This window comes from Paenibacillus sp. P13VS (genome assembly GCF_015143645.1).
Lineage (GTDB): Bacteria > Bacillota > Bacilli > Paenibacillales > Paenibacillaceae > Paenibacillus > Paenibacillus xylanilyticus_A.
In genome coordinates this window covers 57,672-173,014 of the sequence record NZ_WYEV01000009.1, presented here as the reverse complement: position 1 = coordinate 173,014, position 115,343 = coordinate 57,672, and the positions used below count along the sequence as shown (strand labels likewise).

Below are 115,343 nucleotides of genomic sequence, written 5' to 3'. Positions count from 1 at the left end.
CGCTGACACTGCCTTCCTGAGGCAAACTGATGCCGGCCATGAGCCGGAGTAGTGAAGACTTACCCGCACCGTTGTTGCCCACCAGGGCGATCCGTTCTCCTTCATGGAGTGAAAAGTTAACACCACGAATAATTTCATGTTCTTTTTTGCCAAGCCCTCTATATCGCAGACGTGTATCCTTGAATTGTACGATCGGGAGAGAAGCAGTATTTGCATGCTGTTCAGAACGGGACGGTGCGTTGCTCTCCGCAGTATGGGGCTGTCTACCCTGACTGGCCAGTAGTGCGGATATCGCAGCAGTGTGCTGTTTATTAAAATAAACCGCGGCTTCCTCCACCGTAATTGGGAAAAGCTGATGATTCAGCTGCTCGGGTTGGGTTACCTGATCTCGCATCAATGATGGAGCAGCCTGAATGGCTGCACGGGTCACTTCAGGAGGTTGAATGCCCAGACGCTCTAAGTCTGCGATACGATTCAAACCTTCCTGGACTGGTAGATTCCACAGAACACGTCCTTTATCCATCAGGACCACATCCGCACAGAAGTCAGCAATAAATTCGGTATGATGCTCGATGACAATAATGGTTTTGCCGTGCTCTGTATTTAACCGATACAGGCATTCATAGATGAGTCTGGCATGCTGTGGATCCAGCTGGGAAACGGGTTCATCCACGATGAGAATGTCCGGGTCCATGGATAGTGCCCCAGCGAGTGCAAGCAGGTGCTTCTGTCCGCCGCTCAATTCCCAGATATACCGATTGTGGATGGAGTCCAGACCGCACATCGTCAGCGCACGTTCACCCAGCTCCCTATAGTTGGCCAGTCCGTAATTCAGCGGAGCAAAGCAAGCTTCATCGAGCACGGTCGGGCGCACCAGCTGATTATCAAAATCCTGATAAACATATCCAATTTTTCTGGACAGATCTGCAACACTTTGCCCGGTCGCTGAGACTCCAAGTACATGAACTTCACCCGCAAAGTCACCCGTATAGAACTGGGGAATCAGGCCGTTAAACAATTTGCACATCGTTGACTTGCCACATCCGTTGCCTCCGATAATCGCAGTGAAGCTTCCGCGGGAGAGCTCCAGGGAGGCTCCGTTCAGAACAGGTTCTTCCGAACCCGGATAGGTGAAAGTAACATCATGAATGGCAATAGCAGTATCGCATGAAGAAGCAGGATGGGAAGAGTGTGTATTAGGCATAAGGGCGATTCTCCGTACCTGAAATGGCTTTGTTTTTGCTTCGTTTTGCGCGCATGATCCAAAGTGTTACGACCGCGATGAATGCAGCAGCACCGATACTGATCCAAATCGAGGCTGAGCCGTATTGATCGGCATAGTCCGTTTCCCAAACGGCGAAGTTGATGTCCATCTCGGACAGGGATTCCGCGCCAAAAGCGATTGCGAGCAGCAGCAGACCGATCAGGAACAGCTTCGGACGGAAGAAACCGACACCTTCATATTTCATGCCAGGCTTACGAGGTTTAATGCCGAGCAGTGGCTCGATTTTGCCATAGAGAAGAGGAACAAGGTAAAGCGTAGGCAGCAGAGCGAACAGGATACCCGAGAACAATACGTCGTTCAGGAATCCAACGCCTTCAATCAGCACAACACTCTCGGCAAGTCCGGGAACGGCTTCGAGTTCTTCCACACCAATCCATACTTTGCCGATATCGACCAATGAACTTAGGAATTGATGAATGATGACCCCAGTCATGGCTGCGACGCCGACTTGCCTGCGATTGTGGGGATCACTGACCATGCGGCCTGCGACATACATTGCGAAGGAAAAGGTAATGAATTTCTCCAATTCGCCGAGTCCGCCGAATTGGCCCAGCATCAGCTCACCGAAGATGACTTCACCAAGAGCAGCACCGAGAGCGGCAATCATGGGATGGAACAGGATGCAGAGCGTTAGCGGGATAAAAGCAAAATATTCAACCGACAATTCAATGGGTCCAAGCTGCAGCTTGGGAATGAGCTCAGTAAACATGTTGGACAAGCCGTACAGTGACATGGAAAGCACAAACACCATCATTTTCTGTGAAGACGTCAGCGTATACCGCTCAGTCATCTTCTTCATCGATACATACCTCCCTGAATGTTGTTGATCATAGCCACAGTCTAGGGGCAGAGTATTAACGCAAAAGGAGAGATTTGTAAATCAATTGTAATATTTATTACAGATACAAAAATAAATGAAAAATTTATTACATAGATAAACCACTTGATCACAGGCCAGCTGGTATACTGATGGCAGAGCGAGAAAAGGAGTGAATCCGGAATGAATTTATTTGCCGAAAAAGAACAGCTATCACCTGGTCATCTGAAAATTGCCGATTTTGTTGAGCGCAACCCGGAGGAGATATTATTCATGACGGAGCAGGAAATTGCCGACAAGCTTGGAGTAAGTATAGCCACCGTTTCCCGCTTCTGGCGTGCTGTTGGATATGACAATGCCAAAGCATTCAAAATCCGGCTGCGAACCTCCGAGGACACGACACCTGCACTCAAATTAAATAAAACGATCTCTCGCATGGACACGAGCAGCCTGCCTGTGCAATTGCTGGAAGCCTCGGTATCCCATCTGCAGGAGACGTTATCACATATGAAGCAGGGAGATCTGGAGCATGCCGCTTCCATCCTTGCTGAAGCCAGAAGAGTATATATCTATGCACCCGGGCCCTCAGCCGGTTTGGCAGAGCTGCTGTCATTCCGGTTATCAAGATTTGGATTAACCGTCATCCATCTGGCTGGAAGCGGACATGAATTACTGGAGTCGCTGATGCACATGCAGCAGGAGGATATGGTCCTGCTGATGAGCTTCACCCGTCTTCTGCCGGAAGCAGAGGTCATTCTGGATTATGCCAAGGAAGTAAACAGCAAGGCCGTACTTGTGACAGACCGGGTGGATCTGTTATATGGACTCTCAACAGAATTGTCTTTCTATGTGAGTCGCGGTGCGCTGGGGGAATTCCACTCCATGGTTACGCCACTGCTCCTTGTAGAGCAGCTGGTGCTCGCTGTTGGGTTATTGCAGAAGGAGCTGGCGTTATCCAAGCTGGAGAGGCTCGCTGAACTGCGGAGCAAATATGCGGGTAAGCTGCCTCGCGGATAACTCATGGTATAGCCGTGAGTAATCTGACGTTGTTATATTGGTCCTCTTATGGTGTAAAAACATAGATAAGAGCAATTACTCCTGCTCACCAGCATGTTGAATTACATATGGAATGAGGAGATCGTATGACAACAAGAGGAATCGACCATATCGGAATTACTGTGCCGGATGTGGAACAAGCGACTGTTTTTCTGCAGCAGGCATTCGGCGCCAAACTTGTATATGACAACATTACGCCTCAGGATCCCCCACAGGAAGGTCCTGAAGCAGAACGGAAGCTAGGGCTTCGACCTGGCGCGAAGGCCACTCATATTCGGATGTTATCTGTCGGGGAGAGCGTCAGTATTGAGCTATTTCAGTTTGGAAATACCGAGCAGAATGATCCTGCCCGGGCATCAGACTTCGGTGTGCAGCATGTAGCCTTATATGTAGATCAGATGGAGAAGGCGGTGAAACGATTCACAGAGGCAGGAGGAGAGCTTCTCTCCGAGCCCAGTGCATTGTCCGGCCCAATCGAAGGCGGGAAAGGCAATCAATTTGTATATGGGCGTGCACCGTGGGGCATGTTGATTGAGCTGATCTCTTATCCGGCCGGCATCGATTATCCCCAGGATAGTGAGGATCAACGGTGGACACCTAAGGCAGAAAGAACTGATTAGAGACAGAGAAGGGCAATTCATGTTGATGTGCTGGGCGTGCTCCTTGTGAGGACTGTTTCGGATGAAACGGTCCTTTTTTTGTGCGTATTTGTCCATTTACGTGTGGACACGTTGATAATAAAATGAGGTTTAGTCCATTAAGTTTACCAAAATAAGATTATGCAAAATTTTTTTTAGGAAAAATCAAAAATAAGTGATCCAAATGTCCTCAATTGGGGTATCAATAGTAGAAGCGCTCAGAACGATTACGTAAATACATAAAAATTGAAGAAAACCGATTTCTATTTTTGAATTTTGTACAGGGATAATCTATGAAAAAATAAGCGATAAGCATGAGATTATGGGGGAAATGAAGTGCCTATAGTAGAGTTGGACAAGAAAAAAGAAGTTGTCACGGATGCACTTGTCATTAAGGCCATGGAAAAAAGTCTGGCGATCATTCGTTTTGACCTGGATCGGCGGGTAACTTATGTCAATGAGACATTTGCTCATACGATGGGATATCAGGTAGATGAAATGTACGGGATGCATCATCGGCAATTATGCTTTGCTGATTTCGCAAACAGCCTGGAGTATGAGTTGTTCTGGAACAGTATCTTTAACGGTGTAAGCTTTCAGGACAAGATCGAGCGTAAAGATGCTAGTGGCAGCTCCGTCTGGCTTGAGGCAACATATATGCCTGTCTATGATGAATCTAATGAGAGAATTCTGGGTGTCTCCAAAATCGCAACCAACATTACAAACCGTCAGAAAAACATCTCAGCTGTGGTCCACGAATTGAAAACGATGTCACATGAGATGAATGAGCATGCGGATATTGGGATGGAGCGCAGTCGTGAGCTGCTGGCCGGTATAACAGAAATTTCAGATGTTTCGGCTCAGAACCGGGCTACGTTGACTGATTTGCAGGAGCAAGCAGGCTCGATCCAAGGTGTTGTCAAAACCATTCAGCAGATTGCATCGCAGACCCAGCTGCTCGCTCTGAATGCTGCCATTGAAGCTGCCCATGCAGGTGAGTACGGGCGTGGGTTCGATGTTGTAGCCAAGGAAGTGAGAAAGTTGTCTGCCATGGTGACGGATTCGATTAATGAAATCCGCGATAGCGTGAAAGGCATAACCAAAGAGATTCAGAACATTTCCAGCGGAACTCAGAAAGTAGAAGCGTACGCCCAGCAAAGCCAGCAGAAAATTGCGGTAGCATTGAAGGATTTTACAGCCATTGCGGAATCTGCACAGCTGCTTGATGCCAAGGCGCAGCAAGTTACCGAGATCGTCTAAGATGCACACTCTTCTATAGATAACCTTGAACAATAATAATAACGTAGCAGGTCTCCGACACAGGGGCCTGCTTTTTTATTACGCCAAAAAAACGGGAATTATTGTGAGCCTTCGGGGAAAGAATACTCAGAAATACATGTAGGTTCACAGCATAGAGAAATGTTGGGGTGAGGGTGATGTGGTCTAAAATATTATCGTTTGTACCTGAATGGCCGATATGGGTGCAGGCTTTTTTGGTTGTAATCATTCCGCTAGTGATATTAAAAGCAGCTCGATGGATGAGCTCCTCCATTAGAAAAGGTGCATTCACGAACCCCAGTTCACAGCAGAAGCAAAGCTCAGGAGACTCTTCATCGAATGGTCCTGATCAAGCGCAGGGAACTGAATCCGGGGCATACGCGAACATCAAGCTGACGGGACACTATACCACGGATCTGATCAGTTCAAGAGAAACCTTTGGCCAGAATGCCGACGTACATATACGGGAGTTTTTCATCTATGGTACGGACACACCAGCGGCTGTCATGTATGTCGATGGTCTGGTAGATCAGGAGTTGGTCGATGACCATTTGATCACCCCTCTTATGTTAAGAGGGGTGCCCGAATTGAAACAGGATGCCTTCATCCATCCGGAGCATGCTCACCTGCTTAAGGGATATCTGAAAAATCATTTACTGCCTGTCAGTCAGGTAGAGGAAACCGAGTCATTACAGGAACTTGCTTTGGGTGTACTGTCCGGGAAAAACGCTCTCATTATTGATGGTATGCCTGGTGCTCTCCTCATTGGATCAGCCAAAGGAAAAACACGCAGTATTGAAGAGCCGTTGTCCGAAGCCTTGCTCCGTGGGCCGCGCATTGGTTTTACGGAAAGTCTCAGTGATAACACAGGGGTACTAAGGCGGTATGGGAGTAACCAGAGTCTGTTCATACAGAAATATGAAGTAGGTACACGGATAAAGAAGGATTTGGTTATTGCGTATATTCAAGATATTGCCAACCCCGAAATTGTAGCTGAGGTCCAAAAGCGAATCGAAAAGCTGGATGTAGACGCCATGCTGGAATCCGGATATGTAGAGCAACTCATTGAGGATGATCAACTGAGTCCATTTCAACAGGTGCAGAATACGGAAAGACCGGACCGGGTGATCAGTGCTTTGCTTGAAGGACGTGTTGCCATATTGCTGGACGGTACACCCTTCGCCTTAATTGTACCGACAACGTTCAGCATGCTGCTGCAATCACCTGAAGACTACTATGAGCGCTGGATTCCGGGAACCTTTCTCCGTATGCTTCGTTTTCTGGCTGCCATGATTGCCCTTCTTGCACCTGCCTTGTATATCTCGTTTATTTCCTTTCATCCGGGTCTCATTCCGACCAAACTGGCATTAACCATTATTGAGACGCGAAAAGGGGTACCTTTTCCCTCCATTATCGAAGCGCTCATTATGGAGACGGCGATTGAGATTTTGCGTGAAGCCGGCATACGTCTGCCGAAACCGATTGGACCCGCGATGGGGATCGTCGGCGGTCTCATTATCGGGGATGCCGCCGTACAGGCAGGGATTGTCAGTCCGTTTCTGGTTATTGTCGTTGCCGTTACGGCAATCTCGTCATTCTCCATTCCCACATACAGCGCAGGGATAACGCTGCGGATTCTGCGTTTTATAGGCATGTTTAGTGCAGCAGTACTTGGCTTGTACGGAGTGGTTTTGTTTATCCTGTTACTCTGCAGTCATCTTGCGCGGTTACAGAGCTTTGGCGTTCCATATGTCAGCCCGAGTGTTCCTTATAGAATATCAGACTGGAAGGACTTTCTGATAAGGGCCCCGTTGAGCATGATGAGAAAACGCCCTTACATGATGAAACCCAAAGATCAGGACCGCAAGAAATGAGGACAAGGCTATGAAACTGATGAAGAGGTGAAACCGATGAAGCCTTCCTACACACCCATAACGACCACGCAGGCTGCGATCATGATTATTAACTACATGCTGGGAGCAGGCGTCCTGACCTTGCCGCGGACTACGGTGGAAGCCGTAAATACACCAGATGTGTGGATTTCCATTATCATCTCGGGTGTAATCATTACGTTCATTGGTTTCATCATGGTCAAGCTGTGCAGGAGGTTTCCAGGAAAGACGGTATTTCAGTTTGTACCGGAGATTACCGGCAGGTGGATCGCCATGGTAATTAGTATGGCAATCATCCTGTATTTTGTCATTATCTCTGCATTTGAAGTCAGGGTGCTCGCGGAAGTGACCAATTTATATCTTCTTGAGCGTACGCCGACTTGGGCTATCGTGATGGGATTTATGTGGATCGGGATCTATCTGATTTCGGGCGGTTTGAATGCAATCGTGCGACTATTCGAGATTGTGTTGCCTATCACAATTGTTATCTTTGTCATAGCCATCCTGCTTAGCAGCAAAGTCTTTGAGATTAACAATCTGAGACCCGTGCTGGGTGAAGGATTTATGCCAGTCATAAAAGGATTGCAGCCTTCGCTCTTGGCCTATACAGGATATGAAATCATGTTTGTCATGATGGCCTATATGAAGAGTCCAGAGAAAGGATTTAGGTCCGTTATTTGGGGGACAGCTATTCCCACACTGATCTATCTCGTTACAGTCATTATGGTGGTAGGCAGCTTGTCCATTAATGGCATGAAGACTCGAACCTGGCCAACCCTTGATTTGATGCGAAGTTTTGAGATTCAGGGATTGATATTTGAACGCTTTGAATCATTACTTCTGGTCATCTGGATTATGCAGATCTTCTCCACCTTCACCGTCACACTGTATGGTGCTTCCATAGGATGTGCTCAATTGTTCAGACGAAAGGAAATACTGGGAGCCATGTTTATCTTAGTTTCCATTATCTATTTTGTTGCTTTTCTTCCAAACGACGTCAACCAGACTTTCGCACTGGGTGACTTTGTGGGAAAAGTTTCTGTTTTTCTGTTTGCCATCCTTCCAGCCCTTTTGTTGCTGTTAAGTTTTGTTCGCAAGAAAGGAGGCCAGCAGAAATGAAGATGCCTTGGAAGAAGTTGATATTGTTTTCGGTATCGCTATGCATGTTGTTTACGCAAACAGGCTGCTGGAGCAGCAAAGAGATTGAGGACCTGGGTGTCTATGTGGCTCTTGGAATTGATGTGCCTGAGCAAACGGAGTTCGAAAAGGACGTCAATGCTCATGGTGGTCATTATCCCAAAGAAAACAACATAACCGCCACGGTGCAGATTGTACCTAAGGATTCTTCCAAACCAAATAGCCAGCAAGGTTCTCCGTCAGCGGGCAAGTCCTATTTCAACGAACAATTAACGGGGGATTCACTATTAGAAATCTTCCGTCAGTTTGCTCTCCGAAGAGATCGTCCCCTTATAGGACATCACTTGAAAGTGATCGTGGTTTCGCAAGAAATTGCACGGAAATACAGCTTGGAGCAATTGCTTGATTTTGTGCTGCGAGATAACGATATCCGTCCAAGTTGTCTGGTTGTGGTGAGTGATGAGAAAGCCATTGATGCATTGCATTCCAATGATCCCAGTGAAATCCCGGCATTTTACCTGACAGGTCTTGTGGACAATTCATACTTGTCGAATAAAATCATGCCCGCTGTGTCACTAGCCAAGTTGGACGCAACCATGCAGTCTGGCAAAAGCTTTCTCCTGCAAAATGTTATTTCCTATAAAGGCGAACATAAATTTTCGGGTGCAGGCATATTTGACTCGAAGACAAAACGCCATATAGGAACCTTAAGCCAGGTCGATCTCGAAGGATTGTCATGGATTCAGGAAAGGCCTAGGGGTGGCGTAATTAAAACATATGAAGAACAAACCGGGAGTACCATCGTGTATGAAATTAAGCATACCAAAGGTAAAATTATCCCTACAGTGCATGGGGAAGATATCTCGTTCCATGTTAAAGTGGAATCGGAAGGGTGGTTCATGGAAGATTGGACCGTTCCCGAAGCCTCGGGAGACGAAGAATATCTTCACAAATTGGAGAATGATTTTAAGAAAATCGCGGAACAGCAGGTGAAACAGGTTCTGGACAAAATGCAGCATACGTACAAAGTGGATGTTGGCGGGTTTGGCGAGAAACTGCGCATTAAATATCCCAAGGTATGGAAAAAGGTTAAACCGGATTGGGATAAGACGTTCAGTAAAATTCCAATTACCTACGATATTAAAATCAAAATCAAGAATCAGGGATCTTCGACAGAGTGATATCTGTAGGAGCAATATCTGAAAAAGTAATATTTGTATATGAATCACAGCCTTTTCAAATCCGCGAAGGGTCTGAGAAGGCTGTTTCATATGTTTTGCCAAAGTTATTCAATTACCAGCATACGAGGCGACGTGTCTTGAATGACACGGGAGGAGAACCAGGAGCCGAGAGCTGCTGCAATAATGCCGACACAAACGGCTAGAACTATTCCAACCCCATTCAAAATAAGAGGAAGATGTACTATACCATAGTCAGCAAGGATCATTTCAAGAAGAATAGGCAGCACATACACACTAACCAGAATTCCCAGCAGGGCGCCCATAACAGATAGGAGCGATACTCCCATGGCAATAGACATCCGAATGCGGCGCGAGGTTAATCCAAGCGATTTGTAGATACCATACGTTCTGCTTTCTTTGCGGATACTAATCCGGCAGGTACTGAAAATAATAATAAATGTAACCAGGATAAACAGCAACCCAATCAGGCTCATGGGGTAAATTAAAATATCTGCCGCTTCGGCGTAGACCGAATCGAGCAGGGTCTGCTGCGTTACAACTGAAGCGGAATCCTTGAAACGATGATTCATTTCCCTGGCAACAAGCTCTGCTTCCAGCGGATCATTCAAATTAATGAATACGGCATCAAAATCACTGTAATTCGGGCGAATCGTATTCATGGCCTCCATCGTAATTCGCCCCGAGATGGACATATTGGCAATAGCTTGATAAATTCCTGTGATGAGGAATGTGCGCTGTTCCCCTTCAATATAAAGCTCCAGGAAGTCACCCGGCTTTTTGTTTAAGGATTTAGCTAGACCCACGCCGATGGCAATTTCATTCTCCTTTTGCGGGTTGTTCCCCTCTAATGTCTCAAATCCAAGATCCTGATAGCTTCCTTCCAGTACACTCAGAGCTACACTGGTAGAGTGCAATTTATCATCCCCTGAAGAGTTTGGGCTAACTACGCCAGTAATGTTTCCTTGCCAGCCTGCATTTTTGATTCTTGCATCCTCTTGTAGCCATTGCTTGAAATCCTCTTTGGGAAAAGTACTCTTATTCACAACGACAGCGGCGATGTTGGCATTGTCATAACCCCACTGGGCAGCGGTCTGGGCAATTCCGGTGATACTGCTTAACAGAACATACCCCAGAACCAGTACGGAAGAGGCTGTAGTTGTCAGCAAGAGCATCAGAATAGAACTTTTAATGTTTTTGGTGACATGGCGGACTCCGATAACTGCAGCTACTGGAAGGCGAGTGAACCCGAACAGGCGGGTTAGCGGGGAGTTCATTCTCCGTGTCATCCGGCTATTGTCCAGCTCCGACATTCCATAACGGATGGCCTGCACCGGCTGAATATTCCTTGCTTTTTTGGCATACATCACAACGAACAAAAGGATCATGGCGAACAGGAAGACGCCCACAAGCATGGCTAAGCCTATCCCCTCTACCGAGATATCTCGATTTCCCACGCGAAGAGAAGACACGGAGATATTGATGATGAATTTGGATATCCATATGCTGAGCCCAAGTCCCGGAAGGATGGCTATACCGGAAAGCATGGAATACTGCATGACATATGTGCCAATGGTTTTTGCCGAGGTCAGACCGAGTGATTTCAAAATACCGATCGTTTTATAGTTGGCCAGGATGGCATCCGAAATCGTAAATCCGATTGTAATCAGAGCGATGGCAAGCATGACAACTCCTAGGAAAATCATGATGAATCCGATGATTTGATTAATGATCAGATAGAAAGAAGAGATGCCCTCAAACTCCATCTTGGTTTCCAGAAACGGACTGCCTGTCTCGAGCGAATACCGTTCCCAATAGCTTGAATTGGCACTATAATCGTCGAAGTGGATACCCAGCATATAATTATCGTTGCCTTCAAAAGATTGAACATGCTCCGAATAATCGGAAGGGTTCATCCAGACACGTGCTGTGTTGGTGAATGGTGCCCCATAGGGGACATCGATTACAATACCGGATACATTCAATTCGATGGTAGTGCTCCCCGTTTTGAAGCCAATAGTATCTCCTGCCGAGACAGCGTAGGCATTGGCCATGGAAGTGGGAATCCAGACCGAACCTGGCGCAGGAAACATTTCCGGTGTTCCACTAGAAAAAATAAGCTCATCCACAATCCGCGGCGTTGACGGGGTATTTATCATGTAAAGGTAAATGTTAGGGATATCCGTTCCATGAAACGAGATGCCCGATAACGTTCGGTACGTTAACAGTTCAGACACTTTAACGCCTTCCTGGGAAGCCCACCAGGAGTGGACAGCTTTTGGATCATTCAAGCCTTTATCAAAAGTCAAAATCTGATGAGATCCATTGGTACGGGTATGCATTTCTCTAAACTGATTACCTGTGTTGGCCAGAATCATGACAGCTGTAGACAACAGCAGCGTGGATAGAAGAATGAGCAGAGCGATGAACGAGTTTTGGATTTTGCTTCTTCCCAGATAGGAGAGGCTAAGTTTCAACATGACAGCCATCGTTATTCCTTCCCCGATACAAAGGCAAATATCATGTCCTCACGGTCATGAACCTGGTGCTCGTTATAGGGTTCGAATTCGAGAATGCCACCCACTTTGCCGTCCCGGATTAATATCAGACGATCGGCACGACAGGCAGCCTTGATATCGTGCGTGACCATGACAACGGACTGCCCTTTTCGATGAATGTCTGTCAGGATGTCAAGAACAGCCTTACCATGCTCCACATTCAGACTTCCAGTCGGTTCATCAGCGAAAAGGACGTCAGGAGTATTGATCAAAGCCCGCGCAATGGCGGCTCGCTGCTGCTGCCCTCCTGAAGTCTGGGAGGGAAGACGGCTGCTCAGACTGTCAATATCCAAGGATTTCATCAATTGGTCTGCCCGCCGCAGAATTTCATTCTTTTTGGTCCCGGCGATGTAACCCGGCAGTGCAATATTCTCTCGAATGGAGAGATCCGGTACGAGATTTATACTTTGATAGATATAACCAATCCGGCGAGTGCGAAAATCAGACATTTCCCGCTCGCTGTAATCATCGATGCGTTGTTCCTGAAAATAGACCTCACCAGCAGTAACATGATCCAGACCACTCAGCAGATAGAGCAGGGTGGATTTGCCCGAACCGGAGTTGCCCATGATGACGGTAAAATCCCCTTGATATATATCCAGATCAACATTGCGTATAGCATGGTATTGTTCCGGGCCTGCGCTGTATGTTTTGCATAGGTTATGCGCACGAATAATCGTTGTTTTGCTCAAGAAAATCACTCCCCAAAGCAGTATATGTTTTATTTTAGAGGGGGGATGTTGAGGAAGTCTTATCAAATTATGAATAAAGTCTTACAGGCTGGATGCCAGCCTGAATGGGGTGGGACGAGTCAGCAGACCGGCAGACTAAATTGAAAGCTGGTTCCTTGCCCCTCTTTGCTTGAAAAGGATATGCGTCCTCCATGTGCTTCAACGATATTTTTGCAGATGGATAAGCCAAGGCCTGTACCCTCGTGCACGTGTCTGGATACAGGAGACGTCTGCCCTCGGAAATAACGTTCAAATACAAAAGGTATATCCTGTGCCCGAATTCCTTGACCAGTGTCTGTGATTGTCACAATGAACTGATTGGCTTCCAGCTCAGTATGAACACGGATGGTATCCCCGCGATGGGTGTGCTTCAGTGCATTGGATATGAGATTGGCCAGCACTTGCTCGATCCTTGTGGTGTCCATGCGTATTAATACATTTGGAACGGATCCGGGCGTTTCATACGTTAGACCTTTCATGCGTACAGCATGACCGAATGATCCAAGCATGGCTTCAAAAGAGGGACCGCTATAAACTTCACGCGGCTCTACGGATATCTGACCCAGTTCCTGCAGCGCATGAAGTAGCAGATCTTCAACCAATCGGGCTGTTTTGTCCGTGTGGGTCTGCATGATTCGCATATACTCCATCAGGGTTTCCTCATCTGCGCAAATGCCTTCCATAATGGCTTCAATATACGCTTTAACCGTAGTAATGGGTGTTTTGATATCATGCGAAATATTGGTGATGAGTTCCTTTTGCGCCTGTTCTTGCTTCGTGCGTTGTTCACTCAAATACTTGATTTCGGTGCGCATCAGATCGAACATGGCATATAACTCGCCTACTTCATCTGCATGTTTATAATGAATTGGACTATTGTACTGTCCCTTGAGAATAGATTCAGCATGATACTGAAGCATATGTACCGGTGACAGTAATCGTTTATGTATTTTGCGATGCATGGTTAATAAAAGAATGCCGAGAATAAGTGCGATTACGATGGATATGGCTGCAACCAGATAAGGCAGGATGGATGAAGGCTGGATAGTAACCATGACTTTAGGGATGGTAAAGATGGCATTTCCGATCTGAATTTCATCCGCAGCATGGAGGACAGGAAAAGCCATGTTCACCACATCCTCTCCATGGTTGGCATGCTCGGCATAGTTCAGATCATAATGCAAGGCGGATGCCAGATGAATATGTTTTCCTTGAGAGGATGGATCGGAAGAGAATAGGATCGTACCGTCCAGGCCGACATAGGATAACTGGATGCCTTGCTCTTCAGCGAGGGCACGAACGTTTTCCTGAACCTCCGGGCTGGTGAGTTGATGATGATTCTGCTCCAAAGCAAGCATTACCGGATTGATGATGAGCCGGACCAGATGAATGGACAAGTTGGACTCCTCTGTATGATGAACTGACCGATTCACGGCAAGTGTCAGGCTGCATCCAAGGAGAAAAATAAGCAGAATGAGTACGGTAATCAGCCAGCGTTTGGACCATTGGTGTAACAACATCGAGATTGTGGTCTCCCATCTATCTTAGTGGTTGAATTTGTAGCCGACGCCCCAGACTGTCTTCAGAACAACGGGCTCGGAGGGGGTGGCTTCAATTTTCTCTCTCAATCTTCGGATGTATACAGTGACCGTATTTTCATCCCCGTAAGCATCATATCCCCAAACTGCGTCCAGCAGTTGTGACTTCGAGAACACCTGATTCTTGTGGCTCGCCAGGTAGTACAGCAGTTCGAATTCCTTCGCAGAAAGCGAAACTTCATCTCCGCTTACCGTAACCTTGTACGCTTTCTTGTCGATTACCAGGTTGGAGAGACGAAGAAGATGTTCCTCCTCACGCTCGGATGCAAGACTGTCATACCGCCTGAAATGGGCATTGATTCGCGCAAGCAGCTCACTCAGGGAGAAGGGTTTGGTCATATAATCATCTGCCCCAAAGCCCAAACCAAGCACCTTGTCGGTATCACTTCCTCTTGCACTTAGAATGAGAATCGGAATATTGTTTCTTCGTCTTATTTCACGGCATACCTCAATACCATCCATATCCGGAAGCATGATATCCAGGATAATATAGTCCGGCTGCAGCATGTCCATCAGTTGCAATCCATCTTGTCCAGTGGCTGCGACTGCCGCGTCATATTGGTTTTTGTTCAGATAGTCTCTTACAATGCGTGAAATGTCCTGCTCGTCTTCAATAATGAGTATTCTACGTGAATGAGGCATGGGTATCGCTCCAATAAAGGGTAATGGAAATTTCGTTAATGATGGTTGAATCTGTAAATGACTATAATTTTAACTATACAGGGTTATGTGGGAGGAGTCATGAGTAAATTTGGAGCAGTAAAAAGTTCGAAGAACCCATAACGTGACCTGTGTATAGGTCGTCATGGGTTCGAGGTTCCAGGTGATGTTACACATGCTCCATATCAAAAGACGGGTGGGACTGGGATTTCAGATATTCCAGAGGGGACATGCCGAAGTGAGCGCGGAATACCCGGTGGAAATAGGAATAGCTGGCGAATCCACACGTCTCGGCGATATGCTCCAGTGTCATCTCACTGTACTTCATGCGTTCCAGTGCAACATTCAGACGAATTTCAATAGCGTACTGGATCATGGTTTTGCCGTAGTGTTCCTTGAACAGCCGTACTGCGCGTGACAGACTAAGACCAGCGTAACGGGCAGCCTCCTCAAGTTTGAACGTAACGGTAGCATGTTCTTCTATGAAGCGTTTTAGCTTCAGAGTGGAGGACACGCTTCGATCCGTCTGGAGACTTTCGCTAATCGCACGGTCGATGTACAGACAGAGTCCGCGCAATAGGGCGTCTTTTAACTCCTCATTTTCTTCAAGAGGTCCCCGGCGCTGCTCCAGCAAAATATTGCGCCACAGGCTGACCAGCTTGTCATCCAGTCCAATTCGGTTTACGGTAGGGCGCTGAATTCGCTTCCACCACTGATCAATCCAGGAACCTTCACAGAACAAATAATAATCCCCGCTGGACAATCGTCCTTCCTTATGCGGTTCTGCGACCACGAGATGATAGTCATCTCCTGGTTTCAACAGCAGTAAATCGCCGCTCGTCATCGTAAATTCTTCATCCTGCACATATACCTTGCAGGAGCCTTCGGTTTGCAGACGGAACAGATAGGTCTGAAGCTCGCCCTTCATGTTGTGGTTAAATGCCTTGTAGTGATAAGAGTAGTCACAGATCAGTACTGAAGTCTTCAACGGTTCCAAAGATGCAATCCTCCAATATAGGTATCCTGCATGCACTTTTATAGGTGAAATATCGTGATGCAAAATACTGGAATAAAAAATCAGTCAAATAGTTCATGTTCTGACGATATTGTATATGTTCATTCTAGCCTGTTTTGCGGTAGGATGATACCAGATAGAGCAATGAAAGCAAATTTGAGAGCAGAGGTGTATCATTCATGAAAAAACTTAATATTGGTTTGCAATTGTTCACCCTCCGTGATGAAACTGCAGCAGATTTTCGTGGCACATTGCGCAAGGTAGCAGAGCTTGGTTATGAAGGTGTGGAATTCGCTGGTTATGGTGACATTCCTGCCGAAGAGATGAAAGCATTGCTGGATGAGCTGGGCCTCAAAGGATTCAGCAGCCACGTTTCCCTGCACGCGATGCGCGAAGATTTGCAAAAACAAATTGATTACCTCAAAACCATTGGGGCTCAATATATGATCTGTCCTTACCTCATGCCTGAAGATCGCCCTGATAATGCTGAAGGCTGGACTAAGTTGTTCGCTGAACTACAGCAATATGGTGCGGAAGCAGCGAAACAAGGTTTGATCTTTGGTTATCACAACCATGACTTCGAATTCCATGGCCAAGTTGGCGACAAAAATGCCTTTGATGCCATGTTCGCTGAAACAACTCCAGAGGCTGTACAAGTGGAAATGGACGTATGTTGGGTGCAATTTGCGGGACAAAATCCGATCGAGTATATTAATCAATATGCAGGCCGTCTGCCGCTTCTCCATCTGAAGGACTTCAGCAAAGACGAACAGGGTCAGATGAAAACATTGGAACTGGGACAAGGTTCGGTTGACCTGCCAGCAGTTATTGAAGCATCAACGAGCGCAGGCGTGGAATGGCTGATCGTGGAACAGGATGTATGTCAGAATCCTCCACTTGAAAGCGTAGCCAACAGTTATAACTGGTTGAAACAGAACTACCTGAACCAATTTTAATCTAGCAATTCGAATCATTAAATGAAGCAAATGCTGAATCTACTTGTCAAAGGGGACATTAATCCATGAGTAAAATTAAAGTTGCTGTATTCGGCTGTGGAGCCATTGCTGAACGCAGACATATTCCAGAATACGCTGCTAATGAAAACGTAGAGCTTGTCGCTTTTGCTGATCCAATTGTGGAGCGTGCAGAGAAAATGGCCGAAACATACGGCGGCAAAGCTTACTCCAGCTATGAAGAGCTGCTTGCAAATGAAACAGTTGATGCTGTTAGCGTATGCACACCTAACTATCTGCATGCTTCCATGGCCATTGCTGCTGCGAATGCAGGCAAGCACGTGCTGGTTGAGAAGCCGATGGCTGTTACCACCGAAGAAGGCGAGCAAATGATTGAAGCTGCCAAGAAAAACGGTGTGTATCTGATGGTTGGACACAACCAACGCCTGATGCCTCCACACGTCAAAGCAAAAGAAATCCTGGATTCCGGCAAACTGGGTAAAGTGCTGAACTTCCGTACTTCCTTTGGTCATCCAGGACCGGAAGCATGGAGTGTAGACGGAGCAGAGAGCTGGTTCTTCCGTAAGGAAGAAGCAATCATGGGCGCTATGGGTGACCTCGGCGTGCACAAGTCTGACTTCATTCGCTATTTGCTGAACGATGAAGTGTCCGAAGTGGCTGGGTTCATCAGCACCCTGCACAAAGAAGGCACGCAAGTGGATGACAATGCGACATGCTTGCTTCGCATGAAGAGCGGTGCCATTGGTACACTCGTTGCCAGCTGGACTCAATACAGAGCAGGAGATAACAGTACGGTTCTGTGGTGCGAGAATGGCGTTATGAAAATCGGTACGGTCGAAGGCGATGAAGTAATCGTCGAGCTGACGAACGGTACGGTTGAAACGTACAAAGTTGGTGCGATGGCAACGAATGAGAAGCAGGTACCAAGCGGCGTTATCGACGCATTTGTGGAATCCATTGTGACTCAAACGCCTCCAAGCATCTCCGGTGAAGAAGGTCTTCGTTCCCTGCAGGTCATTCTGGCAGCCTTCGAATCCGAGAAGACTGGTCAGATCGTTAAACTGTAAGACGGACCTGTTCAAGGTCATTATATATGTTCATGTGAGGGTACCTCCAGCGTTTCTCTGGTTGGTGCCCTCTTTATTTATTTTAGTAAGGAAAAGAGACGGCCTCCCGCTTCGAAAGTGGGGAGGGCCGTCTCTTCAACTGTACTGCATTTGAAGCGTTTCCGCTTTGGATCAGTTCTTTCAGTTACACAACTGGTTTGGCATCGCTGGCAAGATCAAGCCAGGCAATTTCGTCTGCAGTCAGAGTCAGGCGTGAGCCTTCGTCACAGGATAACAGCTCATCGCGATTCTGCGCTCCGATCAGTGCGCAGGTCGGGAAGGACTGATTCAATACATAAGCTAATGCAATCTGGATTGCTGTCGTATTCTTTGTTTCGGCCAATTCCCCGGCACGGCGTAGTCTTTCCCAGTTGCCGTCACTGTAGAAGACACGAACCAGATCGGCATTGTCACGAACCTCAGGTGTGAAACGACCGGTGAAGAAGCCGCGTGCCTGCGAGGACCAGGACAACAGCGGAAGCTGTGTCCGTTCATGCCATGCCAGTGTCTCTGCATCTGCTGATACACAGCCAGCCCAGAATGGCTCGTTCGCCTTGGCCAGGCTGAGATTCGGGCTGCTGAATGTGAAGCCCTTCAGACCATGTGCAGCCGCATACGTGTTGGCTTCCTCCAAACGCTGCCAAGTCCAGTTGGAGGCACCAATCGCACCAATTTTACCTGACTCGATGTGCTCATTCAGTGCTTCAAGAATGATACCTACAGGAATATTTGGATCGTCCCGGTGTAATGCATACAATTCGATATGATCCGTCTGCAGACGTTCCAGGCTGGTAAGCAGATCGCTGCGAATAGCATCGGCATTGACACGAGGGCCGTTCATATCATGGTGGGCACCCTTTGTCAGAATGACGACCTGATCGCGATTACCGCGCTCTTGCATATAACGTCCGAGCACTTCTTCACTCTGTCCACCACAATAGATGTGAGCCGTATCTACGGTATTTCCGCCAATCGCCAGAAAAGCATCCATATTCGTTGCAGCTTTTTCGTAAGCATCATGCACAAAATAATCCGTACCTTTGATCAACCGGGAAATCGGTTTTCCTGCACCATTAATTGTAATGAATTCCATTGTACGCACCATCCTCGCTTATAGTGTAATTCGTGTACGTTCCTCTGCAGAACGAAGGCAGGCTTCAAGTACTTTCATATTGGCCACCGCATCAGATGAAGCAAAACGCATATTTTTACCTTGAAGCACGGCGCGTGCCATATCATCCCCCTGCAGGGAGTAATGATTGACCTGAGGGACCTCAACTTCCCTGCGATCACCGCCCGCCGTAACGTAGAAGTTCGAGCTGCGGTCCGGTTTGCTGATAAATGCGGACGGAACCTCGATGATGCCATCCGATCCCAGCACCTCCAGCGTATTGCGGAATGCTGCCCACATGCTGCTGTCAAACGTGACGCCGACGTGATCATTGAATTCAAGTAAACCCGAGGCCATCATGTCGACATGGTCATGCTCAGGGGAGAACATGCCAATGACCGTTACCGCAGAAGGTTCCTGGCCGAGCAGCAGCCTTGCTGCACTGATGGAATAACAGCCGATGTCATAGAGAGCACCGCCGCCCCATTCACGTTTGAACCGGACATTGCCTGCAGAACCGGAATTGTTGAACGAAAATGTACTGTGAATACCGCGAATTTCCCCAATTTCACCGCTGGCAATGACATTTCTGATCTGGTCGTAACGGGGATGATGCCGATACATAAATGCTTCGGCGAGCAGTACTCCGGCATCATCACAGGCTTGCGCCATTTCGCGTGCCTCCTGCTCGGTTAACGCGAGTGGTTTCTCGCACAGAATATGTTTGCCCGCCTCAGCTGCGCGGATCGTCCACTCCCGGTGAAGATGGTTGGGAAGGGGGATATATACAGCGTCAATGGAGTCATCCTCGAGCAGTGCTTCATAGCTGCCGTAAGCCTGGGGGATTCCAAGCTGATCGGCGGTTTGTTTCGCCTTTTCCTCGTCCCGGCTTGCGATCGCCGCCACTTCATTCAACTCCGATTGCTGCAAACCAGGAATGACAGAACCTTTGGCAATGCTAGCGCTACCAAGAATGCCCCAGCGTAATTTTCGATCTGAATTCATGAGTTGTTTCCTCCTGTGGATGAATGTATATTGTGATTATAAGGAATAGATCGATGAATGAAAATGATAATATATTGAGATCTATTAGCACAATATTGCTTGCCAAGGAGAAATATTCATGATGAGACAGACTGTATTGCTAACCCTTCAGGATATTCCATATTTTTGTTATCCCGAGTCCGTTGGCCATTATGTGGATCACCCCGAGCATTCCGTGTTGCGGGAGGCTGGAGCACTTAATAACTTCAATATTCACTATGTAGCTTCTGGTAAGGGATATGTGGAAGTGGACGGGATTATCCATGAACTTCGGGCAGGTCAGGCGGTACTCTATTTCCCACAGCAGCGTCAGCATTATTACAGCAGTGAGGATGATCCGTGGGATGTGCGCTGGGTTCATTTTTACGGTGAACGTCTCCATGACTACATGATTGAACGGGGGCTGCATCGCAATCTGCTGTGGACGCTGCGGCAGCAAGCCCCTTGGGAAGAGGCTCATCTGGCCTTGCTGCACGAGGCAGAACAGAACCGGATGCTGCGCCCGGCACAGCTGTCCACGTTGACGTATGCTGTTCTGGCGGAGTTTGTCCAGCATGCAGTGCCTCTGAAAAATACACGTACCAGCCAAGCGGAGAACCGCATTCTCGGACTGCTCCCGCAGATGCAGCAGGAGGCATGTCAGCCGTTTTTGCTTCAGGATTGGGCGGATCTGGCGGGTGTCAGCTCGTATTACTTTTGCAAATTGTTCAAGAGTGCCGTCGAGATGACGCCGATGGAATTCGTAACCCGTTCCCGGCTGCAGATGGCGAAACAGTGGCTGCTCGAACGTCCAACGGCGAACATTGGACAGATTGCCGAGGAGGCGGGATACCCGAACGCCAGTTATTTCAACCGCCAGTTCATGGCGCACGAAGGCATGACACCTACAGAGTACCGAGGACTTTATCACAATTAATAACTACTATATATAGAGGTTCCAAGTAACCGCGAAATCGCAGATCCTCTGGGGTTTGACAGCGAGCTCAATCAAGTCTATTATGGATAAATTAAATCCGCATACAATGAGGTGCCCTCATGAAATATTCAAAAGCAACCAACTATGCCTTGCATACCATGCTTCACCTTGTGATTACAGAACCGGAGCAGCTGGTTAGTGTTCATCAACTGGCTGATTTGCAGAAAGTCTCCCCAACCTATCTGTCCAAAATATTGACCAAACTGGTTAAAGCGGGCATGATTGAATCCACTTCCGGGGCCAACGGTGGCTACCGTCTGAGTCGCAAAAATCCGGACCCTTCGTTTCTGGAGATTATTCACGCCATTGAAGGGCAGGCTTCCCTGTTCGAGTGCTCTCAGAACCATAACGAGGGCTGTTTAATTCAGCAGGTGATGATTCATGCCGAGGAACAGATGGAGAACTATCTAAGCAATAAGAAAATGTCCGAGCTGGCTGCCCAGATGAAGGCATATCAGAGGTAACGCTTGGGGGAAGAGCGAATCAGCTTCTAGCTGAGTGTGGCAACCCACTTTACTTTTTGTATATAGATACGAATAAGTTCAAAAGTCCGAGGAGAGGCATGAAGCAGCATGCCTATCTTTCGGACTTTTTTCATAGTCATAGCCAAGCATACAATATGCCGTTGTGCCTAATACAAACGGAATGGTACAATAAGGAAGATTAATAGATACATATCTTTACCACCTATTACATCTCTGGAGGGACAACAGATGAGCCAATCAACCATCACAGGACTGGAACAATTGCTTGCACTCGAAAATATCCGTAACACGAAGGCACGTTATTGCCGCTTTATTGATACGAAGCAGTGGGACGCGCTGGGCGATGTGTTTGCTCCGGATGCAGTAGCTGATTTCAGTACGGAAGGTAACCCCATTCCGGTATTAACGGGCCGTGACACCATCGTGCAGGTATTCCGTGACCTGGTGGATGTTGCTGTAACCGTGCATCACGTACACAGCGCCGAGGTTGAATTTGTATCCGCGAACGAAGCCAAGGTTATTTCTCCGATGGAGGATTGGGTAACATTCCCCGAAGGCAACGAGAACAAATCCTTCCACGGATTTGGACATTACCATGAGACGTTTGTTCAGATCGACGGTCAATGGTATATCAAGCATACAAGCCTGAAACGTCTGCGTTTGGATATGTTTGAATAATAATCATGAGAGATATAAAGTAAATCCGAATAGCAAAAGCCCCAAGAACATGATTTCATGTCCTTGGGGCTTATTTTATTTTGAGAAGCCTAGCTAATCTAGTCTAGTCTGTCACTCCTTAAGAGCTTGAATTAGGACGAAGTAGAAGAGGCTTTTTTGCGGGACTGCATAGACAGATACACCCAAGAGAACATCACGGATGCCAGAGCAACCACGGTCATACCCCAGAAAATATTCGTATAGGCTGACGACAAGGACAGCTGCTGCATCGCAGTCAGCGCCACGCCGGTTACGGCAACACTGAATGCACCGCTGAAGAACTGGCTAAGTTGGAACAGGCCCATGCCTGCACCCACCTGATCCATGGTCAGGTTATTGGACAGTTCGTTGGAAACACTCGTAGTGAGAGCGGAGAAACCTACACTCAGCAGGATATAAATGACCATAATGGCGTAGATGCTGTTATCCGCAAACAGAGCGAATAATCCCGCGGCAGCGAGCAGCAGCCATGGTGCAAACCTAAGCAGCTGTGTATTGCCATGTCTGTCAATCATTCGCCCAATCCGGTTGGACAGCAGCATGGAGACAACTGCACCAGGGAAGATAACCAGTCCGGATTGGGCTGGTGTCAAGCCGTACAGATGGGCCAGAATTTGCGGCAAAAGAAACAGTGTAGCAAAGTTGTTAATGTAGGAAACGATCCCTAGCGAGCTGAGCATCATATATTTTTTGTTTTTGAACAGGGCTGGCTGGACAAATGGATCGGCCGCACGGCGAATCCGTAACCAGAACAATAGAAGTGCTACGACACCAACGACAAGAGTGACCCACTCGCGTGAAGTGAGGAACAGAAGAACGCCCGTTGTTCCGATCGCGAGAAGCAATGCGCCCAGCAAGTCAAACGAACCCTTTTGCGGCATTTCACTCGGAAGCAGTTTGAAAAATACAGGGATCAGGAATAACGTTAACCCCGTAACGATAAAGAGATCATGCCATCCAAGAAATTGAGTAATGCTGCCACCGATGACAGGACCAAGTCCAAGACCAAGGGAACTGGCAGACATAATCACAGCCATGGATTTACCCCGGCGGTCACTCGGAACGTAACGTGTGATGAGCACGATGGCGAGTCCCGGCACGGATGCGGCGCCTGCTGCCTGAATCAGGCGTGCACAGAGCAGGATAATGAAGTGATTGCTGAAGAATCCCAGAACCGATGCTGCACCAAGTAAAGTGAGACCGGTTGTAAACAGCGTCCGAATCGGTACAAAGTCCGACAGGCGTGAAAAGGTAATCGACGATATGGCAAAAACGATGGAATAACCTGTTACAATCCACGAGGAAGCAACGGAAGAGAGCTGGAATTCGGCTGCAATTTTGGGCAGGGCCAGGTTGAACATCATCGTATTCATGACGACGAGAACGACCGTGAAACCGAGCAAACTTACAATTAACCCTTCCTGTAGCCCGGTCGTTCGTTCTCCCGGGGATGCGGTTGCGGTGTTATTCATGAAAACCTCCTTGAACTAATTGTAATTTCGCAACATTTCAGAAACGGTATGTAACATTTGCAAAATGAGATACACAGTGAATCCCATGCCTGACAGCAGGGGAACCATTGACGAAATTATAAATTAAAGTTCGATTGGTATCGAACATTAGAAATATATCATGGAATTGTGCTAAAATACAATGGATAGTCTGAAAAAAGGAGACTACATTATGAAAATTTTACATCATCCTCAATTGGAGGATATTGAACTTTCTTCCGTGTTGTATGCGTTAAGCGATCCGACCCGCCTTGGCATTGTTGCGGAAGCAGCCAAGAGTGGAGAGCAGCCCTGCAGTCATTTTAATGCACCTGTTGTGAAGTCCACGATGTCCCATCATATTCGCACCCTGCGGGAAGCTGGCGTCATTCGGGTGAGAGTACAGGGTACCCAGCATTTTCTCACTTTGAGGTTGGAAGATCTGGAAACACGATTCCCTGGCCTTATGCAGCCTTTGCTGCAGGCCGCTGCTCAGGCTTCCACCCATCAGTCCTAAAACTTGTCCTTTCTTCAAGCTGAAGAGGGGGCATTTTTTTTATTCCTGCTTGGTAGAAGCTCCTTTAATACACCTACTTATTTCAGCCTGTACAAGAAAAAATATACAAATTTTAAATTTGGGGTAATCCGCAGCCCTTCATGTTCCGAATATTATAATAGATGGTCTTTTTTGGGTGATGGTTATTGAAGGACAACAGGGGGCGGGAGTATGGTGCATAATCCGGAAACCATTCAGGAATGTATCGAAAAGGCACGGCAAAGACTCTACCAGATCGCAAATTCACATGCGGAATTAATGCATCCGGAGGTCATTCGTCAATCGATGATTCTGGATGAGTTAATTAATGAATATAACAAAGCCATTCGTCTAAACGGAAAAACACCCCGAGACAAAAGCCCCGGGATGAGATGATGCGACAATAATTCGCGTTCGTTCTATTCTTTTACCGCCCCAAGCACAATCCCCTTGACGAAGAAACGCTGCAGGAACGGATACACGAGCAGGATCGGCAGCGCACCAATGAAAATCTGAGCAGCATTAACCGTACGTTGAGACATATTTTGAAGCTGCGTGGCATCCACATTCATGTTGGAGAAGTCCTGCTGTACGATAATGGTCTGCATCAACGTAGCCAGCGGATATTTGGAAGCATCATTCATATAGATGAGCCCGTCAAACCAGGAGTTCCATTGGCCTACCATCGTGAACAGCGAGATCGTCGCAATCGCGGGCATGGACACCGGCAGATAGATCCGGAACAAGGTTGTAATATGGTTAGCTCCATCGATAAAAGCAGCCTCTTCCAGCTCTTTCGGAACATTACGGAAGAAGTTCATCATCAGAATCAGGTTCCAGACCGCAACCGCTCCAGGCAAAATCAGTGCCCACAGCGTGTTAATTAGCCCCAGCTTTTGAATCAAAATGTAGGACGGGATCAGCCCGCCGCTGAACAGCATTGTGAAGATGAAAAACCAGGCATACATCGAGCGTCCTTTGAAATGAAGACTTTCTTTGGATAATGGATATGCCGTCAGAATGACCAGCACCATACTGAGCAGCGTGCCAAGAACGGTACGCTGAACCGAGATCCAGAGCGCACTGAGAAAGTTGCTGTTACCAAACGTTTTGGTATAGGCGTCTACGGTAAAATCAATCGGCCAGAGTGTGACCAGATTGGCGGAGGCTGCCGCCTTGCCGCTGAAAGAGACCGCCAGAATATGAACGAGCGGCAGCACACACAGCAGTGAAACGGCCGCAATGAAGAACAGGTTGAAGCCATTGAATATCCGGTATCCGGTCGTTTTGTGATACACCTTGATTCCCCCTTAATGCAGTATGCTAAACCCCTTAGAAAATGCGGTAATTGGCGATTTTGTAAGCCATCCGGTAGGCAGTAATGACCAGGAACATCGCGACGAAGGACTTGAATAGTCCAACCGCTGTTGCGAAGCTCATTTTGCCATTCAGGATCCCCATCCGGTACACAAACGTGTCGATAATATCGCCCTTCTCATATACGAGCGGGTTATACAGATTGAAAATCTGGTCAAAACCTGCATTCAGAATATTGCCAAGGGACAGCGTTCCCACCACGATAATCATCGGCACCAGGGCAGGCAGCGTAATGTGCAGCGTCTGCTTGAGCCGTGTTGCCCCATCCACCTCGGAAGCTTCATAGAGAGCCGGATTAATCCCCGCAAGCGCAGCCAGAAATACGATTGTGCCAAATCCGAATTCCTTCCATACATCACTGATGACAACCGTTACCCGAAACCAGTCACCATCTCCGAGAAAGAAAATCGGTTCAATCCCTGCAGCAGCCAGCACCTGATTCACCAGTCCGCCCTCTGGGGACAGCATGTCGAGCAGAATGCCGCCTAGTACAACCCAGGACAGGAAGTGGGGCAGATACACGAGTGTCTGTGAGAACCGTTTGAAGGTGGAGTTTCGCACCTCATTCAGCAAAATGGCGAATACCACCGGGGCCACCAGGCCAGCCACAATTTTCATGGAAGCAATCAGCACGGTGTTCCAGATCACCTGCACACTGTCCGGATACTCGAACATGAACCGGAAGTTATCCCATCCTACCCATTTGGAGCCCGTGAATCCGAGCCACGGTTTGAAATCCTGAAAAGCAATAATAATGCCGCCCATGGGTACATAGGCAAACAGCAATGTGAGCAGTACAGCAGGCAGCAGCATCAGGTGCAGCGGCCATGTGCGTTTGAAGTTCCAGCGGGTACGTTTGCGTGGATTGCGTATCGCCTGTCGTACCGGTGTGTTGGTTGTTAATGGTTGTTCCATAGCCATCAGTGTCCCTCCTTATGTATCGTCCAGCCTCCGCAGGGTGAGGCATTTCGGCCTCTTGCAAAAAGTGGAGCAACTGAATTATAGCAACTGAAAAGCGTGCGCTATAGACCAACATTTCAAGGCGAATGTTGATTTGTTAACCTGTTGATGACATCCACGCTTTCAAAAATCAATATAGATATGAAAGGGTTTTCAATATAAAATAGGACTTCGAACACGTTCGATTATATCTCGAGACAGGGTGAAACGATGAAATTCACAGTATTTGCAAAAACGGTCATTCTGCTGATCTGCCTGCTGGTGCCCATCTTGCTGCTCTATACCTATGCCAACCAGGCAAACGTGGACATGGTCGTGGAGGAGAAACAGCAATCGAGCTTGAACCAATTCAATTATTTCAGCTCCCAGGTAGATAAAAATATTGAGCAGCTCTCGCTCTATGGGCTTACCCTTCTGAGGGACCCCAGCATACTGCATTACCGTTACATGACGGAAACGACCAGCCAGTATGAGAAGAACAGCATTTATCTCGACATTCTCGACAAATTATCGTTGTACCAGTCCACCAGCCGCTGGAAAAACGACATTACAATTGTGCTTCCGCAGGCCGAACTGGTGTTATCCACCAAGGCAAGCCGAACCGTCTTCAATGAGAACATGCTGAAGTTTCCCCAGCCTGGCCAGTGGCAATTGGATGAGGGAGGATTCACGTTTTTTTTCACGGACAATTATGAGTGGAATGCCAAGCCAGCGACGACAGGGGTTCGGACCGTGATGGAGATTAATTTTGATCCCATGAATATTGTCGCCATGCTGGATGACTTCAAGGAGGCGCAGGGAGGGGACCCTTTTCTGTACGTGCCAGGCAATGACCCCTTATTAAACCGCAGTGCTGACCCTGATCTGGTCCAGGCCATTATGGAAAATATGCCGTTGAACGGGCTGGACAGCGAGGGGAATCATCAGCTGGAGGCCGGTGGCAAGCAGTATCTGGTGAGTTATGTCCCTTCCAAACAGCTTCATGGCGTCTATGTAAATCCCGTTGTACTGGATGATCTGCTCACCCCGATGGATAAGAGCCGGAACATGTTTGTTACATCCATACTCCTGCTGCTGGCCTTGAGCATCGGGGCGGCATTATTGCTCTACCGCAAGGTACAGATTCCCATCTATCGCCTGATGCAGGGGCTGCAGCAGATTCGCAAAGGCCAGCTGTCGACCCGAATCCCGGTGGATCATTCACGCGATGAATTTGCGTATTTGACCCAGAGCTTCAATCATATGGCGGAACAAATTCAGGAATTGATCGAAAAGGTGTACGAGGAACGCATTCGTTCAAGAGAAGCCACGCTCAAGCATTTGCAGTCACAGATCAATCCGCACTTCCTGTACAACTGCCTGTTCTATATTAAAAATATGACCCAGCTCGGTCATTCGGAAGCCGTTATTGCGATGTCGCTGAGTTTGGGAGACTACTACCGGTACATCACCCGGGATGAGAATGACATGACAACGGTAGAGGAGGAAATTCGGCTGCTCGACAATTATTTGTCCATACAGCAGATGCGGACCAATCGTTTATCCTACGAAATTGCTGTACCGCAGGAGCTGATGCAGCAGCAGATTCCAAGGCTGCTCATTCAGCCGATTGTGGAGAATGCGGTCATTCATGGCATTGAACCAAGCGAAGGCAGTGGCCATATCGTGGTGACCGGAATGTCGGCCAAAGAGCAAATCAAAGGAAAATCCTTCAACCGCTACAGTTTATTCGTGGATAACGATGGGGTTACGTTGACATCCGAAGAGATTGAAGCGTTGGAACGGGAAGTGAACGAGCCGATGGGTGAGGAGATCGGTACCGGCACCTGGAACGTGCACCAGCGTCTGGTTACGCGATATGGGCATTCATCCGGGCTTCATTTTGCAGCCATTCCTTACGGCGGACTTAGTGTGGAAATACGATGGTTTGAGGAGGAACAATCTCATGATGAATCTAATGGTCGTGGATGACGAACACTCAGCGGTGGAATCCATCGCTTCTTCTATCGCATGGAGGGAATATGGTATCGGTCAGGTGTATAAGGCATATTCGGTCAAGGAAGCGTTGCAGCAGATGGCTGCCCATCAGGTTCATATCATCATTACGGATATCCGTATGCCGGGCCTGTCGGGACTGGATCTCGTTAGTCATATTCGGCAAAAGTGGGAGCAGACCAAATGCATTATTTTATCAGGACATGCGTCTTTTGATTATGCCAAACAGGCCCTTAAACATGGAACGGTGAGTTATCTGCTTAAACCGGTGCGCGATGAAGAACTGATCGAAGCCGTGCAGCAGGCCTCCGTGCAGATCCGGCTGGAAGGAGAGAAACAGCAGCTGCATCAGCGGGCCATGTATTCGGTAAGGGAGCATTTGCCGGAGAAAAGGGCGGAGTTAATGAAGGATGTGCTGCTCGGGCGCAAGTTTGCCGAAGATGAACTTGAGGGTAAGCTGGAACAATTGGAGATCGGCTTCCGCCCCCAGGATAAAATGCAGCTGCTGCTGATCCGCTATGATGACCCACAGCCAACGCACAAGGCATTTCGATTAATGAAATACGCCATATCCAATGTGGTGGAAGAAATCTTCAGCAGCAGCTACCATCTCTGCCATACCGATGATGCGTATGATGATCTCGTGTTCATGGCCTGTCCGAAACAGGCACAGTCTGAACCGGAACTGCTGATGGGACGGCTGGGCGATCGATTGATACACAGTGTGAAGCAGTATTTGAACGCAACAATCTCGCTATCGGTCAGCAAAACAGGCCGTTTCCCGCATCAGGTACCGCAGCTGTATCATCAGGCTGTGAGTGTCTTGCGGAAGCAGGGTGAAGCAGGGAAAGGATTGCATCTGAATGCCGCAGCCAGCTCGCATGGAGCCTCCTTGAAGTCACTTACTGCGCTCTATGAACCACCTGGTCTGACAACGCTGCTGGAAGCCGGGAGAATGGAGGATGCACATCGCAAGATCGATCAGATCTTTGCCGAGCTATCAGGCAGCGTATTTCCGGAGCATGTCTACGTTGCCTTTCATTATTTGGCGGCAGCCTTCTCTTATATGGCTCACCGGGAAGGCAAACAGTTATCCGATGTGCTTGGAGAACAATATCAGCAGCTGCTGAAGGATGGTTATGGCGTATCGCTGCGCAGCCTGGAGGCATGGACCAGGAACGTCATGCAGCAATGGACAGAGCGTACGCAAGACTCGGGTCAAGAGAGCGGGTCCACCCTGATCCGGCAGGTACAGCACTGGATTGACCATCATCTGGGAGAGGATCTGTCCCTGCAGGTCATTGCGGGAGAGGTGCATCTGCATCCGGTGTATTTGTCCAAAATGTACAAACAGTCCACTGGCGAAGGCATCAGTGATTATATTATTCGCTCCAGAATGGAACGCGCCGTGCACCTGCTGAAGCATACCGGGATGAAGATCTATGAAGTCGGCCAGGAAGTGGGCTATAACAATACCCCTTACTTCATTCAAGTGTTTCGCAAGCATTATGGCCTGACACCACAGGATTTTCGGAACGGTTAACAAATCAATATGAACATTGAAATTGTGATATATGTTTGCCTCCCCGGCTGCACTATCCTTTTCATGTAAGGTGCATGAAGCATGGATGGGTGATGCGAGATGCACAAAAGGTATCCAAAGTTACCTGAGGAGGGGTTAGTTCATGTATAAAAAGATGATGACGGCAGTGCTTGCATTAACCATGGTTGCTGTAACAGCATGCAGTTCGGGGGCCAAAGAGGAACCTGCGAAGGAAGCGGCTGCTCCGCTTGCGATGCAGAACGGGAAGTACGAACCGGCGGTGCAGATGAGCTACTTGCGGGCCTGGAACGATGACACGAAGTTTAAGAACGGGGAAACGGCACAGAGCAATGTGCATACCAAATGGGCCAAGGAGCGTCTCGGCATAGAGCTGACCACACCATGGGCTGTGTCAGTGACCAATGACGCCTTCTATACAAAGCTCCGCCTGTCCCTGTCTGCCAACGAGGAGCTGCCGGATATCGTCTCCATCCGTGGGGACTACAACCTGGTGCGTGAGTTGATTGAGTCCGGCAAGTTCGCTGATGCAGGTGCACTGTTTGATAAATATGCATCAGACACATGGAAACAGGCGGCCGAATCGGCACCGGAGGAATGGTATCCTTACATGTATGAGGGACAGCGTTATGGCATTCCGATCTTCGACTATGCCTACAACGGCGATCCGGTGATGTTTATCCGGGAAGACTGGCTGAAGAAGCTGGGACTGGAAGAACCCAAAACGATCGAAGAGCTCGTTGCGGTCATGGATGCATTTACGAATCAGGACCCGGATGGTAATGGCAAGAAGGATACGTATGGTTTGACCGTCGGCATGAAGAATGCGCTGAATACATGGATGACGGAATCCGGCTGGATCTTCGGCATGTATAACACGATGCCAGGTCAATGGAACGAGGCTGAAGACGGAACGCTGCAATACGGCTCGGTGCAGCCAGGAGTGAAGGAAGGTCTGGCAACAATGAAAGACTGGCTCTCCAAAGGTTATCTGCCCAAGGAAGCTGGCGTATATGATGAGATCAAGGCAGCTGAACTGTTTACAGCAGGCAAGGCCGGGATCATCGTGGGTCCGCACTGGATGCCTAACTGGCCCATTGATGACGTGAAGAAAAATGTGGACGGTGCCACCTATAAAGCCATTGCTCTGCCGACCGGCCCGACGGGTGAGAGTCATCATCATGGTTCCGGAGCCAGCAACGGGGTAGTGTTGATTAACAAGGATATGGCTAACCCGGAAGTGTTCTTCACCTATCAGAATTATCTGTTCGATAACTTTGCCAATCCGGAGGTGGGCGGCGAGTTTGAGCATGGATTTGCCCAAGGATATGATTATGACATCGTGGACGGCAAAGTTGTGGGCGAAGCTGAAGTGAAAGATGGCGTATCGCCGCTGAAATACACGATTACCTATGACGGTGCACGGATCCCGAACCTGATGATGGATACGCTTGCAGAACTCGCGACAGGCAAGGAACCGGAGACACCTTTTGAGAAAAATACGAGCATTGCCAACAAACCGGAAGTATTTGCTGCAGCTCAAGTTGTAGTGGCACATAAGGATGATGCGATCAAGAACAAGTTCACGGGTGCGCCAACCGATACAATGAAGATGAAGAAGGATGCGCTCGACAAGCTGGAGAAGGATACGTTCAGCAAAATCATCTATGGGCAAGTTGGCCTTGAGGAATTCGATGCGTTTGTAACGAAATGGAAGTCGATGGGTGGCGACGAGATTACCGCCGAAGTAAACGAATGGTTTAAGACCGTGAATTAATACGGTAAAAGGTTTATGGAATGAATTAAAATGTGGAATTGACATGAGAACGGAGAGAACAGAAAAGACCTAGAGAAGCGAAGCGGTTGCCTTTATCACCGGATTTCTTCCTCTATTTATCAGATCAAAGGAATCTGGGGATAACAGCAATCGGAAGGTTTTCTGTACTCGCAGTGGCTGATATGTACAACCTATTTCTATTATAAGGTCGGAATCATACTAAAGTATGAAAAGAAGAGTGAGGGTTTCGTGAATACACCGGATTTGGGCGTAAAGTCGCCTGACTCCGGTGTTTTTTTGGTATGAGTGCCGGATGCACAGACAGGTGCAGAAGGGGGAGATCATCTATTTTCTTAGTCAACAACCGTGCATAAGTCTTATTGTTCCTGGTGTGCTTGAGAGAGTAAAATAATAGGTGTTATGCGAACGTCAATACGTATTTTCACCTGCGAGATTTATGGAGCGATCCTGAAGGAATAGAACATGAGTTATTTGAAAGAGTTTAATCACGAAAGGCAGGAGATGGGATGAGTACACTATATGATCAGGCCATGGAAGAGATGATAGGCGCCATTCATGAATGGTTTGATGAACAGGAGAAGCGAAGCGACTTGGACAAGGTAGTGAAACGAACCACGCTGCAGATGGGGATCATGGGTGATGTTTTACTGGATTACAGACCTGGACGTACGACGGTTGACAGCCTCGATCTCGGTTTGGATGATGGCTTGAACTCCAGGAACGCAGGTTCATTTACGGAAGAGCAGGTGCGAAGCGAAATTCAGCCTCAGCTTGCTGAAGTGATCCAGAGAAGATTGGATGGGCTGGGAGATACACCGCTGATCGACTATCATTTCACCTTTCGCGGGAAATTTCCAACAACCGAAGGGAAGCTGCATTTGACGCTATTTGAATATATCAACGAAGAGAAGAGAGAGCAGCTGCTGGATCGCATCCATACCTATGTCGAACAAAAGCTGGAGAATGGTACATATCCAACGAAGCCGCTGGAGTCCTTTTTTCTGACACGTCATTTGCTTGATCCAGTGCTGTTTCCGAGTCCAAATATTGCATGGATTATAGCTCAGTATGACCGCATTCAGGAATTGAATAAAGGGCGTCAGGATGCCCTGGCGGAGCATCGCGGCAATATCATTCGTGCATTGAAGGACTGGGCAGAGAATCAATTTTTGCCACAGTATTATGATATTCAGTTATCGGAGTATAGGTCGAACGAATATACACTCAAGCCAGGCGCCGTACTGGAACAGAATGAGTCTCATGGAGAAGTTAAGAACCAGGGGCAGCAAGAGGCCCAGCCTATCGATCTGCTGCTGTACGCAGCGGTCATGATTCTGCGTTTTGAGCCCAGCTACAGTAAACCGACAGGCCTTACCTTCCTGGAACTGGCGAAACAGCTGGGGAGCGACCGTGCAGTTCGAATGATGACAGAAGGCAGCGGGGCTTATGCCAAGGAAGATATTCATGTGAAAAATGAACAGGTGGAATGCACAGCCAATGATGTGTTCTCTCTCATTACAATCATTATCCGTCAGGAGGAAGCATCTGCCTACGAGCAGGCACTCGCATTCATTATTCGTTTACTGAAGAAAGGCTTCCCTAAGAGCTATAAGATCAAGCTTAAATCCAAGGCAAAACCATATTTGCCGATAAAGGGACTCGCCAAGTCGGATACTCATCGGTTCTTCGCGAGTGCACTGGATTATCCGAATTTGCATCCACTTCTTGAAGAGTACGCTCGTGAAGCCATTGAAGAATTCGAATGGTATGGAGACACGGAGGGGGAGAAGAACTGTATGCCAGGCAGCTATGCCACGTTTGGACTGGGGCTCGCAGACGAGGCGTATTTTCCTTTGGTTGAATTTTATATGGGAGAAGTGGACGATGAACACCAATTGGTGCAGGACAAATTCACTGCTGCCTTTGCCGAAAAGCATGGTATAACAGCTAACTCTGCACCTGTATTGGTTGCCTGCCTACGACGTTCGACGGATGGCTTGAAGCTGAAGATTCAGCCCGAACTGGAGAATGAAGAGAAGCTTGCGCTTATGGTGCAGCAGATCAGCGGTCTGGAAACCTATGAAGTGGAGCGTGTGATATATCCAATCTGGGGCAAAGTGGAGAAGCTTGCAGGTCTGGCCCGCAAGGCTGAAGGGAAACGGAAAGAGCTGCTGCTAGAGCTCCTGCAGGCTGCAGGTAGATAGGAGCTTAGTCATCAAGGCGTGGAAGAGCATCTGGAAAGGCGGAGAGCCATGGAAACATTGACTCGTGCCATATGGGCAGGGTTATCTGTTCAGGAAAAAGAAGAGCTGCTGCAAGGGATGATTGCTTTGTGTCCGGCGGGTATGGAATACATCGCTGTAAAAACGTTTGAACGGTTCGGTCAGCGAACCGAAACGGGTGTATTTATGTATGCAGGGCGAAAGTTTGTGTTTGTACCTGGAGACCATGTGACCTTAGGGTGGAGTCAGTGGCAGGAGGGCATGAATGAGGAGACTTCAGCAGATCTAGCTGAGGCGATAAGTGAGTATGGCATAGAGGACGTGGATTCTTTTCTGGCGAGCCAGATGTCACCGGTAAGAGAAGCGGCTATCGCTCCCATGCTGGTGGAGTGCCTGACACAATCACTTGGCTGGATTGATGTTACCGAGGAAGAAGCACTCGCAGGGCATGAACCTGGTTTTGCAGCAGAGCTGGAGAAATTCAATCATTCTGATCTAAAGGGATTGGAGCAGTATCAGACATTTCGCCTGGAGCGTCAGGGTGAGGAAGTCCGGATACAACTATACAATGAGGAGCTTACGCCTGAAGACTTGCTGGAGGAACAAGCTGAAGCGGGTTTTGGTTTGCTCACCGAGGATGAATGGGAGTATTTGTGCGGGGGTGGCTGTCGTACGTTATTTCCCTGGGGCGACAGTTTCGATTATACGATGAAGTTGAAGCATTTTGGACGCTTGGAAGGGCTGACTGAGATCGTGTGTGAATCGGTCGAGATGGACCTGTCGCTCGTTGCAGAGGATGAAATGCCGTATGATTTGGAACAGCCCAATTTTTTTGGACTCCATTTTGCCGGAGATCCATACAAAGTTGAATTGACGATGGATTGTTCTGGAGAAGTGCTGCCCAAAGGCGGCGATGGCGGCGAGATGATCTGTGGCGGCATGGGTCCCTTGGTTGGTTATCTTCCTGCGTCTGCTGTATATTATCGTAACAGCAATGCTAGTGAACTGGACTGGGAAGATTGGTTGGATTCCATGTATTATAGAAGAGTTATCCGTTTAACCGATCTGACCTGAAGACGATAAGAAGAAGCAGCAGGGAATACTCGGTCCTTGCTGCTTTTTTTTGTTTCTAGCTTCTCATTTGAAATTTCAAAATTCAGAAGTGATTCAACCCTGTGCGTTTCCACAGCTTAGTGGGTAAATATAATCAGGTTGAACGTCCCAAGAACAGGAGTGGGGGCGCATTGAGCCTGAATGACGATCCTTTTACAATAAAAAGATAGGCTCTTCCATTGGAGTTTGATGCATAAATCATGGAAAAGAGGAATGACTGTGCCTACATATACTTCGTTTACCTGCTCTGGCCGGGAGGCTCTGTTTCTGTTTCAGTTAATGCATATCCCGGAAGCTGAAGTACTCTTTGCACATCTGAACGATGCTGCATTACAGGGTGAGCGGGCCAAGCCTGCATTTGAAAAAATAAAAGCCGATCTGATCAAGGACGGCGTTATTGAATCTGAAGATAATGACATTACCATACATCCGCAAGTCCATCAGCTGCTCCAGAGCTGCAAGCTCAGCAGCGCAGTGATGAAGCTTCATCTGAAGACATCAATCGCGGAACAGCGTGAATCATCTCTGACCTATGGCTTCATTTCCGGAACAAACATCGTTGAATGGCTCTGGCATCCTGAACGGGATCAGGTGACCCTGACTTCATTCGAAAGCTTGCAGGACTTGCTTCGTATTATGGGCAATCGGATTGAATTGCCTGACTCTGCCGAGGAATCCATCCTTACCCCTATTCAGAAGCACACACTGCAGCAGTTGCTGACGCTGGATAACGAATCAGGCATCGAAAGGGTAACCAACGCCTTGCGCCAGGACCTGCATGTACATTCGGCTGCAATTCACGAACTGACCCAAGCGTTTGTTAACATCCAGAAACAAGGGCAGTTTGAGGTATCCACCCGCGGAATGCAGAACAAGCCTCAAACCATCTATTTTGTGGGTAGTTGTGCAGGCAATTGGCTGTTCATTGAAGACAAGGAAGATGAAAGAAAAGAACGATTTTCAGCATTCAAGATAACAGAAGAAGAGCTGATTCAGAGCCTTTTTTTGCTAACGACGCGTTCGTTATCCATTTTGCCTGCAGTTTAATCCCATAGAACGCAGGTATGCTTAAGGGGGAGATCCAGTTGACCAAGATTATTATGAAATCGGAGTACTTGAACTCGCTGGCACAGCAGATTGAACAGGTTACTGCACAGCTGCAGCAGGTAGATGGTATTCTCCAGCGCTCCATTCAGGGAGCGGCCTGGCAGTCGGGTAACCGGCAGACCATTATTGGCTTGTATCAATCGCATCAGCAGCGGTTTCAGACGGCCGGACAGAGCATGCAGCAGCTGGCTGCATACGTGAAAACGACTCGTGAGCGAATGGAACAGGAGGATCAATCTGGCGGTACATTTGGGCTGACTGGCATTAATCCACTTGCACCATTCGATGGGCCTGGCAGCACGGTGGGTACACTGACGGCTGCGGCGGCTGTTGCCAAACTAGGGTATCGGGTTAGAAATGGCTATATGGTGAAGCAGCAGCTTGATCGGAATACTCCGCGAATTTTGGTTCGTGAAAGCTTTGATTCCGTCAAAAATAATCCAGTAGTCAATGGCAGACCCCGTGACTATAAAATTCATTATGTTCGCGACATTGAAGCCAGAATAGCCAACGGAACAGCTACGCCTCAGATTAAGGAAATCGCCTCGATGATCAAACCCGGTTATGCGGTCAGGTCCGCATTGACGGATAAACTGGGATGGGCCAGCGTCGGCATTGATGTGTTTACAGATACACAGGAGAACATCAGCCAGAACGCATCCACTGACAAAATTGCCGGGGATATCATCGGAAACGTTGTTGTTGGTGGGGCAACGACAGTAGGTGCAACCCTGCTGACCGCTGCGATTCTGCCTGCTGCAGCACCCGTATTGGCCGTTGGTGCGGTTGGTTTGGGTGTATCCGTAGGTCTGACTTATCTCGCAGAAGGGGTAACCATGAATATGGATCTGGATGGCGACGGGCAGGATGATTCCGTGAAAGACGTGGTGAAACACGGAGCGAAGAAAGCCTGGTCTACCGTATCAGGATGGTTCAAATAGATGGCACGTCAGCAGCGTTCCACATCACCGACGAACCATTTTGCTGGCAAAAGGGTAGAAGGAACCTCCTACCACCCGGACGCCTTTGAAAATTATCTTGCGGTATATGCGGCGGATGGGATTCGTTTCAGCGCAGGTACGCTGGTACTCTTTTTTCTGAACGTCTTCCTGCTGATCCCGGTTTTTAGTATTCCGTTCCAGTCCTTATATGCTTATATTCTGCTGCCTCCTCTGGCGGTCATGAATGTATGGGCAGTAGCCCTGATTGCGGCACCGCGCAAACTGCAGCTGAATTATGTTTTGTTCCGCGGCGTATTTGGAATCGTCTGTTCCCTGGGATTCATGATCATCGTGCAAAAGTTTGCTTATGGCATGCTTGGACTGACAACCCCTTGGTATGCGATCGGGTCGTTTGCAGTATACGGTTTCGCTTTGTATCACTATGCCAGGTTCCATCTGCGTAAACTGCAGCAGTCTCCACATCGACCAAAAGCGGGTGCAGGCACACGTATGCCTGTCGCGACGCTGACGATGCTGACTGGAGCCGGTTATCTGGTGGCCAATCTATCATTGGCCTTTGTCACGCAGCAGACCGTTGCGGTGGTCCTGATGTGTGTCTATATTATGCTGGCTTTTGTTGTATTTCACTTTATCATGGATGTGCATCGGTATTACTGGCTGCGCCGGGTACTGTATGCCCCGAAGGAAACCATTGCCCATAAAGCGCAGAATAGTTGAAGGAGGCTACATACCATATGGAAAAAGATACATTGACTTTACTGCCCAACGGCTCCGTAATCCGGCTGAAGGAGGGCACCAAAAAGCTCGTCATTTATGGTCGCAAGCAGATGTTAATGACAGAACCGCCTCGTCAGTTCGATTACATTGGATGTTTGTACCCGGAAGGATATATTAATCCGGATTATACGTATGTATTTAATCATGAAGATATCGAAGAGATCATTTTCAGAGGGTATGTGGATGAGGAAGAAGAAGCATTTGCTGGCAATCTGCATGAATAAATGATGGGCTTGAGTTGAAAAAAATAAATATGAACGTTGCAGAAATATGCCAAGTTAACATACAACCTTAACGGATAACGGATCAGTCCTAGCGTGACTGATCCGTTTCACGAAAGCGGGTTGCCGTCTGCTGCAGGCTGGTGCTGGTCTCCTGCAAACCAAGCAGATAATTGCTGATCGATGTCATACTGTCGTTGATCCGCTGCATGAATTCACGCTGCCGTTCACCTTCCCACTGGCCTTCGGCTTGATCCACCATCGTTCTCAGCTGTGCCAAAATATCATTACCATTCTGGGAAGCCTTGCTGAATTCACCTGCCAGCTGCTGCAGCTCCTCAGGCGAAAGATCTATACGCTGGTTCATTGTTTTTCCCTCCCTAACTGTTCATGTCTCTATTAAATGTGCATATACCATTCATTATAACCGCATCTAGAGCGAATTGAAGCTGGACGAAAGCCTTGTTTTCATAACAGTCATATTGTTTGGAATAGGACAAAACACACATCAAAGCTGCCCCCGTTAATAGGAGCAGCATGATGTGTGTTTTGGTATGTTTCGTTTTATTTCAGTTTTTGCACGGACACGGCCATTTGTTCGAGCTGTGTGTGTGTCAGTGCATTATTTGGTGAGCTGAGTGTAACATAGCGATCATCCAGTTGGAATGTCAGCAGATCTGTTTTGTCCGGTGTATACCACTTGGCATGTACGCCGTTAGACAGTTTGACTTCTTTGCCATCATAGCTGAACGAGTAGTCTTTCGGGGATACCGTGACATTCATATGTTTGAATACAAAGTTTACGCCATCACCGCCGGCACTCACACTTTGGAATGCATCTCCGGCAATCATGTGCTGAGGCGCGTAAGCCGTCTCAAAGTCATCGAATTTTGCAAATGCTTTACGAATGGTATCTGCTTGTTCCTTGGTGTAATTTACATTGGCAAACCCGGTAATGCCTTGATCGTTGTTATTCACCTTCTGGACAGATACGGCCACCTGAGCAAGCTGTGCCTGAGTCAACTTATGGTCAGGGGAGCTGAGCGTTACATAACGATCATCCAGTTTAAATGTCAGCATGCCCGTTTGATCCGGCGTGTACCATTTGGCAGTAACGCCGTTGGACAATTTCACATCTTTGCTGTCATAGCCATCCGAGTAATCACGTGGAGATACACTTACTTTCATATGAGTGAAGATAAAGCTTACACCATCGCCCCCGGCGCCAACGCTTTTAAACGTATCACCTTGGATACTTTGCTGAGGTGCATAGGCTGTTTCAAAACCATCGAACTGTGCAAATGCTTTTTGAATTGCTTCTTTTTGCGCAGCACTGTAGGTTACATTGGACAGGGCAGAAGGATTGCTCGCTGCTTCGCCGATGATAACCTGACCTTTTTTGCCGTCGTAGGATACAGGAACATGAAGCGCATCCGCAATGGCACGTACAGGCAGGTAGGTTGAATTGTTGTAAGTGATCGGTGCAAGTTTATTCCCATTGCCATCCGTTGGTGTATAAGCTGCTCCATCTACATTGAAGCTGATGCCATGATTAAGATAAGCGGAGATTTTCTCCAGTTGAGTACCGGCAAATACACCAGCAGCTCCTGTTAAGGTCATGCCAAGAACCATCATCGCTGCAGCAGATTTCTTCAGGTTTTTTTTCATCATGTATAACTCTCCTTTAGGTTCAGTGTATAAGTTGATCTGATCGAATTCACACTTAACAACTTCGATTGCAGTACCATCTTCCGATCCCTCTTATCCCCAGATTTATTGACTTATTTTAAAAGGGTAAATCCGATGATAAAGGTGACCGCTTCGCTTCTTCAGATGGGTTCTGCACTCTACGTTACCGTGTAAAATGTGAGGATCAACTTATAATTGTCATTTGTAGGGCTCGCTGTCCCTTATGGCTTTATATTAAACCCGGAAGTTATCCATAATAATTCTGAATTATCTCCAACTTGTAAACATTGCAAATCTATTTATGTGCATAGTGAAACCAATAAAATGAAAAGGAGAGGAGTTATGACTGACATCGATTTTGTGAGGGAACATTATGATATTGGCCAAGTGCTAACCAGCACTGCCTTGCAACAAGGTAACAGTTCTAAGGCGATGCTGATTCATGCTGCATCTGGCAAATACGTTCTGCGTAAACTCAAAAATGAACAGCAGGCTCATGCTGAACATAAACTTTATCAAGTGCTGGCATCGGTAAACATTTCTCCAAAGATGCTCAAAGCCAGAGATGGTCTATCCTATATCATCTACAATCATGAGATCTATAATTTGCAAACCTACATAAACAATACAATTCCGTATCATCAAGTGAGCATTGATTTTGTGCAGTTGGGTAACGTGATTTCCCTTTTTCATCAACTGATCTCTCATTTGGATATTCCAGAGCAGAAGGATCGCTATGAGTTACACCAATTATGGAGTGCTGTGTCTAATGAAGTGAAGAATTCATCATACGAAGGAATCCGGGCTTTAACAGAGCATACCGAGCAGTGCATGGAATATAAATCGAAGAATAACACCATGATTCATGGGGATCTTGGCGTATGGAACATGTTATTTACGAAGGAGTGCATCCACGTTATTGATATGGGTGAAGTGAGGAGGGGGAACCATCATTTTGATTTGGCAGCCGCGCTGACTTCCACCATACCTTCATCGGTAAATGTAAGAGAACTAGATACTATCGTGGCGGATTTTGAGCGCGGATATGGGCATGGGAATATTGTTTTAAACAGAAAGAGTCTGTACCAACAGATCCATGTATGGATGCTGCGAGGGTGCTTGGCGGTGATCAAGGAGAGGGGAATGAATTCCCCAGCCATCTTATATGTAGAACGAACGATTAAGATGTTGAACAGATATAAAGTCATACTTCATTGAACCCTGGAAATCGTTTAGTTTACAAGGTAAAGGATGAGTCCGCCCATGCCAAGCACGATGGCACCAACGTATACATAGGTTAACCGGCTCAAATTCTGTTTGGTTCGGCGGTCGTATTCGGGGTTGCTGGTCTGATTGGCTTTGGAATTTCCGATGATCAGGGTGGCAATGCCGCCAAACAAGGCAATACCAATAATTAAAAGATAAGGCAGCCAACTCATGAGTGAACCTCCTTCAAAAGGCGTAAAATTCATCTCCTTTATTGTACCCCAGGATAACCTGGGATGTAAGGTTTTATTTGTGAGATTAAGGGAAATTAAGCAGATGACTTACAGTGTATATAACTCAATTCCAACAAGAGATCACAATAAATTTAAATGATTATGATTATGAAAAAAACCAGTAGTGATGCGGATTCGCGGCTCTCCCAAACGGAGGTCGTGAATTTTTTTTGCCTATGGGGTGATCCAGATTCGGGATCCCTGCGTTACACCCTTTGAAAACGACGACGAGGAAACAAAGCATACAAAATTAGATTGAGGAGTGAATACGTAATGAAAATGAAAATGAAGAAGTTTATCGCACCCATGCTAAGCTTGACGCTCTTGATGCCGGGAATCGCAGGGGCTGCTTCTGCGCAACAGATGCCAATGACTACGATGAAGGCATCCGTGAACACACCTGCTGCTGATCTTAGAGCCAACTTGGATCACCTACTTTCGGAACATTTTGCACTGGCGGTAACAGCTATGGCTAAAGCATATGACGGAGCAAAAGATGCAGACGCAGCTTACAAAGCACTCGACCAAAATGCCCTGGATATGCAGCCGGCCATCGCCTCCCTGTACGGTGATGCAGGTGCGAAGGAATTCGAACGTATCTTCCGCGCTCATAATAAATACACCGACGACTTGGTGAAAGCAACCAAAATGGGCAACCAGGCTGGCATCAAACAAGCACAGGATAACATCAATGGATTTGTCGATGAGTTCTCCACATTCCTGAACACCGCAACGGAAGGCAAATTGCCAAAAGCGGCAGCCAAAGAAGCACTGAAGGTACATGAAGATCTCGTGCAAAAAGTATTCGATGAATATGTAGCCGGAGATTACAGCGATGCATACAAGGCGTACCGCGAAGGTTTCAAGGAGATGTTCGACGTAAGTAAAGCGCTCTCCACGGCAATCACGACACAAATGCCTGAAAAGTTCGAGAACACCAAAGCCGATACAAAAGCAGCTGATCTAAGATCTGCTCTGAATCACCTGGCTTCCGAGCACTTTGCGCTGTCTGCCCTGCAAATGCAAGAGGAATATGATGGACGGACAGCTGCCTCGAATGCTCTGGTTACAGCTGAAGCCGGGAACACAGCTGATTTCAAAGCAGCCATTGCTTCGATCTACGGTAATGACGGAGCCAACGCTTTCGAGAAAATTTGGGTAACCAATCATGTTAATGCACAGAGTGACTATGTAAAAGCCGTTAAAAACAATGATGCAGCAGCTCGTGCAGCGGTAGAGAAGCGTATTGATGGTTTCACCACAGAATTTGCTGCATTCCTCGATTCGGCAACTGCAGGCAATCTGCCTAAGGCAGCCGGACAAGAAGCACTGACTACACACGAGGAGCAAGTACAGAAAGTTCTCGACCAATATGCAGCCGGCAATTATGATGCTTCATATACAACGAATCGTGAAGGTTTCAAAGTGATGTTTGGTGTAGGTCAAGCCCTGGGTAATGCGATCGTGACTCAGAACAATGACAAGTTTCAGGAGCCGATGACACCTGCCCCAACACCAACGCCAGCTCCGGACATGACCACTGTTTGGATGAAGCTGAACAGCAAAATGCTGAAAATTAACGATAAAACGACCAACATGGACACTACACCCGTGCTCTGGAAAAACACGACGTACATTCCACTTCGCTTCCTGAGTGAAGGAATTGGTGCAACGGTGAAATGGGATAAAAAAGCCCAGGAAGTTACGGTTATGGCTGGTGATGATACCCTCGTATTCTGGGTGAACAACAAAGTCATGGAAGTGAACGGTATGAAGAAGAACGTAGGCTCCACAGTGTTTGTTAACAAAGACGGACGTACCCAAGTACCCCTGCGTTTCATTGCTGAAATTCTGAACTGGGACGTAAAATGGGCTCAAAAGGACGGTTCCATCACATTGACCAAATCGATGTAATCATAGGAAGTAGACCAACGAGTAACCAGAAAGAAACAGGAGGGCTGCCCGCAAGGCAGCTCTTTTGTGTTTCACCAATTTATTCAAATATTTGGTATAATGATCATCATGTAACACCCTACATAACGGCTTGAATAGCCCTTGCGTCATGAATGAGGTATTATGATATTTCAAAATGCAGAGGAGGCCAGATGAATGAGTGCATCATCAAAACCTGAGCGACCGGCGAGACACGTGGATACCCGGCTGTTTATTGCTTGGGCCGTATCCGTCATCGCGACGGGAGGAAGTTTATATTTCAGCGAGATAAAGGGATATATCCCTTGTGATCTGTGCTGGTTCCAGCGAATTTTTATGTATCCACTGACCATAGTACTTGGAATTGCCTACTTCAAGGATGATGTAGGGATTACCAAATATGTGCTTCCGCTTAGTTTCATTGGCGGTGGAATCTCGTTATACCACGTTACCATTCAGCGAATCTATTCGGCTACTGGCAATTCAGTCGCTTGTGGGCAAATTCCTTGTTATACCGACTATTTGAACTGGTTTGGTTTCATCACGATTCCATTGCTTGCCCTGATTGCGTTTATCATCATTATTGTAATGTTGTGGGGAATTGGCAAAACACCAAAATCTTCTTCATAAGAAAGGACAGATGATGGATGAGTGGACAAGTCCGTTGGTTCATGCCGTTAATTATCATTCTGCTCCTTACGACTGTGGGCTGCTCCAACGATGAGCCATCCCAGAGTACGGATACGCTGGAGATGATTAAGGTGCAGCTCATGGTACCGGATAAGGTGTCCATCCAGGATGATGTTGCCCTGCAGATTAAACTGACGCAGGGAGGTCAGCCCGTGGATGATGCAGACCATGTGCAATTTCAGGTATGGAATGAAAAAGATGAACCAGCAGCACCTGCTGTGGATCAAGGAATGAATCCTGAGGATCTGGAAGCTCAGGGAGCGATTACAGCCCAATCCACAGGGGATGGAATCTACGAGGCTAACTATGTGTTCGAGGAAACGGGCGTATATGTCGTACAGGTCCATGTAACCGCTGGGGCCATGCATGCAATGCCGAGAACCAAGGTAACTGTAGAGAGCGCTTCGGGCGATTAAAAAAGAATGCTCAGTTGAACATGAAAACCCGCCAGACGAGGTACAAGCCAATCAGGGCTGCTGTACCACGTATGACGGGTTTTCTAATGATGACTGTTATTAATTCCTGATTTGGAAGAGATCATATCAGCCCCTTAATGATATGGTCAAAAAGTTTAACCTTGACCTTGAAGTATGCTTCAAGGTTTATCCTTGTTGTATTACAGAGATGTTGGAGGTTGAACGATGAGAATATTGGAATGGATTTTAGTACTTGTAACTCTTGTGGTCGCCATATTGATGCTGGTTCGTCCGAGACGCGGGATGAGGATGGCTATGATATCTGCTTTGGTTTTGTTTACTGTGCTGCACGGTGTAATAGAGCAATTTCGAGTGCAAATGCTGCCTACATATCTTCTGGTCCTGGTTCTTTTGGTTATGATTGTTGTTCGACAAAAGAATCACAGATCACGGATCCAAGCCACGCTGATTTCTATCATGGTATTGCTACTTAGTGCAGGTTCAGTGGCACTGACCTGGTTACTTCCTGCTTTTACAATGCCTGAGCCAACCGGCCTGTATGCCATCGGTACATTCCAACAGCAGCTCGTGGATGAATCCCGCGAAGAGACGAAGTCGCCTAAGCCAGGAGACAAGCGAGAACTTATGATCAATGTCTGGTATCCAGTGGATCACGAAGCTGCCAAGGGACTTCCGCTGGAGCATTATCCCGCAGAGCTGGGTGAAGCTATCAGCCTCGTGTTCGGTATTCCACCACAGGTGTTTAGCTATCTGGACACGATTCCCACACATGTGGTCACGGGTGCAAAGGTATCGGCCGCCGAGAGCAGTTATCCTGTGCTGCTGTTCTCTCCAGGGGTTCGTTCTGCCCGTTTCCAAAGTATGACCGCTATTGAAGAACTGGTTAGTCATGGATACATTGTGGTGGGGATAGACCATCCGTACACATCAGCACAAGTTACATTTCCGGACGGGCATGGCGTGGCGTATGAAGCTAATCCCGAATTCGATACGTCAGAAGAACTGTATCAGTATAATGTCCAAGGAGTAGGCATACGTGCAGCTGACGCAAGCTTTGTACTGGATACGCTCACCCAGTGGAATAAACATGATCCAAATCAACTACTGGAAGGTAAGCTGGATTTGGACCGTGTCGGTATCTTTGGTCACTCCTACGGCGGTGCGACAACAGCGGAAGCGCTGGCGCAGGATGACCGTTTCAAAGCAGGACTCAGTTTGGAAGGCGGATTCTGGGGGACCGTATCCACGACAGCCATGAAACAGCCGTTTATGTATATCATGTCAGGTGAGACAGCCAAAAGTTTTGCACCAGACGCCACCGAAAAAGACAACGTGTTTTATCCCGAATTCGAACCGGATTTGGATCATGTTATGACACATAGCTTGAATGATACCTATTATCTGACTGTGGATGGTTTTTTCCACCAGAGCTTCACAGATATCTCGTTGATCTCGCCCCGAATGTTTGCCAGGGGCATGACGCCAGAGCATAATGTGGATATCACGAGATCGTATACGCTGGCATTCTTCGACCGCTATCTGAAAGGAGAGCAGCAGGTGCTGTTGGAAGGACCATCAGACCGTTTCCCGGAGGCAGCATACGATACCGAATATACAAGCATAGGTAATAAGTAGATGAATCAACAATAGGAGGAAAGGTGGGACAGGCTTTGTGGGTACCATGACGAGAGGCGAATTGGCGAAACGGACAGGAATAAGCATGGCCGCCATCCGTTATTACGAGAATAGTGGCATACTGCCTGCTCCCCGCCGGGCATCTAACGGATATCGAATATATACAGAGGATTATCTGGTCAAAATCAAATTTATTCAGGATGCACAGTCACTGGGATATTCGCTCAAAGAGATTCAGGAAAACTTGCAGCTGCTTAGCCAGGAGGATATGGAAAGTGAACAGCTGAAAATGCTTGTACGTGACCGAATCACAGACATTGAGAGTCACATTAAGAATCTGCAGCGTATGCAAGGGTTCCTTGAAGCCTTGCTCATGACATCGGAAAAGGATATCCATAACTACATTCAATCCTTCCGTAACAATAAAGAGGAATAAAATAATAACCTCCCTTCCACATTACGATGGAATAGGGAGGTTACTTATTTCATATAAACCCTGCTTCCCGCAAAAAGTGGTGTACAATTCTCGTCTGATACTTGATCCGTACGGATCGCTTCAGGCTCCAGCAGGTTTCAACGGTGACGGAACGAGCCTGCAGCAATCTGGCTGCAGCTGTCCGGGCAGATCCAGGAAGCTCATGCTGCTTCAGGTTGAAATGCCGATCACGAATGGCGATGGAACGATTCATGTGTTCAATAATTCTTCTGCATGCTGGAACAGCACGGCTTCCGGGATTGGTGATCAGGGTTTGCCCCAATACACGGGAGCTGAGCTGTGACAATCCGTTAGCCTCGTGCAGGTCGATCCACCAGTCCGGTCCATGTTCGCGTGCCAGACGAAAGACGGCAGCAGCAAGTGGATGTTTCGCTTTGGCAGATAAGCGGCGTGGAAATGTTCTGTTCAGATCGGGATTGCCCCTGATTTTTTTGCCATAAGCCTTCTGGTTCACTCTTGGAATAATAATGAGAAGACCACGCTGAATGGATAATCGTCCTGCTGCGCAATCGTCGGCGAGTTTTTGCGCAGCAGCCATGCTTGCGGTTTCATTTCCATGAACGCCGGAAGTGACAACCATCACGGGGCCAGACGCTGCACCACGCACCATGTAGTAGGGAGTAGAGTGTGTGCTGGACGCGGCCAGTACATGTTTAGTGACAAGCATGAACCTCACCTCCGTTACTACAGTACGTCATGTCCTTCTTGCATGTAACGGCATCCGAACAGGCCCTCATCCAGATCTGTCCAAATTGGGCCAATCAGTATACCTGGTGGATAATATCTTCGAAATCCGGTTCCTGCATCTCCACATCGATAATCTCGCCCCATTGCTCCAGCAGCTTCAGAATATTCATCGTACTCCATTCTTTCCGGTTCACTTGTACAGTTACGACCAGTCCATCCACCCCTGTAATCTGTATGGCAGGAGGTATGGCATCCGGAATATGAAACTCCCCTCGGTAAGTCACCCGGATAATTGTGGGCAGACCAATCGTCTCCCGCAGAGAGGAGATCGTACCGTCATATGTGAGCCGGCCGTGATTGATAACCATCACCCGGCTGCATAACTGCTCGATATCATCCATATCATGCGTCGTCAGCAAAATCGTTTTGCCAAACTCTTCATTTAGAGTCCGCAGAAACTGACGTATGTTCCGTTTGGCGTTTACATCCAGCCCAATGGTGGGTTCATCGAGAAAAAGCAGTTCCGGATCATGCAGCATGGAAGCTGCCAGATCTGCACGCATCCGCTGTCCAAGTGAGAGTTTACGGACAGGCGTGGCCCAGAAGGATTCAAGGTCCAGCAGTTCAGCGAACTGGGACAACCGTTTTCTTTTGAGTTCAGCAGGTACACCGTACATTTCAGCCAGAATATCATACGAATCCTTCACGGGCAGATCCCACCAGAGCTGGCTGCGTTGACCAAATACTACTCCCAGTCGCCTTACGGTTTGCAGCCTTTCCTGATGTGGGTTCATGCCGGCCAGCAGAACTTCCCCCGAGGTCGGGTGGAGGATGCCGGTCAACATTTTGATCGTGGTCGACTTGCCGGCACCATTCGGCCCGATGTATCCGACGAACTCCCCTTGTGGAATGTCAAAACTGATGTCACATACAGCCTCTTTGGACACGTATTCGCGTGAAAATAACGTCCGCAGTCCGGAGAACCGGCCTTCCCGAACGACAGGCGTTTTGAATTCTTTTTGCAGCTGCCTCGCTGTGATCATGTTCATGGTATGATCCCTCCTTAGCTTCCCGTGCTTTGATATTTGGTGATACCGTATTTCCAGAAGCGCAGACTGGCAGCCAGACACAAAGCAGCTACAGCCGCAATCACTGCAAGCACCCAAGCTCCGCCTTGACCCCGCAGTAGATACAGGGAGGGGATGTAGTTGACGAATCCAACCGGAATGACCGTCAGCAGAATGCCGGACATCCATTTGGGATATAACGTTAGCGGATATTGGGCAGCCGTACGGGCTGCATCTTCGGTGATTGTCTGCAGTTCCTCAATGCGTGTGGTCCAGAATCCCAGCGTCGCTGTAGCGAGTCCAATGGAGAAGAGGATGATGGCTCCGGTAAGTATAATCAGCAGAGAGAGGGGAATGACTGTCCAGCCGATCTGCCCGCTGTGCATCATACCTGCCAGAGACCAGCAGAGAATGAATCCTCCCTGAAGCACTTCGCCCACCATGATGCGGAAATTTTGCGGCAGCAGGGCAAGTAATACGGGCATGGGCCTCGTTAACAGTTGATCCAGTTCGCCGCCGACTAGATATTTCTCCAGATGATGAACCTCATTGCCGAAGGTACGGTAAAGTGTTTTGGATAACGTCATGATGGCGAACAGATAACCGATCTCATGCAGAGACCAGCCCTTAATCGCACCAAACTGATGCAGCACCAACGCAACCATGAGAAATTCGGAGATCTGAATCAGTGCGGCCAGAACGGACGCCAATATAAAATTGAACTTGTACTGCATCCGGCTGCGGATGCTCGTTCGAATCAGTATTTTATACAGATGGTACCAGGAAGTTCGCTTCATCCGCCCTGCACCTCCACTTTGCGGCGCATCACACGGGTGATGACCAGACAGATCAGAGTCATGAGCACACACCAAAGCAAGGTTCCCCAGAGCAAGGAGCCATCTTCAAAACCGAGATAGGTTCGGGTAGGAACATAGAGCAGAAAGGGATAGGGTGATAACCAGGCCAGACGTTCGAGCCAGTCAGGCAGCCATTCGAGCGGAATGAAGAAACCAGCCAGCAGATTCATCATGGCATGATTGCCCCAGTGTAGCCAGGATGATTCGGTTGTCCAGATGGCAGTAACCCCAATGATGTAATTCATGCAGATGGATAAGTAGGATGCGCCGGCAAGACCAAGCGCTGCAAATAACAGGGTTGAGACCTCCGTAGGCCATTGCAGGGAAAAAACGATAGAGAATAGCAGGTAGATTGGAATGCTCTTGTACACGAACTGGTAGGCAATCTGTCCCCATTCGCGTGCCATAAGGTGAGTAAACAGATGCACCGGCCTCATCAGATCCAGCGCGATCTGCCCTGTCCTGACCGTAAGCGGAATTCCGAGTCCATTGGTGAGAAAACCCGAGATCCAGAGAGAGGATTGCGTAAACGCAATGTAACTGACCATCCCCTGTGTCCCGTATTCCCCGAGAGAGTGATCGGCCCCGATGCCGATCCAGAGGCAGGCATACATGTAACCGAACATCGCGCTTGCCAGGTTATGTACCATGTGTGCTCCGCGGTATTGCAGATTCCGGGCGTAGGCTTTGGAAGCCAGAGTGAGATAAAGCATATGACACCTCCGATAAGTGGATTGAACGGCGGTCCCGTTCACTTCAGTCAAGGCGAAAAAGAGAGAAGGACAACAGCATACCAATATATTCCTTCACAGGCAAGACATTTTTTTGGGATATCCCGGAAGAAACGGGGCTGTTCAATAATGCGCCACAAGACATCGGTTCGCCAGGTCCTTTATAATGAAGGAGTAATGACGTAAACGTTTACAATTGGTGTTATTCAAATTTAAAATAATCCGCCGGGCATGTGCCTGACGATGGAGGATACAGCTTCAACAATCCGGCAAGAGAGAAGGTTGGAATGAAAAAAATTGCATGGGTTACCGACAGTACCAGCACACTCGATCCGCTGTTTGCAGAGCAAAATCACGTATACATTGTACCGCTGCGCGTTGTATTTGGAGAGGAATGCTATCGAGAGACCGAGGACATCTCATCCGAACAGTTCTATGAGAAGCTTGCAGAGGCTGCAAGGGCAAGCAGCTCTCAGCCCCCTATAGGTGAGTTTATCGAACTATATGAATCGCTAAAAGGTCAGTATGATGAGATTATTACCATTCACTGCTCAACTGCACTTAGCGGAACGCTGCATACTTCAATGCAGGCGGCAGAGATTGCTGGAGTATCGATAACGGCAATTGATTCCAGAGCGGGAGCCTACCCGCTGCGGGAGATGATTTTGCAGGGCGTGGAAATGCAGAAACAGGGATGTTCCGTATCTGAAATCAAGCTTCACATCGAACAGATGATGGACAACATGTCCTTTTACCTCATTCCGGCCTGTCTGCAGCATCTTCACCGTAGTGGGCGGGTTTCAGGCACACAGCTTGTACTCAGCCAATTGTTGAAGATTCATTTGCTCTTGCGATTTGAAGAGGGGAAGGTCGTTGTGAACGAGAAGATTCGTACCTTCAAGCGAGCCAAACAGCGCATGTTAGAGGTGCTGAAGGTAGACATGGAGAAAGTAAAACATGTGTGTATCATGCATGCTGATAACCAGGAAGAAGCCAACACGATCAAGCAGCAAATCGCCGATCTGCTGCCCCGATTGAAGACGGAAATCATGCCTTTTATCCCTGTGGTGGGTATTCACGCAGGTGCAGGTACGATTGGTCTGTGCTGGATACGAAGTGAGACGACATAGATGGATTAGTGATTGACATGGCAGGGGAGCCACCTTGAATACAGGTGGCTCCCCTGCCTTTTTTGTTTTTTTTTTGAGATGAGATTAGAAAGAGTGTTATTCCACGCATTGCCAATTCGGGTGAACTGTGAGGTAATAAAAGAAAACAAAGAAGTTGGGGGAAATCACGTGTCGAGTCACCGTTTGCTGCTTGTGGAAGACGATCGTTCAATTAGCGAGATGGTTGGACCATATCTGGAGAAAGAGGGCTACAGCGTTGTGTACGCATATGACGGGTTAGAGGCAGAGCATAAGTTTCGAGAAGCGGAGCCTGCGTTTGATCTGGTCATTCTGGACCTCATGCTGCCGGAGCGAAGCGGCATGGACGTACTGCAGACCATCAGAGCTGCCAGTCTTGTCCCCGTCTTAATATTATCTGCGAAGGATGGGGAAGTGGACAAGGCACTGGGGCTTGGTTTTGGTGCAGACGACTATTTGAGCAAGCCGTTCTCCCTCATCGAATTGACCGCGCGAATTAAGGCGGCCATTCGCCGCGCCAACTATACGGTACCCCCGGTTACCTCGACACCAGCTAAGGATCAACGGATTGAAATTGGCGGGCTGGTCGTGGATATGGAAACCTATGAAGTGGAGCGGGAAGGCATCCCTGTAAGACTGACATCCAAGGAATTTGGCATTCTTAAGTTGTTTGTTACGCATCCTGGCAGAGTGTTTACGAAGGCACAGATTTACGCATCTGTCTGGAATGATCCGTATTATGGGGACGAAAATATTATTAACGTACACATGCGGAGGCTGCGCGAAAAGATCGAGACCGATCCATCGAATCCGCAGTATATCAAAACGTTGTGGGGGATCGGTTACAAGCTGGAGGTGGAGTCCAAGTGATCATCCTATTGGCCATCTTAACCGTTGCCCTCCTCATAGTTGTCATTTTACTCGCTGTGAGGCTGAATAAGCGCAGCCGGCAATTGGCATATATTCATCAGAAGCTCGGAGGCATTCTGGAAGAGGGGACATATGAGCGTTTGCTGGTCTTTAGCAGCGATGCACAGATTCGCCTCCTGCTGGGGGATATCAACGAATTGCTGGACTACGCACACCGAACCGGTGCCCGTTATGCCAATCAGGAGAAGGAGATCCGCAATATGCTCTCCAACATCTCCCACGACTTGAAAACCCCTCTCACGGTCGTGATGGGTTATAGTGAAACGCTGCTCCATAACTCTTCATTAACCGATCAGGAACGGGAAAGTATGATCAGCAAGATTCAGGATAAAGCGCAGGAGGTGCTGCGTCTGATCCATTCCTTCTTTGATCTGGCGAAATTGGAGTCAGGGGATACCGAGCTTGCATTGACTCGAATAAATCTTAGTGAATTATGCCGGGTGAAGATGCTCTCCTTTTATGAAATGTTAACGAATCAGGGTCTGCAGGTGGAGCTGTCCATTCCTGAGAGTGATCTCTTCGTAACCGGCAATGAGGATGCACTCGACCGGGTGCTGGATAATCTGATCACGAATGCAATGCGATATGGGGCGGACGGTAAGGTATTGGGCCTGCTGCTTGAACCAACGAATCATGGAGAGGTCATGCTGCAGATTTGGGACAAGGGTAAAGGCATTCCGGAAAAAGAACAGGACCGTGTTTTTGAACGTATGTATACGCTGGAGGATTCCCGCAACCGTCTCTATCATGGAAGCGGGCTTGGCCTCACCATCACGAAACGACTTGTTGAACGCATGGGGGGACGCATTGAGCTGCGTAGTGTACCCTATGAGCGGACTTCATTTAAAATCTCTCTTACATCTCGTTAGCCTGCCTTTTTGTGTGGATAGAGGAACTTAAGTTTTTTGTAAGATTTGATTAATAAAAAAGCAGACTTTTCTCTTTACAATACAGATATAAGAACCCGTCAGGGATCGTAAAGGAGAACAGAAGAGATGACATATATTGCACGCACCATCGGGGTGACCAAAACCTATGCAGGCACGGAGGTCGTATCCAACGTCAATATGAATATCAAGTACGGTGAAATATACGGATTTTTAGGGCCGAACGGCGCAGGGAAAACGACAATAATGAAAATGTTGACCAATCTAGTTAAGCCTACCGTAGGGGAGATTGAGATGTTTGGGGAGAAACTTACTCCTGACTCTTATGAAGTGCTTAAGCGCATAGGCAGCATCATTGAATATCCTTTTTTCTACGATAAACTGTCCGCCAGGGATAACTTGGAGCTTCACTGCGAATATATGGGGTTTCATAACAAGAAGGTTATCGGCGATATGATGGAAAGTGTAGGTCTGAAGGATACCGGCAAGAAACCGGTGCGGGACTTCTCTCTGGGGATGAAGCAACGGCTGGGTATTGCGCGTGCACTGATTACAACACCGGAGCTCCTCATTCTGGATGAACCCATCAACGGGCTCGATCCGGTTGGCATTAAAGAAATGCGTGATCTGTTCAAACGCCTCAGTACGGAATACAGAATTACTCTCTTGATCTCCAGTCATATCCTGGGCGAGATTGAGCAAATTGCCGATACGGTAGGGGTGATTCGTGGCGGTCGTCTGGTCGAGGAAGTGTCCATGGAGAGTATTCGAGGGACTCAGAGCGAGTATATCGAGCTGCAGGTGATGGATGGACGCAAGGCGACTTATGTTATTGAGCATCAGCTTGAGTTGAAAAATTATAAGTTGGTTGATGATCGTACAGTTCGCATCTATGACCCTGGTGTATCTCCTTCCCAATTAACAGGCAGTCTGGTTCAGCATGGTGTTGAGATTGAGTCGATTATCAAGCGGTCCCATTCGCTGGAGGAACACTTTCTTAACCTGGTGAAGGGGGATGGAGACGTTGCTTAAACTTATTTTTCTAGAAATGCGAAAACACCGGTTTGCCCGTAATTTCGGATACGCAGCGATCGCCAATGTGGGGATTCTGTTGTTTCTGATCATGATTGGTGTGGTGGACTGGGGAGCAGAAGATTATGCCTTTATCACATATCCTCTCTCCTTTATGCTAATTGATACATTTGCCCGGGCAACCTTTATTATTTTTGGAGGGGCATTGATCTCGAAGCTGATTATTAGTGAATATAGCAACAAAACGATGAATGTGATGTTCACCTATCCAATTAAACGTCACAAAATTATTGCTGCCAAGCTGATTATCGTATTTGCCTTTACCTTTTTCATGATTATGTTTACCAACTTGCTAATGGGAGCAATCCTGCTGACAACAGATCACTTTTATCCCTTTATCACGGATGAGCTGGCAGGTAATCAAGCACTTCAATTGCTAATCAAATATACAATTAGTTCACTGTCTGCTGCTGCGATGGCATTAATACCACTTTTGTTCGGCATGCGAAAGCACTCGGTTACGGCAACCATGGTGGCATCCATTTTACTGGTTCTCGTCGTGTGTTCCGGCGTGAATGGACCGAGCGTTTCCATCAATTCCATTATTGTGATTCCATTAACCCTTGGCGCCATCGGACTTTGGATTGCTTCACTATCCATGGTTCGGCTTGAGACAAAAGACGTGAACTGAAATGCGCGAAAAACCATGCTTCCTATGGCTTCAGATGCCATTGACATCCGCTCGTACAAGGGATAGGATAATGTCAACTGAAACATGAAGGAGAATGCGACTACCATGACGATTCCAAAAACATTGACAATAGCCGGCTCAGATACAAGCGGCGGCGCAGGAATTCAAGCTGATTTGAAAACATTCCAGGAGCTTGGTGTGTACGGTATGACCGTTCTGACGACGGTTGTGGCGATGGAGCCTGAAACATGGGACCACCAGGTTTTCCCTGTGGCTCTGGATGTAGTGGAAGCACAGCTCCGTACCGTTCTGGACGGAATTGGTTTTGATGCGATGAAGACGGGAATGCTGGGTTCCGTAGATATTATTGAACTGGTCGCGAAGCATGTTCGCCGCAGTGGTCTGCCACAGATCGTCATCGATCCGGTAATGGTTTGCAAAGGTACAGATGAGGTGCTGCAGCCTGAAAATACGGAAGCGATGATTGAATTTTTGCTGCCGGGTGCTGACCTGGTTACTCCAAACCTGTTTGAAGCTTCCCAACTGGCCAAGAGCGGACCGATCCGTTCCAAGGAACAGATGGAAGCCGCAGCTGCTGTAATTCACAACCATGGGGCGAAGCATGTCCTGATCAAGGACAGAGGCGTCATTACCCCAGGTAAAGCGATGGATCTTCTCTATGATGGCAAAAACTACGAATGGTATGAAGCCGATGTTGTTGGTTCCGGTTATACGCATGGGGCGGGTTGTACAACCTCTGCAGCGATTACCGCTGGTTTGGCGCGCGGTCTGTCTGTAAAAGAGGCTGTACGTGAAGGCAAAGCCTTCATTACTCAAGCGATTGCTGGCGGATTCCCGCTCAATCGTTTTGTTGGCCCGACGCTGCACGCGGCACACCGCTTGGAGCAGCAACGCTAATAGCGGATGCGGTAAGCGATACCGGGAAAGAGAACTTGGATTCAGCTGAAGGGTGGTTGTCAATGGGCGAAGGTGGCTCGTTGGCAACCGCCTTTTTGTGTGGATTGCTGCGAATTCGGTAACTTATATGGGGTATTAATCGTATATAACATGGAGTTCATTCCAGAACATGGATGGACACACGAACGACACATGGAATCGGTATGTTAACAGAAGAAAGATAAAAGGAGAGTCGGCCATGGTGAGAACAGTGCTTCTCGTGGAAGACGAAAGCCGCATTCGTGAAATTGTGGCCGATTATTTTATAAAAGAACAATGGAATGTAATCGAGGCGGAGCATGGAATTGAAGCACTCCAACTGCTGGATCTGCATGAAGTGGATCTGGTCATTCTCGATGTGCTGATGCCTGAAATGGATGGATGGACGCTCTGTGAGCATATTCGGTCTCAATCCACCGTACCTATTATAATGCTGACCGCAAGGTCTGAAGATGATGATAAGATCCACGGATTTAACCTTGGAGTCGATGACTATGTAACAAAGCCCTTCAGTCCTCGTGTGCTGGTTGCGCGTGCAGAGACATTAATGAAGCGAGTCGAAGGTGCAATCAGCAGGGAACAGGGTGTGATCCGGTTTGGTCACGCATTGCTTGATCCTTGGGCAAGACGACTGGAGATGAATGGAATGGAGGTAGAGCTTGCACCAAAAGAGTATGAGCTGCTGCTCTACCTGGCACGCAATCAGGGAATCGTTCTATCCCGGGATGCAATCCTTAATCGGGTCTGGGGATATGACTTTGATGGTGATTCCCGCGTTGTGGATACGCACATCAAGAAGCTGCGAAGCAAGCTAGGGGATGAAGCCAAGTGTATCCGGACAGTTATTGGTACGGGATATCGATTCGAGGCTGAGGCATGAGACGTAATGGCGTAACGATGAAGCTATTTCTGGTTATGGCTGGTTTTCTGCTCCTCTTATATGGAACATCAGTGACTGCACAGTTGGTCTGGTTCCCGGACTTTTACCAGCATCAGAAGATCAGCAGCATGAAGAAAAAACTGGCGAAATTTGAACAGCAGTATTCCAGAGGGCATTGGGATAGTATACAACTGGCCAAGGAAACCGGGAAGTTCATGCGTCAGAATCAGTCGCATCTGGTGATTTTGACAAGTACGGGCAAACTGGTCAACGATCCGTTTCACATTACTCTGCTCCGCGAGGATGGCAGTCAGGTGAAGGTCTCCCTCTCCTTGTTCATCAATAGTGAGAACGCGGGCTGGATTGCCACTCATCTGAAATATGGCCAGGAATTGACCGTCACAGGTCCGGCCAGCGGGTTGAACGAACCGATGGTCTATCCGCTCAAAATCCAGGACAACAACTCTGCCGCGCGAGGTACGGAGGACTTTCAGGAGCTCTCTGAGCCGGTTCAGGAATGGTCTGGTGTATTGACCGAAGTGGTGCTTCCCAATCTGGGAACATGGAGTCAGAGACAGGGATTACTTGTGCAGGCACTGGACAGCCGCTTCCCTCTCTCAACGGAAGACCAGCTCAGTTTGGCGAATGGCAAGATGCTTAATGAAGAATGGACGGATAGCTGGAGTGGGGTTCGGAATGTGATTACCATTGCTCCGGTCCACAAAAACGGGCCGCAGCAGCAGCTTATTTTTTCCCTGACTTCTCTGCAGGAGATGAGGGAGGCAAATGAAGCAACACGTTTGTTTTATGCATATTTTGGTATGGGTGCTTTTGTGCTGATTCTGTTGCTTTCTCTGTTATTATCCAGAATTGTCACAAAACCCTTACTGGCCTTGAACCATGTGGCCAAAAAGATGTCGACGCTTGATTTCTCCGTGAAATCACCAATCAAACGCAATGATGAAATTGGCAGTTTGTCCGACAGCCTGAACGCTCTGTCCACCACATTGGGGCAAACGCTGGAGGAGCTCAGACAGGCGAATCGTCAGATGCGGACCGATATGGAGATGAAGCAGCGGATCGAACAGCGGCAGCGTGAATTTTTTGCCGATGCATCGCATGAACTCAAAACGCCTATCAGTATCATCAAGGGATATTCCGAAGGGCTGAAGGATGGAGTCAGCGAGAACAAGCGGGAGCGTTACATTGAGATCATTGCGGATGAAGCGGTCAAAATGGAAACGATGGTTGAGGAAATGCTGGATCTCGTTCGGTTGGAATCCCAGGCGATCAAGCTGAATATTGGTGCAGTTGTCCTTGGAGACATGATCGAGGAGATTGCCGGGCGTCTCGGCCCACAGCTGAAGGAAAAAGGGCTCGAAATCGTGCTTGTCTCCACTACAGAGCAGACCGTCGAAGGAGATCGAAGCAAGCTGGAGCAAGTGATCTATAACATGATGATGAATGCTATACGTCATGCGCTGCCGCAGACCGATATAATGATAGAGATCAGCAGACTGGAAGGGCAGGTAAGAATCTCCATCGAGAATAAAGGCGAAGGGATCTCGGAAGCTGAACGCCAGTATATCTGGGAGAGATTTTATCGGGTAGAACGATCACGGAATCGCAAAATGGGGGGAACAGGCCTGGGCCTGGCCATCGCGAAGCAGATTCTTGATCTGCATGGATGCAGTTATGGAGTGGAGAACACGCCGGACGGAGTCCGCTTTTATATTATTTTTCCTAATGCTTAGTACGAAAGGGAGTCAAGTCTTATGAAATCTTTACCGTCCATTTTAACATTGGGCAATTTAACTTCTGGCATGCTCGCCGTCATTATGGCTATTCATGGCGAGTTTGCACTGGCCGTGACAATGATTTGGGTGGCCATGTTCTTTGATCTGTTTGACGGCTATGCCGCACGAAAATTGCATTGTGAAGGGGAGTTCGGCAAGGCGCTGGATTCCCTGGCTGATGTCATTTCCTTCGGAACAGCCCCGGTGCTGATTCTGTATCTGAATTCCATGAACGAAGTAAGTGTGCTTGGCATGGCATTAACGGCATTGTTCCCGGTATGCGGCGCCTTGCGTCTCGCTCGTTACAACTGTCAGAAGACAGCAAGTGTAGGTTTCGTCGGAATGCCGATTACGTTTGCGGGCGGACTAATGTCCTTTTTCGCGCTCTGGAGTCCTTATTTCACCCACGGTGTAGCCTATCTTGTTATCGTTGTATTATCCGGTCTAATGGTCAGCCAAATTCGATTCCCATCTCTGAAACAGGTGTTGGCGCCTCATGAGAAGGACATCGTGGAACCGAAATAAGGAGCGAGTCAGTCATGGAAATTGCTAAGGAGTTTATTGGTCAATATGGATATTTTGCAATCTATGGATTGCTTGCTCTTGGTGTCTTCGGTATGCCCATTCCAGATGAGGTGATGATGACCTTTGTGGGTTATCTCGCCTCGATCTCGGTCCTTAATTATTCCGTCTCGATCATTGTCAGCTTTGGCGGTGCATTTACCGGCGGACTGCTCAGCTACGCGATTGGCAAGAAGGCGGGAAGACCCCTCGTCGTAAAGTATGGCAAGTGGATAGGGGTGAACCCCAAACGGCTGGGGAGGGTGGAGGGCTGGTTTCTGAAGTATGGGTACTGGTCCATTATCCTCGGCTACTTTATTCCTGGCATTCGTCATCTGATGTGCTGCTTCTCCGGCATCAGCCGCATGGCCATCGGAAAATATGTAGTGATCTCCGGGATCGGGGCATTCATATGGTGCGTCGTATTTATAACGATCGGTTTCTACGTTGGTGTGTTAACTTAAAATGGGACAACCTGTTCGGGTTGAGGATAAAGACCTCTTGTATATGGAGCGGTCTTTTTTTGTTTTTCTAGAAGCTTGAAAGGAATACAAAAAGCCGCTCTGAACATTTACCCCTTTTTGGATCAAAAGGAGAAAATGTATCAAAGCGGCGTGTGCTTCACGGCCTAATTTTCTTTATTGAGGACAAGTATAACGTTAGAAGCCGGACTATTTCAATATTCAATATTGTAAAAGATAGTCATTCCGAAGCTCTACTGTGGAACATACTGCATTCGTTAAAGGGACTATCCATTTAAATGAGCGTCCTCAATCCCTTGTTCAACACGTGTCTCCCCTTTTTTGCGAGCAAAGGTTATTTTGAGCAGCGGCGGGGTAACAAGTGTAGTTATGATAACCATGATGACCACGCTGGTAAAATACTCGGGGTCGAGCAAGCCGGAAGTGAGTCCGGTTGAAGCAATAATTAGTGCAACCTCACCTCTGGATATCATTCCCGCACCGATGGCCATGGATGATGAGCGATCAAAGCCTGTAAGCCGTGCACCAGCTCCCCCACCAATCCATTTGGTTATAATGGCAATCAGACTAATGACTACGATGAGCAGGATCTGTGAACCAACCCCGTCAAAGGTAACATTTAGTCCGATGCTTACGAAGAACACAGGCACGAAAATGCTGTATGCGATGGGCTCCAGTTTCGTCTCGACTTCATGTTTGAAGTTGGTTTGAGAGATCGCAATCCCGGCGGCAAAGGCACCGATGATTCCTGCCACGCCCATCCATTCGGCGAAATAGGAGAAGGCAAAGCAGATGATCAGTCCAGCAGTAATGACGGTTTCTGTTACCCGTAAAGGGGCCATCCATTTCATAATCCGTGGAACAAGCCACCAGCCGGCAAAGGCGATGATAACGAAGAAGAGCGCCTTCTTACCGATAAGCAGGCCGATCGAGACATCACCTGCGCCAGCTCCAAGCAAGCTCATCATTACGGCCAGCAGAACAACGACCAGCACGTCGTCCACAACGGCTGCACCCAAGATGGTCGTACCCTCACGTGAACTGAGTTGATTCATATCTTTTAATGTTTGTACGGAGATACTGACAGATGTTGCACAGAACAGAAGTCCGAAGAACAGCGCATGTGCCTGCGTCATGCCAAAGGCAATAGCCGATCCATATCCGCCGATAAAAGGCAAGATCACGCCCCCAACCGCTACGGCGAAGGCCGACTTCCAATTTTTCTTCAATTGCTCCAAATCCGTTTCCAAGCCCGCAATAAACATCAGTAACAGTACACCAATTTCAGACATGTGATGGATGAAATCCGTAGGCTGAACCCAACCTAACAGCGCAGGTCCAAGAATTACGCCTACGATCAGTTTACCCAGTACAGAAGGCTGTCCTAATCTAACGGATAGGTCTCCGGCTATTTTGGTGAAAATCAGAATGATGGCAAGAACCAAAACAAATTCCATAGTGTGCTCCTCTCTTGTTCGCGTTTATAAGGTTACCTGTCCAAAGGTGTTTCATTCCAAGTCCAGCATACAAAAAAGGCATGCAGATAGGGCTTGGAAACTGCCTCTGCATGCCTAAAAAAGACAAAGAGGGGCCCTTGGTGACAGGCTCCTCCAGTTTTGAACGCGTATGTGATTAATTGCATTAATTATACCATAAACTCTGTTTTGGGTAAACCAGAGACTGCCTATATTCGGATGAAAACAAACTGTTAAGGGCATTTTATATGGGCAGGGGACGCTTTTTGTTCAGAGTGTTGTCACTTAACAGGGGGCAGGCCGCGAGATATAATGACATAGAACATAGAAGTTAGCATATGAGGAGGATTTTGCTTTGGGCAAACATAACAAAGGGGATTCGAATATTCAATCCAATTCGGCCGCCCCGACAAGTAATAAAAATTTTGCAGGTATCATTATTACCATTTCTATTCTTGCCAATGTCATTATTTTATTGTTGTTCTTCGCACCTTCGATCGGATACAAAGGGGATGTCGCCTTTGATATCACGGTGCTGCCGCGGTTCAATGCGGTGTTTAACAGTTTCACTTTCATTTTCCTGCTTGCCGCGCTGATTGCTATTATCAAAAAGAACGTAAAGCTCCATAAACGGTTTATTCTTGCTGCGTTCTCAACAACATTGCTGTTTCTTGTCACGTATTTGTCGTTCCACTATCTCTCTCCGGAAACGTCCAAATACGGCGGGGAGGGCATTGTTCGCTCCATCTATTTCTTTATTTTGATTACTCACAGTGTTCTTGCAGCCATTATTGTGCCGCTGGCTTTGTTCACTCTCGTGTGGGGCTGGACAAACCAATTGAAGAAACACCGCAAAATTGCTCGCTGGACGATGCCGATCTGGCTGTATGTTAGTTCCACAGGGGTAGTCGTTTACCTGATGATGGCTCCATACTATTAATGTAGTTCATTTTCTGAGGCATATCTCGCCGCACATGCGGGTAATGATTTCGAGGAAGGAGGTACGGCAATGTACAGAGTGGTATTAATTCGTCATGGACAGAGTATGTGGAATGTAGAGAACCGATTTACAGGCTGGACTGATGTAGACCTGACTAAGGACGGATATGGTGAAGCCCGCAAAGCTGGCAAAATCTTAAAGGAACAGGGTTTTGATTTTGACTATGCTTATGCTTCAGTACTTAAACGTTCCATCCGAACGCTGGACATTGCGCTTGATGAGATGGACCGGTTGTGGATTCCGATCACCAAGACATGGAAGCTTAATGAACGTCATTACGGTGCTCTGCAGGGTTTGAATAAGCAGCAGACCGCCGTCAAATACGGAGAAGACCAGGTTATGGAGTGGAGACGTTCAGTTAGCGTATCTCCGCCACCGCTGGATGAGACGGATGATCGTTATGTGCAGGATGTGGACAAGTATAAGCGTCTGGGTTGTACCATCCCCCGTACCGAGAACTTGATGGATACGTCCAAGCGGGTGCTGGAGTACTGGAACAGCGAGATCAAACCCATGGTGTCAGCCGGGAAAAGGGTACTGATCTCTGCGCACGGGAATACACTTCGTTCACTTGTTATGCATTTGGATGAGATGTCGGAAGCCGATGTTATGGCTCTCAACATCCCCACAGGCATTCCGCTTGTTTACGAGCTGGATGAAAATCTGCATCCTATCGGACACTTCTACCTGACTGCGGATGGTTCGACGTACAAGCATGAAGAAATGACCCATGTTGCACCGCCGTCGGATTGATCTCAAGTCAAAGAGCTAATCAAGGTGACTCCTAATTTTAGGGGTCATTTTTTGATGATATCAATTAGGGTGCTCGCATTCAGGAGAGTTCTCTGCATCGTATCCAGGAGATATGGCTAGCGTGACATAGCCGTTTCGTTTTCCTCACAGAGGGTAAATTTCAAGCAAGACACGATGTACATCAATCCCTTAAGGAGGAGAAACACATGTCTAAAAAAAGCGGAATTATAATGACGGCCATTGGTGCAGGCGTAACTTATCTGATGAGGAACAAGCAGGCTAGAGATAAACTGTTCTCAACGGTTTCCGGCATGATGAAAGGCTCAAATTCTTCAAATGGAAGCAAAAAAGTACAGCGAGTAGACATCAATTAGACTCACGTTGTGGATACATTAGCGAGGCCCGGAGCCCTTTAAGTTCCGGGCTTTTCTGTGTTTATTCCCATGGCAACCTTGGATGCGATTTTTACAAGGAAGAATGATACAATGGATACTTGCAGAACGTATGAAAGGGGATGTACACACATGAAGAAAAACCGTCTGGGCTCATCTGAACTGTACGTTGGAGAAATAGGACTGGGCTGTATGTCGCTCGGAACCGAAGTAGAGCCCGCCATTAATTTGATTCATGAGGCACTGGATCGCGGCGTCAATCTGCTGGATACAGCTGACCTGTATGATGCAGGACGTAATGAGGAAATTGTGGGGAAAGCAATCCAGGGACGCCGTGATCAGGTAATCCTGGCAACGAAGGTCGGCAACCGCCGATTGCCAGGGAAAGAGGGCTGGTCATGGGATCCGTCCAAAGCGTATATCAAGCAAGCTGTCCATGACAGCCTCAGACGACTCCAAACGGATTATATCGACCTGTATCAGCTGCATGGCGGTACATTGGAGGATCCAATTGAAGAGACGATTGAAGCCTTCGAGGAGCTGAAGCAGGAAGGGCTGATTCGGTATTATGGCATATCGTCCATTCGCCCGAATGTAATTCGGGAGTATGTAAGAAGATCATCCATTGCCAGTGTTATGAATCAATACAGCGTCGTGGATCGCCGGGCTGAGGAGGAAGTGCTGCCTTTGCTTGAACAAAAGGGGATTAGCGTCATTGCCCGCGGACCTGTTGCCAGCGGTGTACTCGCAGATTCCGGTGCTTCCAAGGTAGAGAAGGGTTATCTGGATTATACGCCGGATCAGCTGCTTGCCATTCGTGAAGGCTTGAGCCGCCTCGTTACGGACAAGCGAAGCATGGCGCAAACTGCGATTCGATACGCCTTGTCCCATCCTGCTGTAGCTGCCGTTGTTCCTGGAGCAAGCTCCCGAACACAGCTGCTGCATAATATTGAGGCTGCATCATCTGCACCTCTTACGGCTGCGGAAATTCAAGAAATAAGGGAGCAATATCCGGCCAATCAGTACAAGCAGCACCGATAAACATCCGGTCTGCCTATTGCAATTGTAACTATTAGAGGTACAATAGAGGTCAACCATTAAGATTAGTACAAGGGAGAGAAGACATATGGAAAGAATTCAAAGTGAACAGCAATACCGTGATACCATTAATTCAGACGGGCTGACCGTCATCAAATTCGATACAAACTGGTGCCCGGACTGCAAAAACCTTGACCGTTTTATTGGCGCAGTCATCGATCAGCACTCGGACAAAACCTTCTATGCAATGGATGCGGAGGAATTCCAACCGCTTGCTGAGGAAAATGCGGTACGCGGCATTCCAAGTTTGCTCGTGTTCCAGAACGGCAAGAAAATTGCCCACCTGCATAGCAAATGGGCAAAAACGCCTACACAAATCTCCGAGTACCTGGAGACGCTGGAATCCAAAGTATAAGGATATGAAGAAGGCGACACCGGTTCCGGTAGGAACGCGTGTCGCCTTTTTAGATTTGTTTTTTACTTGAACTACATCATCAAAATGAAAAAGAATACAGCTGCCAGCACAAAGCGATAAATCGCAAAGACAGTCAGGCTGAGCTTTTTCAAAATGGACAAGAATGTCTTAATGGCAAGCATAGCTACGATAAATGCAGCGATAAATCCAATCGCAAAGATAGGGAAGTCGCTACCGTTCAGATGATCGATGCTTTTGTAGAGGTCGTATCCTGTGGCTCCAATCATGATAGGAACGGATACCAGGAAGGTAAATTCAGCAGCAGCAACGCGGCTTACCCCTGCGAACAATCCTCCAGAGATCGTTGAACCGGAACGTGAGAAACCGGGCCACAATGCCAAAATCTGAAAAAGTCCCACGACAAATGCTTGTGTATACGTAATATCGTCCACATCATGTGTTGTGATTCGGTGACTGCGGCGGCTCCAGCGCTCAGCTACAATCATCAAGATCCCGCCAATGACCAAACTGTACAATACGGTCTCTGGCCCAAATAGATGTGCCTTGATCCAGTCGCGGAAAACAAGTCCAATGACTACAGCCGGTACCATCGCCAAAAAGATATGTACAAGGTTCAGACGTTGGGAGTAGCTCCTTTTGCCTCCGGTGAAGCGGAACATATCAATGAATTTGTTCCAGTAGAGCACAACGACAGCAAGTACAGCACCGAGTTGAACAACCACTTCAAACGTTTTGACTGACTCGTTGTCCTCCGATAATCCCAGCAAGTGGGCGGTCAGAATCATGTGTCCGGTTGAGGACACGGGCAAAAACTCAGTCAAACCTTCGATGATGCCCATAATAATGGATGATAAAATGTCCAATGCTCTTCCTCCTTGAAATGCAGATGCAGAAGGTGGTCTGCTCTGCTTGACTGACAATGCTTGTTCAGCAGAACAAGGCTATCATCTATTATGATCAGAAACGTGTCCAACTTCAACTTATGCATTGAATTGATTGTTTAAAACCATATTGACAAAAACCTAGTTATCCCATAGGATATAGTTAACTGACTGACTGATCAATCGGGAGGGTATTGAAATGTCCAAAGTAAATGACAAGGAACCCGGAGAAGAACGCCGGGATCAGATTATACGTATTGCGATGCAGCGATTTGCGACTCATGGGTATCACCAGACCAAGATATCGGATATTGTTCGTGAAGCTGGTGTGGCTCAAGGGACGTTTTATTGGCATTTCAAGAGTAAGGAAGCCATCGCTGAAGAGATTGTGTTAACAGGCAGAGAGAAGCTGCTTGAAGCTATCGGTCAGGGTTATCGCAAGGATGCAGGATCAGTTGAGGATATGGTTAAGGCGTCAGAGCGATTGTTCGTCCGCTTGTTCTCTTTTGCCGCAGACAACCGTTACTTTATGGAGCTGCTGCTGAAAGGTATCGTGACCGAAGAATCGGTACGTCGTCTGGTCGAGGAGACACGTGGTGCTGTGGAGTCAGCGTTCCGCCATAACATGGAACGTGCCATTGAACTTGGCATGCTGCCACCTTCAATGGATGTTCCTGTACGAGCTGCTCTACTGGTGAGCATGATCGAAGGCATGATCTCCCGCTGGCTGTTTGGCTCTGCGGAGCTGCATGAGGGCATATCGGCCAAGACAGCTGAATCTCTCGCTGCGGAAGCATCCAGCTTTGAATTTTACGGTTTGCTGGGCATGTAATGCTGTGCCTGTACCGAGGGCTTTTTTACATGATTGAGACAGAAGCAGGGAATAATGGATACAACTATTAACCACATGAATGAGAGGAAGTTAACATGATGAATAAAGGAACACCAAGTAACGGCAAAAAGATGCGCAAAAGTTGGATGCTGACGGCAATTCTGCTTATGGTTGTACTGGTTGTAAGTGCATGCGGAAGCAAAACAACCGACAATGGCAGCAGTAATGGAGCACAAGCAAGTAATGAACTGGAACAGATCAAGTCAGCGGGAACCATGAAAGTAGGTATGATGGGTACATACCGTCCATATAACTTCCTGAATGATAATAAGGAGATGGATGGTTTTGATGCAGATATCGCACGTGAGGTTGCCAAGCGCCTCGGGGTTGAAGTTGAATTTGTCTCCCAGGAATTCTCTGGCCTAACACCAAGCCTGCAATCGAAAAAGATTGATGCCATTATCAGCCAGATGACGATCACCGACGAACGGAAACAGGCGCTCGATTTCAGTGAAGGCTATATTACAAACCAAGTCAAAATCATTGTGAAAGACGATAATAGCGATATTACCAAACTCGAAGATTTCAAAGGGAAAACGATTGGCGTAGGTCTGGGTACAAATGATGAAACTTATCTGCGTAATGAAGTGCTGCCGAAAGTGGGAGACTTCACCATTAAGACGTATGACGATGTCATCACATCGCTTAAAGATCTAGATGCAGGACGCATTGATGCAACAATCAACAACCTCTACGCGCTTAAACCCATTATTGATTCCAACGGATTCAAGATTAAGGCTGTAGGTGAACCGATTAAGAGTGACCAAGCCGGCATCGCTGTTCGGAAAAATAATCCGGAACTTGTTGCAGCGCTGAACGAAGCTCTTCAAGGCATGAAGGATGATGGCACGTACAATACCATTTTCAAAAAATGGTTTGGTGAAGAGCCTGCGCAATAATGACCGGCAAGGCGAAGGGAAGTTTGATCCATGGAACTGGTATTTGAGAATATCCCCTTCTTTTTGAAGGGGGCTTATTACACGCTTTATGTGACCATAATTTCAATGTTTTTTGCATTTTTGATCGGTGTGATTGTAGCTGTTGTCCGACTGAAAGGGCCACTATGGCTTCGGATGATCGCACGATTCTACGTATCCATCATGCGGGGAACCCCGCTGTTGGTGCAATTATTTGTTATCTATTACGGATTGGTCGATTATGGTGTAACCTTGGGATCACTCACAGCAGCATGTTTGGGACTTAGTTTGAATGCAGGAGCGTTCCTGTCTGAGACATTCCGAGGCGCCATACAAGCTGTGCCCAAGGGACAGACAGAAGCGGCTTATGCAACGGGAATGACCCCCTTTCAGACGATGAAACGAATCATATTCCCCCAGGCAGTTCGCATTGCCATTCCACCGATGGGGAATACCTTTATTGGTATGCTGAAGGAAACATCACTTGTGGCAACCATCGGTGTAACAGAGCTTCTGCGCTCAGCACAGCTGTTGGTATCGCAATATGCTTTAAACATGCCGTTTTATCTCGCTATCGGTGTTATGTACTGGATTATGAGTATCGGCTTCTCGGCCATTCTGGAACAAGTGGAGCGCCGGTTGGCCCGGGCTTACTGATGGAGGGAGAGAACCGATGATTACAACTACTGGACTGAAGAAACATTTTGGGAAACATGAAGTACTTACGAATATTGATCTGCACGTGAATGAAAAAGATATCGTAGTCCTGCTAGGACCAAGTGGTTCCGGCAAAAGCACGCTGCTTCGCTGTCTGAATGGACTAGAAGAACTGTCCGGCGGAAAGATTGAAGTTAATGGCATTATCGTGGACAGCAATGATCCGCTGCGAGTTCAGCGCTCACGGGTGCTTGAGATCCGCCGTCAGACTGGCATGGTGTTTCAGCAATTCAACCTTTATCCGCATAAAACAGTACTGGGAAATGTGATGGAAGGCCTCGTGACAGTAAAGAAAATCAAGCGTGACGAAGCGGCCGAACGCGGCCGCATTCTGCTGGATCGTGTAGGACTGTCGGACAAGCAGGATGCTTATCCATCCCGCCTGTCAGGTGGACAACAGCAGCGGGTTGCGATTGCTCGTGCACTTGCCATGGAACCGAAAGTGATGCTGTTCGATGAGCCGACTTCAGCCCTTGACCCTGAACTTGTAGGCGAGGTTCTGTCGGTCATGAAGGAGCTGGCACAGGAAGGTATGACGATGCTGGTGGTCACGCATGAATTGAAGTTTGCCCGGAATGTGGCGAGTAAGATCGTATTTATGGCCGACGGTTCGATCGTGGAAGAAGCCAGTCCACAGGCATTTTTCCAACATCCGGAACAGGAACGAACACGAAGATTTTTGCAGCAAATTACTGAATTCTGAGAATGCCGTACCTAGAACGGATATCTGCAGAACGTAAACCATTTTAAGAAAGAAGGATAACATCATGAATGTAACAACCGTATGGAAAGGCAAACGCGCGTTTACTTCCGAAGGACCCTCTGGCTATGCTGTAGGCATGGATGCCACGGCTGCTTATGGTGGTGACAGCAAGGGTGCTACACCGATGGAACTGTTGCTTGCAGGTCTTGGAGGATGCATGGGAATCGATATTACGATGATTCTGGATGCCTTCCTGGACAAAATCACCGGAATTGAGATTGAAGCTCAGGGTACGCGCAGTGAAGGGATGCCCAAAGGTTTTACGTCCATTGACCTCATCTTCAAAGTCGATGGAGATATCCCGGATTATCGTATCTGGAAAGCCATCCAAATGGCTGAAGAAAAATACTGCGCTGTATCGGCTTCATTGAGCGCGGATATTCATCCTAAACTGATTCTGAATGGGGTAGAGACACCTCGTCCTTAATTGATCAATAGCTTAAGCAAAAGGGTCTTGCGTTCAACTCGCCATCTGTTTGCGATGCAGCATATCAGCAAGCCAGGCCGCCATGCCAATGGCGGCCTTTTTATTATTTTTGTATGGCGATTACATCATTTGGTTACTGCTATTGAGAAGGGGTGTATGCTAATCTAAGGGAATAATTGCCGAGACCAAAACCTGGATATATAAGAGCTTATGCGGGTTGTATGGTATGATAAGTGGAAATGCAGGAACCAATTGATCTTGCCATTTATATGTAAGCGCTTATATGGACAATGGAAGGTGCAGATATGTTAAGAAGGTTTATACGTGTATCGAACAATCTCAAATTGAAGCATAAACTGCTGATTTCCTATGTACTTGTCGTCATGATTCCGGTTCTGATCATCGGTCTTGCCGTGACCGGATATTTCCGGCAGCAGGCACTGGACAATGCGATCGGGCAGACAATCAACAACGTGGACAAGATCAAGAGCCAGACAGCCACATTGCTGCGTGTGCCGACGGATATTTCCGATATTCTGATGTTCAACAACGAACTGAAGGAGATTGTGAACAAGCGCTATTCCAGCGTAATGGAACTCACTTCTGCTTATTTGGCCTATAAGGATTTTCAGGAATACAAGCGACAATACCGTGAGGTGGCAGGCATTCGTTTTTATTCCGATAACCCCACCCTGATCAATAATCTGGAGTTTATCCCGTTGAACGAGCAGACGAAGCAAAGCTATTGGTATCAAAAAGCGCTGTTATCGACGAACACGGGATGGTTCTACATTCCGGACAAGGAAGATAATCCGGTTCACAAACTCAGCCTGGTGCGCAAAGTGCCTTTTCCTGAATATCGCACCGAGGGTGTACTGCTGATTGAAATCAATCAGGATGAGCTCAACGAATTGCTTCGACAGGAACCCTTTGAAACGCTGATGGCGGATGAGCAGGGCTATGTTGTGGCTGCCAAAAATACGGATCTGGTGGGCAAAACGCTGGACGAGCTGGATTTCGGCGTTGATTTACAGAATCAGGCCAAGGGAACCCTGGAAGCTGATTTTCAGGGAGAGCCGTCTAATATTGTTATCGATGAGCTGCGCCCTGTGTCGAGTATGAACAGCTTGAAGGTGATCTCCGTCTTCGAGACCAAGGATATCGTCAAGGATGCCAATAAGATCAGTTTGATCGGTATGCTCTTTATCTCCCTTGTCTTAATCATTGCCCTCTTACTTGTATATATTATTTCATTCCTTACTTCGAACAGGCTGCTTCGTCTTAGCAAGCATCTGAACAAGCTGGCCCTTGGGGATCTGAATGTGACGTCCAGAATCGACGGAGACGATGAAATTGGACAATTATCGAGACAATTCAATTACATGGTCAAAAGCATAAACGAATTAATGACGCAGGTCGTTGAAACGACTGAGCAGAACAACCAATTGGAAATCGCGCAGAAAGAGATTAAACTGAAAATGATGGCGAGTCAGATTAATCCTCACTTTTTGTTTAACGCCCTGGAGTCGATTCGCATGAAGGCTCATATCAAAGGGGAGGCCGAGATTGCGAATATCGTCAGACTACTCGGCAAACTGATGCGCAAGAGCCTTGAAATCGGGAGTGGCAAAACGACCTTCCAGGCTGAGCTTGAGATGGTTAGCTCCTACCTGGAGATTCAGAAATTCCGCTACGGGGATCGACTGGCCTTTCAGATTCATATCGATCCCGGAGCAGAGAAGATATACATTCCGCCTCTGATCGTTCAACCTCTGGTGGAGAACGCCATTGTGCATGGATTGGAGAATAAAGAGGGAACGGTCCATGTCAATGTAGATATTCGTCTGGTCAATGATGTGGTACAGGTTCGTGTCAAGGATGACGGGGCCGGTATTACACCGGAGCGTCTTGCAGAGGTTATGCAATTTATTCGCGGACCGGAGGAGCAAGAGAAGAGCCGGATTGGGCTGCGCAACGTGCATCAACGGTTAACGCTGACATACGGTGAACCGTACGGGTTACAGATTACGAGTGTGTATGGGGAAGGAACAGAGATTGCTTTTGAATTACCTTCAGGAGGGGAACCGCATGTATAAAGTATTTTTGGTGGATGACGAACCGAGCATACGCGAAGGACTGACAACGATCATTGATTGGGCCGAGTATGGATTTGAGGTGATTGCTACCGCAGCAAGTGGACGGGAGGCCATTACTCGATTTGATGAGCTTAAGCCGGATCTGACCATTATCGATATCCGTATGCCAGGCATGACTGGACTGGACGTAATCGAAGAGGTGCGGAAACAACATCCTGGATCACATTTTCTCATTCTGAGTGGGTATGCCGATTTTGATTATGCCAAGAAAGCAATCAGCTTCGGTGTGGATGGATACTTGCTCAAGCCCGTGGATGAAGAGGAGATCATCGGTGAGCTTCAGCGTATTGCTGCCGTGCTTACACGTGAGCAGGAAGCGCTGGCGCGTCATGCAGGTGAAGATACGGCATATCGGGAGCATCAGATCGAGGCACTTCTGTTTGATAATCTGGAAGGCGTTGGTCCCATCGAAGAGGATGCCCTTGGGTTGAAGTGGCCGCAATATCAGGTTGTGCTGTTAGAGATGCATACTGCACCTGATGTGCAGCGTGGAGGTGTAGTTAAACGCAAGCTGGCAGAGGCCTTTGATCAAAAGGATCGGGGAATCGTCTTCTCTTATCATTCGGGTCTTGCCTTGCTGTGCAAGGATCCTATCACATCGGCTTCGTCTGCCGAGCATCTATATGATGAGCTGAAGCGGCTGCTCGGAGAATGGAACATTACGATGTACGGAGCTGCAGGTGAACCGGCCAACACCACCTCGGAGATTGTCAGATCCTATAAACAGGCGAACGGACTGCTGGCAGAACGTTTTCTATTCACCGAACAACGCATTATGTTGTGGAATGAAGAGCTTGCTGCTGAAGGAACGGCTGCTTCCATGATCGGCGAAGATGAAAGCGCTGAGCCTGAAGAGTCGGAACTGGCAGACAAGCTGTATTATGCGCTCGACATACGCAGCATGGAATCTGTAATTCGGGTGCTGGGTGAGATCGAGGAGCGAATTGTCCCTTATCACCGGACAGAGCAGGCAATCAAAACAGCATTCTCTCAGGTATTCTCCATGGCTATCAACAAACTGGCTGCCTCTAACCAGCATATGCAGTCCATCATGCAGGAACATTCTGTCCTGATTAACGAAGTTTATCATCAATTAACGGTATCTGATCTGAAGGCGATGGCAGAAGGCCATCTAAGCCGTCTTATTCAACGTATGGGCGGTGGCAGTAAAGATACGGCACTAAAACAAATGATCGATTTTATTCGGCGTAATCCCGGGGAGAATCTCAAGCTGGAGGTTCTTGCTGAAGTGTTCAACTATAACAGCAGTTATCTGGGCAAGCTGTTCAAGAACCACACAGGAGAGTATTTCAACGCATTCCTGGACAAGGTTCGTATGGAAAAAGCGAAAGAGCTGCTTGATGAAGGGTTAAAGGTTCATCAAGTCGCTGCAAGAGTGGGGTATGCTAACGTGGATTATTTTCACGGCAAATTCAAGAAATATGTAGGAGAGTCTCCTTCCGCGTACAAACATGCCAGATCCCAATCTAAAGATCAGCCTGAAGAGCCTGACGGCGTATAGTCGCAGGTAAAATAGCTCTACTTTTTATATGTACATTTTCTTTTCTTAAGATATAAAACGTTTTCGGGCTTTTCATGTCTTATTTGCATCAGGATATAGTCCATCGTCTTCCTTATATAAGCAATGGTGCCTTCCATATATACGTCTTAAACTGGATGTATCTCATTCTGGACAAGGAGACAATCAGATGAAACCATCGGATATACAAGCTGTTCGTCATACGTTTGACCTGAAGGGAACCTGGAAGTTCTGTCTCGAAACAGACCTAGCCAATGGCGGGAGACCGCCATTTTCTGAAGAATCCATATGGGGAACGATTCAGGTTCCAGGTTCCTGGGAAGAGCAGGGGTATGGGAACGAGCCGGATTATCACAGGATGGATACATGGACCAAAATACGTGAATACGAGGGTGCTGCCTGGTACTGGGCCGTAGTAGATCTTCCGGTGTCAGAGCCGGACTGCGATTATGTATTGAGACTTGAGGGAGTCAGATGGACAACAGATCTCTGGGTAAATGGACATCATGCCGGGCAGCGTGACAGTCTGCTTGTGGCGCAGGAATGGAACATTACATCTCTAATCCATTCGGGAGGGCAAAACCAGCTGGAATTGCGTGTGGATAATACGATGAAGCTGCCTTTGGCCGGAAGTCATATCCATTCCATCCATACGGCTACAGCGTGGGGCGGAATTACAGGCGGAGCCTATCTGGATCGGCTGCCGTCTTCCCGGATCAAGCAGTTGTATATCCTGCCTGACGCGGAGAACGGGATCATAACGATCCGATATGATGTAAGCACTAGCGAGTCAACCTTATCCAGTACAAGTCAACTTCATGTGGATATTAGGCATCCTGATGGTAGCTGGCTTCCGAGGCAGAGCCGCACCATCGCTTCGATGTCTCTTCCGAATGAGGACCAACAATTCGAAGGGAGTTATGGAGCGGAGCAGTGGGATCTTGATCTTGATCTGGAGAAGGACATTGCCCTGTGGTCAGATAGTTCTCCGAGGTTATATCAGGTCGTGGTCTCCTTGCAGGATGAGGGACGAGAGCTGGATCGGGTGGAACGGACATTCGGCATGCGTTCCTTCAGAGCAAATGGAAAGAAGCTTGAGTTAAACAATGTGCCGGTATTTTTGCGCGGATACGTGGATTGTTGCATTTTCCCATTAACGGGTTATCCGGTCTGGGACAAGCCGCATTATGTACAGCAGTTCCGTACGGCAAAGTCTTATGGATTCAATCATGTACGTCTGCATGGGTGGAGTGCACCCCGGCCGTTCTGGGAGGCTGCAGATGAAGAAGGCATGCTTGTCCAGGCTGAACTTCCACATTGGTCACGGTGGTTTGAGAATCGTGACGTGAAGGCACCAGCAGAGATCAAACTATTTTTGACCCGGGAATTAAAAGGTTTATTGCATTCCTTGCACACACATCCTTCCTTTGTCATGTTTTCGTTGGGAAATGAACTGATTGGGCCTAACGGACATCCTGAATTGAATGATTTGGTAGAACTCGCTCGTTCGCTTGACCCAACAAGGTTATATACGGATAATACGGGCTTTGGTCAGCTGCCGGCTCAAGGCCGAAATGCAGACTTTTATATTCAGTCATTGAACTGGCATCCTCCTCTGGAATCGGAGCTGTCTGCCGTACCGGACACCACGCTGGATTACCATGAAGTCACCCGGCTTACAACTAATCCGGTCGTTGGGCATGAACATGCACAGTTCACCATGTATGTACGCCCTCAGGAGCGGGAGAAGTACACAGGCGTCCTGCGCCCAAGCTGGCTTAAGTCCATTGAAGAGTCCATTGCACGCAGAGGTCTGGCCGATGATGTGGCAGATTTTCAGCATGCAAGTGGCATACATCTGATACGGTCGCTAAAGGAAGCAATGGAGCGAGTTCGCCGCACTCCAGATGCAGCCGGCATACAACTGCTTGATATCCGCGACTTTCCTGGACAAGGACATGCGACCACGGGAGTTCTGGACGTATTCTGGGAGAGCAAGGGAATAGTGGAACCAGCGGCATTCAAGCAGTTTAACGAAAGCATTGTGCTCTTGCTGGGTAGCAGACAGCGGACCTACTATGCTGGGGAACCCGTCCATATTGAAGCCAGCATATCTCATTATGGAGAGAAGCCGATTGTAGATGCCTCAATCCATTGGAAACTAATCCGTAATCATATCATTGAGGATGAGGGTGAATGGTCATATGGAGATATCAGCTGTGGCTCGGTTGTTTCACTTGGGCGTCTGACCATACAGGCACCTAAGGATGGGGCTGCTGCCTTTGTCATTGAAGCTGAGATCAGATCAGGCCATTCGGAGATCGTTGCAGATAGTGTCTGGTTCGGTTGGTCATTTCCTCACTATCATCCTCACGACCGATCTCATCGGATCTGGAACTGTGTGGGTGAGCTGCAGCCATTTTTACTGGATTCCCTCCATCGTCAGGTGGACCATCTGGATGGGAAAGACTTGATCAGCCAAAGTCAGATAGACTTGGTAATCATCTCTTCACTTACACCTAATGTACTTGACTATCTGATGAATGGTGGCAATGTCTGGCTTCAGGTCAAACCGGATGAACTCTATGATGCTGTAGAGACCAAGTATCTGCCTGTATTCTGGAATTATCTCATGTTTGCAACACAGTCTGGAGCAACAATGGGAATGAATTTGCAGGAAAAGGTACCTTTGCTGGGTCGTTTCCCACATGATCAGGCTTCAGATTGGCATTGGTACCACCTGGTGAATGGTACTCCTGCGATATGCCTTGATTCGCTGCATGGAGTACGTCCATCTATAGAAGTAATTGATCATTTTCACAGAGCCAAACGATTGGCATATGCTTTTGAGGCCAGAGTGGGGCGGGGGAAACTGCTAGTATCGTCTTTGCCGTTTGCCAATGTTTCCATGATGAAGCGCCCTGAAGCTGCTTTCCTGTTTCAGGAGATGGTCGCGTACTTGCTCGGAGATCAATTCGACCCTGCTGCCACGATATCGGCGGCCGAGTTGCTGGGCGTCGTTAAGCTGCAGACCATTCAATTCACATTATGATTACGAGGACCTGATTCAGGTCCTTTTTCGATTCTCTAAAAATGAAGGTAAACGATTTCTATAAAACGTTTTCGGTTTTTAGCATTTAAGATTATTTCTACCTTTTTATGGCGTAAATTGTAGATGAAAGGCTATAAAATAGCTGATTTTGAGCAGATAATGTCGAATTCTGTGGGGGGATATCTAATTTTTATATGATTTTCTCTAAAATCCAGATGGTATTTTGAAAACGCTCTATCAGTTATGATGGATCTATAAAACAGAGGAGGGGGAACGGAGATGGAAACGCTAACAAAAAAATCCGCTTCCGCGAAAAGAAGCAGTAACCCCAAGCCGCCAACAAACAAACGGCGGAACGGAATTTGGGATAGCATCAAGCAGCAGAAGTATCTCTATCTCATGTCACTGCCATTCGTAGTTTGGGTTTTTGTATTTAACTATCTGCCGCTATGGGGATGGACAATGGCTTTCCAAAATTTCAAACCAGCCAGATCGTTCAGCGACCAAGAATGGGTTGGTTTTAAACACTTTGTAGAGCTGTTTAGCGATGAGCGGTTCTATCTGGTACTTCGAAATACGCTTGCAATGAGCTTAATGGGGCTGATTGTCGGTTTTGTCGTGCCGATTTTCTTTGCAATTCTCTTGAATGAGCTCAAAGGCATGTTCTTCAAACGTGCGGTGCAAACGGTATCATATCTGCCTCACTTTGTATCTTGGGTCGTGGTTGCGGGGATTATTACCAAGATGCTTTCCACCGATGGCGGGATCATCAATGACCTTTTGTTAGGTTTGAATATTATCGATCAGCCAATCCAGTTCATGGCGAAGGGCAACCTGTTCTGGTACATTGTAACCGCTTCAGATATGTGGAAGGAAACCGGCTGGAACGCCATCATCTATCTGGCGGCGATTACCGGTATTGACCAGGAACTTTACGAAGCTTCCCGCGTGGACGGTGCGAACCGTTGGAGACAGATGTGGCACATCACACTGCCAGGTATTCGGACGACAATCTCCGTATTGTTCATCATGTCCATCGGACACTTGATCAGTATCGGTTTTGAGAAGCAGTTCTTGCTTGGTAACAGTTTGGTGACCGACTACTCCGAAGTACTTGATCTATATGCGCTCAACTATGGTTTGAACATGGGACGATTCTCATACGGTACAGCTATAGGTATATTCAACTCCGTTGTCAGTATCATCCTTCTGTTTACAGCGAACGGGTTGTTTAAGAAATTCACCAAAGAAAGCATCATGTAGGGAGGGGGGAACACTATGGCGAACAAATCATTCAATGCTACACGGGGCGATAAACTGTTCGATATATTCAATATCATTGCTATGGCGCTGGTACTGATCGTGACGCTGTATCCATTCCTGAACGTGCTTGCGATCTCCTTGAATAACTCAACAGATACGGTACGTGGCGGAATTTACTTGTGGCCGCGGGAATTTACACTGGAAAACTACAAAACGATCTTCCAATATGACGGGCTGCTGCAAGGTCTGCAGGTTTCCATTATGCGTACGATTGTAGGTACACTGCTCGGTCTGATCAGTTCCTCGATGATTGCCTTTACACTGGCTCGTCCGGACTTCAAATTGAGAAAATTCGTATCCACTGCACTTGCACTTACGATGTATTTCTCCGGGGGTCTAATTCCGGTCTACATCCTGATGCGTGACCTGAACCTGATCGGTACGTTCTGGGTGTATGTATTGCCAGGCATGATCAGTGCGTTCAACGTATTCGTTATTCGTTCCTTTATTGACGGACTGCCGTATGCGCTTCAAGAATCGGCGAAACTGGACGGTGCCAATGACTTTAAGATTTATTACAAAATCATCCTGCCACTCTGTAAACCGGTTCTTGCAACGATTGCATTGTTCCTGGCCGTAGGCCAATGGAATGCATGGTTTGATACGTATCTGTACAACGGTTCCAAGGCACATCTCACAACACTCCAGTATGAGTTGATGAAAGTACTGCAAAGTACACAGCAAGGTTCTGGGGCTGGACGGAATGCCAATGACATGGCACAGCAGATGACACAGATTTCACCAGAATCCATCAAGATGGCCATTACGATCGTTGTTACCGTTCCAATCCTGGTTGTATATCCATTCCTGCAAAAGTACTTCGTAGGCGGTATGACACTGGGTGCAGTAAAAGCATAATAATCAACATTATAGAGCTGCCAAAAAGAGCAGCCGTAAACTAAAAAAAGCATCAGATGCCCGAGGCGTGACCAATTGGTTTGCGCCTCACCGTATAGGGCTGCGGAGCGGCATTCATGAAGCTATAGACAGGGACAAAAAAGTCCCGGATAAGACAGACATATGAAACAGGGAGGATTACCATTATGGCAAGTTTTAAAATGAAAGGGGCACTGGCTCCTGTACTTGCGATGTCTTTGCTCGCAGGTTGTGGCGGTGGAGGAACTGGCGGCGAAACGTCGTTTAAAGACACAAGTGGTGAAACGACTCCGCTCACATTCAGCTTTTTTAGTGTCGATCCCAGTCCAAACTGGAATGGCATGAAGGATGAGGTTGGCCAGGTTATCACGGAGAAAACAGGAGTAACACTTAACGGTGAATTTGCCGTCAGCGGTGGTCAGGACAAAATATCCTTAATGGCAGCGAGCGGCGATTATCCCGATATCGTGTCACCCAAAGGAGAGCTTAGCAAGCTGGTGGATGCAGGAGCAATGTTGGATCTGACAGATCTGATTGACCAGTATGCTCCCAATCTGAAGAAGCTGTATGGTAATTACATGGACCGGTTGAAATACAGTAATGAGGATGAGGCCATTTATGTGCTGCCAACATATTACGCGGTAGACCAAAAGTACTTTGATGCAGGCGGCGGGTTCGGTATTCAGCACCGTGTATTGAAAGAGCTTGGCTACCCTGAGGTGCGCACACTCGAGGATTTCGAAAATGTGCTGAAGGCATACAAAGAGAAACATCCGACGATTGATGGACAACCAACGATCCCTCTAACACTTGATGCGGATGACTGGAGAATCATGATCACGGTAACGAATCCGGCTTTCCTTGCAACAGGTGCACCGGATGACGGTGAATACTACATCAATCCGGAAACGTACGAAGCAATGCTTCACTACAAGCGTCCAGAGGAAAAAGAGTACTTCCGTTGGTTGAACAAAATGTATAACGAGGGATTGCTTGATCAGGACAGCTTCGTACAAAAAACGGATCAGTATAAATCCAAGATCGCAAGTGGACGTGTACTTGGTGTAATTGACCAGGATTGGGGCTACTCCGATGCTGAAAATGCATTGAAAGCAGCAGGCAAACCTGAAGCAACGTATTCACACTTCCCGGTGACCCTGTCTGAGGACATCAAGGACCATTCCTATCAGGACACGGGATTCGTATCCGGCTGGGGTGTAGGTATTACTACGACGAATCCGGATCCGGTTCGTACGATTAAATTCTTCGACTACCTGGCTTCGGAAGAAGGTCAAGTGCTGATGAACTGGGGAATTGAAGGCCAGCACTACGAAGTGGAGGATGGCAAGCGTGTCATTCCTGCCGATGTTCTGGACCAGAAGACAAACAATGCTGCCGTATTCCAAAAAGAGACAGGGATTGGTCTCTACACGAATATGTCCGGTCACTACGGAGACGGGGTTAAAGATTCGACGGATAACTACTACACCACGAATTTCCCTGAACAGATCGTAGCAGCTTATTCCGAACCAGAGAAAGAAACACTGCAAGCATATGGTGTTACAACCTGGAAGGACTTATACCCAAGTGAAGATGAGTTTGCGGTTAAGCCATGGGGAGCAGCTTACAATTTGCCAACGCCAGGTGACTCCGATTACAACGTCATCTTCCAGAAAACGCAGGATATTATCCGTAAACGAATTCCGGAGGCTATTCTCAGTTCCCCGGATCAGTTTGACGGCATCTACGATGGAATGATTGCAGAAGTGAACAAGGCCGGAGCAGAAAAAATGGAGCAGCAATACACCGAGCTTGTCCAAAATCGCGTTAAATTGTGGAATGGTGAAACTCAATAATTGATTATTGTTTATCATTCATTTTTTTGAAGAGAGGAACCCAGAAACCTGGGTTCTTTTTTTTGTACTAAAACGTTTTCCAAAAAACGTTTTCAAATTTGTGAATTCACTATTGACAAGGACTTGCGGAGCGATTATGATTCAATTATGAAAGCACTTACATCACTGGTATGACAGACCTTAACGGCTATCCCTTCAAGTCTGAAGTAAAGGAATATATCAGGTTTATTAATTTTAAAAAGGCAATGATCAACTCATTTAGTAAGCGCTTTTAAAGTAATAATAACTAAAGTTTTACATCGAGATCACTCACTTTCCGGTATGTGCAGGCCAGCCTGTTATACAATAGATAGCTTCATTTTATCCATAAGGGGGATTACACATGAAGGGCAAAACACCAAAAACATTCGCAATGCTCCTACTCGCAAGTGCTCTTGCCATTACGGCAGGCTGTGGAGGAGGTACTACTGCTTCAGAAACACCGAAGGATACAGGGGATACAACCAGTCCAATCACGTTTACATTCTTTGGTGCAGATGCAAGTCCAAACTGGAACAATATGAAGGATGCAGTCGGCCAAGAGATTACCAAACGAACTGGTGTTACGATTGAGGCAGAGTACGATGTGAATAATGGCGGGGATCAGAAAATACCTTTGATGGCTGCCAGCGGTGATTACCCAGATATTATCTTTCCTAAAGGGAACTTATCGAAGCTTGTTGACGCAGGTGCTATGCTTGACCTTACCGATCTGATCGAAGAACATGCACCAAACCTGAAAAAGATCTATGGCGATCAGATGAATCGTTTGAAATACAGTCTCGAAGATCAGGCCATTTATGCCATTCCGACGAACATGGGCGTAGATAACGTTTCATTTGACGCTGGTGGTGGATTCGAGATTCAACAAAAGGTTCTAAAAGAGCTTGGATATCCAGAAGTGAAAACGCTTGAAGATTACGAAAACGTATTAAGAACCTACTATGAGAAACATCCAACGATTGACGGTCAGCCAACCATTCCTCTGACATTGAATGCGGATGACTGGAAGATCATGATTACGGTAACCAACCCGGCGTTCCAGGCAACAGGTGCACCGGATGACGGTGAATATTATATCAACCCGGAAACGTATGAAGCGATGCTGCACTACAAACGTCCGGAAGAAAAAGAATATTTCCGTTGGTTGAACAAAATGTATAATGAAGGACTGCTCGACAAAGATACCTTTGTTCAAAAAGATGACCAATACAAATCCAAAATTGCCAGCGGCCGTGTACTCGGTTTGATTGACCAGGACTGGAACTATGGTGAAGCTGAAAATGCCCTCAAAGCAGCGGGCAAAGATGACAGTACGTATGCTCACTTCTCTGTATCCCTGAACGAGGATATCGTGGATCACACATTCCAGCCAACTGGATTCGACGGATACGGAATCGGGATTTCAACAACGGCCAAAGATCCGGTACGAATCATCAAGTTCATGGATTGGCTTGCTTCAGATGAAGGTCAAGTGTTGAGAAACTGGGGAATTGAAGGTCAACACTATAATGTTGAAAACGGCAAACGTGTCATTCCTGACGAAGTTCAGGATCGCAAAGTTAACGACAATTCAGCATTTACCAAAGAAACGGGTATTGGTCTGTACAACATCTTCAGCGCGAGATATGGTGACGGGGTAAAAGATTCTACGGACAATTACTACACAACCAACTTCCCTGAACAGATCCAAGCGGGTTACACTCCAGCTGAGAAGGAAACGCTGAAAGCATATGGTATTACAACATGGAAGGATTTCTTCCCATCCGAAGATGAACTGAAATTGAAAGACTGGGGCGCTGCGTACAACATGCCGGTTCCATCGGATACAGACTACAACGTAACATTCCAGAAAACACAGGATATCATCCGCAAACGGATCCCTGAAGCTATTCTGGCGAAGCCTGAAAACTTCGATCAAGTCTACGACGGCCTCTTGGCTGAACTCGACAAAGCAGGGGCAGTAGAGATGGAGAAACAGTACACTGTATGGGTGAAGGAACGTGTAGCCCTGTGGACGGGTAAAGATGTGAAATAACTGAAATTTTTCAGAAAACGAACGATAATTTAAAGCTTTTGTTTTGCAGAAAGAGGCCTTGTAAAAAGGCCCTTTTTTGTTGTTGACGGGACGGGTAGGATAGCATATAATCATTGATGTAAGCACTTTCAGTAAGCGTTTTAAAGCAAGTTTCGAAAACGTTTTACGATTGTTAGAAGCATTAAATGAATTGTCCGTACTATATATTTTAGGCTTACAAAAAGTATGGATTGGTCTTATGGTAAGCGCATACAGAAATGCGCTCCAAAAGTGGTATTCGCAGGCTTAGCCTGTTATACAGATAAAACCTTCATAATAATAGGGGGAACTAGACAATGAGAGGCAAAATGAAAGGCAATACACCTAAGACTTTTGCAATGTTGATGCTCGCAAGTGCGCTGTTGGTTACTGCTGGTTGCGGAAATTCGGGAAGCAAAAGTGCTTCTGAAGATTCAAACGGTACCGATCCGGTTACATTTACGTTTTTTGGTGCTGATGCAAGTCCAACGTGGAACAAGATGCAAGATGCAGTTGGTAAGGAAATTACCAAGCAAACAGGCGTTACAATTGAAGCAGAATACGATGTAAACAATGGTGGCGATCAAAAGATTGGTCTCATGGCTGCCAGCGGTGATTATCCTGATATCATTTTCCCAAAAGGTAACTTGTCTAAGCTTGTAGATGCTGGTGCGATGATTGACCTCACGGATTTGATTGAGGAGCATGCACCGAACCTGAAGAAAATCTATGGCGATCAGATGAATCGTTTGAAATACAGCACGGAAGATCCATCCATCTACACGATCCCAACCAATATGGGTGTAGATAATATGACGTTTGACGCAACAGGCGGTTTTGAAATTCAGCAAAAAGTGTTGAAGGAGCTAGGCTACCCTGAGGTGAAAACACTTGAGGACTACGAAAATGTACTCAAAGCCTACTATGAGAAACATCCAACGATTGACGGTCAGCCAACCATTCCTCTGACATTGAATGCGGATGACTGGAAGATCATGATTACGGTAACGAACCCGGCATTCCAGGCAACAGGTGCACCGGATGACGGTGAATATTATATCAACCCGGAAACATATGAAGCGATGCTGCACTACAAACGTCCGGAAGAAAAAGAATATTTCCGTTGGTTGAACAAAATGTATAATGAAGGACTGCTCGACAAAGATACCTTTGTTCAAAAAGACGACCAATACAAATCCAAAATTGCCAGCGGCCGTGTACTCGGCTTGATTGACCAGGAATGGAACTATCAAGAAGCTGAAAATGCACTGAAAAGTGCAGGCAAGGATGACAGCACGTACGCTCACTTCTCTGTATCCCTGAACGAGGATATCGTTGACCACACATTCCAGCCAACTGGATTCGACGGCTACGGAATTGGAATCACCACTGCAGCGGAAGACCCAGTGCGTATCATTAAATTCATGGACTGGCTCGCTTCTGACGAAGGTCAAGTGCTTAGAAACTGGGGAATTGAAGGTCAACATTATAATGTAGAGAATGGCAAACGTGTTATCCCTGACGAAGTTCAGGATCGTAAAACGAACGACAACTCTGCATTCAGTAAAGAAACAGGTATTGGTCTGTACAATATCTTCAGTGCAAGATATGGTGATGGTGTGAAGGATTCTACAGATAACTATTACACGACCAACTTCCCTGAGCAGATTGTGGCTGGTTATACTCCAGCTGAGAAAGAAACGCTCAAAGCCTATGGCATTACAACCTGGAAAGAGTTCTACCCGTCTGAAGAGGATCTTCCTCTCAAAGAATGGGGAGCGGCATACAACATGCCTGTACCTTCAGGTACAGACTATGACGTAACATTCAGAAAAACTCAGGATATCGTACGTAAACGGATTCCAGAAGCAGTTCTGACGACGCCAGCGAATTTCGATAAAGTGTATGATGACATGCTCGCTGAGCTGGATAAAGCAGGTGCAGTGGAAATGGAGAAACAATATACGGTTTGGGTTAAAGACCGTGTATCCCTCTGGACTGGCAAAGAGGTAAAATAATCAAGCATGGATGGAGGTTCATCCATAGTATAGAAGAGGCCCTGAACATGGGTCTCTTCTTGTTTGTCTTGTGATGTTTTTCGTTGACGAAGAATTCTAAATCCAATATACTTTTCTTACTGAAAGCACTTTCACCTTAATGATGATAAAGTACTAAATTAAGGTGTACGGAGATCCAGTGAATACATGACAATTGCATCTGTTTTGATGTATTCGAAAACGTTTTAGTTATTTCGGTAAAATAATAGATGATCAATGAAGAGGAGTTAGTTTATGCCCCCATTCAATGAGGAAAAAAAGATCAATCGTCTATGGTACCGCCAGCCCGCAGCTCGATGGGAAGAGGCGCTGCCTATTGGGAACGGTCGTCTCGGCGGTATGGTGTACGGTGGTGCAGCGGATGAGCGTATTCAGTTAAACGAAGACACCCTGTGGTCAGGTTTTCCGCGCGATACCATTCAGTACAGCAGCCAGAGGTACTTGAAGAGCACCCGTGAATTAATCATGGCGGGACAATATAGTGAAGCTGAAGAGCTGCTCAACCGTGAAATGTTGGGCCGTGATGTGGAAGCTTACCAGCCGATGGGGCACTTCATTCTGCAGCAGGAAGGACTTCTTGGGCTGAATTATGAAGAGTTTGAGCGTGAACTTGATCTGGAATCCGGTATAGCGAAGACGAGCTATGTCTACGAAGGCGTTCGTTATGTTCGTGAAGTGTACACCAGTACACCGGATGATCTGATGATATGTACGCTCATGGCTGACAGGGACGGGGCAGTTAACATCACTGCTCATTTGGATAGCCCGCATCCGTATACAACCCAGCTTTCTGAAGATGGCGTGACCATGTTCAGCCGTTGTCCGAGTCATGTGGAATCGAACTATTTCCGGGACCATCCCGAATCGGTCATCTATGAAGAAGACCGGGGGACACCGTATGCAGTTCGTTTAGCCGTGACGGTGACCGGAAATGAGGCGAAGATATCAACGGTGGATGGCAAGCTTCATGTTCAGGGAGCCAAACAGGTTGTATTTTACCTGGCTGCAGCTACTGCTTTTGAGAGCTATGAGATTGTTCCCGTAAAGGGTGGACCGTTGCTTGAGCAAGAGTGCAGAGATGTCATTGCGAAAGCCATGACATTAGGGCATGAAAGTTTGCGTATTCGGCATGAGGCTGATCACCAGTCTTTGTTCTCTCGGGTCCGTCTTGATCTCGGATCTACTTCTAACGCAGAGCTGCCTACCGATGAGCGGCTGCAAACCTACCAGAGTGGAGTTCAAGATCCGGGGCTCGAAGCTCTTTATTTTCAATATGGCAGATATCTATTAATGGCCAGCTCGCGCCCAGGCACACAGCCAGCCAATCTGCAGGGCATATGGAATCATCAGGTGGAGCCGCCGTGGCACAGTGATTATACGATCAACATCAATACGGAAATGAATTATTGGCCAGCTGAGGTGTGTAATCTGAGCGAATGCCATGAACCACTATTCGATTTGTTGGAGGACCTCAGCCAGACTGGGCGCCGAACAGCTCGCATATTGTACGGTGCTCGTGGATGGACAGCCCATCACAACGTGGATATTTGGAGAACGACAACACCTACGGGCGGTGATGCAAGCTGGGCATTTTGGCCGATGGGTGGTGTCTGGTTGACATCACATCTGTGGGAACATTACCTCTTTACCGGAGATCAGCGTTTCCTCCAAGAGCGTGCTTATCCAGTCATGAAGGAGGCTGCACTTTTCTGTCTGGATTGGCTGATTGAAGGACCGGATGGCTATCTGGTTACGGCTCCTTCAACCTCACCGGAGAACAAGTTCCTGACAGGTGAAGGAGAAGCCCGCAGCATTTCGATGGCGTCGACAATGGATATGACACTGATTCGTGAATTGTTCACCAGATGTATTGAGGCAGCGGGGACTCTTGAGGTGGATCAGGCACTGATTGCGGAATGGGAAGACAGCCTGAGCAGATTATATCCGTTCCGGATTGGCAGTGAAGGTCAATTGCAGGAATGGTTCAGGGATTTCGCCGAATCGGAGCCAGGACATCGCCATGTTTCTCATCTGTATGGCTTGTATCCGGGGGAACAGATCAATCGAATGGATACACCAGAGCTTGTAGAAGCTTCACGCATATCGCTTGAACGGCGCATATCGCAAGGGGGCGGGCACACCGGTTGGAGCTGTGCATGGTTAATCAATCTGTATGCGCGTCTGCTTGACGGTGGCCAGGCGCATCAGTTTGTACGTACACTGCTTGCCAGGTCCACTCACCCTAATCTATTCGACGATCATCCTCCGTTCCAGATTGATGGCAACTTCGGGGGCACGGCCGGCATTGCAGAGATGCTGCTGCAGAGCCATCTGAATGAACTGCATTTGCTACCTGCTCTGCCAGATGAATGGACACAAGGCAGCGTAACTGGTTTGCGTGCACGGGGAGGCTATACCCTATCCATGGAGTGGAAGGACAGCCAGTTGGTATCTGCCGTAATCAAGGCTGAGCGGGATGGTACGGTGACCATTCGGAGTGCATACGCGCTGCGAGGTGAAAGTGGGGAGCAGCATCAGGCTGAACTGACACCACAAGGGGATTATGTAATTACTTTATCCATGACCGCAGGACAGACTGTCCGCGTATCATAGGGAGACGGGGGAAAAACCAATGACCATTTTTCAATTTCCACAGGATTTTCGTTGGGGTACAGCAACTGCTTCCTATCAAATAGAAGGAGCAGCACAGGAAGGTGGACGCGGTGTATCCATTTGGGATACGTTTGCCCGGACACCAGGCAAAGTTTTTAACGGGGATAATGGGGATGTAGCTTGCGATAGCTACCACCGTTATGAGGAAGATATTGAGCTGATGAAGAAGCTGGGGATCAACACCTACCGATTCTCCATTGCCTGGCCGCGCATTATCCCGGACGGGGATGGCGAGATCAATCGTGAAGGACTGGACTTTTACCACCGATTCGTGGACAAGCTGCTTGAGGCAGGTATTGAACCTTTTTGCACGCTCTATCACTGGGATCTGCCCCAAGTGTTGGAGGATGACGGAGGTTGGGGAAACCGGAGAACTGTCGATGCTTTTGTTAAATATGCAGAGGTCATCTTCAAGGAATTCACGGGTAAAATCAAGTTCTGGCTGACGTTTAACGAACCATGGTGTATTGCGTTCTTGTCAAACCTGCTGGGAATCCATGCACCAGGGAACAAAGACCTTCAGACCTCCCTTAATGTCGCGCATGGACTGCTTGTTGCTCATGGTAAAGCGGTACAGTCCTTCCGGCGCCTTGGCACAACGGGACAGATCGGTATTGCACCTAACGTATGCTGGGCTGAGCCTTACAGCAAGTCACCGGAAGATCAGGCGGCATGCGACCGCTCTATCGCACTCAACACAGACTGGTTCCTGGACCCGATCTACAAAGGTTCCTACCCGCAATTCATGGTGGATTGGTTTGCCCAAGCGGGTGCCACAGTGCCAATCCAGGAAGGTGATATGGAGATTATCTCGCAGCCGATCGACCTGCTGGGAATCAACTATTATACGATGGGCATTAATCGTTTCAATCCGGAGGCAGGGGTACTGCAGTCTGAAGAAGTGAATATGGGCCTGACGAAGACGGACATTGGCTGGCCGATTGAATCCCGCGGGCTGTATGAGTTCATGCATTACCTGCAGAAGTATGGCAACGTCGATGTCTACATCACCGAGAATGGTGCTTGTATCAATGATGATCTGGAGAATGGGAAAATTAATGATGATCGCCGGATTTCGTATTACGAACAGCATTTAGCCCAAATTCACCGGATTATTAACGATGGCATTAACCTGAAGGGATACATGGCATGGTCCCTGATGGATAACTTTGAATGGGCAGAAGGGTACCGGATGCGTTTCGGTCTTGTTCATGTGGACTATCGTTCACTGGTAAGAACGCCGAAGGAAAGCTTTTACTGGTACCAGAATGTCATTAAAAACAACTGGCTGGAGACACGTAATTAGTTGGGGCCATCCTTGCACAATATAGATTCAAAACAAGACGGTGGGTTCGGTTTATCCGAACCGCCGTTTTTTTGTGACGATATTCAGGAAAAGGAGACATGTTCATAAAGCGTTCAAAAGGTTAAATCCTATTACTGTTATGAAGAGGTCGTTTTTGGGTTATACATAACAAGAGGATAAATTAAGTGTTTGTCAACAGTCTAAATTAAAATAAAGTGTCCAAATTTCGAAATAAATTTGAACATTTGTTGACTAAAAATCATACTGATGTGGTATATTGGTAAAAGGAAAGCACTTACAAAAAGGGAAAAGGAAGTGTTTACTATGGCATCGAAGACAGCAATGGTAAGCCAATTGGAGCGTAAAGATAAGAATATGCGGCGCGCAGTGTTGACGATGACAGTTTTGGCCTGGATCGCCCTCATTACTGGAGTGGTCATGTGTTTGATTAACCTGAATGAATTTAATGACCGTAATCTTGGCTTGATGGTCGGTATCGGTTTTCTGGTAGGTAGTGTGTTTATTTATGTAATCGCCAAATCAATTGGTCTTGTTCATACACGCCGGGAAGATGAAGGAGCGGATTAATTATAATCTGGCGATCTTTCGTTCATAATAAGACTGGATAAGTACCCGGAATCCAGTCAATAAAACCCTTTGCGGATTCGTTGAGACTGTTCAACGGGACTGCAAAGGGTTTTATTTTGTGACTCGAAGTGTAATGATTACAATGGAAAAATATCAAGTGTGCAAGTGATTTGTGAGAAAAAATTCACACATTTAAGGTGTAAAATCGACAAATTTGTTAACAAGACCAAAAAAGTTGCTCATTTCTGATATCTTTAGAAGGAAGAGAGTAGTATACTGATTTTTCAGTATGAGCGAATTTAAGGAGAGGGGATCAAGATGAACAAGAAACCTAGGTCGCTTACCCGGATTATCATTCCGGTTGTCCTGACGTTGGTTACAATTGCATTGATTGTCTGGCCAATGCTGGCAGGCGGGCAGTACGTTGTTCTGGATCCGAAGGGACCTATTGGCGCTTCGCAGAGAGATTTGATTGTTATTTCGACCATTCTTTGTGCGATCGTTATCGTGCCTGTGTTGATTTTGTCTGCTGTAATCGTATGGCGTTACCGCGACAAGCCGGACAATAAAGCTGCTTATGAGCCGAACTGGGCTCATAGTACCAAAGCTGAGGCTATCTGGTGGACGGTTCCAATTGTCATCATCGGATTGCTTGCGATCGTAACTGTTCGCTACACCTATGATTTGGAGCCATCGAAGCCACTGGCTTCTGAGAAAGAACCCATTACCATTCAAGTATCTTCATTGGACTGGAAATGGTTGTTTATGTATCCTGAGCAAGGCATTGCAACGGTCAATACGTTGAATATTCCGACAGACCGGCCCGTTAAATTTGAGCTTACTGCGGATTCTCCGATGAACTCGTTCTGGATTCCGCAGCTTGGTGGACAAATTTATACGATGTCGGGTATGGCGATGACCTTGTATTTGCAAGCCGATCACGAAGGAACTTACTTCGGTTCTGGCGCCAACTTTACCGGCGAACATTTCGCCCAAATGCGTTTTGATGTCAATGCCACATCGGATGAAGAATTCAACCAATGGGTGGATGAAGTGAAACTACAATCCCAACCGCTGACACAAGAAACGTATAACACACTGGCGGAACCGGGAACTAGCAATGTTGCTTATTATTCTTCCTTCCCTGAAGGATTGTTCCAAGACATCGTGACCAAGTATGTCATTGAAGGTACAGGCGCTCATAACCATGGAACTTCGGAAGAAGCTTCAGGCGCCCAAGAAAATACGTCTACGAAAGTGGACAAGAGTTCTAACTAAAGATTCGAAAGGAGGCCCCCAATGTTAGAGAGACTTAAGGAGTTTGCATCGGAGTTTTTCGTTACCGGTGACCCGCTGATTTATGGTGCGGACGTGGCCATCGGTATTACGATGATTACCATCGTAGCGGTGCTGACTTATTTCAAAAAATGGGGCTGGCTCTGGCGTAACTGGTTAACAACCGTCGATCATAAAAAGATCGGTATTATGTATATCATTGCTTCCATCATCATGTTGTTCCGTGGTGGTGTCGATGCGCTGATGATGCGTCTTCAGCTAGCTATGCCTAACATGGATTTCTTGCATCCAGAACATTATAACCAAGTCTTTACGACTCACGGTACCATCATGATCCTGTTCATGGCGATGCCATTTATGTTCGGTTTGTTTAACGTAATTGTGCCTCTACAAATAGGGGCAAGGGACGTCGCATTTCCGTTCCTGAATGCTTTGAGCTTCTGGTTATTCTTCCTGGGAGCAATGCTGTTCAACCTATCCTTCGTTATCGGTGGATCACCTGATGCAGGATGGCTGAGTTATCCGCCTCTATCGGAGCTGTCACACAGTCCGGGGGTAGGACAGAACTTCTATATATGGGGTATACAGATCTCGGGTATCGGTTCCCTGGCTACCGGTATCAACTTCCTGGTTACCATCATTAAAATGCGTGCGCCAGGCATGAAATGGATGAAAATGCCGATGTTCACATGGTCGGTATTCTCCACTTGTATCATCATCTTGTTTGCATTCCCAATCCTGACTGTGACACTTGCATTGCTCTTCCTGGATCGATTCGGCGGGGCGCATTTCTTCACGCTTGATATGGGCGGTAACCCAATGATGTATATCAACTTGATCTGGATGTGGGGTCACCCTGAGGTATACATTGTCGTCTTGCCGGCATTCGGTGTCTTCTCGGAGGTTGTAAGTACCTTCGCGAAGAAAAAACTGTTTGGTTACAAATCAATGGTATTTGCGATGTTGATCATTAGCTTCCTGTCCTTCTTCACATGGGCGCATCACTTCTTCACGATGGGTTCGGGAGCAGACGTTAATGCATTCTTCGCTGTTACAACGATGTTGATTGCCATTCCGACAGGGGTTAAAATCTTCAACTGGCTGTTCACGATGTATCGCGGACGGATCCGCATGGCCACCCCGATGTTATGGACAATCGCATTTATTCCATGCTTTATCGTCGGTGGTATGACGGGGGTTCTGCTCTCCGTAGCACCTGCTGACTTCCAGTTCCACAACAGTTACTTCCTGATTGCCCACTTCCACCAAGTATTGATCGGTGGTGTAGTATTCGGATACTTCGCAGGTCTGTACTACTGGTGGCCAAAAATGTTCGGTTTCCAACTTGAAGAGAAACTGGGCAAATGGGCGTTCTGGACTTGGAATATTGGTTTCTATGTCTGCTTCATGCCGCAGTACGCTGTAGGTTTGATGGGTATGACACGTCGTCTGAGCACCTACGGCTGGGATACCGGCTGGTGGGAACTGAACTTCGTATCCACAATCGGGGCATTCCTGATGGGTGTAGGTTTCTTGTTCCAGGTTGCACAAATCGCAGACGGTATTCGCAAATACAAAACACTCAAAGCATCCGGCGATCCATGGGATGGTCGTACACTCGAGTGGTCGATTCCTTCACCAGCTCCTGAGTACAACTTTGCCATTACACCGCGCGGTGATGATATTGATGAGTGGTGGGAAGAGAAAGAACGTCGTGCCAAAGGCATCTATCCACCAGAGCAGCCGCTCGAACCGATTCATATGCCTAAGAACTCCGCAATTCCGTTTATCATGTCTGTCTTCTGGTTCATCGCCGGCTTCGGCTTTGTATTCGGATGGCTGTGGATGGCGATTCTCGGACTCGCTGGCGTAGGGATCTGCATGATCGCTCGTTCATTCTCATACGATACGGATTATTACATTCCGGTCGACGAAATTAAGCGTACCGAAGCGTCGTTAAGGGGGTCGGTATAATGGCTCAAGCAGCCGCTAAGCATGGTCACGATCACGGTCACGACCATGGTCACCATGATCCACAAGAATTGAAATTGCTCGGTTTCTGGTTCTTCCTGATTTCCGACGTTATCCTGTTCTCCGTATTGTTCGCAACCTTTATTGTGTTGCGTGACAATACGGCGGGCGGACCAATATTGTCTGAGCTGATCAAAATGCCGGGCGTTATCGCCGAGACATTCATCTTGCTCACAAGTTCATTCACGAGCGGACTTGCCGTTCTTGCGATGAACCAAGGTAAAGTGAAGCAGCTGATTAGCTGGCTGGCAGTTACAGCCGTTCTCGGTGCAGCCTTTATCGCACTTGAAGTAACCGAGTTTGTTGAGATGATTCACGAAGGATTCAGCTACACGACGAGTGCTGCTTCCGGCGCATTCTTCACCCTCGTGGGAACTCACGGACTTCACGTATCGTTAGGTTTGATCTGGATGATCGGATTGATGTTCCAATTGAAAAAACGTGGTATTACCGATGTAACTCGCGGTAAAATCAACGTAATCAGCTTGTACTGGCACTTCTTGGACGTCGTCTGGATCTTCCTCCTGTCGATCGTTTATCTGATGGGGGTGATGTAGATGGCAGAGCATAACTCACATGATTCCCATGCTCACGAACAGCATGGCTCCATGAAGTCCTATGTCATCGGCTTCATTCTGTCCATCGTCCTCACAATCATCCCATTGGTGGTTGTACTGAACGATATGATGGGCAGAACAGGAACAATGGTTGTTATTCTCGTAACGGCCGCACTACAGTTTGTGGTTCAACTCTTCTTCTTCATGCATATTCGTGAAACAGGAAAACCACGCTGGAATGTTATGGCTTTGATTTTCGGCTTGCTGATCATGTTGACCATCGTTCTTGGTTCAATCTGGATCATGCTGAACAATGCCGTTGCACATTAAGATTTGAATAAAGAGGATCTCCCGGTCTGTACTGCAGACGTGGAGATCCTCTTTTTTGTTTTTCACAAAAGTGGGAAGCTAAAGGTATAGCTTAATTAAAATCAGTTTATTTTCAAAAAAAAGGTACACAAATGATACATAATAAACTAAAATGAACTTATATGAACCTTGTAATCAAATGATCTCAAACATCACTCAATCGACGAAGGGAATGGATTAATGATGGAAAATCGTTATGCTGCACACCCCAATGAAGTGAAAAATTATGATACGTCTCGCCTGCGTGAGGAATTTCTGATGGAGCAATTGTTCGCAACAGACGAGCTGGTTACTGTATATTCTCATGTGGATCGTTATATTGTAGGGACTGCGGTACCTCAGAGCAAGGACATTGCGCTTGAAGTGAACCTGAAAGACATTGGAACGGACTTTTTCCTGGAGCGTCGTGAAATCGGTATCATTAATGTTGGAGGACATGGAACGGTCACTGCAGATGGACAGGGTTATGAGATTGGTGCCAAAGAATGCCTTTATATCGGAAAAGGGGTGAAAGAAGTCGTATTTAAAAGTAATGGCAATGAGCAGCCGGCTCAGTTCTACTTTGTATCCACACCAGCACATCACGCTTATCCTACGCAAAAGGCAACCCAGGAACAAGCTCAGCCGAATCATCTGGGCAGTCTTGAAAGTTCGAATGAACGGACTATCTATCGCTACATTCACCAGGGTGAGGGCGGAATTCAGAGCTGTCAGCTGGTGATGGGCATCACGGAGCTCGACAAGGGAAACATGTGGAACACAATGCCTGCACATACCCATAACCGCCGCTCCGAAGTATATTTGTATTGGAATCTGCCCGAAGACGGAGTAGTATTCCACATGATGGGCGAGCCGAACGAGACCCGGCATCTGGTTGTACGTGACCGTCAGGCGATCATCTCTCCAAGCTGGTCCATTCACAGCGGCGTTGGAACAAGCAGTTATACCTTCTGTTGGGCCATGGCTGGTGAGAACCAAACGTTCGAGGATATGGACGGCGTGGCGATGAAAGACCTGAAATAAACGCGTAAATTCCAAGAAACAGGAAGTTGATTGTATGAATCCATTAAAAAGACATGAAAAAATTATGGAGGCTCTTCTGGAGCGCCAGGAAGTTACCGTTAATGATCTGAGCGAACTGCTGCAGGTGACAGGCAAGACAGTTCGGGAGGACCTCGACAAGCTGGAAGCGATGGGACTGCTTGTACGTGTCCACGGAGGAGCCATGCTGGCTCAGAATGACCAGTATGGTATCCTCACCAGCCGTGGAGCAACAGAGAAGCATCATTCGGAGAAGACGGAGATTGCCGAGCGTGCGCTCGCTTACATACGTCCCCATGAAATTATTGCGCTGGACGGAGGGAGCACCACACTCGAGATAGCGAAACGGATGGACAATCAGCCGCTCACTGTCGTAACCAATGATCTCTTCATTATTGCCGAGCTGACGAAGAAGGAGCAGGTCCGGCTGGTCGTGCCTGGTGGGGCGAGAGTCCGTAATATGCTGGTGGGAGATGATACGGCAGCATTTATCTCCAGTCTTAATATCCACAAAGCATTTATCTCAACCACTGCACTACATCCGGAATTCGGACTCTCCATCTATACAGGTGATCTGGTTCCACTAAAAAAAGCGATGATCTCTGCCTCCCAACAGGTCTTCGGCGTGGTGGACCATTATAAATTCGGGCAATTTGCGCTGCGGACCTTCGCGCATTGTTCGGAGCTGGACTATATTATCAGTGACAGTCAGCTGGGTGAAGAGACCGCTGCACTGTATAACCAAATCGGTGTCAAAGTCGATTATCAAAGCTAAACGCACAGTTGGAGTTAATCTCTGAATCGCTAATCATATCCAAAAAGTTGATTGGCATCACTTACAGGTTTGCATCTCATAACATGCGGAGGAATCATTCATGAATCCATTTGATCTAAGCGGACAAGTTGCGCTTGTAACCGGTACTTCCGGTGGTTTGGGGCAGGGAATGGCGATTGGTCTGGCGGAGGCCGGAGCAGATGTGGTACTCGTTTCCTATTCAAAACCATCCGAGACAGCAGGCGCGATCGAAGCGCTCGGGCGCAAAGCATATATCATTGAAGCCGATTTAAGCCGTGAAGATGAATTGCCGGCAGTATTTGAGAAGGCATTAGCTTTCCAGGGGAAAATCGATATTCTCGTTAACAATGCGGGCATTATTCGTCGTACACCTGCGGCTGACCATGGACAGCAGGACTGGCACGATGTCATCGGGCTTAACCTGAACACGGTATTTTTCCTGAGTCAGCTGGCGGGCAGACACATGATTGAACGTGGTAGCGGCAAAATCATCAATATCGCCTCCATGTTGTCCTATCAGGGAGGTATTAACGTCCCGGGTTATACAGCCAGTAAGCATGGGGTTGCGGGCTTGACCAAAGCGCTTGCCAATGAGTGGGCAGGTAAGGGTGTACAAATTAACGGGATCGCACCAGGTTACATGGAGACGGATAATACCACGCAGATTCGTGCGGATGAAAACCGGTATCGTGATATCACAGCTCGCATTCCTGCAGGACGATGGGGAACTCCGGAAGATTTGAAAGGGCCGGTCGTGTTTCTTGCATCATCTGCTTCGGATTATTTGAATGGTCATGTACTGAATGTAGATGGCGGCTGGATGGCTCGTTAATCTGCTCTGCTATCAATGGTGAAGGAGGCAGTGACATGAAACTTGGTATTCTGGCACATACGTTTGGCCAGCAGCCTACAGCCCAGCTGGCCCAGACGATCGCAGCTCATGGATTCAATTCGGTACAGCTAGCGCTTGCAAAAGCCCTGTCGGATGTTGACTCGTCTAACGGCAAGCTCAGTCCAGGACTGGCGAATGAAATTGGGGACCAGTTCGCAAGACGCGGAGTCAAGATTGCTGTCCTGGGCTGCTATATTAATCCGATCGATCCGAATGCTGAGCGCAGACGGGCAGACATCGAGCGTTTTAAGGAACATCTGCGGTATGCCCGTGATTTTGGCTGCAGCATGGTTGCAACAGAAACGGGAGGTTTGGACACCTACCAAGCCACCCACCCAGATGGGTATGAAGAAAAAGCATGGAGCGTGCTGCGGGAAACGCTGGAGGAAATCACGGAGGAAGCGGAAAAGTGGGGCGTACATGCGGCCATTGAGCCTGTATCTACCCATACACTTCATACGCGTGAACATATGACTCGTTTGTTTGAAGAGATCCCGTCCTCCAATCTGGGCATGTTATTTGATCCATGCAATCTGATCAAACAGCCGCATGTTGCAGACCAGGGAGCTTTCCTGCGTGATGTAATGGAGACGCTATACCAGCGAATCATTGTCATTCATGCGAAGGATGTGGCCTTCAATGCACAGGGCGAGAAGATTAATCCAGTCCCCGGTGAAGGCATATTGGATTATCCGCTGTTTTTTGAATTGTTAAAAACGTATAAGCCACATATCGATATCTCACTGGAGGGGGTAACTGCCGAAGAGGCAGTTCCTGCAGCCAAGCATTTGCGTGAAGTATGGAATGGTGTGAGAGTGTAGAAATCGGCTGAAGATAAGCTTATTCTGCGATATCGCGATATTAAAATAGCCAAAAAACCTTTGCCCTCGCAAAGGTTTTTTGGTATAACCTTGTCGACAATACATATAAAATATTTCTTATCGGATAAATCGGAAATAACTCTTTTCAAACACGACATCTTGTGAGAGAATATGGAAAACATACGCCACCATGTGAGGACATCAGGATCTTTGAAACGTATAACCCAAGGGAGGATTCAGATTTATGTCAAACGAACGTGAGCTTTCATTTGAAACATTGGCAATTCATGCAGGCCAGGAAATTGATCCAACGACTCATGCACGTGCTGTGCCTTTGTATCAGACCACATCTTATGGTTTCAAGGATACGGAACATGCTGCCAATCTGTTTGGTCTGAAAGAGTTTGGCAACATCTATACCCGTCTAATGAACCCGACAACCGATGTGTTCGAGCAGCGGATTGCGGCATTGGAGGGAGGAGCCGGGGCACTGGCTACAGCTTCCGGGCAGGCAGCCATTACGTTTTCTCTCTTGAATATCGCAGGTGCAGGGGATGAAATTGTATCCTCGGCGAGCTTGTATGGTGGTACGTATAATTTGTTCTCAACCACATTGCCGAAGCTGGGTCTTGATGTGAAGTTCGTTGATTCCAGTGATCCCGAGAATTTCAGGGCGGCCATTACAGAGAAAACGAAAGCATTATATGCGGAAACGATCGGTAATCCTCAAGGAAACGTGCTGGACATTGAAGCTGTTGCGGCGATTGCTCATGAGCATGGTATTCCTCTGATCGTGGATAACACGTTCCCCAGCCCATACTTGCTTCGTCCGATTGAACATGGAGCGGATATTGTGGTTCACTCGGCCACGAAGTTTATTGGCGGTCATGGTACATCCATTGGTGGCGTGATTGTCGATAGCGGAAAATTCGACTGGAAAGCGAGCGGCAAATTCCCCGGTCTGACAGAGCCGGATGCCAGTTACCATGGTGTGGTATACACCGAAGCGGTTGGACCGATTGCCTACATTATCAAAGCACGGGTGCAGTTGCTGCGCGACCTGGGCGCAACCATCTCGCCATTTAATTCATGGCTGCTTCTGCAAGGACTGGAAACATTGCATCTGCGTGTGGAGCGCCATAGCAGCAATGCACTGGCTGTTGCGGAATATCTGGAGAAACATGAGGATGTGCTGTGGGTAAGCTACGCAGGTCTGCCAAGTCATGCATCTTATGAACTCGCACAAAAGTATCTGCCAAGAGGGCAGGGAGCAATCCTGACATTTGGTATTAAGGGCGGTGTAGATGCAGGACGTAAGCTGATCGAAAGTGTGAAGCTGTTCTCACACCTTGCGAATGTGGGTGATTCCAAGTCATTGATCATTCACCCCGCAAGCACAACCCATCAGCAGCTGACAGAAGATGAGCAGAACGCAGCAGGCGTTAACCCTGAACTTATCCGTCTGTCGATCGGTACGGAGAATATTCAGGATATCCTGTATGACCTGGAACAGGCCATCAAGGCGAGTCAGGGAGCAAGTGTTGGAGCGTAACCAAACAGATCATACGAAAGCCGCCGTCCTTTAGGACGGACGGCTTTTTTGCATTTCAGCAGCCTGTGATCAGGAAATTGCCCATTTACAAACGTCAGATCGAGGCCTATAATATACTCGAAGTTGTATTGGGTAAACATAATTGCATAAGTGCAAAAATGATTATCATTCTCATTCAAAAACCATGCTGCTGCGGGATTCCCGCAGCAGCATGTGTCATTTTTAGGGCATTAACAATGGCTCTCATTCTCAATACGACTCTACTTAATCAACGAAACAAGAAAGGATCGTGATTCACATGCAAGCGATACATCAACCTATACCCACCCAGGTACAAGCAGAACAGAACTCTGCCCAGTCACCTAACCCGAACCGTGGACGTAAACCTAATTTTCGCGCCATGCTCCGGAATAAGGAGATGCAGGCGGCTCTCGGCAGCGGGTTATTAATGCTTGTTGCATGGGGAACTTCACCCTATTTCAATGCAATATCCATCATGCTGTACATCGTTTCTTACGCAATCGGAGGATGGACCAAGGCCAAGGAGGGGGTGGAGACACTGGTCAAGGACCGCGATCTGGATGTGAATCTGCTCATGATTGCAGCATCACTGGGTGCAGCAGCTATTGGATATTGGAATGAGGGCGCGATGCTGATCTTCATTTTTGCGTTAAGTGGTGCGCTGGAAAGTTATGCGACGGAACGGAGCCATAAGGATATTTCATCGCTGATGGCACTTAAGCCGGAGACAGCACTCCGTATTGAGAAGGGACAGATGAATCTTGTTGCCATTGATGAGCTGATGCCTGGTGACCTGCTGCTGGTCAAACCGGGGGAATTAATCCCGGCCGACGGTACCGTATATCGCGGGAGTTCATTCATTAATCAGGCTTCCATTACGGGGGAATCCCTGCCGGTGGATAAAGCTGAGGGAGACGAGGTTTATGCAGGAACGGTGAACGGCGAAGGAGCTCTGTATGTAGAGGTAACGAAGTCGGCTGCAGGTTCGCTGTTTGGCAAAATCATTAAGCTGGTCGAAGAGGCACAAGCCGAAGTGCCGGATTCACAGCGTTTCATAGAGCGATTCGAAGGCATTTACGCACGAGTGGTTGTGGGTGTAACTTTAATGGTTATCGCAGGAGCTCCACTGCTGCTGGGCTGGACTTGGAATGAGGCTTTTTATAAAGCCATGGTTTTTCTCGTTGTAGCTTCACCTTGTGCACTGGTTTCCTCCATCATGCCAGTCATGCTGTCTGCGATGTCCAGCAGTGCACGTCGCGGTATTCTGTTCAAGGGAGGGGCCCACGTGGAGAATATGGCTCAGACCCGAGTCGTGGCTTTTGATAAAACAGGGACATTGACCATGGGTACTCCCCAAGTCACAGATATATTAACAGCCGAGGGCATAAGTCGCGCCGAACTGCTGTCTGCAGCAGCTGCCATTGAGAACTTGTCCATGCACCCGCTGGCTCGAGCCATTGTAGATCAGGCAGTGCGTGAAGGTATTGTGACGCAAGAAGCCGAACGGGTACAAACACTGACGGGTTGGGGTATTGAAGGGTACGTACACGGTGTTCTCTGGAAGATTGGGAAAACGAATGAGATACACCTGGATACCCATTCACACTGGCACGACGAACGTGCACGACTTGAGCGTGAAGGCAAAACGGTATCCATCGTCATGGCGGATAACCATTTTGCTGGCCTGATCGCCATGCGGGATACCGTTCGTCCACAAGCCGCAGCAGCAGTGAAGAAGCTGGAGGATATGGGCGTGAAGGTGGCCATGCTGACAGGTGATCGGGCCACATCTGCAGCTGTAATCGCACGGGAAATAGGAGTAAGTCTCGTCTATGCCGATCTGCTTCCCGAAGATAAAGTGAAACAGGTACAGGCATTGCGTCAGGAGTACGGACAGGTGCTCATGGTTGGTGATGGTGTGAATGACGCTCCTGCACTTGCAGCGGCTACTGTGGGCATGGGCATGGGAATGTCGGGAAGCGGGACAGCGCTGGAGGTGGCTGATGTAGTGCTCATGAATGATAATATTGAGGAAATTGCCTGGGTGATTGAGCAGGCACGAAGAGCACAACGGACCGCGAAGCAGAATATGTTTTTTGCCATTACGGTTATTCTGGCACTGATTGCGGGGAATTTTCTGCAGGGTGTTGCATTGCCGCTGGGGGTTGTTGGGCATGAGGGCAGCACGATTCTGGTAATACTCAATGGTTTAAGACTGCTTCGCTAATGATCCGGAAAATGAATCTGTAGGAAACCGTTCTATGCATCCTAATGGGACGTATTCAGCCAGCCTTACAAAGTCTCCCAGTAATTTCATGTAATCTTCATTTGTGACCAAAAAAAGAACCTGCAGGGCAGAATGATCTGTCCTCAGGTTCTTTGGCATGTACGTTTATCTACGGAAAAGTCTTGCTTAGAATAGCTCAGTCAAACCAATCATCGTAATGAGTCCCAGCAAAAATGAAACGGTGGCTACACGTGCGTTGCCATCTCCGTGACTTTCGGGAATCAGTTCTTTATATACAATGAACATCATTGCACCTGCGGCGAATGCAAGCCCGTAAGGGACAAGTCCTGCGACAAGGCTGCTAAGCGTGTAGCCGATCATGGCGGTGATAATTTCGACGGCTCCTGTCAGGGTAGCGATTCCAAGTGCCTTGAAGCGGCCGATATTCTGATTCACCAGGAACAGAGCAACCAGGAATCCTTCGGGAGCATTTTGCAAACCGATCGAAAAGGCAATGAGATTCCCCAGACTGGCATCGGTACTGGCGTAACTGACACCTACAGATAGGCCTTCGGGCAGGTTATGCATGGTGATGGCTGCAATAATCATGAAGGCTTTGGCTTCAATTTTAAATGGCATCTTCTCCGGATTCTCCAGATCCACATGAGGGATCTTCATTTCGAGTACCAGCAAAACCATGCTGCCGAGCATAATGCCAAGAGCGAGCACGAACAGGTTCGACTGCCCCAGCGCCTCGGGAATGAGATTGTACACCGAAGCCGAGGTCATGATGCCTGCTGCGTAAGCAAGCAAGATATCGCGCAGACGGTGTGTTACTTTCCGCATAAATAAAATAGGTACCGCCCCAAGGCCGGTAGACATGGCTGAGATAAAGCTGCCAATGAGTGCATCGTTCATGCTTCCATTTTCCCTCCTGATGAAGACTTCTTCATAATCGCTGCCGAGCATTGACACCGTAGTTAAAAGAGATCATAATGAACAACAGATTAGAATGATTATAAATTAGAATTCCATTTCTGCATAGGGCAATTGTCATATTGGGCAGGTCTTGTGGACATGAATTAGGCTTATATCGATCTAGTGTATGCAGGGGCATTTGCTTTTGATGCTAGTGAGCCCAACCTTTTTGCAGAACTCGGGGGAGGAACTATACATGTATAAATCCATTATTATCGGAACAGGCCCAGCAGGGCTGACAGCAGCAATCTATCTGGCTCGTGCCAACCTTAACCCACTGGTTATCGAAGGACCACAACCTGGTGGCCAACTGACAACAACAACGGAAGTGGAGAACTTCCCAGGTTTCCCTGATGGTATTATGGGTCCTGAACTGATGGATAACATGCGTAAACAAGCAGAACGTTTTGGCGCTGAATTCCGCACAGGCTGGGTAAACAACGTCGATATGAGTGAGCGTCCGTTCAAAATTCAGGTTGAGGGCATGGGTGAACTGGTATCGGAAACCTTAATCCTGTCTACTGGTGCATCTGCTAAATACCTTGGTATTCCTGGAGAAGAAACAAACGTGGGCCGCGGTGTCAGCACTTGCGCAACATGTGACGGATTCTTCTTCCGCAATAAAGAAATCATCGTTATCGGCGGAGGCGACTCTGCATTGGAAGAAGCAAGCTTCCTGTCCCGTTTCGGTTCCAAAGTAACTTTGGTACACCGTCGTGAGGAGCTTCGCGGTTCCAAAATCATGCAAGACCGTGCACGCAGCAACGAAAAAGTGGAAATGGCTCTGAACCGTACGCCGATCGAAGTCATTGCTGGTGATCATGGGGTAACTGGACTGAAAGTGTTGAACAACGCAACGGGCGAAGAAGAGATTCTTCCGGCAAGCGGCGTATTTGTAGCGATCGGTCACACACCAAACACTGGGTTCCTTGGTGGACAGATTACAACGGATGAACATGGGTATATTATGACCACACCAGGTACTTCTGAAACGAACATTCCAGGCGTATTCGCTTGTGGAGACGTTCAAGATACACGCTACAAACAAGCGATTACAGCGGCAGGCAGCGGATGTATGGCTGCAATGGATGCAGAGAAATTCATCGAAAGCCTGGAGCATAGCGCAGTAGCACTGTAAGGTATTTCGTTTAAATGGGTAAATTAACGTTATAACTATATATAAACTATATGAGGTGAATGAATAATGGAAAACGTAATTGTATACACATCGACCAACTGCCCGAACTGCAAAGCAGTGAAGACGTTCCTGGCTGATAAAGGAATTTCTTATGAAGAGCGCAACATTGAGACAAGTGACGAGTTTGCACAACAAGTATGGGATATGGGCGTACGTGCAGTACCTCTGACTGTTATTGGCGAACACCGCATCCTGGGTATGAACAAAACACAATTCGCAAAAGCACTGGACGCTTAATTATCCCCATCGGATCATGTAGAATGAATGGAGCTATTCCGGTTCGCGCGAGCCGTTTGAATATATAACAGAAAGAAGCCTTGGTCCTGCTCTGGACTAAGGCTTCTTTTGTTGGCATTACGTTATTTTTTGAAGTGAAAAATCCCCTTGCGCCAGTGATCAGGAGCACATGGTAACATGAACTCTAGATTCACTGCGGAAGGGGATTTCGTCATTTAAAACGAGGGTTTTCATCTAAAAAAAGATGCTCATAAACGTCTGAAAAACTACATACACCAATACGCCTGACAGCATATACATGAACCCAGCCTTCTTTTTGCTCTGAAACAATCGAAGTATGCCGAGGCTGAACAGCGGCGCAAGCACGATCAAGAACAGGAGTACGGTGACAAACATTTGCGCCGAGATATCTGAAGTATCCACGTAGGTCACGGGTTTTCACTCCGTTTCGTTATAGGAATTAACACAGCAGCAATCATCCCGCCATGACAAAAATCACATATCCTCATTATAACTCTGGATTTCTTTAACAAAAAGGGAGGAAATGGGGCAAAATGATGTCAATTTTCAGCAGTTATTAGACCGACACTCTTATTTTGCCTAGAAACTGGGAAATAGCAGAGTAAGCGGCACCAATACGGGTAGAACGGCTGCCCAGTGCTGCCCATTCGATTTGCAAACTGCGACGGTGATAGGGCAGTGTACGCTCTTCCACAACTTGTTTGAGCGCTGTTTCAATCCATGGACCTGCTTCGGAGAGTGGCCCGCCAATGATGATGCGCTCGGGATTGAAGCTGTTAACGATATTCGTGATGCCCACGCCCAGTTTGCGGCCGATGTTTTCGTATAAGTTCAATACGGCCTCATGACCTTGCTGTGCATATTCTACGAGCTCGCGGGTGGTGTGGGCTGGCAAATGAAGCTGGTGGTCGGGGTGCTCATAGGCTTTTTCGGAAGCATATAGCTCCCAGCAACCGTGATTGCCGCAAGAGCAGGGTCTGCCTTCGGCTTCGATTGACATGTGGCCTGTCTCCCCGGCGTAGCCCCAGGCACCTTTGTACAATTCACCGTCTACCATAATGCCCGATCCGATACCCATCCCTGCACTGATATAGATGAGATGACGTACCCCAATGCCGCTGCCAAAATTCAATTCCCCATGAGCCCCTGCATTGGCCTCGTTGTCAATCGTTACAGGAAGCTCAAACATCTCCTCCAGCATGGAGCGAAGCTCGACCTTCTCCCAACCCAGGTTGGGTGCAAACAGCACTGTACCAGCCTCATCCACCATCCCGGGTACCCCAATGCCAATACCAATTACACCATGTGGGGAGGGGGGAGCCAACTGAATCAGATGTACTGCTGCACGTTTCAACTGTTCCAATACGGAAGGCACATCATGCTGTTCCAGCTTAATGGCATACTCCGTTATGATATGGCCCTCCAGATCGGTAAGCACACCCTTCAGGTGAGTTACGCTCAGCTCCAGACCAACTGCATATCCCGCCGTACCTCGAAACAGCAGCATGAGCGGCTTGCGGCCACCGCTGGATTCACCCGGACCAATCTCCTGGACAAGCTCATCGCTGATGAGATCGGCAACAAGGTTGGACACGGTTGCTTTGTTAAGTCCCGTAATTTCGGATACTCTTGCCCGGGAAAGAGGGGCATGACGACGAATCGTATCAAGGACGATGGACTTGTTTATTTTTTTGACCAGCATCTGGTCTCCGGTAATTTTCATAACAATCAGGCACTCCTATTCTGTATATAAAAGGGTTCAATCATTCATCCGGTGCTCAAGCTATTCGACTATTATAGCGTAAACAACCCCGGAAAAAACAATTTTATTTTACTTTGTTTAACCAATAGACAAAGTATAACTGATGTGATAGGATAACGGTGTAAACGATTTCTTTAAAACTATTGAGGAGGCATTTTACATGGCCTATTTTGAATCCGTTAATAAAATCGCATTTGAAGGCAAAGACTCCACCAATCCTTTTTCATTCAAACATTATAATCCGGAAGAAGTTGTTGCTGGCAAAACGATGGAAGAGCACTTCCGTTTCGGCATGGCTTACTGGCATACATTAACTGCAGGCGGCAGTGACCCGTTCGGTGCAGAGACAGCTGTTCGTTCTTGGGATAAATACTCGGGTCTGGACCTCGCGAAAGTTCGCGTGGAAGCGGCTTTTGAATTTTTGGAAAAAATGAATCTCCCGTTCTTCTGTTTCCACGATGTGGACATTGCACCAGAAGGCAACAGCCTGCGTGAGTTCTACAGCAACATCGACACGATCGTTGACCTGATTGAAGACCACATGAAATCCAGCGGGAAAAAACTGCTCTGGAACACGGCGAACATGTTCTCCAACCCGCGCTTCATGTTTGGTGCGGCTTCCACATGCAATGCTGACGTGTACGCACATGCAGCAGCGCAAATCAAGAAAGGTCTGGAAGTGGGTAAACGTCTGGGCGCTGAAAACTATGTATTCTGGGGCGGCCGTGAAGGTTACGACACATTGCTGAACACAGACATGCAGCTGGAGCAGGACAACATTGCCCGCATGTTCCACATGGCTGTAGACTACGCGAAGGAAATTGGCTTTGACGCACAATTCCTGATCGAGCCTAAACCAAAAGAGCCAACGAAACACCAATATGACTATGATGCAGCGACTTCCATTGCCTTCCTGCAAAAATACGGTTTGGACAAACACTTCAAACTGAACCTGGAAGCAAACCATGCAACTCTGGCAGGTCACACATTCGATCACGAAATCCGTGTTGCCCGTACAAACGGCATGCTCGGTTCCCTGGATGCCAACCAAGGCGATATGCTGATCGGTTGGGATACGGATGAGTTCCCAGTGGATATGTACGATGCAACATTGACGATGTACGAAGTATTGAAAAACGGCGGTATCGGCCGTGGCGGCGTGAACTTCGACGCCAAAGTACGCCGTGGATCCTTCGAAGCAGACGATCTGTTCCTGGCTCACATCGCAGGTATGGATACGTATGCTAAAGGTCTGAAAGTAGCTGCTAAATTGATCGAAGATCGCGTATTCGATGACTTCATCGAAAAACGTTACAGCAGCTTCAAAGAAGGTATCGGTGCTGAGGTTGTTGCAGGCAAAGCGACTCTGGCTTCCCTTGCAGAATACGCACTGAACAACGAAAGCCCACGCAAAAACCAATCCGGTCGTCAAGAATTGCTGAGAGCAAAACTCAACCAATACATCTTGGCTGACTAATAACTGGAATCAACTTGTATAAGCTTGGCTAGGGACACAGCCCATATATGCACGAGCTTGTACCATGGACGTTGAACAGCATGACATTCGGACCGTCCCCGACTTTCCCCTGGGAAGGCGGGGGCGGTTTTTTGATACCAAACGGAGTGAATTTTATGCGCATCTAGGTTTGCATGTGCATTACTAATGACGGTTATATGTCGTTGGCGCGATTTTCAGCTACAGAAACGAGTACGTTTTACTCGTTTCATATCTATGTGTGTCCATGATAATGCATGCAGAACGAAGTGAGCAGAAAGGACCTGAGGGAGCGGTAGCGTTCGCTCAGAGTTTTCTGAAAGAAAACTGGCTTCGGAAGCATAGGCTTATCCCCGGATTTCACCCTTGCTAAAGGGTATAAAGGAAATCTGGGGGTAACGGCGATCCGAGGGTTTTCTGATCACGGAGTGACTTTCATGTAAACATGGATTTTCGTGGATATAACCTGTGATAAACGAAAGGAGTTAACCCATGAGTTACGTAATTGGTGTCGATCTGGGAACCAGCGCAGTCAAAACGGTGCTGGTTAATCGTGAAGGAAAAGTGGCATTTGAAGCATCCGAGGCTTACCCGCTGCACCAGCCCAAGGCGGGCTACAGTGAGCAGAATCCGGAAGATTGGGTAGAGCAGACGATTGTCTCCTTGCGCAAATTGCTGGAAGTATCCGGCGTACAGCCTTCCGAAATTGAGGGGCTTAGCTTCTCCGGGCAAATGCATGGACTCGTTCTGGTAGATGCAGAGGGGAAACCACTGCGCAATGCCATTCTGTGGAACGATACACGTACTACAGCTCAGTGTCGCCGCATTGAGAAAGTATTGGACAATAAACTATTAAGCATCGCCCGGAACCGTGCACTTGAAGGCTTCACGCTCCCTAAAATCCTGTGGGTACAGGAAAACGAGCCGGAGCTGCTGCAGCAAGCATCCTTGTTCCTGCTGCCGAAGGACTATGTTCGTTATCGCCTGACTGGCGATTATGCCATGGATTATTCGGATGCAGCAGGTACATTGCTGCTTGATGTTGCTGGCAAACAGTGGAGCAAGGAGATTGCGGAAGCTTTTGAACTGCCGATCTCACTCTGTCCGCGTCTCGTGGAATCGTTTGAAGAAGTGGGCACATTGCTTCCAGAGATCGCAGATCAAACGGGCCTTGCGGCGGCGACCAAAGTATTTGCAGGCGGAGCCGACAATGCATGCGGGGCAATCGGCGCAGGCATTCTGAGTGAAGGACAGACGATGTGCAGCATCGGTACGTCCGGAGTGGTGCTTTCTTACGAGGAACGCAAAGATCTCGATTTTGAAGGTAAAGTACACTTTTTCAACCATGGGGAGAAGGATGCCTTCTATATTATGGGGGTAACGCTTGCTGCTGGATACAGCCTGTCCTGGTTTAAGGATACGTTTGCAGCGGACAAATCATTTGATGTTCTCCTGCAGGGGATTGATCAGGTTCCGGCGGGAAGCAACGGCTTGTTATTCACTCCTTATATTGTTGGAGAGCGGACGCCTCATCCAGATGCGAACATTCGCGGCAGCTTTATCGGCATGGATGCCGGACATAAGCTGGAGCACTTTGGGCGTTCAGTGATGGAAGGAATTACATTCTCCCTGCGGGAGTCGATCGATATTCTGCGTGGTGCCGGCAAAACGGTCAATGAGGTCATCTCCATCGGAGGTGGTGCCAAAAATGAAGCCTGGCTGCAAATGCAGGCGGATATCTTTGACGCCACAATTGTGAAGCTTGAGAGTGAGCAGGGTCCAGCAATGGGCGCGGCGATGCTTGCAGCATATGGCTGCGGCTGGTTCCCTTCCCTGCAGGATTGTGCGGCGGCGTTCATTCGCCCTGCCAAATCCTATGTACCGAACCCGGAAACGGTAGCCGTGTATGATGGACTCTTTGCACTGTATCAGGAAGTATACGGTCAGACACGCAGTCTGAATGATCGTCTGGCCGAGTACCGTTAATTCATAAAGTGAAACATTCAATATATGTAACAAAGGTTAACCGAGGCACTCGCGGAAGCGAGTGCTTTTTTGTTGTACAACGAAAGCAGCTAAAAGCACCGGATCACAGTGACGAGGTGAACAGCAAAAGGGGAGTTCTCAGACATAACCCCATCCGGGATTTGCATAGAATGAATATAGAGGATTGGCATAAGCCGAGAAGCCAAACGTTAAGTTGAGACCGATAATTGGTCAATAAGAAAGTTTATCTGATGAATACTTAAGCCTGTAAATAGGCTCTGATCCAGTCCTATATGCCTTTTTTCTATGCAATCAGATAGCAAATCCTTGAGAGATACTAGAAGTCAGCTTAAGACGCGGGGGTGAAGCTTTGAATGACCGTGAGGAAGAGGACAGACCACATATTACGCTGTCCATGATCGTACGTAATGAAGAACAGCGATATCTTAGACAGGCACTGCAAACGCACCGGCCTTGGATTGATCGTGCGGTCATCATAGATGATGGGAGCACCGATCATACGGTTGCTCTATGTAAAGAGCTGCTTGAAGGGATTCCCCTGGTCATGGTTGAAAATCGGGCATCCCGGTTCGCCGATGAAGTGAGTCTGCGTAAGCAGCAATGGGAGGCGACGATAGCTACTGGACCTGAATGGATACTGAATCTGGATGCCGATGAGATTCTGACGGCTGACTTTGGCATACAGCGCAATCAGCTCCTGGGAAGTAGCGAGGACGCGATCTACTTCAGATTGTTTGATATGTGGAGTGATACGCACTACCGGGAGGATCAATATTGGCAGGCGCATGCATATTACCGTCCATTTCTCGTCCGTTATCGTCCCGGATTAACTTATGAGTGGAAGGAAATCCCGCAGCACTGCGGACGTTTCCCCCTTACGATCCAGCATTTTGCCTATGGATGTCATACGCCTCGTGTGAAGCATTACGGCTGGGCTCGCGAGGAGGATCGCATCCGCAAATTCGAGCGTTATCAGGCACTGGACCCGGATGCAAGGTACGGCTGGAGAGAACAGTATGAATCCATTCTGGATACAGATCCAAGGCTGCTGCCCTGGATGGAATAAGAAAGGGGGCCTGTACTTGAATAAGGTAAAACCGAAGGAGAAGGTGCTGATTGCCAGTCCGGTTCGTCAAACCGCAGCAGTGCTCCGTGAATTTTTGGAATCTCTGACCTTCTTGGAGCGAACGACGGTGGAGACGGACTATTTGTTTATAGACGATAATGAAGAGGAGGCGTCTTCCAATATCCTTCGTGATTTTGCATCCCAGCAGGAAGGAACGGTATTTGAATCCGATAACGATGATGGAACTGCTCAGGGAAAAGGGACATACAGCAGGGATGAGGGAGGTCATTACTGGCGCGACGAACAGATTTGGCGGGTAGCCGGATTGAAAAACCGCATCTTGCAGTACGCCCGCGAACAGAATTACGATGCTGTTTTCCTGATTGATTCGGATCTTGTGCTGCATCCCCGCACGCTGGAACAGCTTGCTTCCACGCACAAGGATATTGTATCGAATATTTTCTGGACGCGCTGGCAGCCGGGTACAAGAGAAATGCCGCAGGTATGGCTGCAGGATGAGTACGCATTGTACCGAAAAGGCGGGAAATCCGAAGCGGGTAAGGAAATTTTGGATGAGAACACGCAAACCGATGCCTTTCTAAATCAATTGCGAGTGCCAGGCTGTTACGAAGTGGGTGGGCTCGGTGCATGTACGCTCATTCGCAAGAATGCTCTGGTGGGTGGGGTTTCCTTCGATCAGATTCCGAATGTATCGTTCTGGGGTGAGGATCGTCATTTTTGCATTCGAGCCCAAGCACTCGGTTTTCGTTTATACGTGGATACTCATCATCCGGCCTATCATATCTACCGATTATCTGAACTTCCCGGTGCTGCTGCGTACAATCGCAGGGTCAGACGAGGAGAAGAGGCAATTCGTATTACGCTGTGTATGATTGTGAAAAATGAAGAGGCTTCCCTGGCCAGATGCCTGGATTCAGTGAAGGGCATTGCCGACGAGATTGTCATCGTGGATACGGGCTCAACCGATCGCACACGTCAAATTGCAGCCAAATATACAGAACGAATTGTTAATTTTGAATGGATCGATGATTTTGCAGCTGCTCGCAATTTTGCATTTGATCAGGCAACCACAGAATATATACTTTGGCTGGATGCTGATGATGTGTTCGAACCGAATGACCGGGCGAAGCTTATTGATTTGAAACACTCTCTTGATCCTGCAGTGGACAGCGTTACCATGGACTATAATTTGTCATTCACTCCAGATGGGAAGGTTGCCTACAGTTTGAGAAGGAATCGACTGGTGCGACGGGATCGAAATTTCCGCTGGATCGGTGCAGTGCATGAATATCTGGAAGTTGGCGGCAATTTGCTGCATAGCGATATTGCGGTGACCCATAAGAAAGACAAGGAGTACACCGACCGCAACCTGAGGATTTACCGGAAGCGTGAGGAAGCAGGTGAACATTTTACTCCCCGGGATCTCTATTACTTCGGTAATGAACTGAAAGATCATGGACAGCATGAGGATGCGATTACATACTACGGGAAGTTTTTGAATACGGGTCTTGGTTGGGTGGAGGATCAGATTGCTGCCTGCCAAAAAATTGCAGATTGCGAAGCGGCATTGGGGCACTCCGAACAGGAAGTTTCAGCGCTTCTGAGGTCGTTTGCCTATGATTTGCCGAGAGCAGAGATCTGCTGCCGCCTGGGGGGTTATTTCGCCGATCGAGGAGATTATCGCAAGGCAGTATTCTGGTATGAACAGGCGACCCATGCTGTTCGTCCAGCCGATCCGATGGTCGTGCTGAACGAAGCAGCCTGGACATGGATGCCCCACTTGCAGCTATGCGTATGTTATGATCGGCTGGGCAATCGTGCCAAGGCGAAGGAGCACAATGATATTGCTCTTGCATATCATCCTACACACCCCAGCATGCTGTACAATGATCAGTATTTCAAGGATCTGGAAAAGGAAAGTGTATTGGAAGAGGCTTGAATCCGGCAAAACCTCTCTTATGGTCATGGGTTGAATGGGGGTTCTCCACCGACATTCGCCCATGCTGATAAGAGAGGTTTTTTGGGTTGTGTATTTCATCAAGGATAAATTCGTTTTACAATATGAATTAACGGAAAAGCGGTGATACTAATATTGTCTTCGGCTGCCGAATCTATGAAGCAAGGGGAAGCTCGCATGAATTTGACGGAAGTACTACTGGAGTCGAGGCTGGTTGCCATTGTTCGCGGCATTAGCCGGGAAGCAGCAATAACAGCAGGAAAAGGCATGACAGACGGTGGAATCCGCCTGATGGAAGTAACGCTCAATACACCCGGGGCACATGAGATTATCGGAGACTGGCGGACCCGGCATGAAGGACAGGCTTATATTGGAGCAGGAACGGTTCTTAATGTGCAGATGGCCAAGGATGCAGTGGCAGCAGGTGCTCAATTTCTGGTATCGCCCAATGTCGATCTGTCCGTTATTGAATATGCTGTAGAACATGGGGTGGAAATATGGCCGGGAGCCATGACACCTACCGAGATTGTTGCTGCCTATGAAGCAGGCGCACGTGTGGTGAAGCTATTTCCGATGGCGAGTCTGGGACTGCCGTATTTACGGGAGATCAAGGCACCGCTTAATCATATCCCGCTGCTTGCAACGGGCGGAGCTAATCTAAACAATATCACAGACTACTTTGCTGCTGGTGCAGCAGCTGTAGGACTTGGCAGTGCACTTTTGCCGAGAGAAGCACTGGATGGAGGTAATCATGAACAGATTGCAGCATGTACACATGCATTTGTGGAAGCAGCCAGAGTCTAAATGTAAAAAACGCAATCAACAATATGTATATTTGGGTATATATAAAAGATGTAGCTATTTAACAGAACGTTAATGGTATTGGCGTAGAATAGGTGTAAGACAGAGGCCGGAGAGGAGAAATGCACAGTGAAAGCCAGAACGATGATTAGTGGAGTTATTGCGGTTGCTGCCGTGACGGCAGGTGGCTTATGGAAGGCAGCGGTGAAGAGTCAGACACCCAAAAAGATCCCCATCACGATTACTCCGCCCATGCCATTCGAAGATGTCACCTTCGAGAGTGGCGGAGGACGGGTTCATGGATGGTTTATTCCGGCTGGTGCCCATGTTCCCAAACCTTGGCCATTAATCATTATCGCCCATGGCTGGGGTTCCAACCGATCACGTGTGCTCCGTTACGCACGTCCCATCTGGGAAGCCGGATATGCTCTCTTCATGTATGATGTCCGGAGTCATGGGGCGAGTGATCCGGTAAAAGCAGCGTCTGCCTATCTGTTCCGTGACGATCTGCTCTCGGCACTACGCTACACCACCTCTCGGCCGGAGATCGATCCGGGTGCCATCGGCGTGCTCGGACATTCCCTTGGAGGTCTGGGAACGATCATGGCGGTAACGGAACATATTCCGGTGTCGGCCGTCATCACGGATTCGATGCCATCCCAGTTTGAAGTAATCGTCAGTTCGGAGCTGAAACGCCGGCGGTTGCCGCTGTTCCCACTGGCACAGTTGATTCCGCGGATCTGGTTCTGGAGGCTCGGTGAATCACTGAAAACGTACCGCCAGCGCGATCCGGTCCTGCTGCTGAATGAACGGCGTAAAGGCATGCAGCTGCCACTGCTTATGGTGCATTCCAAGGGAGATAATTTTATCCCGCCAAGTGAGCTGGAATACTTCATGTCCAAGGCTGATCCGCCTGTAGAGCATCTGTGGGTGAATAGCGGTGGACACAGCTGCTCAGAGGAAGACCCTGCCTTCTGGGAGACCGTCATTCCGTTCTTGAAAAAACATGTTCAGGTTCAGGCTCAACCGAACAATTCGGATATAACCTCTAATAAATCCTAATAAACCGTCAGCCTGCATGACAATCAGGCTAACAGTAAAACGCCAACCAGGTTGGCGTTTTTTGGTATGTTGCAACCATTATGCAAAAATTCTCATTTGTAAAATTGTTGGGAAAATGACGATTAAAAAGGAAGCTTATGGTATCATAGAATAGACTGGCAATATTCATGCAGGGTTATTTCGCATACATCCATGTATGAAATTGAAGGGAGAGGTCCAGATTTGAGTTTTCAGATTCGATTCAAAATGATGACAGCCAGAGCTGCTTCAGCAGCCATGGCGGCATTGCTTCTGGCATCGCAGACTCCAGGGTTTGCAGGCAGCGTGTCAGCAGCACAAGCAGAACAGGTAACAGAAGCTGTACCGGGGGAAAATGAACAACTAGACGTGACTAGCAATGACGTGCCTGAGGGGGCTAAAATCTCCTCCAAGCAAGCCAGTGAGAATATATTGAAACTGTTTCCGATGTTGAAAAAGGCGACCATCACCTCGTCACAATTTGATCCGAACAACCAATTCCCACCGCTGGAGTACAAAACATGGGATATCGGATTTCAAATTACCGAGGGGAATCATTCCATGGGGTTCGGCGCATCTGTACATGCAGGGACAGGGGAAGTCCTGAGTGTACATTTGCCATCTGATTTGCTGGATAAGCAGTTATCGGGGTCAGAAGCCAAACTGACCAAGGATGAAGTGGAAGAGCAGGCTGTGGCCTTTCTGTACAAGGCCATCCCTGGTTTGAAGGAAGGTGCATACGCATCTTTGGGAGACCTGTACCAACCGGCGGGACAGCAATCGTTGTTCGGCAGAACCGAATATCAATTTGCATACCAACTGAAGCATGACGGTTTGTTATCTGAGGCGGAGAGGGTTTACATAAGTGTGGATCAAAGTGGCCTGGTAACAGGATATTCACGAATGACGACCGCGGCGGAGTATCCTTCATCGAAACCGGCTGTGTCTGCAGAGAAGGCAAGGCAGCAATTCGAAGACCAGTTCGATGTGGAGCTCGCCTACATTTCGAAAAACCGCCTGTCTTCCAAGCAAGGTCAGCAGTATTATCTTGGATATACGCCGAAGGATTCCAGCATGGTTCCGCTTGAGGCGAATACACTGGAGCGGTTCAACGCCATGACTGGAAAAGTCATTACCGAGGATACCGTACAACAGGACAAACCGCTGAAAGGCAGTGTGGCCGCTTTTGTTCCAGCGAAAGGACAGAGACTGAATGCCCAGCAGGCGGAGAGCCTGGTGAAAAAGAGCTTTGACATTCCGGAAGGATACAAGCTGGATTACAGCCAGTTAAATAAAGGCAGCTACTGGAGCCCGAACAATCAGGTTTGGAGTCTGAGCTGGAGCAACCGGAACGCGAATATGTCCTATATGTTCATGCGGGACATTTCAGCACAAGTGGATGCCACCACCGGACAAATTTACAGCTATAGCCTGTATCAGCGAATAGGTTCGGATGCCGCACAAGAGAACCCCGATGAGAAAAATGAAGGCAAGTCCGTAACCCGTACACAAGCCGAGAAACTTGCGATTAATTCGGTTATTGCACTTGTGCCGGATGCCACGGAGCAGTTCAAGCTGTCCAGCGTGCTTGAGGTAGAGGACGCACGTACGTTCATTTTTCAGCGTTACTTGAATGGAATCGCCATTAAGGATGATCTGGTGCAGGTACAGGTCCTGAACGATGGAACGATTAGCGAATTTTATGCCAATCTTGCTGCAACGCCTGAGCAGCTGCCTGCAAGCAAAGAGCCTGCGATCAGCTACGAAGAGGCAAAAGCGGCCTACCTCGAAGAATTCAAGCTGGTTCTGGCATACTCCCGTTATGGTGGACTGGGCACGAGCAGTGGCCAAGTCACGCCGTCGGGGATCAATCTTTCATATATGCCTACACGGGATGATCAATCGATCAACGGCGGCTATGAAGTACTTGATGCCAATACAGGCGAATGGACGTCTTTGTACAACACTTCCAGCACGGCAGCTCAAGCTGCACCTAGTGATATTGCTGGTCATGTGGCCGAAGAGGCCATCCTTAATATGACCCAGCATAGCGTCCTGGTCCCTGATGAGCAGGGACGTGTCTTCCCGGATCGGGTGATTACCCGAGGAGATTGGTTTAACTATCTCGCAAGAGCAGTTAATCCGAATCTGGACATCTATTACACGGTGAACGGGGATGACAAGCTGTATGCGGACATTACGCCGGATAGCCCTTACTATCAGGCAGTGCGTACACTAATTGACCAGCGCTGGCTCGCTGGCGCTGATCCAGAGGTCAGTCTGAATCCACAGGATGAGATGACTCGGGAAGAGCTGGCTGTATTACTTGTCCGTATCCTTCGTTACGAGAAGCTGGCTGGTTTCTACAGCATGCCATCAGATCTGCCGAACCTTGTAGATGCGAATTCGATTACCAATAAAGGTG

At 47.8% G+C, this 115,343-nt stretch carries 102 protein-coding genes (2 of these 102 cut by a window edge); 78 read left to right on the top strand and 24 right to left on the bottom strand.

Annotated elements, in window-relative coordinates:
- On the bottom strand, positions 1–1,204 hold the 5' portion of the coding sequence (locus GUA98_RS22250) for an ABC transporter ATP-binding protein (protein WP_193724404.1). The gene continues 659 nt to the left of window position 1, outside the view; the window shows 1,204 of its 1,863 coding nt (coding positions 1–1,204); it begins with the start codon at positions 1,202–1,204; the stop codon falls past the left edge of the window.
- Positions 1,197–2,084, bottom strand: coding sequence for a cell division protein FtsQ (locus GUA98_RS22245; protein ID WP_193724403.1), 888 nt, complete (start codon positions 2,082–2,084; stop codon positions 1,197–1,199). Before GUA98_RS22245 ends, GUA98_RS22250 begins: the two co-directional genes overlap by 8 nt.
- Before the next feature lie 201 nt (positions 2,085–2,285).
- Here GUA98_RS22245 and GUA98_RS22240 point away from each other — a divergent pair, with 201 nt between their 5' ends.
- From GUA98_RS22240 to GUA98_RS22215, 6 genes are all read left to right on the top strand, one after another.
- A complete protein-coding gene (locus GUA98_RS22240; RefSeq protein ID WP_193724402.1) occupies positions 2,286–3,119 on the top strand; it encodes a MurR/RpiR family transcriptional regulator in 834 nt (277 codons plus the stop codon).
- Between the two features lie 125 nt (positions 3,120–3,244).
- A complete protein-coding gene (locus GUA98_RS22235) occupies positions 3,245–3,778 on the top strand; it encodes a VOC family protein (protein WP_193724401.1) in 534 nt (177 codons plus the stop codon).
- 369 nt (positions 3,779–4,147) lie between these two features.
- On the top strand, positions 4,148–5,056 hold the full coding sequence (locus tag GUA98_RS22230; RefSeq protein ID WP_227779962.1) for a methyl-accepting chemotaxis protein: 909 nt from the start codon (positions 4,148–4,150) through the stop codon (positions 5,054–5,056).
- Positions 5,057–5,232: 176 nt separating this feature from the next.
- Positions 5,233–6,948, top strand: coding sequence for a spore germination protein (locus tag GUA98_RS22225; RefSeq protein ID WP_193724400.1), 1,716 nt, complete (start codon positions 5,233–5,235; stop codon positions 6,946–6,948).
- Between the two features lie 36 nt (positions 6,949–6,984).
- The gene (locus GUA98_RS22220) at positions 6,985–8,085 is read left to right on the top strand and encodes a GerAB/ArcD/ProY family transporter (RefSeq protein WP_193724399.1); all 1,101 of its coding nucleotides are present in this window, start codon (positions 6,985–6,987) and stop codon (positions 8,083–8,085) included.
- A complete protein-coding gene (locus GUA98_RS22215; protein WP_321573906.1) occupies positions 8,082–9,284 on the top strand; it encodes a Ger(x)C family spore germination protein in 1,203 nt (400 codons plus the stop codon). Before GUA98_RS22220 ends, GUA98_RS22215 begins: the two co-directional genes overlap by 4 nt.
- Before the next feature lie 104 nt (positions 9,285–9,388).
- Here GUA98_RS22215 and GUA98_RS22210 read toward each other — a convergent pair whose 3' ends face one another.
- The 5 genes from GUA98_RS22210 to GUA98_RS22190 form a co-directional block, all read right to left on the bottom strand.
- Complete coding sequence (locus GUA98_RS22210; protein WP_193724398.1) at positions 9,389–11,791, bottom strand: ABC transporter permease; 2,403 nt, start codon at positions 11,789–11,791, stop codon at positions 9,389–9,391.
- Positions 11,792–11,793: 2 nt separating this feature from the next.
- Positions 11,794–12,552 carry an ABC transporter ATP-binding protein gene (locus GUA98_RS22205; protein ID WP_193724397.1) on the bottom strand — a complete coding sequence of 253 codons (759 nt, stop codon included), beginning with the start codon at positions 12,550–12,552 and terminating at the stop codon, positions 11,794–11,796.
- 119 nt (positions 12,553–12,671) lie between these two features.
- Positions 12,672–14,111 (bottom strand): sensor histidine kinase, encoded by a 1,440-nt coding sequence (locus GUA98_RS22200; protein WP_153980030.1) that lies wholly within the window; start codon positions 14,109–14,111, stop codon positions 12,672–12,674.
- Between the two features lie 24 nt (positions 14,112–14,135).
- Positions 14,136–14,831 (bottom strand): response regulator transcription factor, encoded by a 696-nt coding sequence (locus GUA98_RS22195; protein WP_127539720.1) that lies wholly within the window; start codon positions 14,829–14,831, stop codon positions 14,136–14,138.
- Between the two features lie 187 nt (positions 14,832–15,018).
- Positions 15,019–15,837 carry an AraC family transcriptional regulator gene (locus GUA98_RS22190; protein ID WP_095361747.1) on the bottom strand — a complete coding sequence of 273 codons (819 nt, stop codon included), beginning with the start codon at positions 15,835–15,837 and terminating at the stop codon, positions 15,019–15,021.
- A 206-nt stretch (positions 15,838–16,043) separates the two neighbouring features.
- Here GUA98_RS22190 and GUA98_RS22185 point away from each other — a divergent pair, with 206 nt between their 5' ends.
- Positions 16,044–16,820 carry a sugar phosphate isomerase/epimerase family protein gene (locus tag GUA98_RS22185; RefSeq protein WP_095292272.1) on the top strand — a complete coding sequence of 259 codons (777 nt, stop codon included), beginning with the start codon at positions 16,044–16,046 and terminating at the stop codon, positions 16,818–16,820.
- Positions 16,821–16,885: 65 nt separating this feature from the next.
- Positions 16,886–17,905 (top strand): Gfo/Idh/MocA family protein, encoded by a 1,020-nt coding sequence (locus GUA98_RS22180; RefSeq protein WP_095292274.1) that lies wholly within the window; start codon positions 16,886–16,888, stop codon positions 17,903–17,905.
- Between the two features lie 184 nt (positions 17,906–18,089).
- On the opposite strand, the gene GUA98_RS22175 is transcribed toward GUA98_RS22180, so the two are convergent.
- Together GUA98_RS22175 and GUA98_RS22170 are read right to left on the bottom strand one after the other, a co-directional pair.
- Positions 18,090–19,037: an aldo/keto reductase gene (locus GUA98_RS22175; RefSeq protein WP_193724396.1), complete on the bottom strand. Its 948-nt coding sequence runs from the start codon at positions 19,035–19,037 to the stop codon at positions 18,090–18,092.
- Between the two features lie 18 nt (positions 19,038–19,055).
- Entirely contained in the window at positions 19,056–20,060 is a 1,005-nt protein-coding gene (locus GUA98_RS22170; RefSeq protein WP_193724395.1) for a Gfo/Idh/MocA family protein, read from the bottom strand.
- Between the two features lie 118 nt (positions 20,061–20,178).
- On the opposite strand from GUA98_RS22170, the gene GUA98_RS22165 reads away from it, so the two are divergent.
- The 3 genes from GUA98_RS22165 (at position 20,179) to GUA98_RS22155 (ending at position 22,238) form a co-directional block, all read left to right on the top strand.
- On the top strand, positions 20,179–21,015 hold the full coding sequence (locus tag GUA98_RS22165) for an AraC family transcriptional regulator (protein ID WP_095361703.1): 837 nt from the start codon (positions 20,179–20,181) through the stop codon (positions 21,013–21,015).
- A gap of 119 nt (positions 21,016–21,134) precedes the next feature.
- Complete coding sequence (locus tag GUA98_RS22160) at positions 21,135–21,539, top strand: Rrf2 family transcriptional regulator (RefSeq protein ID WP_095292279.1); 405 nt, start codon at positions 21,135–21,137, stop codon at positions 21,537–21,539.
- A 249-nt stretch (positions 21,540–21,788) separates the two neighbouring features.
- Positions 21,789–22,238 (top strand): nuclear transport factor 2 family protein, encoded by a 450-nt coding sequence (locus GUA98_RS22155; RefSeq protein WP_095361704.1) that lies wholly within the window; start codon positions 21,789–21,791, stop codon positions 22,236–22,238.
- A 131-nt stretch (positions 22,239–22,369) separates the two neighbouring features.
- Here GUA98_RS22155 and GUA98_RS22150 read toward each other — a convergent pair whose 3' ends face one another.
- Positions 22,370–23,749, bottom strand: coding sequence for an MFS transporter (locus GUA98_RS22150; RefSeq protein WP_193724394.1), 1,380 nt, complete (start codon positions 23,747–23,749; stop codon positions 22,370–22,372).
- A gap of 211 nt (positions 23,750–23,960) precedes the next feature.
- On the opposite strand from GUA98_RS22150, the gene GUA98_RS22145 reads away from it, so the two are divergent.
- Together GUA98_RS22145 and GUA98_RS22140 are read left to right on the top strand one after the other, a co-directional pair.
- Positions 23,961–24,284: an ArsR/SmtB family transcription factor gene (locus GUA98_RS22145; protein ID WP_095292283.1), complete on the top strand. Its 324-nt coding sequence runs from the start codon at positions 23,961–23,963 to the stop codon at positions 24,282–24,284.
- A 210-nt stretch (positions 24,285–24,494) separates the two neighbouring features.
- Positions 24,495–24,698, top strand: coding sequence for an aspartyl-phosphate phosphatase Spo0E family protein (locus GUA98_RS22140; RefSeq protein ID WP_193724393.1), 204 nt, complete (start codon positions 24,495–24,497; stop codon positions 24,696–24,698).
- A gap of 23 nt (positions 24,699–24,721) precedes the next feature.
- Here the strand turns inward: GUA98_RS22140 and GUA98_RS22135 are convergent, their stop codons facing one another.
- Positions 24,722–25,600, bottom strand: coding sequence for a carbohydrate ABC transporter permease (locus GUA98_RS22135; RefSeq protein WP_095292286.1), 879 nt, complete (start codon positions 25,598–25,600; stop codon positions 24,722–24,724).
- 34 nt (positions 25,601–25,634) lie between these two features.
- Positions 25,635–26,600, bottom strand: a complete 966-nt coding sequence (locus GUA98_RS22130) for an ABC transporter permease (protein ID WP_095361708.1) — start codon at positions 26,598–26,600, stop codon at positions 25,635–25,637.
- 249 nt (positions 26,601–26,849) lie between these two features.
- Here GUA98_RS22130 and GUA98_RS22125 point away from each other — a divergent pair, with 249 nt between their 5' ends.
- From GUA98_RS22125 to GUA98_RS22085, 9 genes are all read left to right on the top strand, one after another.
- Positions 26,850–28,610 carry a sensor histidine kinase gene (locus GUA98_RS22125; protein ID WP_193724392.1) on the top strand — a complete coding sequence of 587 codons (1,761 nt, stop codon included), beginning with the start codon at positions 26,850–26,852 and terminating at the stop codon, positions 28,608–28,610.
- Complete coding sequence (locus tag GUA98_RS22120) at positions 28,585–30,177, top strand: response regulator transcription factor (RefSeq protein WP_193724391.1); 1,593 nt, start codon at positions 28,585–28,587, stop codon at positions 30,175–30,177. The genes GUA98_RS22125 and GUA98_RS22120 overlap by 26 nt, the downstream gene beginning before the upstream one ends.
- 142 nt (positions 30,178–30,319) lie before the next feature.
- Complete coding sequence (locus GUA98_RS22115) at positions 30,320–31,972, top strand: extracellular solute-binding protein (protein ID WP_193724390.1); 1,653 nt, start codon at positions 30,320–30,322, stop codon at positions 31,970–31,972.
- A 527-nt stretch (positions 31,973–32,499) separates the two neighbouring features.
- The gene (locus GUA98_RS22110; protein ID WP_193724389.1) at positions 32,500–34,197 is read left to right on the top strand and encodes a DUF6138 family protein; all 1,698 of its coding nucleotides are present in this window, start codon (positions 32,500–32,502) and stop codon (positions 34,195–34,197) included.
- A 48-nt stretch (positions 34,198–34,245) separates the two neighbouring features.
- Positions 34,246–35,289, top strand: coding sequence for a hypothetical protein (locus tag GUA98_RS22105; protein WP_193724388.1), 1,044 nt, complete (start codon positions 34,246–34,248; stop codon positions 35,287–35,289).
- 258 nt (positions 35,290–35,547) lie between these two features.
- Complete coding sequence (locus GUA98_RS22100; RefSeq protein ID WP_193724387.1) at positions 35,548–36,375, top strand: hypothetical protein; 828 nt, start codon at positions 35,548–35,550, stop codon at positions 36,373–36,375.
- Positions 36,376–36,413: 38 nt separating this feature from the next.
- A complete protein-coding gene (locus tag GUA98_RS29765) occupies positions 36,414–37,376 on the top strand; it encodes a hypothetical protein (RefSeq protein WP_227779960.1) in 963 nt (320 codons plus the stop codon).
- Positions 37,377–38,114 (top strand): hypothetical protein, encoded by a 738-nt coding sequence (locus tag GUA98_RS22090; protein ID WP_193724386.1) that lies wholly within the window; start codon positions 37,377–37,379, stop codon positions 38,112–38,114. It begins immediately after the preceding gene.
- 17 nt (positions 38,115–38,131) lie between these two features.
- The gene (locus GUA98_RS22085; protein WP_193724385.1) at positions 38,132–38,398 is read left to right on the top strand and encodes a DUF4176 domain-containing protein; all 267 of its coding nucleotides are present in this window, start codon (positions 38,132–38,134) and stop codon (positions 38,396–38,398) included.
- An 88-nt stretch (positions 38,399–38,486) separates the two neighbouring features.
- Here GUA98_RS22085 and GUA98_RS22080 read toward each other — a convergent pair whose 3' ends face one another.
- Complete coding sequence (locus GUA98_RS22080; RefSeq protein WP_095292300.1) at positions 38,487–38,762, bottom strand: WXG100 family type VII secretion target; 276 nt, start codon at positions 38,760–38,762, stop codon at positions 38,487–38,489.
- A 197-nt stretch (positions 38,763–38,959) separates the two neighbouring features.
- Positions 38,960–40,066, bottom strand: coding sequence for a stalk domain-containing protein (locus tag GUA98_RS22075; RefSeq protein ID WP_227779958.1), 1,107 nt, complete (start codon positions 40,064–40,066; stop codon positions 38,960–38,962).
- A 213-nt stretch (positions 40,067–40,279) separates the two neighbouring features.
- On the opposite strand from GUA98_RS22075, the gene GUA98_RS22070 reads away from it, so the two are divergent.
- A complete protein-coding gene (locus tag GUA98_RS22070) occupies positions 40,280–41,302 on the top strand; it encodes a phosphotransferase (RefSeq protein WP_193724384.1) in 1,023 nt (340 codons plus the stop codon).
- Between the two features lie 14 nt (positions 41,303–41,316).
- Here the strand turns inward: GUA98_RS22070 and GUA98_RS22065 are convergent, their stop codons facing one another.
- Positions 41,317–41,523, bottom strand: a complete 207-nt coding sequence (locus GUA98_RS22065; RefSeq protein WP_183526182.1) for a hypothetical protein — start codon at positions 41,521–41,523, stop codon at positions 41,317–41,319.
- A 339-nt stretch (positions 41,524–41,862) separates the two neighbouring features.
- On the opposite strand from GUA98_RS22065, the gene GUA98_RS22060 reads away from it, so the two are divergent.
- The 5 genes from GUA98_RS22060 (at position 41,863) to GUA98_RS22040 (ending at position 46,713) form a co-directional block, all read left to right on the top strand.
- The gene (locus GUA98_RS22060) at positions 41,863–43,497 is read left to right on the top strand and encodes a copper amine oxidase N-terminal domain-containing protein (RefSeq protein WP_193724416.1); all 1,635 of its coding nucleotides are present in this window, start codon (positions 41,863–41,865) and stop codon (positions 43,495–43,497) included.
- A 195-nt stretch (positions 43,498–43,692) separates the two neighbouring features.
- Positions 43,693–44,145, top strand: a complete 453-nt coding sequence (locus tag GUA98_RS22055; RefSeq protein ID WP_095292301.1) for a disulfide oxidoreductase — start codon at positions 43,693–43,695, stop codon at positions 44,143–44,145.
- Between the two features lie 17 nt (positions 44,146–44,162).
- Positions 44,163–44,621 carry a FixH family protein gene (locus GUA98_RS22050; RefSeq protein ID WP_193724383.1) on the top strand — a complete coding sequence of 153 codons (459 nt, stop codon included), beginning with the start codon at positions 44,163–44,165 and terminating at the stop codon, positions 44,619–44,621.
- A 225-nt stretch (positions 44,622–44,846) separates the two neighbouring features.
- On the top strand, positions 44,847–46,277 hold the full coding sequence (locus GUA98_RS22045) for an alpha/beta hydrolase family protein (protein ID WP_193724382.1): 1,431 nt from the start codon (positions 44,847–44,849) through the stop codon (positions 46,275–46,277).
- A gap of 46 nt (positions 46,278–46,323) precedes the next feature.
- The gene (locus GUA98_RS22040) at positions 46,324–46,713 is read left to right on the top strand and encodes a MerR family transcriptional regulator (RefSeq protein ID WP_227779975.1); all 390 of its coding nucleotides are present in this window, start codon (positions 46,324–46,326) and stop codon (positions 46,711–46,713) included.
- Positions 46,714–46,762: 49 nt separating this feature from the next.
- Here GUA98_RS22040 and GUA98_RS22035 read toward each other — a convergent pair whose 3' ends face one another.
- From GUA98_RS22035 to GUA98_RS22020, 4 genes are all read right to left on the bottom strand, one after another.
- Positions 46,763–47,440, bottom strand: a complete 678-nt coding sequence (locus GUA98_RS22035; RefSeq protein ID WP_153980012.1) for a succinylglutamate desuccinylase/aspartoacylase family protein — start codon at positions 47,438–47,440, stop codon at positions 46,763–46,765.
- A gap of 94 nt (positions 47,441–47,534) precedes the next feature.
- The gene (locus tag GUA98_RS22030; RefSeq protein WP_193724415.1) at positions 47,535–48,503 is read right to left on the bottom strand and encodes an ATP-binding cassette domain-containing protein; all 969 of its coding nucleotides are present in this window, start codon (positions 48,501–48,503) and stop codon (positions 47,535–47,537) included.
- Positions 48,504–48,523: 20 nt separating this feature from the next.
- Positions 48,524–49,324, bottom strand: coding sequence for an ABC transporter permease (locus GUA98_RS22025; protein ID WP_193724381.1), 801 nt, complete (start codon positions 49,322–49,324; stop codon positions 48,524–48,526).
- Positions 49,321–50,097: an ABC transporter permease gene (locus tag GUA98_RS22020; RefSeq protein ID WP_193724380.1), complete on the bottom strand. Its 777-nt coding sequence runs from the start codon at positions 50,095–50,097 to the stop codon at positions 49,321–49,323. Before GUA98_RS22020 ends, GUA98_RS22025 begins: the two co-directional genes overlap by 4 nt.
- Positions 50,098–50,402: 305 nt before the next feature.
- Between GUA98_RS22020 and GUA98_RS22015 the strand changes: the two genes are divergently transcribed.
- The 10 genes from GUA98_RS22015 to GUA98_RS21970 all read left to right on the top strand — a co-directional run bounded on the left by GUA98_RS22015 (position 50,403) and on the right by GUA98_RS21970 (position 59,461).
- Positions 50,403–51,245 (top strand): DegV family protein, encoded by an 843-nt coding sequence (locus GUA98_RS22015; RefSeq protein ID WP_193724379.1) that lies wholly within the window; start codon positions 50,403–50,405, stop codon positions 51,243–51,245.
- A gap of 219 nt (positions 51,246–51,464) precedes the next feature.
- Positions 51,465–52,133 carry a response regulator transcription factor gene (locus GUA98_RS22010; RefSeq protein WP_415753051.1) on the top strand — a complete coding sequence of 223 codons (669 nt, stop codon included), beginning with the start codon at positions 51,465–51,467 and terminating at the stop codon, positions 52,131–52,133.
- The gene (locus tag GUA98_RS22005) at positions 52,133–53,062 is read left to right on the top strand and encodes a sensor histidine kinase (RefSeq protein WP_415753049.1); all 930 of its coding nucleotides are present in this window, start codon (positions 52,133–52,135) and stop codon (positions 53,060–53,062) included. Before GUA98_RS22010 ends, GUA98_RS22005 begins: the two co-directional genes overlap by 1 nt.
- A gap of 126 nt (positions 53,063–53,188) precedes the next feature.
- Positions 53,189–54,112 (top strand): ABC transporter ATP-binding protein, encoded by a 924-nt coding sequence (locus GUA98_RS22000; RefSeq protein WP_193724377.1) that lies wholly within the window; start codon positions 53,189–53,191, stop codon positions 54,110–54,112.
- A complete protein-coding gene (locus tag GUA98_RS21995; RefSeq protein WP_193724376.1) occupies positions 54,105–54,803 on the top strand; it encodes an ABC transporter permease in 699 nt (232 codons plus the stop codon). The genes GUA98_RS22000 and GUA98_RS21995 overlap by 8 nt, the downstream gene beginning before the upstream one ends.
- A gap of 105 nt (positions 54,804–54,908) precedes the next feature.
- The gene (gene thiD / locus GUA98_RS21990) at positions 54,909–55,721 is read left to right on the top strand and encodes a bifunctional hydroxymethylpyrimidine kinase/phosphomethylpyrimidine kinase (protein WP_095292321.1); all 813 of its coding nucleotides are present in this window, start codon (positions 54,909–54,911) and stop codon (positions 55,719–55,721) included.
- A gap of 238 nt (positions 55,722–55,959) precedes the next feature.
- A complete protein-coding gene (locus tag GUA98_RS21985; protein WP_095292323.1) occupies positions 55,960–56,640 on the top strand; it encodes a response regulator transcription factor in 681 nt (226 codons plus the stop codon).
- A complete protein-coding gene (locus tag GUA98_RS21980) occupies positions 56,637–58,394 on the top strand; it encodes a sensor histidine kinase (RefSeq protein ID WP_153980006.1) in 1,758 nt (585 codons plus the stop codon). The genes GUA98_RS21985 and GUA98_RS21980 overlap by 4 nt, the downstream gene beginning before the upstream one ends.
- 21 nt (positions 58,395–58,415) lie before the next feature.
- Positions 58,416–58,961, top strand: a complete 546-nt coding sequence (gene pssA / locus GUA98_RS21975) for a CDP-diacylglycerol--serine O-phosphatidyltransferase (RefSeq protein ID WP_153980005.1) — start codon at positions 58,416–58,418, stop codon at positions 58,959–58,961.
- A 14-nt stretch (positions 58,962–58,975) separates the two neighbouring features.
- A complete protein-coding gene (locus tag GUA98_RS21970; protein WP_153980004.1) occupies positions 58,976–59,461 on the top strand; it encodes a DedA family protein in 486 nt (161 codons plus the stop codon).
- A gap of 284 nt (positions 59,462–59,745) precedes the next feature.
- Here GUA98_RS21970 and GUA98_RS21965 read toward each other — a convergent pair whose 3' ends face one another.
- Positions 59,746–60,936, bottom strand: coding sequence for a cation:proton antiporter (locus GUA98_RS21965; RefSeq protein ID WP_153980003.1), 1,191 nt, complete (start codon positions 60,934–60,936; stop codon positions 59,746–59,748).
- Between the two features lie 373 nt (positions 60,937–61,309).
- Between GUA98_RS21965 and GUA98_RS21960 the strand changes: the two genes are divergently transcribed.
- The 5 genes from GUA98_RS21960 (at position 61,310) to GUA98_RS21940 (ending at position 64,552) form a co-directional block, all read left to right on the top strand.
- Positions 61,310–61,894 (top strand): DUF420 domain-containing protein, encoded by a 585-nt coding sequence (locus GUA98_RS21960; RefSeq protein WP_176476205.1) that lies wholly within the window; start codon positions 61,310–61,312, stop codon positions 61,892–61,894.
- 69 nt (positions 61,895–61,963) lie between these two features.
- Positions 61,964–62,707, top strand: a complete 744-nt coding sequence (gpmA, locus tag GUA98_RS21955; protein WP_153980002.1) for a 2,3-diphosphoglycerate-dependent phosphoglycerate mutase — start codon at positions 61,964–61,966, stop codon at positions 62,705–62,707.
- Positions 62,708–62,913: 206 nt separating this feature from the next.
- Positions 62,914–63,081, top strand: a complete 168-nt coding sequence (locus GUA98_RS21950) for a hypothetical protein (RefSeq protein ID WP_153980001.1) — start codon at positions 62,914–62,916, stop codon at positions 63,079–63,081.
- Positions 63,082–63,231: 150 nt separating this feature from the next.
- Positions 63,232–64,140: an aldo/keto reductase gene (locus GUA98_RS21945; RefSeq protein ID WP_193724375.1), complete on the top strand. Its 909-nt coding sequence runs from the start codon at positions 63,232–63,234 to the stop codon at positions 64,138–64,140.
- Positions 64,141–64,225: 85 nt separating this feature from the next.
- Positions 64,226–64,552, top strand: a complete 327-nt coding sequence (locus GUA98_RS21940) for a thioredoxin family protein (protein ID WP_095292336.1) — start codon at positions 64,226–64,228, stop codon at positions 64,550–64,552.
- A 71-nt stretch (positions 64,553–64,623) separates the two neighbouring features.
- Here GUA98_RS21940 and GUA98_RS21935 read toward each other — a convergent pair whose 3' ends face one another.
- Complete coding sequence (locus GUA98_RS21935) at positions 64,624–65,412, bottom strand: undecaprenyl-diphosphate phosphatase (RefSeq protein WP_236146845.1); 789 nt, start codon at positions 65,410–65,412, stop codon at positions 64,624–64,626.
- A 241-nt stretch (positions 65,413–65,653) separates the two neighbouring features.
- Between GUA98_RS21935 and GUA98_RS21930 the strand changes: the two genes are divergently transcribed.
- The 26 genes from GUA98_RS21930 (at position 65,654) to GUA98_RS21805 (ending at position 100,295) form a co-directional block, all read left to right on the top strand.
- The gene (locus tag GUA98_RS21930) at positions 65,654–66,286 is read left to right on the top strand and encodes a TetR/AcrR family transcriptional regulator (RefSeq protein WP_193724374.1); all 633 of its coding nucleotides are present in this window, start codon (positions 65,654–65,656) and stop codon (positions 66,284–66,286) included.
- 131 nt (positions 66,287–66,417) lie between these two features.
- Entirely contained in the window at positions 66,418–67,245 is an 828-nt protein-coding gene (locus GUA98_RS21925; RefSeq protein WP_153980854.1) for a transporter substrate-binding domain-containing protein, read from the top strand.
- Between the two features lie 30 nt (positions 67,246–67,275).
- Positions 67,276–67,920 (top strand): amino acid ABC transporter permease, encoded by a 645-nt coding sequence (locus tag GUA98_RS21920; RefSeq protein ID WP_153979997.1) that lies wholly within the window; start codon positions 67,276–67,278, stop codon positions 67,918–67,920.
- A gap of 16 nt (positions 67,921–67,936) precedes the next feature.
- Positions 67,937–68,683 carry an amino acid ABC transporter ATP-binding protein gene (locus tag GUA98_RS21915; protein WP_193724373.1) on the top strand — a complete coding sequence of 249 codons (747 nt, stop codon included), beginning with the start codon at positions 67,937–67,939 and terminating at the stop codon, positions 68,681–68,683.
- A gap of 64 nt (positions 68,684–68,747) precedes the next feature.
- Positions 68,748–69,170, top strand: coding sequence for an OsmC family protein (locus tag GUA98_RS21910; RefSeq protein ID WP_076311998.1), 423 nt, complete (start codon positions 68,748–68,750; stop codon positions 69,168–69,170).
- A gap of 305 nt (positions 69,171–69,475) precedes the next feature.
- Positions 69,476–71,266, top strand: a complete 1,791-nt coding sequence (locus tag GUA98_RS21905) for a sensor histidine kinase (protein WP_153979995.1) — start codon at positions 69,476–69,478, stop codon at positions 71,264–71,266.
- Positions 71,259–72,848: a response regulator transcription factor gene (locus tag GUA98_RS21900; protein ID WP_127539803.1), complete on the top strand. Its 1,590-nt coding sequence runs from the start codon at positions 71,259–71,261 to the stop codon at positions 72,846–72,848. The genes GUA98_RS21905 and GUA98_RS21900 overlap by 8 nt, the downstream gene beginning before the upstream one ends.
- Positions 72,849–73,035: 187 nt before the next feature.
- On the top strand, positions 73,036–75,918 hold the full coding sequence (locus tag GUA98_RS21895) for a glycoside hydrolase family 2 protein (RefSeq protein ID WP_193724372.1): 2,883 nt from the start codon (positions 73,036–73,038) through the stop codon (positions 75,916–75,918).
- Positions 75,919–76,197: 279 nt separating this feature from the next.
- The gene (locus GUA98_RS21890; protein ID WP_153979992.1) at positions 76,198–77,181 is read left to right on the top strand and encodes an ABC transporter permease; all 984 of its coding nucleotides are present in this window, start codon (positions 76,198–76,200) and stop codon (positions 77,179–77,181) included.
- Positions 77,182–77,196: 15 nt separating this feature from the next.
- Positions 77,197–78,099: a carbohydrate ABC transporter permease gene (locus GUA98_RS21885; RefSeq protein WP_095292355.1), complete on the top strand. Its 903-nt coding sequence runs from the start codon at positions 77,197–77,199 to the stop codon at positions 78,097–78,099.
- A gap of 185 nt (positions 78,100–78,284) precedes the next feature.
- Positions 78,285–79,973, top strand: a complete 1,689-nt coding sequence (locus tag GUA98_RS21880) for an ABC transporter substrate-binding protein (RefSeq protein ID WP_193724371.1) — start codon at positions 78,285–78,287, stop codon at positions 79,971–79,973.
- Between the two features lie 382 nt (positions 79,974–80,355).
- Positions 80,356–82,050: an ABC transporter substrate-binding protein gene (locus GUA98_RS21875; protein WP_193724370.1), complete on the top strand. Its 1,695-nt coding sequence runs from the start codon at positions 80,356–80,358 to the stop codon at positions 82,048–82,050.
- Positions 82,051–82,385: 335 nt separating this feature from the next.
- Entirely contained in the window at positions 82,386–84,086 is a 1,701-nt protein-coding gene (locus GUA98_RS21870) for an ABC transporter substrate-binding protein (RefSeq protein ID WP_415753048.1), read from the top strand.
- Positions 84,087–84,359: 273 nt separating this feature from the next.
- Positions 84,360–86,738, top strand: a complete 2,379-nt coding sequence (locus GUA98_RS21865) for a glycosyl hydrolase family 95 catalytic domain-containing protein (protein ID WP_193724369.1) — start codon at positions 84,360–84,362, stop codon at positions 86,736–86,738.
- A 19-nt stretch (positions 86,739–86,757) separates the two neighbouring features.
- A complete protein-coding gene (locus tag GUA98_RS21860; RefSeq protein ID WP_193724368.1) occupies positions 86,758–88,104 on the top strand; it encodes a GH1 family beta-glucosidase in 1,347 nt (448 codons plus the stop codon).
- Positions 88,105–88,428: 324 nt separating this feature from the next.
- Positions 88,429–88,692, top strand: coding sequence for a hypothetical protein (locus tag GUA98_RS21855; protein WP_095292381.1), 264 nt, complete (start codon positions 88,429–88,431; stop codon positions 88,690–88,692).
- A 318-nt stretch (positions 88,693–89,010) separates the two neighbouring features.
- Positions 89,011–89,970, top strand: a complete 960-nt coding sequence (gene cyoA, locus GUA98_RS21850; RefSeq protein WP_193724367.1) for a ubiquinol oxidase subunit II — start codon at positions 89,011–89,013, stop codon at positions 89,968–89,970.
- A gap of 21 nt (positions 89,971–89,991) precedes the next feature.
- Positions 89,992–91,962 carry a cbb3-type cytochrome c oxidase subunit I gene (locus GUA98_RS21845; protein WP_153979986.1) on the top strand — a complete coding sequence of 657 codons (1,971 nt, stop codon included), beginning with the start codon at positions 89,992–89,994 and terminating at the stop codon, positions 91,960–91,962.
- Positions 91,962–92,576 (top strand): cytochrome o ubiquinol oxidase subunit III, encoded by a 615-nt coding sequence (gene cyoC / locus GUA98_RS21840; RefSeq protein WP_095292385.1) that lies wholly within the window; start codon positions 91,962–91,964, stop codon positions 92,574–92,576. The genes GUA98_RS21845 and cyoC overlap by 1 nt, the downstream gene beginning before the upstream one ends.
- Positions 92,577–92,906 carry a cytochrome o ubiquinol oxidase subunit IV gene (gene cyoD, locus GUA98_RS21835; protein WP_095292387.1) on the top strand — a complete coding sequence of 110 codons (330 nt, stop codon included), beginning with the start codon at positions 92,577–92,579 and terminating at the stop codon, positions 92,904–92,906.
- Positions 92,907–93,128: 222 nt separating this feature from the next.
- Positions 93,129–93,968, top strand: coding sequence for a 5-dehydro-4-deoxy-D-glucuronate isomerase (kduI, locus tag GUA98_RS21830; protein ID WP_193724412.1), 840 nt, complete (start codon positions 93,129–93,131; stop codon positions 93,966–93,968).
- 34 nt (positions 93,969–94,002) lie between these two features.
- Positions 94,003–94,761, top strand: a complete 759-nt coding sequence (locus tag GUA98_RS21825) for a DeoR/GlpR family DNA-binding transcription regulator (RefSeq protein WP_193724366.1) — start codon at positions 94,003–94,005, stop codon at positions 94,759–94,761.
- 100 nt (positions 94,762–94,861) lie between these two features.
- The gene (gene kduD / locus GUA98_RS21820; RefSeq protein ID WP_193724365.1) at positions 94,862–95,614 is read left to right on the top strand and encodes a 2-dehydro-3-deoxy-D-gluconate 5-dehydrogenase KduD; all 753 of its coding nucleotides are present in this window, start codon (positions 94,862–94,864) and stop codon (positions 95,612–95,614) included.
- Positions 95,615–95,649: 35 nt separating this feature from the next.
- A complete protein-coding gene (locus GUA98_RS21815) occupies positions 95,650–96,495 on the top strand; it encodes a sugar phosphate isomerase/epimerase family protein (protein WP_193724364.1) in 846 nt (281 codons plus the stop codon).
- Positions 96,496–96,739: 244 nt separating this feature from the next.
- Positions 96,740–98,047 (top strand): homocysteine synthase, encoded by a 1,308-nt coding sequence (locus GUA98_RS21810; protein ID WP_153979981.1) that lies wholly within the window; start codon positions 96,740–96,742, stop codon positions 98,045–98,047.
- A gap of 298 nt (positions 98,048–98,345) precedes the next feature.
- Positions 98,346–100,295: a heavy metal translocating P-type ATPase gene (locus tag GUA98_RS21805; protein ID WP_193724363.1), complete on the top strand. Its 1,950-nt coding sequence runs from the start codon at positions 98,346–98,348 to the stop codon at positions 100,293–100,295.
- 186 nt (positions 100,296–100,481) lie between these two features.
- Here GUA98_RS21805 and GUA98_RS21800 read toward each other — a convergent pair whose 3' ends face one another.
- Positions 100,482–101,213, bottom strand: coding sequence for a ZIP family metal transporter (locus tag GUA98_RS21800; RefSeq protein WP_127539829.1), 732 nt, complete (start codon positions 101,211–101,213; stop codon positions 100,482–100,484).
- Positions 101,214–101,469: 256 nt separating this feature from the next.
- Here GUA98_RS21800 and trxB point away from each other — a divergent pair, with 256 nt between their 5' ends.
- Together trxB and GUA98_RS21790 are read left to right on the top strand one after the other, a co-directional pair.
- Positions 101,470–102,411, top strand: coding sequence for a thioredoxin-disulfide reductase (gene trxB, locus GUA98_RS21795; RefSeq protein WP_095361760.1), 942 nt, complete (start codon positions 101,470–101,472; stop codon positions 102,409–102,411).
- 66 nt (positions 102,412–102,477) lie between these two features.
- Positions 102,478–102,708 (top strand): glutaredoxin family protein, encoded by a 231-nt coding sequence (locus GUA98_RS21790; RefSeq protein ID WP_095292396.1) that lies wholly within the window; start codon positions 102,478–102,480, stop codon positions 102,706–102,708.
- Positions 102,709–102,942: 234 nt separating this feature from the next.
- On the opposite strand, the gene GUA98_RS21785 is transcribed toward GUA98_RS21790, so the two are convergent.
- Both GUA98_RS21785 and GUA98_RS21780 read right to left on the bottom strand, forming a co-directional pair.
- Complete coding sequence (locus GUA98_RS21785) at positions 102,943–103,140, bottom strand: hypothetical protein (RefSeq protein WP_053779005.1); 198 nt, start codon at positions 103,138–103,140, stop codon at positions 102,943–102,945.
- A 145-nt stretch (positions 103,141–103,285) separates the two neighbouring features.
- Positions 103,286–104,452 (bottom strand): ROK family transcriptional regulator, encoded by a 1,167-nt coding sequence (locus GUA98_RS21780; protein ID WP_193724362.1) that lies wholly within the window; start codon positions 104,450–104,452, stop codon positions 103,286–103,288.
- 199 nt (positions 104,453–104,651) lie between these two features.
- Here GUA98_RS21780 and xylA point away from each other — a divergent pair, with 199 nt between their 5' ends.
- The 7 genes from xylA to GUA98_RS21745 all read left to right on the top strand — a co-directional run.
- Entirely contained in the window at positions 104,652–105,968 is a 1,317-nt protein-coding gene (gene xylA / locus GUA98_RS21775; RefSeq protein ID WP_095292400.1) for a xylose isomerase, read from the top strand.
- A 510-nt stretch (positions 105,969–106,478) separates the two neighbouring features.
- On the top strand, positions 106,479–107,972 hold the full coding sequence (gene xylB / locus GUA98_RS21770) for a xylulokinase (RefSeq protein WP_193724361.1): 1,494 nt from the start codon (positions 106,479–106,481) through the stop codon (positions 107,970–107,972).
- Between the two features lie 370 nt (positions 107,973–108,342).
- Complete coding sequence (locus tag GUA98_RS21765) at positions 108,343–109,059, top strand: glycosyltransferase family 2 protein (protein ID WP_227779953.1); 717 nt, start codon at positions 108,343–108,345, stop codon at positions 109,057–109,059.
- 889 nt (positions 109,060–109,948) lie between these two features.
- On the top strand, positions 109,949–111,019 hold the full coding sequence (locus tag GUA98_RS30205; RefSeq protein WP_321573907.1) for a glycosyltransferase family 2 protein: 1,071 nt from the start codon (positions 109,949–109,951) through the stop codon (positions 111,017–111,019).
- 195 nt (positions 111,020–111,214) lie between these two features.
- On the top strand, positions 111,215–111,841 hold the full coding sequence (locus tag GUA98_RS21755) for a bifunctional 4-hydroxy-2-oxoglutarate aldolase/2-dehydro-3-deoxy-phosphogluconate aldolase (protein ID WP_153979975.1): 627 nt from the start codon (positions 111,215–111,217) through the stop codon (positions 111,839–111,841).
- Positions 111,842–111,967: 126 nt separating this feature from the next.
- Positions 111,968–112,900, top strand: coding sequence for an alpha/beta hydrolase (locus tag GUA98_RS21750; protein ID WP_236146642.1), 933 nt, complete (start codon positions 111,968–111,970; stop codon positions 112,898–112,900).
- A gap of 222 nt (positions 112,901–113,122) precedes the next feature.
- Positions 113,123–115,343, top strand: the 5' portion of a protein-coding gene (locus GUA98_RS21745) for a YcdB/YcdC domain-containing protein (RefSeq protein WP_193724360.1). 161 nt of this gene lie beyond the right edge of the window; the window shows 2,221 of its 2,382 coding nt (coding positions 1–2,221); its start codon is at positions 113,123–113,125; its stop codon lies off the right edge, out of view.

Excerpts from the sequence above, each read along its gene's own strand:
- GUA98_RS22245 (WP_193724403.1), bottom strand. The coding sequence starts at position 2,084 with ATGAAGAAGATGACTGAGCGGTATACGCTGACGTCTTCACAGAAAATG.
- GUA98_RS22240 (WP_193724402.1), top strand. The coding sequence starts at position 2,286 with ATGAATTTATTTGCCGAAAAAGAACAGCTATCACCTGGTCATCTGAAA.
- GUA98_RS22235 (WP_193724401.1), top strand. The coding sequence starts at position 3,245 with ATGACAACAAGAGGAATCGACCATATCGGAATTACTGTGCCGGATGTG.
- GUA98_RS22225 (WP_193724400.1), top strand. The coding sequence starts at position 5,233 with ATGTGGTCTAAAATATTATCGTTTGTACCTGAATGGCCGATATGGGTG.
- GUA98_RS22220 (WP_193724399.1), top strand. The coding sequence starts at position 6,985 with ATGAAGCCTTCCTACACACCCATAACGACCACGCAGGCTGCGATCATG.
- GUA98_RS22215 (WP_321573906.1), top strand. The coding sequence starts at position 8,082 with ATGAAGATGCCTTGGAAGAAGTTGATATTGTTTTCGGTATCGCTATGC.
- GUA98_RS22210 (WP_193724398.1), bottom strand. The coding sequence starts at position 11,791 with ATGGCTGTCATGTTGAAACTTAGCCTCTCCTATCTGGGAAGAAGCAAA.
- GUA98_RS22200 (WP_153980030.1), bottom strand. The coding sequence starts at position 14,111 with ATGTTGTTACACCAATGGTCCAAACGCTGGCTGATTACCGTACTCATT.
- GUA98_RS22195 (WP_127539720.1), bottom strand. The coding sequence starts at position 14,831 with ATGCCTCATTCACGTAGAATACTCATTATTGAAGACGAGCAGGACATT.
- GUA98_RS22185 (WP_095292272.1), top strand. The coding sequence starts at position 16,044 with ATGAAAAAACTTAATATTGGTTTGCAATTGTTCACCCTCCGTGATGAA.
- GUA98_RS22180 (WP_095292274.1), top strand. The coding sequence starts at position 16,886 with ATGAGTAAAATTAAAGTTGCTGTATTCGGCTGTGGAGCCATTGCTGAA.
- GUA98_RS22175 (WP_193724396.1), bottom strand. The coding sequence starts at position 19,037 with ATGGAATTCATTACAATTAATGGTGCAGGAAAACCGATTTCCCGGTTG.
- GUA98_RS22170 (WP_193724395.1), bottom strand. The coding sequence starts at position 20,060 with ATGAATTCAGATCGAAAATTACGCTGGGGCATTCTTGGTAGCGCTAGC.
- GUA98_RS22165 (WP_095361703.1), top strand. The coding sequence starts at position 20,179 with ATGATGAGACAGACTGTATTGCTAACCCTTCAGGATATTCCATATTTT.
- GUA98_RS22160 (WP_095292279.1), top strand. The coding sequence starts at position 21,135 with ATGAAATATTCAAAAGCAACCAACTATGCCTTGCATACCATGCTTCAC.
- GUA98_RS22155 (WP_095361704.1), top strand. The coding sequence starts at position 21,789 with ATGAGCCAATCAACCATCACAGGACTGGAACAATTGCTTGCACTCGAA.
- GUA98_RS22150 (WP_193724394.1), bottom strand. The coding sequence starts at position 23,749 with ATGAATAACACCGCAACCGCATCCCCGGGAGAACGAACGACCGGGCTA.
- GUA98_RS22145 (WP_095292283.1), top strand. The coding sequence starts at position 23,961 with ATGAAAATTTTACATCATCCTCAATTGGAGGATATTGAACTTTCTTCC.
- GUA98_RS22140 (WP_193724393.1), top strand. The coding sequence starts at position 24,495 with ATGGTGCATAATCCGGAAACCATTCAGGAATGTATCGAAAAGGCACGG.
- GUA98_RS22130 (WP_095361708.1), bottom strand. The coding sequence starts at position 26,600 with ATGGCTATGGAACAACCATTAACAACCAACACACCGGTACGACAGGCG.
- GUA98_RS22125 (WP_193724392.1), top strand. The coding sequence starts at position 26,850 with ATGAAATTCACAGTATTTGCAAAAACGGTCATTCTGCTGATCTGCCTG.
- GUA98_RS22120 (WP_193724391.1), top strand. The coding sequence starts at position 28,585 with ATGATGAATCTAATGGTCGTGGATGACGAACACTCAGCGGTGGAATCC.
- GUA98_RS22115 (WP_193724390.1), top strand. The coding sequence starts at position 30,320 with ATGTATAAAAAGATGATGACGGCAGTGCTTGCATTAACCATGGTTGCT.
- GUA98_RS22110 (WP_193724389.1), top strand. The coding sequence starts at position 32,500 with ATGAGTACACTATATGATCAGGCCATGGAAGAGATGATAGGCGCCATT.
- GUA98_RS22105 (WP_193724388.1), top strand. The coding sequence starts at position 34,246 with ATGGAAACATTGACTCGTGCCATATGGGCAGGGTTATCTGTTCAGGAA.
- GUA98_RS22090 (WP_193724386.1), top strand. The coding sequence starts at position 37,377 with ATGGCACGTCAGCAGCGTTCCACATCACCGACGAACCATTTTGCTGGC.
- GUA98_RS22085 (WP_193724385.1), top strand. The coding sequence starts at position 38,132 with ATGGAAAAAGATACATTGACTTTACTGCCCAACGGCTCCGTAATCCGG.
- GUA98_RS22080 (WP_095292300.1), bottom strand. The coding sequence starts at position 38,762 with ATGAACCAGCGTATAGATCTTTCGCCTGAGGAGCTGCAGCAGCTGGCA.
- GUA98_RS22075 (WP_227779958.1), bottom strand. The coding sequence starts at position 40,066 with ATGATGAAAAAAAACCTGAAGAAATCTGCTGCAGCGATGATGGTTCTT.
- GUA98_RS22065 (WP_183526182.1), bottom strand. The coding sequence starts at position 41,523 with ATGAGTTGGCTGCCTTATCTTTTAATTATTGGTATTGCCTTGTTTGGC.
- GUA98_RS22060 (WP_193724416.1), top strand. The coding sequence starts at position 41,863 with ATGAAAATGAAGAAGTTTATCGCACCCATGCTAAGCTTGACGCTCTTG.
- GUA98_RS22055 (WP_095292301.1), top strand. The coding sequence starts at position 43,693 with ATGAGTGCATCATCAAAACCTGAGCGACCGGCGAGACACGTGGATACC.
- GUA98_RS22050 (WP_193724383.1), top strand. The coding sequence starts at position 44,163 with ATGAGTGGACAAGTCCGTTGGTTCATGCCGTTAATTATCATTCTGCTC.
- GUA98_RS22045 (WP_193724382.1), top strand. The coding sequence starts at position 44,847 with ATGAGAATATTGGAATGGATTTTAGTACTTGTAACTCTTGTGGTCGCC.
- GUA98_RS22040 (WP_227779975.1), top strand. The coding sequence starts at position 46,324 with ATGACGAGAGGCGAATTGGCGAAACGGACAGGAATAAGCATGGCCGCC.
- GUA98_RS22035 (WP_153980012.1), bottom strand. The coding sequence starts at position 47,440 with ATGCTTGTCACTAAACATGTACTGGCCGCGTCCAGCACACACTCTACT.
- GUA98_RS22030 (WP_193724415.1), bottom strand. The coding sequence starts at position 48,503 with ATGATCACAGCGAGGCAGCTGCAAAAAGAATTCAAAACGCCTGTCGTT.
- GUA98_RS22025 (WP_193724381.1), bottom strand. The coding sequence starts at position 49,324 with ATGAAGCGAACTTCCTGGTACCATCTGTATAAAATACTGATTCGAACG.
- GUA98_RS22020 (WP_193724380.1), bottom strand. The coding sequence starts at position 50,097 with ATGCTTTATCTCACTCTGGCTTCCAAAGCCTACGCCCGGAATCTGCAA.
- GUA98_RS22015 (WP_193724379.1), top strand. The coding sequence starts at position 50,403 with ATGAAAAAAATTGCATGGGTTACCGACAGTACCAGCACACTCGATCCG.
- GUA98_RS22010 (WP_415753051.1), top strand. The coding sequence starts at position 51,465 with ATGGTTGGACCATATCTGGAGAAAGAGGGCTACAGCGTTGTGTACGCA.
- GUA98_RS22000 (WP_193724377.1), top strand. The coding sequence starts at position 53,189 with ATGACATATATTGCACGCACCATCGGGGTGACCAAAACCTATGCAGGC.
- thiD (WP_095292321.1), top strand. The coding sequence starts at position 54,909 with ATGACGATTCCAAAAACATTGACAATAGCCGGCTCAGATACAAGCGGC.
- GUA98_RS21985 (WP_095292323.1), top strand. The coding sequence starts at position 55,960 with ATGGTGAGAACAGTGCTTCTCGTGGAAGACGAAAGCCGCATTCGTGAA.
- GUA98_RS21980 (WP_153980006.1), top strand. The coding sequence starts at position 56,637 with ATGAGACGTAATGGCGTAACGATGAAGCTATTTCTGGTTATGGCTGGT.
- pssA (WP_153980005.1), top strand. The coding sequence starts at position 58,416 with ATGAAATCTTTACCGTCCATTTTAACATTGGGCAATTTAACTTCTGGC.
- GUA98_RS21970 (WP_153980004.1), top strand. The coding sequence starts at position 58,976 with ATGGAAATTGCTAAGGAGTTTATTGGTCAATATGGATATTTTGCAATC.
- GUA98_RS21965 (WP_153980003.1), bottom strand. The coding sequence starts at position 60,936 with ATGGAATTTGTTTTGGTTCTTGCCATCATTCTGATTTTCACCAAAATA.
- gpmA (WP_153980002.1), top strand. The coding sequence starts at position 61,964 with ATGTACAGAGTGGTATTAATTCGTCATGGACAGAGTATGTGGAATGTA.
- GUA98_RS21950 (WP_153980001.1), top strand. The coding sequence starts at position 62,914 with ATGTCTAAAAAAAGCGGAATTATAATGACGGCCATTGGTGCAGGCGTA.
- GUA98_RS21945 (WP_193724375.1), top strand. The coding sequence starts at position 63,232 with ATGAAGAAAAACCGTCTGGGCTCATCTGAACTGTACGTTGGAGAAATA.
- GUA98_RS21940 (WP_095292336.1), top strand. The coding sequence starts at position 64,226 with ATGGAAAGAATTCAAAGTGAACAGCAATACCGTGATACCATTAATTCA.
- GUA98_RS21935 (WP_236146845.1), bottom strand. The coding sequence starts at position 65,412 with ATGGGCATCATCGAAGGTTTGACTGAGTTTTTGCCCGTGTCCTCAACC.
- GUA98_RS21930 (WP_193724374.1), top strand. The coding sequence starts at position 65,654 with ATGTCCAAAGTAAATGACAAGGAACCCGGAGAAGAACGCCGGGATCAG.
- GUA98_RS21925 (WP_153980854.1), top strand. The coding sequence starts at position 66,418 with ATGCGCAAAAGTTGGATGCTGACGGCAATTCTGCTTATGGTTGTACTG.
- GUA98_RS21920 (WP_153979997.1), top strand. The coding sequence starts at position 67,276 with ATGGAACTGGTATTTGAGAATATCCCCTTCTTTTTGAAGGGGGCTTAT.
- GUA98_RS21915 (WP_193724373.1), top strand. The coding sequence starts at position 67,937 with ATGATTACAACTACTGGACTGAAGAAACATTTTGGGAAACATGAAGTA.
- GUA98_RS21910 (WP_076311998.1), top strand. The coding sequence starts at position 68,748 with ATGAATGTAACAACCGTATGGAAAGGCAAACGCGCGTTTACTTCCGAA.
- GUA98_RS21905 (WP_153979995.1), top strand. The coding sequence starts at position 69,476 with ATGTTAAGAAGGTTTATACGTGTATCGAACAATCTCAAATTGAAGCAT.
- GUA98_RS21900 (WP_127539803.1), top strand. The coding sequence starts at position 71,259 with ATGTATAAAGTATTTTTGGTGGATGACGAACCGAGCATACGCGAAGGA.
- GUA98_RS21895 (WP_193724372.1), top strand. The coding sequence starts at position 73,036 with ATGAAACCATCGGATATACAAGCTGTTCGTCATACGTTTGACCTGAAG.
- GUA98_RS21890 (WP_153979992.1), top strand. The coding sequence starts at position 76,198 with ATGGAAACGCTAACAAAAAAATCCGCTTCCGCGAAAAGAAGCAGTAAC.
- GUA98_RS21885 (WP_095292355.1), top strand. The coding sequence starts at position 77,197 with ATGGCGAACAAATCATTCAATGCTACACGGGGCGATAAACTGTTCGAT.
- GUA98_RS21880 (WP_193724371.1), top strand. The coding sequence starts at position 78,285 with ATGGCAAGTTTTAAAATGAAAGGGGCACTGGCTCCTGTACTTGCGATG.
- GUA98_RS21875 (WP_193724370.1), top strand. The coding sequence starts at position 80,356 with ATGAAGGGCAAAACACCAAAAACATTCGCAATGCTCCTACTCGCAAGT.
- GUA98_RS21870 (WP_415753048.1), top strand. The coding sequence starts at position 82,386 with ATGAGAGGCAAAATGAAAGGCAATACACCTAAGACTTTTGCAATGTTG.
- GUA98_RS21865 (WP_193724369.1), top strand. The coding sequence starts at position 84,360 with ATGCCCCCATTCAATGAGGAAAAAAAGATCAATCGTCTATGGTACCGC.
- GUA98_RS21860 (WP_193724368.1), top strand. The coding sequence starts at position 86,758 with ATGACCATTTTTCAATTTCCACAGGATTTTCGTTGGGGTACAGCAACT.
- GUA98_RS21855 (WP_095292381.1), top strand. The coding sequence starts at position 88,429 with ATGGCATCGAAGACAGCAATGGTAAGCCAATTGGAGCGTAAAGATAAG.
- cyoA (WP_193724367.1), top strand. The coding sequence starts at position 89,011 with ATGAACAAGAAACCTAGGTCGCTTACCCGGATTATCATTCCGGTTGTC.
- GUA98_RS21845 (WP_153979986.1), top strand. The coding sequence starts at position 89,992 with ATGTTAGAGAGACTTAAGGAGTTTGCATCGGAGTTTTTCGTTACCGGT.
- cyoC (WP_095292385.1), top strand. The coding sequence starts at position 91,962 with ATGGCTCAAGCAGCCGCTAAGCATGGTCACGATCACGGTCACGACCAT.
- cyoD (WP_095292387.1), top strand. The coding sequence starts at position 92,577 with ATGGCAGAGCATAACTCACATGATTCCCATGCTCACGAACAGCATGGC.
- kduI (WP_193724412.1), top strand. The coding sequence starts at position 93,129 with ATGGAAAATCGTTATGCTGCACACCCCAATGAAGTGAAAAATTATGAT.
- GUA98_RS21825 (WP_193724366.1), top strand. The coding sequence starts at position 94,003 with ATGAATCCATTAAAAAGACATGAAAAAATTATGGAGGCTCTTCTGGAG.
- kduD (WP_193724365.1), top strand. The coding sequence starts at position 94,862 with ATGAATCCATTTGATCTAAGCGGACAAGTTGCGCTTGTAACCGGTACT.
- GUA98_RS21815 (WP_193724364.1), top strand. The coding sequence starts at position 95,650 with ATGAAACTTGGTATTCTGGCACATACGTTTGGCCAGCAGCCTACAGCC.
- GUA98_RS21810 (WP_153979981.1), top strand. The coding sequence starts at position 96,740 with ATGTCAAACGAACGTGAGCTTTCATTTGAAACATTGGCAATTCATGCA.
- GUA98_RS21805 (WP_193724363.1), top strand. The coding sequence starts at position 98,346 with ATGCAAGCGATACATCAACCTATACCCACCCAGGTACAAGCAGAACAG.
- GUA98_RS21800 (WP_127539829.1), bottom strand. The coding sequence starts at position 101,213 with ATGAACGATGCACTCATTGGCAGCTTTATCTCAGCCATGTCTACCGGC.
- trxB (WP_095361760.1), top strand. The coding sequence starts at position 101,470 with ATGTATAAATCCATTATTATCGGAACAGGCCCAGCAGGGCTGACAGCA.
- GUA98_RS21790 (WP_095292396.1), top strand. The coding sequence starts at position 102,478 with ATGGAAAACGTAATTGTATACACATCGACCAACTGCCCGAACTGCAAA.
- GUA98_RS21780 (WP_193724362.1), bottom strand. The coding sequence starts at position 104,452 with ATGAAAATTACCGGAGACCAGATGCTGGTCAAAAAAATAAACAAGTCC.
- xylA (WP_095292400.1), top strand. The coding sequence starts at position 104,652 with ATGGCCTATTTTGAATCCGTTAATAAAATCGCATTTGAAGGCAAAGAC.
- xylB (WP_193724361.1), top strand. The coding sequence starts at position 106,479 with ATGAGTTACGTAATTGGTGTCGATCTGGGAACCAGCGCAGTCAAAACG.
- GUA98_RS30205 (WP_321573907.1), top strand. The coding sequence starts at position 109,949 with ATGATTGTGAAAAATGAAGAGGCTTCCCTGGCCAGATGCCTGGATTCA.
- GUA98_RS21755 (WP_153979975.1), top strand. The coding sequence starts at position 111,215 with ATGAATTTGACGGAAGTACTACTGGAGTCGAGGCTGGTTGCCATTGTT.